This is a genomic window from Dactylosporangium maewongense, from assembly GCF_039531485.1.
Lineage (GTDB): Bacteria > Actinomycetota > Actinomycetes > Mycobacteriales > Micromonosporaceae > Dactylosporangium > Dactylosporangium maewongense.
On record NZ_BAAAQD010000013.1, the window covers coordinates 223815 to 339157 of the forward strand.

101 protein-coding genes and 3 pseudogenes are annotated in these 115343 nt (G+C 70.6%); 53 read left to right on the plus strand and 51 right to left on the minus strand.

Features of this window, described 5'->3' with window-relative positions:
• Window positions 1-174 precede the first annotated feature (174 nt).
• Complete coding sequence (locus tag ABD332_RS31220) at window positions 175-372, plus strand: hypothetical protein (RefSeq protein WP_344505917.1); 198 nt, start codon at window positions 175-177, stop codon at window positions 370-372.
• Between the two features lie 12 nt (window positions 373-384).
• Here ABD332_RS31220 and ABD332_RS31225 read toward each other — a convergent pair whose 3' ends face one another.
• Window positions 385-1188, minus strand: a complete 804-nt coding sequence (locus ABD332_RS31225; RefSeq protein ID WP_344505918.1) for a hypothetical protein — start codon at window positions 1186-1188, stop codon at window positions 385-387.
• Window positions 1189-1534: 346 nt separating this feature from the next.
• On the opposite strand from ABD332_RS31225, the gene ABD332_RS31230 reads away from it, so the two are divergent.
• Together ABD332_RS31230 and ABD332_RS31235 are read left to right on the plus strand one after the other, a co-directional pair.
• Entirely contained in the window at window positions 1535-2026 is a 492-nt protein-coding gene (locus ABD332_RS31230; protein ID WP_344505919.1) for a hypothetical protein, read from the plus strand.
• Between the two features lie 263 nt (window positions 2027-2289).
• Window positions 2290-2823 carry a hypothetical protein gene (locus ABD332_RS31235; protein WP_344505920.1) on the plus strand — a complete coding sequence of 178 codons (534 nt, stop codon included), beginning with the start codon at window positions 2290-2292 and terminating at the stop codon, window positions 2821-2823.
• Between the two features lie 432 nt (window positions 2824-3255).
• Here the strand turns inward: ABD332_RS31235 and ABD332_RS31240 are convergent, their stop codons facing one another.
• From ABD332_RS31240 to ABD332_RS31255, 4 genes are all read right to left on the minus strand, one after another.
• Window positions 3256-4002 (minus strand): transglutaminase domain-containing protein, encoded by a 747-nt coding sequence (locus ABD332_RS31240; protein ID WP_344505921.1) that lies wholly within the window; start codon window positions 4000-4002, stop codon window positions 3256-3258.
• Window positions 4003-4230: 228 nt separating this feature from the next.
• On the minus strand, window positions 4231-4392 hold the full coding sequence (locus tag ABD332_RS31245; RefSeq protein ID WP_344505922.1) for a hypothetical protein: 162 nt from the start codon (window positions 4390-4392) through the stop codon (window positions 4231-4233).
• Window positions 4393-4712: 320 nt separating this feature from the next.
• Entirely contained in the window at window positions 4713-4943 is a 231-nt protein-coding gene (locus ABD332_RS31250; protein ID WP_344505923.1) for a hypothetical protein, read from the minus strand.
• Between the two features lie 172 nt (window positions 4944-5115).
• Window positions 5116-6354: an MFS transporter gene (locus ABD332_RS31255; protein WP_344505924.1), complete on the minus strand. Its 1239-nt coding sequence runs from the start codon at window positions 6352-6354 to the stop codon at window positions 5116-5118.
• Window positions 6355-6482: 128 nt separating this feature from the next.
• Here ABD332_RS31255 and ABD332_RS31260 point away from each other — a divergent pair, with 128 nt between their 5' ends.
• Entirely contained in the window at window positions 6483-7112 is a 630-nt protein-coding gene (locus tag ABD332_RS31260) for a TetR/AcrR family transcriptional regulator (protein WP_344505925.1), read from the plus strand.
• Window positions 7113-7141: 29 nt separating this feature from the next.
• On the plus strand, window positions 7142-7678 hold the full coding sequence (locus ABD332_RS31265) for a P-loop nucleotide/nucleoside kinase family protein (RefSeq protein ID WP_344505926.1): 537 nt from the start codon (window positions 7142-7144) through the stop codon (window positions 7676-7678).
• Between the two features lie 63 nt (window positions 7679-7741).
• On the opposite strand, the gene ABD332_RS31270 is transcribed toward ABD332_RS31265, so the two are convergent.
• The gene (locus tag ABD332_RS31270; protein WP_344505927.1) at window positions 7742-7900 is read right to left on the minus strand and encodes a hypothetical protein; all 159 of its coding nucleotides are present in this window, start codon (window positions 7898-7900) and stop codon (window positions 7742-7744) included.
• A gap of 157 nt (window positions 7901-8057) precedes the next feature.
• Here ABD332_RS31270 and ABD332_RS31275 point away from each other — a divergent pair, with 157 nt between their 5' ends.
• The 4 genes from ABD332_RS31275 to ABD332_RS31290 all read left to right on the plus strand — a co-directional run bounded on the left by ABD332_RS31275 (window position 8058) and on the right by ABD332_RS31290 (window position 12430).
• Window positions 8058-8828 (plus strand): hypothetical protein, encoded by a 771-nt coding sequence (locus ABD332_RS31275; protein WP_344505928.1) that lies wholly within the window; start codon window positions 8058-8060, stop codon window positions 8826-8828.
• Window positions 8825-9367: a hypothetical protein gene (locus ABD332_RS31280; RefSeq protein WP_344505929.1), complete on the plus strand. Its 543-nt coding sequence runs from the start codon at window positions 8825-8827 to the stop codon at window positions 9365-9367. The genes ABD332_RS31275 and ABD332_RS31280 overlap by 4 nt, the downstream gene beginning before the upstream one ends.
• A 212-nt stretch (window positions 9368-9579) precedes the next feature.
• Complete coding sequence (locus ABD332_RS31285) at window positions 9580-10731, plus strand: serine hydrolase domain-containing protein (RefSeq protein WP_344505930.1); 1152 nt, start codon at window positions 9580-9582, stop codon at window positions 10729-10731.
• 112 nt (window positions 10732-10843) lie between these two features.
• A complete protein-coding gene (locus ABD332_RS31290) occupies window positions 10844-12430 on the plus strand; it encodes a diguanylate cyclase domain-containing protein (protein WP_344505931.1) in 1587 nt (528 codons plus the stop codon).
• 48 nt (window positions 12431-12478) lie between these two features.
• On the opposite strand, the gene ABD332_RS31295 is transcribed toward ABD332_RS31290, so the two are convergent.
• On the minus strand, window positions 12479-15274 hold the full coding sequence (locus tag ABD332_RS31295; protein WP_344505932.1) for a TIM-barrel domain-containing protein: 2796 nt from the start codon (window positions 15272-15274) through the stop codon (window positions 12479-12481).
• A gap of 188 nt (window positions 15275-15462) precedes the next feature.
• Here ABD332_RS31295 and ABD332_RS31300 point away from each other — a divergent pair, with 188 nt between their 5' ends.
• Window positions 15463-16701 (plus strand): ROK family transcriptional regulator, encoded by a 1239-nt coding sequence (locus ABD332_RS31300; RefSeq protein WP_344505933.1) that lies wholly within the window; start codon window positions 15463-15465, stop codon window positions 16699-16701.
• A gap of 32 nt (window positions 16702-16733) precedes the next feature.
• On the opposite strand, the gene ABD332_RS31305 is transcribed toward ABD332_RS31300, so the two are convergent.
• The 5 genes from ABD332_RS31305 to ABD332_RS31325 are packed head-to-tail and all read right to left on the minus strand — an operon-like array spanning window position 16734 to window position 22561.
• Window positions 16734-18470, minus strand: a complete 1737-nt coding sequence (locus ABD332_RS31305; RefSeq protein WP_344505934.1) for a glycoside hydrolase family 35 protein — start codon at window positions 18468-18470, stop codon at window positions 16734-16736.
• Window positions 18467-19945: a sulfatase family protein gene (locus tag ABD332_RS31310; protein ID WP_344505935.1), complete on the minus strand. Its 1479-nt coding sequence runs from the start codon at window positions 19943-19945 to the stop codon at window positions 18467-18469. Before ABD332_RS31310 ends, ABD332_RS31305 begins: the two co-directional genes overlap by 4 nt.
• A gap of 35 nt (window positions 19946-19980) precedes the next feature.
• Window positions 19981-20982, minus strand: a complete 1002-nt coding sequence (locus ABD332_RS31315) for an aliphatic sulfonate ABC transporter substrate-binding protein (protein ID WP_344505936.1) — start codon at window positions 20980-20982, stop codon at window positions 19981-19983.
• Window positions 20979-21761: an ABC transporter ATP-binding protein gene (locus ABD332_RS31320; protein ID WP_344505937.1), complete on the minus strand. Its 783-nt coding sequence runs from the start codon at window positions 21759-21761 to the stop codon at window positions 20979-20981. Before ABD332_RS31320 ends, ABD332_RS31315 begins: the two co-directional genes overlap by 4 nt.
• Entirely contained in the window at window positions 21758-22561 is an 804-nt protein-coding gene (locus ABD332_RS31325; RefSeq protein WP_344505938.1) for an ABC transporter permease, read from the minus strand. Before ABD332_RS31325 ends, ABD332_RS31320 begins: the two co-directional genes overlap by 4 nt.
• Before the next feature lie 187 nt (window positions 22562-22748).
• Between ABD332_RS31325 and ABD332_RS31330 the strand changes: the two genes are divergently transcribed.
• Window positions 22749-23972 carry an ROK family protein gene (locus ABD332_RS31330; protein WP_344505939.1) on the plus strand — a complete coding sequence of 408 codons (1224 nt, stop codon included), beginning with the start codon at window positions 22749-22751 and terminating at the stop codon, window positions 23970-23972.
• A gap of 41 nt (window positions 23973-24013) precedes the next feature.
• Here the strand turns inward: ABD332_RS31330 and ABD332_RS31335 are convergent, their stop codons facing one another.
• On the minus strand, window positions 24014-26419 hold the full coding sequence (locus tag ABD332_RS31335; protein WP_344505940.1) for a family 20 glycosylhydrolase: 2406 nt from the start codon (window positions 26417-26419) through the stop codon (window positions 24014-24016).
• 163 nt (window positions 26420-26582) lie between these two features.
• On the minus strand, window positions 26583-27659 hold the full coding sequence (locus ABD332_RS31340; RefSeq protein WP_344505941.1) for a right-handed parallel beta-helix repeat-containing protein: 1077 nt from the start codon (window positions 27657-27659) through the stop codon (window positions 26583-26585).
• A 310-nt stretch (window positions 27660-27969) separates the two neighbouring features.
• Here ABD332_RS31340 and ABD332_RS31345 point away from each other — a divergent pair, with 310 nt between their 5' ends.
• Together ABD332_RS31345 and ABD332_RS31350 are read left to right on the plus strand one after the other, a co-directional pair.
• On the plus strand, window positions 27970-30003 hold the full coding sequence (locus ABD332_RS31345; protein WP_344505942.1) for a family 20 glycosylhydrolase: 2034 nt from the start codon (window positions 27970-27972) through the stop codon (window positions 30001-30003).
• A gap of 65 nt (window positions 30004-30068) precedes the next feature.
• On the plus strand, window positions 30069-32054 hold the full coding sequence (locus ABD332_RS31350; protein ID WP_344505943.1) for a discoidin domain-containing protein: 1986 nt from the start codon (window positions 30069-30071) through the stop codon (window positions 32052-32054).
• A 173-nt stretch (window positions 32055-32227) separates the two neighbouring features.
• Here ABD332_RS31350 and ABD332_RS31355 read toward each other — a convergent pair whose 3' ends face one another.
• The 5 genes from ABD332_RS31355 to ABD332_RS31375 form a co-directional block, all read right to left on the minus strand.
• Window positions 32228-33127 carry a carbohydrate ABC transporter permease gene (locus tag ABD332_RS31355; RefSeq protein WP_344505944.1) on the minus strand — a complete coding sequence of 300 codons (900 nt, stop codon included), beginning with the start codon at window positions 33125-33127 and terminating at the stop codon, window positions 32228-32230.
• Window positions 33128-33137: 10 nt separating this feature from the next.
• Complete coding sequence (locus ABD332_RS31360) at window positions 33138-34046, minus strand: carbohydrate ABC transporter permease (protein ID WP_344505945.1); 909 nt, start codon at window positions 34044-34046, stop codon at window positions 33138-33140.
• A 27-nt stretch (window positions 34047-34073) separates the two neighbouring features.
• The gene (gene ngcE, locus ABD332_RS31365; protein ID WP_344505946.1) at window positions 34074-35486 is read right to left on the minus strand and encodes an N-acetylglucosamine/diacetylchitobiose ABC transporter substrate-binding protein; all 1413 of its coding nucleotides are present in this window, start codon (window positions 35484-35486) and stop codon (window positions 34074-34076) included.
• Between the two features lie 153 nt (window positions 35487-35639).
• Window positions 35640-35969 carry an L-rhamnose mutarotase gene (locus tag ABD332_RS31370; RefSeq protein ID WP_344505947.1) on the minus strand — a complete coding sequence of 110 codons (330 nt, stop codon included), beginning with the start codon at window positions 35967-35969 and terminating at the stop codon, window positions 35640-35642.
• A 520-nt stretch (window positions 35970-36489) separates the two neighbouring features.
• Window positions 36490-37344, minus strand: coding sequence for a fumarylacetoacetate hydrolase family protein (locus tag ABD332_RS31375; protein WP_344505948.1), 855 nt, complete (start codon window positions 37342-37344; stop codon window positions 36490-36492).
• A 417-nt stretch (window positions 37345-37761) separates the two neighbouring features.
• Between ABD332_RS31375 and ABD332_RS31380 the strand changes: the two genes are divergently transcribed.
• The 4 genes from ABD332_RS31380 (at window position 37762) to ABD332_RS31395 (ending at window position 48438) form a co-directional block, all read left to right on the plus strand.
• Window positions 37762-40548, plus strand: a complete 2787-nt coding sequence (locus ABD332_RS31380; RefSeq protein ID WP_344505949.1) for a glycosyl hydrolase family 95 catalytic domain-containing protein — start codon at window positions 37762-37764, stop codon at window positions 40546-40548.
• Window positions 40549-40628: 80 nt separating this feature from the next.
• Window positions 40629-43397: an alpha-L-fucosidase gene (locus tag ABD332_RS31385; RefSeq protein WP_344505950.1), complete on the plus strand. Its 2769-nt coding sequence runs from the start codon at window positions 40629-40631 to the stop codon at window positions 43395-43397.
• A gap of 23 nt (window positions 43398-43420) precedes the next feature.
• Window positions 43421-45703: a family 20 glycosylhydrolase gene (locus tag ABD332_RS31390; RefSeq protein ID WP_344505951.1), complete on the plus strand. Its 2283-nt coding sequence runs from the start codon at window positions 43421-43423 to the stop codon at window positions 45701-45703.
• A gap of 74 nt (window positions 45704-45777) precedes the next feature.
• On the plus strand, window positions 45778-48438 hold the full coding sequence (locus ABD332_RS31395) for a discoidin domain-containing protein (protein WP_344505952.1): 2661 nt from the start codon (window positions 45778-45780) through the stop codon (window positions 48436-48438).
• Between the two features lie 51 nt (window positions 48439-48489).
• On the opposite strand, the gene ABD332_RS31400 is transcribed toward ABD332_RS31395, so the two are convergent.
• The 5 genes from ABD332_RS31400 to ABD332_RS31420 form a co-directional block, all read right to left on the minus strand.
• On the minus strand, window positions 48490-49296 hold the full coding sequence (locus tag ABD332_RS31400) for a polysaccharide deacetylase family protein (RefSeq protein WP_344505953.1): 807 nt from the start codon (window positions 49294-49296) through the stop codon (window positions 48490-48492).
• A 99-nt stretch (window positions 49297-49395) separates the two neighbouring features.
• Complete coding sequence (locus ABD332_RS31405; protein ID WP_344505954.1) at window positions 49396-50184, minus strand: MBL fold metallo-hydrolase; 789 nt, start codon at window positions 50182-50184, stop codon at window positions 49396-49398.
• A gap of 633 nt (window positions 50185-50817) precedes the next feature.
• Window positions 50818-51423, minus strand: a complete 606-nt coding sequence (locus ABD332_RS31410) for a superoxide dismutase (protein WP_344505955.1) — start codon at window positions 51421-51423, stop codon at window positions 50818-50820.
• A gap of 332 nt (window positions 51424-51755) precedes the next feature.
• Complete coding sequence (locus tag ABD332_RS31415; RefSeq protein WP_344505956.1) at window positions 51756-52973, minus strand: Dyp-type peroxidase; 1218 nt, start codon at window positions 52971-52973, stop codon at window positions 51756-51758.
• Between the two features lies 1 nt (window position 52974).
• Complete coding sequence (locus tag ABD332_RS31420; RefSeq protein WP_344505957.1) at window positions 52975-53538, minus strand: copper chaperone PCu(A)C; 564 nt, start codon at window positions 53536-53538, stop codon at window positions 52975-52977.
• 131 nt (window positions 53539-53669) lie between these two features.
• Here ABD332_RS31420 and ABD332_RS31425 point away from each other — a divergent pair, with 131 nt between their 5' ends.
• Complete coding sequence (locus tag ABD332_RS31425) at window positions 53670-54248, plus strand: copper resistance CopC family protein (RefSeq protein ID WP_344505958.1); 579 nt, start codon at window positions 53670-53672, stop codon at window positions 54246-54248.
• A 149-nt stretch (window positions 54249-54397) separates the two neighbouring features.
• Complete coding sequence (locus tag ABD332_RS31430; protein ID WP_344505959.1) at window positions 54398-54793, plus strand: cupredoxin domain-containing protein; 396 nt, start codon at window positions 54398-54400, stop codon at window positions 54791-54793.
• On the opposite strand, the pseudogene ABD332_RS31435 reads toward ABD332_RS31430, so the two are convergent.
• Window positions 54794-54919: pseudogene (locus tag ABD332_RS31435) on the minus strand (sigma factor-like helix-turn-helix DNA-binding protein); the annotation flags it as partial.
• A gap of 101 nt (window positions 54920-55020) precedes the next feature.
• On the opposite strand from ABD332_RS31435, the gene ABD332_RS31440 reads away from it, so the two are divergent.
• A complete protein-coding gene (locus ABD332_RS31440) occupies window positions 55021-55779 on the plus strand; it encodes a zf-HC2 domain-containing protein (RefSeq protein WP_344505960.1) in 759 nt (252 codons plus the stop codon).
• A gap of 185 nt (window positions 55780-55964) precedes the next feature.
• Here ABD332_RS31440 and ABD332_RS31445 read toward each other — a convergent pair whose 3' ends face one another.
• Window positions 55965-56687, minus strand: a complete 723-nt coding sequence (locus ABD332_RS31445) for a YcnI family protein (protein ID WP_344505961.1) — start codon at window positions 56685-56687, stop codon at window positions 55965-55967.
• Between the two features lie 136 nt (window positions 56688-56823).
• Between ABD332_RS31445 and ABD332_RS31450 the strand changes: the two genes are divergently transcribed.
• The 5 genes and pseudogenes from ABD332_RS31450 to ABD332_RS31470 all read left to right on the plus strand — a co-directional run.
• The gene (locus ABD332_RS31450; RefSeq protein ID WP_344505962.1) at window positions 56824-58833 is read left to right on the plus strand and encodes a bifunctional copper resistance protein CopD/cytochrome c oxidase assembly protein; all 2010 of its coding nucleotides are present in this window, start codon (window positions 56824-56826) and stop codon (window positions 58831-58833) included.
• 136 nt (window positions 58834-58969) lie between these two features.
• Window positions 58970-60448 (plus strand): PepSY-associated TM helix domain-containing protein, encoded by a 1479-nt coding sequence (locus ABD332_RS31455; RefSeq protein WP_344505963.1) that lies wholly within the window; start codon window positions 58970-58972, stop codon window positions 60446-60448.
• Window positions 60449-60553: 105 nt separating this feature from the next.
• Entirely contained in the window at window positions 60554-60679 is a 126-nt protein-coding gene (locus tag ABD332_RS31460) for a hypothetical protein (protein WP_344505964.1), read from the plus strand.
• 363 nt (window positions 60680-61042) lie between these two features.
• On the plus strand, window positions 61043-61597 hold the full coding sequence (locus ABD332_RS31465) for an ankyrin repeat domain-containing protein (protein ID WP_344505965.1): 555 nt from the start codon (window positions 61043-61045) through the stop codon (window positions 61595-61597).
• Window positions 61598-61642: 45 nt separating this feature from the next.
• A pseudogene (locus ABD332_RS31470) lies at window positions 61643-62112 on the plus strand (transposase); the annotation flags it as partial.
• 3 nt (window positions 62113-62115) lie between these two features.
• Here the strand turns inward: ABD332_RS31470 and ABD332_RS31475 are convergent.
• Entirely contained in the window at window positions 62116-62634 is a 519-nt protein-coding gene (locus ABD332_RS31475; RefSeq protein WP_344505966.1) for a DinB family protein, read from the minus strand.
• 586 nt (window positions 62635-63220) lie between these two features.
• On the opposite strand from ABD332_RS31475, the gene ABD332_RS31480 reads away from it, so the two are divergent.
• Together ABD332_RS31480 and ABD332_RS31485 are read left to right on the plus strand one after the other, a co-directional pair.
• Window positions 63221-63472 carry a hypothetical protein gene (locus tag ABD332_RS31480; RefSeq protein WP_344505967.1) on the plus strand — a complete coding sequence of 84 codons (252 nt, stop codon included), beginning with the start codon at window positions 63221-63223 and terminating at the stop codon, window positions 63470-63472.
• 164 nt (window positions 63473-63636) lie between these two features.
• Window positions 63637-64158, plus strand: coding sequence for a DUF5994 family protein (locus tag ABD332_RS31485; RefSeq protein WP_344505968.1), 522 nt, complete (start codon window positions 63637-63639; stop codon window positions 64156-64158).
• Between the two features lie 64 nt (window positions 64159-64222).
• On the opposite strand, the gene ABD332_RS31490 is transcribed toward ABD332_RS31485, so the two are convergent.
• The 3 genes from ABD332_RS31490 to ABD332_RS31500 form a co-directional block, all read right to left on the minus strand.
• Entirely contained in the window at window positions 64223-65164 is a 942-nt protein-coding gene (locus ABD332_RS31490; protein WP_344505969.1) for a nitroreductase family protein, read from the minus strand.
• A gap of 187 nt (window positions 65165-65351) precedes the next feature.
• Window positions 65352-65480: a hypothetical protein gene (locus ABD332_RS31495; protein ID WP_344505970.1), complete on the minus strand. Its 129-nt coding sequence runs from the start codon at window positions 65478-65480 to the stop codon at window positions 65352-65354.
• A gap of 12 nt (window positions 65481-65492) precedes the next feature.
• Window positions 65493-66566, minus strand: a complete 1074-nt coding sequence (locus ABD332_RS31500; protein WP_344505971.1) for a glycosyltransferase — start codon at window positions 66564-66566, stop codon at window positions 65493-65495.
• A 757-nt stretch (window positions 66567-67323) separates the two neighbouring features.
• Between ABD332_RS31500 and ABD332_RS31505 the strand changes: the two genes are divergently transcribed.
• Complete coding sequence (locus ABD332_RS31505; RefSeq protein ID WP_344505972.1) at window positions 67324-68454, plus strand: glycosyltransferase; 1131 nt, start codon at window positions 67324-67326, stop codon at window positions 68452-68454.
• Window positions 68455-68821: 367 nt separating this feature from the next.
• On the opposite strand, the gene ABD332_RS31510 is transcribed toward ABD332_RS31505, so the two are convergent.
• From ABD332_RS31510 to ABD332_RS31530, 5 genes are all read right to left on the minus strand, one after another.
• Window positions 68822-70474, minus strand: a complete 1653-nt coding sequence (locus tag ABD332_RS31510) for a CotH kinase family protein (protein ID WP_344505973.1) — start codon at window positions 70472-70474, stop codon at window positions 68822-68824.
• Window positions 70474-71151, minus strand: coding sequence for a DUF4956 domain-containing protein (locus ABD332_RS31515; protein WP_344505974.1), 678 nt, complete (start codon window positions 71149-71151; stop codon window positions 70474-70476). Before ABD332_RS31515 ends, ABD332_RS31510 begins: the two co-directional genes overlap by 1 nt.
• Window positions 71152-71156: 5 nt before the next feature.
• The gene (locus ABD332_RS31520) at window positions 71157-72017 is read right to left on the minus strand and encodes a polyphosphate polymerase domain-containing protein (RefSeq protein WP_344505975.1); all 861 of its coding nucleotides are present in this window, start codon (window positions 72015-72017) and stop codon (window positions 71157-71159) included.
• 257 nt (window positions 72018-72274) lie between these two features.
• Window positions 72275-74419 (minus strand): ArnT family glycosyltransferase, encoded by a 2145-nt coding sequence (locus ABD332_RS31525; protein WP_344505976.1) that lies wholly within the window; start codon window positions 74417-74419, stop codon window positions 72275-72277.
• A 379-nt stretch (window positions 74420-74798) separates the two neighbouring features.
• A complete protein-coding gene (locus ABD332_RS31530) occupies window positions 74799-75026 on the minus strand; it encodes a hypothetical protein (RefSeq protein ID WP_344505977.1) in 228 nt (75 codons plus the stop codon).
• Window positions 75027-75093: 67 nt separating this feature from the next.
• Between ABD332_RS31530 and ABD332_RS31535 the strand changes: the two genes are divergently transcribed.
• Complete coding sequence (locus ABD332_RS31535; RefSeq protein WP_344505978.1) at window positions 75094-75642, plus strand: replication-relaxation family protein; 549 nt, start codon at window positions 75094-75096, stop codon at window positions 75640-75642.
• A 48-nt stretch (window positions 75643-75690) separates the two neighbouring features.
• Here ABD332_RS31535 and ABD332_RS31540 read toward each other — a convergent pair whose 3' ends face one another.
• On the minus strand, window positions 75691-76209 hold the full coding sequence (locus ABD332_RS31540; RefSeq protein ID WP_344505979.1) for a VOC family protein: 519 nt from the start codon (window positions 76207-76209) through the stop codon (window positions 75691-75693).
• 92 nt (window positions 76210-76301) lie between these two features.
• Between ABD332_RS31540 and ABD332_RS31545 the strand changes: the two genes are divergently transcribed.
• From ABD332_RS31545 to ABD332_RS31560, 4 genes are all read left to right on the plus strand, one after another.
• The gene (locus ABD332_RS31545; protein ID WP_344505980.1) at window positions 76302-77279 is read left to right on the plus strand and encodes a helix-turn-helix transcriptional regulator; all 978 of its coding nucleotides are present in this window, start codon (window positions 76302-76304) and stop codon (window positions 77277-77279) included.
• A 1294-nt stretch (window positions 77280-78573) separates the two neighbouring features.
• On the plus strand, window positions 78574-79623 hold the full coding sequence (locus tag ABD332_RS31550; RefSeq protein ID WP_344505981.1) for an FtsX-like permease family protein: 1050 nt from the start codon (window positions 78574-78576) through the stop codon (window positions 79621-79623).
• Window positions 79620-80306, plus strand: a complete 687-nt coding sequence (locus tag ABD332_RS31555; protein WP_344505982.1) for an ABC transporter ATP-binding protein — start codon at window positions 79620-79622, stop codon at window positions 80304-80306. The genes ABD332_RS31550 and ABD332_RS31555 overlap by 4 nt, the downstream gene beginning before the upstream one ends.
• 18 nt (window positions 80307-80324) lie before the next feature.
• Window positions 80325-80906, plus strand: a complete 582-nt coding sequence (locus tag ABD332_RS31560) for a TetR/AcrR family transcriptional regulator (RefSeq protein ID WP_344505983.1) — start codon at window positions 80325-80327, stop codon at window positions 80904-80906.
• A 167-nt stretch (window positions 80907-81073) separates the two neighbouring features.
• On the opposite strand, the gene ABD332_RS31565 is transcribed toward ABD332_RS31560, so the two are convergent.
• The 3 genes from ABD332_RS31565 to ABD332_RS31575 all read right to left on the minus strand — a co-directional run bounded on the left by ABD332_RS31565 (window position 81074) and on the right by ABD332_RS31575 (window position 83432).
• Window positions 81074-82312 carry an RNA polymerase sigma factor gene (locus ABD332_RS31565; RefSeq protein WP_344505984.1) on the minus strand — a complete coding sequence of 413 codons (1239 nt, stop codon included), beginning with the start codon at window positions 82310-82312 and terminating at the stop codon, window positions 81074-81076.
• Between the two features lie 64 nt (window positions 82313-82376).
• Window positions 82377-82748, minus strand: a complete 372-nt coding sequence (locus tag ABD332_RS31570) for a YciI family protein (protein ID WP_344505985.1) — start codon at window positions 82746-82748, stop codon at window positions 82377-82379.
• Between the two features lie 33 nt (window positions 82749-82781).
• Window positions 82782-83432 (minus strand): DUF998 domain-containing protein, encoded by a 651-nt coding sequence (locus tag ABD332_RS31575; RefSeq protein WP_344505986.1) that lies wholly within the window; start codon window positions 83430-83432, stop codon window positions 82782-82784.
• Between the two features lie 150 nt (window positions 83433-83582).
• Here ABD332_RS31575 and ABD332_RS31580 point away from each other — a divergent pair, with 150 nt between their 5' ends.
• The gene (locus ABD332_RS31580; RefSeq protein WP_344505987.1) at window positions 83583-84008 is read left to right on the plus strand and encodes a hypothetical protein; all 426 of its coding nucleotides are present in this window, start codon (window positions 83583-83585) and stop codon (window positions 84006-84008) included.
• 174 nt (window positions 84009-84182) lie between these two features.
• On the opposite strand, the gene ABD332_RS31585 is transcribed toward ABD332_RS31580, so the two are convergent.
• A complete protein-coding gene (locus ABD332_RS31585) occupies window positions 84183-85193 on the minus strand; it encodes a hypothetical protein (RefSeq protein ID WP_344505988.1) in 1011 nt (336 codons plus the stop codon).
• Between the two features lie 601 nt (window positions 85194-85794).
• On the opposite strand from ABD332_RS31585, the gene ABD332_RS31590 reads away from it, so the two are divergent.
• Window positions 85795-86007 (plus strand): hypothetical protein, encoded by a 213-nt coding sequence (locus ABD332_RS31590; protein ID WP_344505989.1) that lies wholly within the window; start codon window positions 85795-85797, stop codon window positions 86005-86007.
• Between the two features lie 751 nt (window positions 86008-86758).
• On the opposite strand, the gene ABD332_RS31595 is transcribed toward ABD332_RS31590, so the two are convergent.
• The 4 genes from ABD332_RS31595 to ABD332_RS31610 all read right to left on the minus strand — a co-directional run bounded on the left by ABD332_RS31595 (window position 86759) and on the right by ABD332_RS31610 (window position 94237).
• Window positions 86759-91717 carry a carbohydrate-binding protein gene (locus tag ABD332_RS31595; RefSeq protein WP_344505990.1) on the minus strand — a complete coding sequence of 1653 codons (4959 nt, stop codon included), beginning with the start codon at window positions 91715-91717 and terminating at the stop codon, window positions 86759-86761.
• Between the two features lie 8 nt (window positions 91718-91725).
• A complete protein-coding gene (locus ABD332_RS31600) occupies window positions 91726-92490 on the minus strand; it encodes a HoxN/HupN/NixA family nickel/cobalt transporter (protein WP_344505991.1) in 765 nt (254 codons plus the stop codon).
• Window positions 92487-93140: a hypothetical protein gene (locus ABD332_RS31605; protein ID WP_344505992.1), complete on the minus strand. Its 654-nt coding sequence runs from the start codon at window positions 93138-93140 to the stop codon at window positions 92487-92489. The genes ABD332_RS31600 and ABD332_RS31605 overlap by 4 nt, the downstream gene beginning before the upstream one ends.
• A 569-nt stretch (window positions 93141-93709) precedes the next feature.
• Window positions 93710-94237, minus strand: a complete 528-nt coding sequence (locus tag ABD332_RS31610; RefSeq protein ID WP_344505993.1) for a GrpB family protein — start codon at window positions 94235-94237, stop codon at window positions 93710-93712.
• A gap of 276 nt (window positions 94238-94513) precedes the next feature.
• On the opposite strand from ABD332_RS31610, the gene ABD332_RS31615 reads away from it, so the two are divergent.
• Window positions 94514-94870: a VOC family protein gene (locus ABD332_RS31615; protein WP_344506036.1), complete on the plus strand. Its 357-nt coding sequence runs from the start codon at window positions 94514-94516 to the stop codon at window positions 94868-94870.
• A gap of 152 nt (window positions 94871-95022) precedes the next feature.
• Window positions 95023-95781 carry a hypothetical protein gene (locus ABD332_RS31620; protein WP_344505994.1) on the plus strand — a complete coding sequence of 253 codons (759 nt, stop codon included), beginning with the start codon at window positions 95023-95025 and terminating at the stop codon, window positions 95779-95781.
• Window positions 95782-95947: 166 nt separating this feature from the next.
• On the opposite strand, the gene ABD332_RS31625 is transcribed toward ABD332_RS31620, so the two are convergent.
• On the minus strand, window positions 95948-96376 hold the full coding sequence (locus ABD332_RS31625; RefSeq protein WP_344505995.1) for a hypothetical protein: 429 nt from the start codon (window positions 96374-96376) through the stop codon (window positions 95948-95950).
• Between ABD332_RS31625 and ABD332_RS31630 the strand changes: the two genes are divergently transcribed.
• The 5 genes and pseudogenes from ABD332_RS31630 (at window position 96363) to ABD332_RS31650 (ending at window position 99685) form a co-directional block, all read left to right on the plus strand.
• A complete protein-coding gene (locus tag ABD332_RS31630) occupies window positions 96363-96569 on the plus strand; it encodes a hypothetical protein (protein ID WP_344505996.1) in 207 nt (68 codons plus the stop codon). The genes ABD332_RS31625 and ABD332_RS31630 overlap by 14 nt on opposite strands.
• A gap of 481 nt (window positions 96570-97050) precedes the next feature.
• A pseudogene (locus ABD332_RS31635) lies at window positions 97051-97287 on the plus strand (ISAs1 family transposase); the annotation flags it as partial.
• A 27-nt stretch (window positions 97288-97314) separates the two neighbouring features.
• Entirely contained in the window at window positions 97315-97749 is a 435-nt protein-coding gene (locus ABD332_RS31640; RefSeq protein WP_344505997.1) for a hypothetical protein, read from the plus strand.
• Between the two features lie 495 nt (window positions 97750-98244).
• Window positions 98245-99189: a M15 family metallopeptidase gene (locus ABD332_RS31645; protein WP_344505998.1), complete on the plus strand. Its 945-nt coding sequence runs from the start codon at window positions 98245-98247 to the stop codon at window positions 99187-99189.
• A gap of 112 nt (window positions 99190-99301) precedes the next feature.
• Window positions 99302-99685, plus strand: a complete 384-nt coding sequence (locus tag ABD332_RS31650) for a VOC family protein (protein WP_344505999.1) — start codon at window positions 99302-99304, stop codon at window positions 99683-99685.
• Between the two features lie 88 nt (window positions 99686-99773).
• Here ABD332_RS31650 and ABD332_RS31655 read toward each other — a convergent pair whose 3' ends face one another.
• Window positions 99774-100481 (minus strand): hypothetical protein, encoded by a 708-nt coding sequence (locus ABD332_RS31655; protein ID WP_344506000.1) that lies wholly within the window; start codon window positions 100479-100481, stop codon window positions 99774-99776.
• Window positions 100482-100607: 126 nt separating this feature from the next.
• Between ABD332_RS31655 and ABD332_RS31660 the strand changes: the two genes are divergently transcribed.
• The 9 genes from ABD332_RS31660 (at window position 100608) to istB (ending at window position 108296) form a co-directional block, all read left to right on the plus strand.
• Complete coding sequence (locus ABD332_RS31660; RefSeq protein WP_344506001.1) at window positions 100608-101084, plus strand: DUF6584 family protein; 477 nt, start codon at window positions 100608-100610, stop codon at window positions 101082-101084.
• Window positions 101085-101128: 44 nt separating this feature from the next.
• Window positions 101129-101377, plus strand: coding sequence for a hypothetical protein (locus tag ABD332_RS31665; RefSeq protein ID WP_344506002.1), 249 nt, complete (start codon window positions 101129-101131; stop codon window positions 101375-101377).
• 152 nt (window positions 101378-101529) lie between these two features.
• Window positions 101530-102123 (plus strand): PadR family transcriptional regulator, encoded by a 594-nt coding sequence (locus ABD332_RS31670; RefSeq protein WP_344506003.1) that lies wholly within the window; start codon window positions 101530-101532, stop codon window positions 102121-102123.
• A gap of 104 nt (window positions 102124-102227) precedes the next feature.
• Window positions 102228-103193: an ATP-binding cassette domain-containing protein gene (locus tag ABD332_RS31675; RefSeq protein ID WP_344506004.1), complete on the plus strand. Its 966-nt coding sequence runs from the start codon at window positions 102228-102230 to the stop codon at window positions 103191-103193.
• A complete protein-coding gene (locus ABD332_RS31680; protein ID WP_344506005.1) occupies window positions 103190-104032 on the plus strand; it encodes an ABC transporter permease in 843 nt (280 codons plus the stop codon). Before ABD332_RS31675 ends, ABD332_RS31680 begins: the two co-directional genes overlap by 4 nt.
• Window positions 104033-104138: 106 nt before the next feature.
• Window positions 104139-104561, plus strand: coding sequence for a DoxX family protein (locus ABD332_RS31685; RefSeq protein ID WP_074946215.1), 423 nt, complete (start codon window positions 104139-104141; stop codon window positions 104559-104561).
• 27 nt (window positions 104562-104588) lie between these two features.
• Complete coding sequence (locus tag ABD332_RS31690) at window positions 104589-105422, plus strand: alpha/beta fold hydrolase (protein ID WP_069111012.1); 834 nt, start codon at window positions 104589-104591, stop codon at window positions 105420-105422.
• A gap of 421 nt (window positions 105423-105843) precedes the next feature.
• The gene (istA, locus tag ABD332_RS31695) at window positions 105844-107520 is read left to right on the plus strand and encodes an IS21 family transposase (protein ID WP_344506006.1); all 1677 of its coding nucleotides are present in this window, start codon (window positions 105844-105846) and stop codon (window positions 107518-107520) included.
• Complete coding sequence (istB, locus tag ABD332_RS31700) at window positions 107517-108296, plus strand: IS21-like element helper ATPase IstB (RefSeq protein WP_106536463.1); 780 nt, start codon at window positions 107517-107519, stop codon at window positions 108294-108296. The genes istA and istB overlap by 4 nt, the downstream gene beginning before the upstream one ends.
• Window positions 108297-108939: 643 nt before the next feature.
• Here istB and ABD332_RS31705 read toward each other — a convergent pair.
• Window positions 108940-109425 (minus strand): hypothetical protein, encoded by a 486-nt coding sequence (locus tag ABD332_RS31705; RefSeq protein WP_344506007.1) that lies wholly within the window; start codon window positions 109423-109425, stop codon window positions 108940-108942.
• Between the two features lie 336 nt (window positions 109426-109761).
• Between ABD332_RS31705 and ABD332_RS31710 the strand changes: the two genes are divergently transcribed.
• Window positions 109762-110262: a hypothetical protein gene (locus tag ABD332_RS31710; RefSeq protein WP_344506008.1), complete on the plus strand. Its 501-nt coding sequence runs from the start codon at window positions 109762-109764 to the stop codon at window positions 110260-110262.
• A 391-nt stretch (window positions 110263-110653) separates the two neighbouring features.
• Here ABD332_RS31710 and ABD332_RS31715 read toward each other — a convergent pair whose 3' ends face one another.
• Entirely contained in the window at window positions 110654-111208 is a 555-nt protein-coding gene (locus ABD332_RS31715) for a DUF4240 domain-containing protein (protein WP_344506009.1), read from the minus strand.
• A 223-nt stretch (window positions 111209-111431) separates the two neighbouring features.
• Between ABD332_RS31715 and ABD332_RS31720 the strand changes: the two genes are divergently transcribed.
• Complete coding sequence (locus tag ABD332_RS31720) at window positions 111432-112067, plus strand: hypothetical protein (RefSeq protein WP_344506010.1); 636 nt, start codon at window positions 111432-111434, stop codon at window positions 112065-112067.
• 492 nt (window positions 112068-112559) lie between these two features.
• On the opposite strand, the gene ABD332_RS31725 is transcribed toward ABD332_RS31720, so the two are convergent.
• The 3 genes from ABD332_RS31725 to ABD332_RS31735 all read right to left on the minus strand — a co-directional run bounded on the left by ABD332_RS31725 (window position 112560) and on the right by ABD332_RS31735 (window position 114952).
• Window positions 112560-113681, minus strand: coding sequence for a HEAT repeat domain-containing protein (locus ABD332_RS31725; protein ID WP_344506011.1), 1122 nt, complete (start codon window positions 113679-113681; stop codon window positions 112560-112562).
• A gap of 92 nt (window positions 113682-113773) precedes the next feature.
• A complete protein-coding gene (locus ABD332_RS31730; protein WP_344506012.1) occupies window positions 113774-114277 on the minus strand; it encodes a hypothetical protein in 504 nt (167 codons plus the stop codon).
• A 195-nt stretch (window positions 114278-114472) separates the two neighbouring features.
• Window positions 114473-114952, minus strand: coding sequence for a DUF4240 domain-containing protein (locus ABD332_RS31735; RefSeq protein WP_344506013.1), 480 nt, complete (start codon window positions 114950-114952; stop codon window positions 114473-114475).
• Window positions 114953-115343: the final 391 nt, after the last annotated feature.

Genomic DNA, 115343 nt, shown 5'->3' on the forward strand with positions numbered 1-115343 from the left:
TGGAGCGCTCAGTGCGCTGTGCAGCCGGCCGCGGTGGAATAGCGGTGCAGTGAGTGAGGGCTTCGGGATACCGGTCCCGGCGGTGATCGCGCCGAGGCTGCGGCCCCGTGCCGGCAACAGCCGAGACAGCAGCGACAATGGGACGTGGTGGTCGCTCGCACCTACACTCACGCCATGAAGCGAGCGGATGTCGTGTGGTGGGTTCTTCTCGGTACCGGGTTCGCCTTCGCGGTGGCGATGTTCATCGCGATCTTCATCTTCGACGTGACCCCACCGCATCTACTCTTTGCCGCGCTGCCGGCGTTCGCCATTGCGGCGACCCTGTCGCGCAGCTGGCTACGGGACCGGTCGAGCCACCCCCGCAGCCGCTGAACCCGCTCAGGCTCACGCCGGCGGATGGCTGAATCTATTGGGGCCCGGGCCGTACAGCGCGGTCAGCAATTCGGTGTATCCGGCTGCCGTGCCGATACGCTGGCGACGCTCGGGATGGACGAGGCAGTGGTGCATCGTGTGGGCCAGAAACAGCGCGTTGACGGTGTCGGTACGGATCTGTCGCCGGGTCAACGGCAGGCCGTCGACGCGGATGAGATCAGGCCTGGCGTACGTGAGCTGCAGGAACAGCGCCGATGGGGTGATGGCTGGCAGCGAGGCCGTCGTCAAGGCGTCCCACGGGACGGCGAGCGTGCCAAGCACGCTCCGGTCCTGCAGACCGTCCGGCCCTAACCGCACACCGATGCCCTGCCATGCCGCGGTGATGAAAACGACGCTCAACACGACGAGCAAGACGGCAAGGACGACCATCGTGGCGGCCATGAACTGCTCGGCCCGGTCCGGGGACGGCCAGCCGCGCAGCTCGGTGTGCATGTTGACGGTGATGGTGATGAAGGTCGCGCTGAAGAACGCCATGCCGACGGCCTGGTAGACATGGCCCGGCTGGGGCAGGGTACGAAATGCGGACGCCGCGGCATCCACCGTGAACGCCGCCGGCCGCCACCGGCTCACCGCGACCGACGCCAGGAAATTTGCCGTAAGCGCGAGCAAGGACAGCACCACCGAGATCGCGGACCTGATACCGCTGTGCGACGCCGACAGCAGATGCACCCCTACGAACACGCCGGCAAGGGACACCGCACCGCCGAGCACCCAGCGAGGACAACGAGCGGTTCCGGCGAGGATCGCAGAGATCATCCCGGCAGCGTAGGACCCGGCGCGCCCACACGGCAGATCAGCCGATCGGACCCACGGCCGGCGGCCTCTACCCAGCTGTGCGGTGATTGGCGGATGGCGAGGCCTCGACGTCGGGATGAACCCGCCTCCTCCGACCGCCAAGGCCAGCGTTGCGCTCGGAGCTTCAAGAGGGCGTCCTGTGGTCGGGACGCCTGGCTTCTCCTTGTGCAATCGAACCGGGGCCGACCGGAATGCCCGCTGGGTGGACCGATGGCATCACAATGGGGCCGTGATCCCGCCGCCGCTAGCGCCTGACGCTGCCTTGTTTCGTACCTCTGCGGGCCGTGCCGTTGCGGGTTGTGCCGGTATGGCGGTCCTCGTCTGGCTGTTCGGCGGGGTCTTCTACATGGGGCTGGCGATGCTGCTCGGCCGACCGGCCGACCGCACCGTGGACTTCCTCACGCTTCCGCCGTTCTTCTTTATGTTCATCACCGTCATCGGCACGTCGCTTGGGGTGCTGATTCGCGGGCCGCACTGGGTACGGCTGTCCACCGCCGGTTTGGAGATCGGTACGACCAACGCCCGGGCGGTCCTGCTTCCGTGGTCGAACGTGGAGTCTGCGACAGTCCGCGGTCGGTCGGTCTTCGCCCACCTCCACGTCGTCCCGCGTCGAGCGGCGCTCAACTGGTTGCAAGACACGGAGGATCAGCTACCTCTAATGCGCACGCGCGGCGGGCGTAGGGGCTATACCGTGCAGGTCGGGCTGTTCCCGAGCGGCGCCGGAGCGGTTGCGGCCGCACTACGCGCCCGAGGTGTCCCGGAGGCTGACCGTAGGCACGGGCGGGCGAGCCTCCGGTGACTCACGATGCCGCACCCTCGGCGATATCCAGACGACTTTGCCACGGCAATGCGTACACGGCGCCTCACTGAGGCATTCCGCGTAACGGTCGATAACAGAGCGTCGATGTGGCCAGCGGCTGACGGACAGACAAACGCCGGCAAATAGCTGACCTTCCAAGGTCTCCCTTCGTGTGGGTGCCCGGCGTAAACGGACCCGGCGGTCGATGGCCTTGACGGTGGACATCGCCTTCGCCGTTGTCGCGGCATGGCTACAGTACGACGGTGATCGACGCCCCCGCCCCCGCGCCCTCGCCTCGCATCCGCCAGAGCAAAGCCGCGCTCGTACTCGCGAGCGTGAGCCTTGTGATCTCATTAGTCTCTTGTGGCCTGGCGGGCTTCGTCGCGAGTGCTGCCGACATCGACCTGCTGCCGGTGCAGTCCGAGCCCGCGGAGGCGAGCGCGTCCCAGGTGGAGGCGGTGGCGCATGTGACCCTTCCTCCCGGGACGGTGTTTCTCGCCGCCGCCTACAGCAATGGTCTGGAAACCCGCCTTTCGGCGAAGTTCCGCATCCCTCGCACCGGGCTTGACGCTTTCGTCGCCGCCGGGAAGTTCACCGCCCCACTGACACCGGGGCTTCGGGCCATCACAGCGAAGCACAACGTTGGCGGGGGCAACCTCTGGGATCCCGACACCGCTGTATCTGTTTCCGGCATCGAGGAGCAGCAACCCACGACTGACGGCACGTACCGATCGGTGCTGTTCAACCTCGATGCACCAGACGCAATCACCGTTTACCTCCACGCTAGCCGCGGCTGACGGACAGCAGGACGACCTCGATCGCATTGAGTCATTCAGCGCGACGGTGGATGACGCAGTCCAGCCGAGTGTCCGGCCGGATTTGCGACACGCCGCAACCGTTGTGGTGCAGGGAAAAGACGCAGAACCCCGGTATGAAGGTGGTCCCCCTACAGATCAACTTCATAATCGATGGCCTGCCATCATCGCGGAAGCCACGAATTAGACGCGAAGCTGAAACCCACCCAGTTCAAAGAAAACGGAACGATCAGCTGAGCGGACAGCGGCATGAGCGTATGTGCAATCTTGAGAGGTCTGTAGATCTCGATGGCAGCGCCCCGACGTTGTGATCATGAGTCGTCCCGTGCTCGTGGGCGCTCAGGTCGGCGATGTCATGTTGGGGCAAGCCAGCACCAGAGATCGGCAAGTGCAGTTCGGTGGCCACGTGTCGAATCAGGCTCGTTGAGGGTGCCCTGCTGTCCAGCGGTTCAGGACTGGCGCGGTGAGGGTCCGTGCACCCCAGCACATGGTCTGGCCGTGTGTGGCGAAGAGTTGATCTCGGGAGTCGAAGTGGCCGAGGTCGGCGAGGACTGCTGCGGACAGATCGCATGCCGAGCAGGCGCCCGGTGTACTGCTTGCGCCGTCCCAGTCCACGGCAGTGCGCGCCACCGCGTCAAACAGCGTCTCTCCGCCGCTGTTGGTAAAGCCGCCCCCGCTGCCACCGAGTTGCTCGACGGAGCCGAACAGCTCGGTCGTGGAGATCCACTGGCTGTCGAGATGAAACTCGGGCCAGGCTAGCAGCACCTCAGTGGGGACGAGATGGCGTAACCGGGGGAAACGCGGGTACCAGAACCGCCCGTCCACCAACAGCCCTCGGCAGCGGGTGGCGACCCTCATCGCCCGGGCAACCGCTTCCAGCACCGCGAGTCGCTGGCTGCACGATCCACGGCGACGAGTCAACGTTTCGGAGACCGGCTGTTGATCGTCGACGGCGTAGACGGGCCGAACCCGGGCCGCGATCAGGCCGTGCGCTGAACGCAACCGAGTCAACGGATCGATGGCGGGTTCGAGATCGGCCATCAGCTTGAGCACAGGAACGCTGTTCCAGTCGAGGATCCGCGTCGCCGCGGTACTGCCGGCGCTGGTGTTGACGGACGCAGTCCGAGCCTGCCACCAGGGGGTAAGCATCCGGCTGGTCACAAGATCGCGCCAGTTGTACCGCTCTCGGCCGGCCCGGCGAGGAAGGCGACCTGAAGTGCTGAGCACAGCGGCAGCAGGAGGGCAGTGGCGGTCATGTCGCATGGTTCGGATCGAGTTCTACCATGACGAAGCCTCCGATTTGAACTTGTTCAAGTTCGGCGTAACGTATCACTGCGGCGTCGGGTTTGCAGGGAGGACGGCCGGGCGCCACATCGGTGGGAACGGACTTCAACGGCGCAGGCCGTCCGGATGCAGGCGGCCGGGCGAAGCCTTCGATCCCCGGAGCTCCGCGGCCAGACGGTGGCAGAACAGTGAAGGATCGGAGTTGGGGTCGCGCTTTCCTTTGGTCGGGTGCGCTGTCATCGGCTTCTTGAGCGGAAACGCGATCAAGCGTCATTGATGTGGTCGCCGACGAAAGCGTAAGCCGTAATCAGGTTCCGAAGGCCATGCCGTCGATGACACAGACCGGTGGGACCTGACGACGATCGACAGCCGACGCGAGACGATGGACGGCTGTTGGCGAGCCCGGCATGTTGTTGTTCGACCTGCTGCAGGCGTCCGGCTCCAGCCGGTCGCGCTCGACCAGCATTCGCCGGGCGACTGGCCAATGCTGCCTTCGAGGCAGGTCACCCCGACGATGCGGCCCTGTAGATCCCCTCCTCCCACCCGGCACTCACGACTGCCAGCCGCGCCAGGCCGGCGGCATGTGCTTACGATCCGGCGCTGTCGAAGCGGAACGCGTAGTACTCGCTGTCGCGGTTCACGGTGAAGCCGAGTGTTTCCAGCCGGGACAGCTCATCGTCGGTGAACGCTTTGGCGTCGGCCAGGACGAACAGCTGACCGTGTTCGATGTCCAGCGGATAGCCCGGGTTGGCGGGGTGCTGGGCCAGCAGCGTCAGGCCCTCGATCAGGTTGGCCCACGCGGGCGGAGGTACGGTCACCAGGAGCCTCCCGGTCAGGCGTCGATGTGGCGGCACGATCACCATATCGGCGTCCTGCGTGGCCAGGTCACCTCGACCCGATTCGACGCATCGCCAGGCTGACGGTGGCACGATCGTGGTGATCTTGGTGGTGCCGCTCCGGGCGGGGCGGCAGACCTGGCGTTCTGGGTGGTCAGGCGGCCGTCGGTGACGGGTCCAGCGAATCGTCGGAGGGCTGCGCGGGGGCCTGGGCGGTGACCGGTGGACGGAGCAGGCCGGTCGCCCAGGAGGCCGGGGCGGCGATCGCCGAGACCACGATGCCCACGATCACCGGTGCGGAGGCCCCGTGTGTGGCCAGCGCCCAGCCGCCGATGAGGGAGCCGAGGGCGATTCCGGCGTTGATGGCGGAGGCGGGCAGCGTGGCCGCCAGGTCGGCGCCGGGGCCGGACAGGGCGACGATGCGGTACTGCAGCGACGGCACCATGCCGAAGCCGGCGACGCCCCAGACGACCAGCGCCAGGGCGACGAGCAGCGGCACTTCCGCCACGAAGTACAGCAGCACCAGGGCAGCGACGAGGACGACGTTGGTCACCAGAATCGTCCGCGCCGCGTTGCGGTCGGCGAACCGGCCGCCGCCGAAGGCGCCGATCGCGGTCGCGGCGCCGTAGGCCAGCAGGAAGGCGCTGATGAGGGCGCCCGAGATGCCGGTGACCTGGTCGAGGAACGGGGTGATGTACGTCAGGGTGGCGTACGGTCCGGCGAACAGCAGCACGCACAGCCCGAGGAGGGCGAGCACCCGCGGCGCGAACGCGTGCCGGGCCTGGGTCCAGGCGTTGCCCGCGCCGCCGCTGGGAACCGGCGGGATGGCCAGCGTCATGGCGGCGAGGACCAGCACGCCGAGCCCGATGATCGCGAGGTACGCGCCTTCCCAGCTGCTGACCTCGCCGATCAGTGTGCCGATCGGCACGCCGAGCGCGGTGGAGACCGCGAACCCGCCGATGACGGCGGAGAACGCCCGGCCGATCCGCTCCGCCGGGACCATGCTGATGCCGGCGGTGAAGGCGAGGCCGACGAAGAGGCCCTGCAGCGCGCCGGTCACCGCCCGCACGACGACGAACGTGGCGAAGTCGGCCGTGACGACCGCGACCAGGTTGAGCAGCAGCCACCCGGCCAGCGTCGCCCAGAGCAGCGGCCGGCGGGCGAGCTTGATGGTGAGCGCGGTCAGGATCGGCCCTCCGAGGGACAGGCCGAGCGCATAGGCGGTGACGAGGTATCCCGCGGTGCTCGTCGACACGCCGAGGTCTGTGGCGACCGGCTGGAGCACGCCGACGACGACCAGCTCGGCGCTGCCCATCGTGAACGTTCCCAGGAACAGCAGGAGCAGTGCCAGGTTGGTACGTCTGCGGCTGGCCGACGCGGTCTGCGGACTCATGACGTCCCTCTCAGCTCATCCAAGGTGCGGCCGATGTCGAGCCACAGCGTACCGTAGTTAGGGAACGATCCCTAACATTCGCGGTGACTATAGTTTTTCACGGCAGTGGGTGACGGCAAGGGGGCACGATGCGGCGGTCAGGCTCCGAGACCCGCGAGCACCTCCTGCAGGTGGCGCACGATCTGTTCTACTGGCGTGGCATCAGGGCGACCGGGGTCGACATGGTGGCCTCCGAGGCCGGGGTCGCGCCCACCACGCTGTACCGGCTGTTCGGATCCAAGGACGGTCTGGTGGACGCCTACGTCGACCACGTCGACCAGGGCTACCGCGCGTGGTTCACCGCCGCCACCGAACCGGGTGAGCAGCCACCGCGGCAGCAGATCCTCGACCTGTTCGACAAGATCTTCGAATCCCTCCAGCCCGACACGTGCCGCGGGTGCGCGTTCCTGATCGCCATCGGCGAGTTCCCCGACGAGGATGTGCCGGCCCACCGCCGGGCGGTGGCCACGAAGACCTGGGTCCGCGAGCGACTGCACGGGCTGGTCCGGCACCTGGCCGAGGTCGAGCCCGTCGACGACCCCGACGCGCTCGCCGACCGCCTGGCCCTGATCGCCGAAGGGATGAACGCGTCGGTGCAGGCCCTGGGCATCGACGGCCCGGTCCGGCAGGCCCGGGCCATGGCGGAGCTGCTGCTCGACGCGGCCACGACCCGCGACGCCGCGCACCGCCCGGCCCGGCCGTCCCGCTCCGGCAGCTGACGTCTACCCACCGGTCATCGGCAGTGTTGATGAGGCGACCGACGCTGTTTCTGACGGTGGGGCTCCCGGGTACCGGGAAGACCACCGCCGCCCGACGCATCGAGCTCGAGCGGGGAGCGCTTCGTCTCACGAAGGACGAATGGGTGAAGGCGCTCTTCGGGCCCGAGAATCCGGAGTCGGCCGGGGACGTGATCGAAGGACGGCTCATCCAGATCGGGCTGCGCGCCCTTGAATTGGGCAACACCGTCATCATCGACTTCGGCCTCTGGGGTCGGGATGAGCGCTCCGCGCTCCGCCAGGCAGCAACCGACCGGGACGCCTCGGTGCAGATGCTCTACTTCGAGCTCACACCGGCCGAACAGCGCAGACGCCTCGATCAGCGCCAAACCGAAGCACCACACACGACCTGGCCCATGTCCGACGAGGAGCTCGCCGAGTGGGCGGCCTGGATCGAGGTGCCGACGCAAGGCGAGCTCGACGGCAGCGAGCCCATCGGCGGCCCACCGGCCGGATTCGCGACGTGGGACGAATGGCGCGGGCACCGCTGGCCACCATCGGTCTGCTGACCTGACCCGAGCGGCGCCGCCACGAGTTCGTCCCGCACAGGCCCCAACACCACATGGCACTGCTCAGCCGAAGGTTCCGAGGGCGGTGAATCGGGCGTCCAGGTCGTCGACCCGTTGCGCCGGCGTGCGATGGGCCGGCAACGCGACTCCGGCCTCGGTCCGCCACAACGCGTCCCCGAGCACGGTCCGCAGGTGCCAGGCCATGATCCGGTCGAGGTCCACCGCACGGTATCGGAACGGCGGGCGCCCAACGCCTACAGCGTGGGGCAGGTCCCGCAACGGGGACACCATGCATCGATGAACGCGAGTACGATCAGGCGGGGCGGCGGATACCCCCACGGGGAGACACATGAATAGTCAAGTCCAGTCAACGTCCACTGTGGAACGTCTCATCGACCGGATGATGGCCATGCTGGTCGTGTTCGTTCTCGCCACCGGTGCCGTGGTGGTGATCGACGAGAACCCGGCCGCGGCGGCCGGAACCTGCGGAACGCAGGGCAACTACTTTGACGGCTACTACTACGATCCTGACAACTGGCCCGGGTACAGCTTCGAAGGAGCGTCTGGTTACATCGTCGTACGAGACGGTGTGCTGTGCAGCGGGGCAGGTGGCATCGGCAACTTCTCCAATGCGTGGCTGATGATTGCGGGCTGGAACCGCACGGGAGCCGCGTGGTCCCAGGTAGGCTTCGAACGTACCTCCGGTTTTCCGCTGCGGTGGTTTTCGCAGCACGCCTGGAACAACAGCACAGGCGATCACCTGTCGACCCGCTACAGCACCTTCTCGATCGCGTCGGAGGTCGGCGTCCGTCACACCTTCCGGGTGCTGTGGAACTCAGCCTGCACCTGCCTGCAGGCAATCATTGACGTCACCGTCTGGTCCAACTCGGACTTCAACCCCTTCTTCAGCTCTGGCTGGGGCGGCCTGCCCTTCTCACCGCAGTTCTCGGGGGAGACCGGCCACCTGGAGACCGATGTCCCCGGCAGGTCCGGCACCCGCACGGCTTTCACGGCGCTGGGCGCCCAGCAGTACTCCAACGATGCCCTGGTGCCCATGCCATGTGCGATGAACGCGACCACCTCCAGCGCCCGGTGGGGTCGGTCCGCCTCCGGTTGCGACGCGTTCTCCATCTGGACGGCGACACCATGAGGAGGAACCCGATGCAACGCGGCTTGTCCCTGCGACACCAGATCACCGTCGGCCTGTTCGTGGCGATCGCAGCTGCGGTCGTGGTGCCGATCGTGATGGCGTCGGCGGCAAACTCGGCCCCTTCCGCTCGGCCGGACCCGGGCTGGCTGCGCGCCGACACAACCGCCGACGTGGTGTACCCGGACGGTGCCACGGTGGCCCGTCCGGCAATCCAGGCTGCGGCGCCGAAGGTCGACCGCGGCTCGGCCGTCGCCAAGGTGCGGTCAGCCGGCTTCGCGGAAGAGCTTCAGCCCGGCACCCCGGAGGTGGCGCTGCGGTCGGTGACCCGGCAGCTCAAGGGTCAGGCAGCCGCCGACTACGCCGACCGCCTGGCCTGGGTCGTCACCTACCGCGGCAGCCAGCCGCAGGTTCGCGGGCCGATGACGATGAAGCAAGAGGAACGCAAGAAGCTGTCGGCCAGTCTGTACTGCGTCATGGTGTTTCTCGTCGACGCAGGAACGAGCGAAGTCTTCGACGCTCAGCAGTTCTGCAAGTCCTGATCTGACTCCCCGCCGCCCCGTGGTCCCGGAGGCTCGTCCTCCGGGACCACAGCAATGCCAGCGTCCCGCACCGAGCATCAGCCGGACGGCTGGGACTGGGTGAGAGGTATAGCGTGCTCCACCACGGCCGGGCAGGCTGCTGGATCGATGTTCGCCGCTGCCGCTCGTAGCGTTCGGCAGGTATCCACCGCCGACACGTTCAAGGAGCGCTCATGTCCAGCAAGACTCGCCGTGCCGTGCTCGTCGCGGCCGGGACCTCGGCCGTGCTCGCCGTGGGCGCCGCGCCCGCCGCCTTCGCCGACAACGACGCCCGCCGCCCCGACGCGGTGCAGCAGCGGCTCGACCACCTCGTGCGCGACGACGGGTTCCCCGGTGCGCTCGCCTCCGTCCGCCGCGCCGACGGGCGGGTCCGGGAGTACACCGCGGGTGTCGGCGACCTGCGCACCGGGCGGCCGGTGCCGCGCAACGGTCACGTCCGCATCGGCAGCAACACCAAGACGTTCACGGCCGTGGTCGTGCTGCAGCTGGCCGGGGAGGGCCGCATCGACCTGGACGCCGCCGTCGAGCGCTACCTGCCGGGTGTGGTGCGCGGCAACGGTAACGACGGGTCGAGGATCACCGTGCGCCAGCTGCTGCAGCAGACCAGCGGGCTGCCCGACTACGACGAGGTGCTGTTCACCCGCCCCGAGGACCTCGCCGGCCTGGCGCACGCCTACTACGAGCCGCGCCGGCTCGTCGACGCGGCGCTCACCGGGCCGCCGCGGTTCGCGCCGGGCAGCCGGTGGGAGTACAGCAACACCAACTACGTGCTCGCCGGTCTCGTCGTCGAGGAGGTGACCCGGCGCCCGATCGGTGAGGAGATCACCCGCCGGATCATCGAACCGCTCCGGCTCCGCGACACCTCCTGGCCCGCCGCCGGCGAGCAGCGCCTACCGGATCCGCATCCGCACGGGTACGTCGCCACCGCGCCGGGCGCCGCGTGGGTGGACGTCACCGAGATGGACCCGTCGCTGGGCTGGGCCGCCGGGCAGCTGATCTCGACCCCGGCGGACCTGCGCACGTTCTTCACCGCCCTGCTCGACGGCAGGCTTCTGCGGCCCGCCCAGCAGGCGGCGATGCTGCGTACCGTCGCCGCGCCGGGCTTCGAGCCGACCGGCGACTGGCAGTACGGCCTCGGCATCGCCCGGCACCCGCTGCCCTGCGGTGGCGACGCCTGGGGCCACGGCGGCGACATCCAGGGCTTCGAGACCCGCAACCTCGCCACGACCGACGGCCGCAGCGTGGTCGTCACCGTGACCGCCCTGCCCACCACGGAGCAGATGGTCACCGACGTCGCGGACACCGTGGACGCCGCCCTCTGCTGACCGGTCCGCCGCCCCGCGCCCTCCCCCGGTCGCGGTGCGGCACCGGTTCGGGTGCGCCGCGGTGGTTGCCCTCAGCCGGCGCCGTGGCCCGCCGATACCAATGCCGCATGCCATGCTGCGACGCGGAGGAGGGGTCGGCGTGCTGCTGCTCGCCTCGCTCACGCGCGTCCGCTGGATGCGGGTCGCGCTCGGCGTGCACCTGACGCTGAGCGTCGTGGCGCTCGCGGCCCTGGCCTCGGGGCGGCTGGCCGGGTCCGCCGGGGACGTCGTCGCGGCGCTCGCCGGCGGCGCCGCGGACGCCAGCGCGGCCGTCGCCTGCCAGCGCGTCGCGCGCCGGCTTCCGCCCGCGCACCCGGCCCGCCGCTTCTGGCACGTCATCACCGCCGCCGCGACGCCGGCCGCCGCAGGGAACCTCGCCGGCGTCGTCTTCCCGCTCGGGTTGGCGGCGCCGTGGCTCACCGAGGCGGCTCCGAGCCTCGCCGGGATCGGTGCGCTCCTCGCCGTCGCCGTCATGCTCACCTACCCCCTCCGCCTGCGTGGTGGCCGGGACCGGCTCTGCTTCTGGCTGGACCTGGCCACGGTGATGGTCGGCGCCGTCGCCTACAGCGGCTACTTCGCCGTGCCGGCGAGCGGGCCGGCGGGTGTGGACTTCCTCCGTCTGCTGACCGGTCCGGTGCCACTGCTGGTGACGGTGTTCGCGGTGGCCAAGCTGCTGCTCGCGGGCCGGCCTCCGTTCACGGCGGCGACCGGGGTCCTCGGTGGCGCCGCGGCCGGTGCGGGTGGCCTGACCGCCGTGCTGTGGACGACCGCGGTCGGCTCAGGACACGCCGGCTGGATCACGGCGCTCAGTGTCGGCAGCGACTGCCTGCTGATGGTCGCGGCCTGGGTGCAGTGTCTCCAGGTGGCCGCCGACCCGGACGCGCTGGAACGCCCGAGGCGCCGCCCGTACAGCTTCCTGCCCTACGTCGCCCTGTCCGGCACCCTGGCGCTGCTGACCGGAGCGTTGGTCGACCATGACGAGAGCGGCCGCACCTGGTTGGTGCTGGCGAGCGTGGCGGTCTCGACCGGGCTCGTGGTGCTGCGGCAGCTCACGGCGTTCGCGGACAACGCCCGCCTGGTCGGCGAGCTCGACACGACGGTGCGGGAGCTGCGCTCGACGCTGGCCGAGCGCGACGCGCTCGCCGCGCGCCTGCACGACATGGCGTTCCAGGACGGGCTGACCGGGCTGGCCAACCGGGCGCTGCTGCACGACCGGCTGGCCGCCCGCCTGGCGGAGCCGGTGACCGCCGGCAAGGTCGCCGCCGTGCTGCTCGTCGACCTCGACGACTTCAAGCCGGTCAACGACAGCTTCGGCCACGCCGCGGGCGACGCGGTGCTGCGGGAGGTGGCGGTCCGCCTGCGCGCCGCCGTCGGGGACGGCGACACCGTCGCGCGTATCGGCGGCGACGAGTTCGCCGTGCTGGTGCACGAGGTGGACCCGGACGGCCTGCAGTCGCTCGCGCGGCAGCTGGTGACCGCGCTGTGCGCGCCGATCGGGATCGTCGGCGGTGAGGCACGGGTGGGCGCCAGCATCGGGGTGACGGTCGTGGGTGACGACGCCACGGACGTCGAGCAGGTGCTGCGCGAGGCGGACCTGGCGATGTACCGGGCGAAGAGCGGCGGCAAGAGCCGGCACGCGGTCTATGAGATGGCGTCCTGACCGCCGGTGGTCCCGGACCAGGGGACCGCCGGCGGTCGGGACACGCGATCAGGACACCGTTGCCGCCGGGGCCGCCGTCCCGGTGAGTGTCAGCTCGGCGGCGGACGTCCACGGGCCGCGCCCGCCGGCCTCGGTCAGGGCCCGCACGCGCAGGTACCGCGCGGTCCGCGGGGTGAACGCGACGGTCTTCTCGCTGCCGTTGTCGGCGAACGTGCCGGTGGCGACCGGCTGGCCCCAGTCGGTGGCCGAGTTCGACAGGTACACCTCGTAGCCGCCGATCCGCCCGTTCACTCCGCCGTCCTGGCGCGGCAGGTACCGCAGCCCGTCGACCTGGTAGGAGGCGCCGAGGTCGATGCTGATCTCGTGCGGCAGCGGTGCGGCACCGGCGGACCAGGCGGTGTGCCAGATGGTGCCGATGTTGCCGTCGAAGGCGTTCGCCGCCGCGCCGTTCTCGGCGGCGGTCTCCTGGCTGTCCGCCGCGAGCAGGCGCCATCCCTGTTTCGGCAGCGGTCCTGTGCCGGGGATGCCGCCGGCCGGCGGCAGCGCCGCTCCGTCGATGACGACGGCGAAGCCGGCGCCTCGGGTGCCGGCCTTGATGCGCAGGACGCCGCCGCCGTAGAACCAGCCCGTGGTCGCCGCGTCGTAGGCCGCCTGGGTGGTGAGCCGGGTCAGGCCGGCGCCGGCGACCGTGACCGAGGTCGGTGCCGCCGTCAGCCGGGTGGTGAACTCGTACGCGCGGGAGGCGGGCTTGCCGGTGTACGAGCCGGTGGACGCCCCGACGTCCACCGTCACCCTCCCCGTCCCGGCCTGCGGCGCGGTCATGGTGACCTGCTGCGTGGCGAAGGCGCCGCCCTGGTACTGCCGCGTGATGCCGTCGTCCTCGTAGAGGGTGAAGCTCGAGGTGCCGCGCGGGTACAGGTCGTAGGTCAGCATGGAGACCGGCTTCTGCCCGGTGAAGTTCATCTGCGGCCACATGGGCACGATGGCGCCGCCCTTCACGAACAGCGGCAGCGTGTCCAGCGGCGCCTGGTAGCCGTTGAGCGTCGCCGGGCCCTGGTAGACGCGGCCGGTCCAGTAGTCGGTCCAGGTGCCGGCCGGCAGGTAGATGCCGTCCCGGACGCCCGTGTCGGACACCACCGGGGCGACGAGGAACGCGTCGCCGGCCATGAACTGACCGCTGGTGGCGTTGCCGCGGGCGATCGGGTCGTCCGGGTACTCCAGGACCATGGCCCGGGTCGCCGGTACGCCGGTGACGCTCGCGTTGCGGGTCATCGTGTAGTGGTACGGCATCAGGCGCATCTTGAGCTGCAGGTAGCGGCGGTTGATCGACAGGTATGGCTCCGCGTACCGCCACGGCTGCTTGTCCTGGTAGCCGGCCGACGGGTTGGTCGCACCCCAGCCGGACATCGTCATGAACGCCGGGGTGAACGCCTTCCACTGCAGGTCGCGCACGTAGGTCTGCGGGCTGCCGCCGAAGATGCCGTCGACGTCGCCGGTGGCGTAGTTCAGGCCCGACAGCCCGGCGCCCGCGACGGCCGGGACGGTCCAGCGCATGTCGTCCCACGTGCCGTACGTGTCGCCGGTCCACACGACCGCGTTGCGCTGGGTGCCCGCCCACCCGTCGACCGTCCACACGAACCGGCGGGCGTCGGAGTTGTTCTCGATGCCGTTCACCGCCTGCTGCACGCCGAGGAACGCCGGCCGGTAGCCGCCGCCGATCCAGGCGACGTCGGTCTTGACCGCACGGGTCCCGGCGGTGCCGACCTCCCAGGCGATCGAGGTGAGCCCGGTCGAGGTCCACAGCCCGGTCTTGAACCCGTTCGCGGCGGCGCCGGCGACGGCCTGGGGCAGGTTGGTGTAGCCGCATCCGTAGCCGTCGTTGGGCAGGAACCAGCCCGACGGCATGTCCTTGCCGCGGGCCTCCTGCGCGTAGCCGACGACGTCGGTGGTGACCTGGTGGCCGGCGCGGTTGTGGTCGCCCTGATAGGTGGGGTTCGAGGCGTTGAAACAGTCGGCGTTGCCCAGTTCGAGGCCCCACATCGGGCTGAGGAACGGTTTGCCGGTCACGTCGGTGTACGCGCCGAGCACGCCCTTGAGGGAGGTGGCGACGAAGTAGTACGCGTCGAACCGGTTCTCCCGGTGGGTGGTGGTGACCGGGCTGGTGAACCCGTAGGTGCCCGGGCTCCAGGAGTTGCGCAGCACGCCGTAGCCGTTGGTGGACATGTAGAACGGCGCCGGGCTGGCGTTCGTGTTCTCCCGCCACCGGTTGTCCACGGCGACGGGCACCGTCTTGTCCCGCAGCGCCCACTCCCCCAGGCGCAGCCCGGTGCCGTAGAACTGCTCGTCGGCGCCGCGGGCCAGCCGCTGGGTCGTCTGGCCGTCGGCCCAGGCGAGCGGCTGCGTCTCCCGCCAGATGACGGTGGCGTCGTCGGGACGGTAGGCCGCGATGGTCAGCGGCGCCTTGGTCACGCGGAGCACGAGTGCGGCGGTGCGGATCTTGTACTGGGTCCCGGTGTCGGTGACGGTGGCGGGGACGGCGCCGAAGTCGGTGCGGATCGTGATCTCGCCGGCGGTGGGTTCGGTGAACGAGCCGTCCGGTGCCAGCCACAACCGGACGATGTCGGCGCGGACCAGCACGATGCGCAGCCGGGCCGCGCTGGTGGTGGCGACGGTGAACGTGTTGCCGGCCTGGGTGATGCCGGTGACGTCGCCGGCCGTCGCCGCGTGGGCGGCGGGCGGTGCGACGAGCGCGGCGGCCAGCAGCGCGCCGACCAGCATGAAGGCTGGCAGGGCGGCGCGACGGACCGGTTGACGGCGTCGGTGGGCGGTTGCTGTGTGCGCCATGTGGACCTCCGGTCGTTCGGCGCGGTGCGGCCGTCGGCGGCCGCGCGGCGGTTGCGCGACGGGGTTGTGCGCGACGGGTTGCGTCGGCGTCGAGGAGCAGTCAAGCTGGGCGAAGATTTTAACGAACCATTCGTATCTATCGTTGGGTCTAGTATCGACGCCTGTCAAGCTCTGATCGGGGGTCACCGATGCGGCACGCGACGGCCGGCACCGGGCCGCACGTCCTGCGGGAGATCAACCGCGACCTGGTGCTGCGCATCCTGCGCTCTGCCGAGGATCCGCCCCGGGTCATCGACCTGTCCCAGGCGACCGGGCTGTCCAGGCCCGCCGTCATGCGCGCGCTGGCCGACCTCGGCGGGGCCGGACTGGTGGAGAGCCTCGACCCGGCCGACGTCGCCGCGCCCCGGATCGGCCGTCCCGCCCAGCGGGCCAGGTTCCGCGCCGAGCTCGGCCACGTCGTCGGCGTCGACGTGGGGCCGCACAAGATCCTGGTCAAGGTCGCCGATCTGGCCGGCCGGGTGGTGGCCACTCGGCGGCTGGACGTCAGCGACCGCACCGGCGGCGCCGAGATCCTGGCGGCCGCCGGCGACGCCATCGCCGGCGGCATCGCGGACGTCCGGACCGGCGCGGCGGCCTGCGCGCCGTGGGCCATCACGGTCGCCAGCCCCGGACTCGTGAGCACAGGGCGGGGGGACGTCCGGCTGACCCCGAGCATGCCCGGCTGGGCCGGGCTGCCCATCGTGGACGTGCTGCGCGAGCGGTTCGACTGTCCGGTGCTGCTCGAGCACGACGTGACCCTGTCCCTGGTCGGCGAGCGCTGGCTCGGCGTGGCCCGCGACGTCGACAGCGCCGTTTTCGTCCAGTGGGGCGAGCGGATCGGCGCCAGCATCCTGATCAACGGCGTGCCCTACCGCGGCGCCCACGTCGCCGCCGGCGAGCTCGGGTTCCTCGACGTCGGCACCGCCGGCTCCGGGGACACGCCGCTCGCCGCGGGCGGCGTCGGCCCGTTCGAGCGGCTCGTCGGCGCGCAGGCGATCCTGACGCTGGCCCGCGCGATGAGCGCCGCGGACGCCGGGGGCGCGCTGCACCGGACGCTGTCGCTGGCCGGCCCGGACTCCGGCCTGCCGGCGCTGTTCGCCGCGGCCGCGGCGGGCGACCCGACGGCGACCGCGATCGTGGACACCGTCGCCCACCGGTTCGCGCGCGGTCTCGCCCCGCTCATCCTGCTCGTCGACCCGCAGCGGGTCATCATCGGCGGTGGCGTGTCCCGGGCCGGTGCGCCGCTGCTCGACGCGGTCCGCGCCGCGGTGGCGGGCCGCGTGCTGGAGACGCCGGAGATCACGTTGTCGCCGCTCGGCGAGGAGTCGGTGGCGCTCGGGGCGGTCCGGCACGCCCTCGACAGCGTGGAGGACCGGCTCCGCGTGTGAGGCCGCCCGCCGGGCGGCACGGCACTGCGCGCTCAGCCGAGCTGCGGCCCCGGCACGAGGTCGACCGTCGCTGCACGCCGGCCGTCCAGCTCCAGCACGACGACCTCGTTGCGGCCGGCGTGCAGCAGCGGACCGGGCAGGTACAGGGTCCGCTGCGGGCCGCGGTCCCAGAATCGGCCGAGGTTCACGCCGTTGACCCACACGTAGCCCTTGCCCCAGCCGGGCAGCGCGACGTACGTGTCGGCGGCGTCCTCGACGTCGAGCCACGCCCGGCAGAACGCCGGCCCGTCCCCCGGCGCCGCGGCGCCGGTCCAGCGCACGTCGAGCGGGTCCAGCGCCAGTGGGTGCGCGGTGAAGCCGTGCACGTACTGCCGCTCGTGACGCACGCCGCCGAGGATGCCCTTGGACTCCCCCAGCCGGGGGCCGTAGTTGACCCGGCCCATCGACTCGACCAGCAGTTCCACGGTCGCCGGACCGGCCACGTCGACCGAACGCCGGCCGTCGCGCTCCAGCACGGCGACCGGCCGGCCGTCGACGAACACGTGCGCCCGGTCGTGCAGGCCGTCCACGACGAGCGGACGGGCCTCGCGCGGGCCGGGCAGCGTACACCGGTAGAGCACCAGTCCGTGGTCCAGTCCGAGCTCCTCGAAGGTCGGCGGCACCGGCGCCACCGCGCCACCGCCGGACGGCAGGGCCGCGCGCCACGTCACCGTGTCGGCGACCGCCAGCCGGGCCGCGGGCAGCAGCGGCGGCAGCGGCGGCAGGTCGCCCGGCACGCCGCCGTGGCGCTCGATGACCTCGCGGAACCGCCAGAACTTGGCGGTCGGCGCGCCGCGTTCGTCGATCGGGGCGTCGTAGTCGTAGGAGGTGGTCGTCGGCTGGTACGCGCCGTCATGGTGCTCGCCGCCGAGGTTCGCCCCGGCGGTGGTGCCGAAGTTCGTCCCGCCGTGCGCCATGTACAGGTTCACCGAGGCGCCCGCGGCCAGGATGCGGTCGAGCACGCCGGCGGCGTCGGCCGGGTCGCGGGCGACGTGCCGGTCGCCCCAGTGGTCGAACCAGCCGTCCCAGAACTCCATGCACATCGGCGGGTCCTGCGGGCGCCAGGCGGCCAGCGCCGCGAACGCGCCCTCCGGGTCGGAGCCGAAGTTGACGGTGGTGAGGACGCCGGGGACGGAGCCGCCGGTCAGCATGTGGTCCTCCGGCCCGTCGGAGGTGCACAGCGGCACCTCGATGCCCCGTGCGGTCAGGCCGTCGGCGAGGTGCCGCAGGTATGCCGCGTCGCTGCCGAACGATCCGTACTCGTTCTCCACCTGCACCATGACGACGGTGCCGCCGCGGGTGATCTGCCGCCGCGCCACCACCGGCAGCAGGCGGTCGAACCAGGCGTCGACGTGCCGCAGGTAGTCCGGGTCGGCGGTGCGGACCCGGCGGCCGACCCGCGCGGTCAGCCACGCGGGCAGGCCGCCGTTGTCCCATTCGGCGCAGATGTACGGGCCGGGCCGCACGATGACGTCCAGGCCGCACGCGGCGGACTCGTCGAGGAACCGTTCCAGGTCCTCGAGCCGCCGCACGGTGCCGGGGCGCGGCTCGTGCCAGTTCCACGGCACGTAGGTCTCGACCGTGTTCAGGCCCATCGCGCGGAGCATCCTGAGCCGGTGCGTCCACTGGGCCGGATGGGTGCGGAAGTAGTGCGCCGCCCCGGCCAGGATCCGGTGCCGGGCGCCGTTGCGCACGAACCGCCGCCCCGTCACCGTGAAGGTTCCGCTCAACCGTCGCGCCTCTGGTCCATGCCGTCGCCGTCCCGGCGGATCGGGCCGGCCTCATCCTGGGCCGTCGTGTCCTGGCCGGGCGGTGTCCAGGGCCGGTCACCGCACTCCTGCTGCACCCTGGCGAGCTCCTCCAGCAGCGTGGCGCGCACCTCGGCGTAGGCCGGGTCGTCGTACACGCTGCGCAGCTCCCACGGGTCGGCCTTCAGGTCGAACAGCTCCCACTCCGGCGCCTCGCGCGACGACGAGGTGCCGGGCAGGCCCATCCCGTCGGCGTAGTAGAACACGAGCTTGTGGTCGTGGGTGCGCACGCCGTAATGCGCCCACACGTGGTGCTCGCTGTCGTCGTGTTCCCAGTACCGGTAGTAGACGGACTGCCGCCAGTCCTCGACGTCCTGACCGTTGAGCAGGGGCCGCAGGGAACGGCCCTGCATCCGCTCGTCGGCGGGCACGCCGGCGAAGTCCAGGAACGTCTGGGCGAAGTCGACGTTCATCGCCAGGGCGGCGCACGAGGATCCGGGCGCGATCTCGGCCGGGTACCGGATGAGGAACGGCATCCGCAGCGACTCCTCGTACATGAAGCGCTTGTCGTACCAGCCGTGGTCGCCGAGGAAGAAGCCCTGGTCGGAGGTGTAGACGACGATCGTGTCGTCGGTGAGCCCGTGCTCGTCGAGGTAGTCCAGCAGCCGGCCGACGTTGTCGTCGACGCTGGCCACGCAGCGCAGGTAGTCCTTGATGTAGCGCTGGTAGTTCCACAGCGCCGCCTCGTCGGCGTCCAGGTGCGGTGGCAGCAGCGCCTTCACGTCGTTGGTGGTGAGGTCGCGGTCCACGCGCATCCGCGCGGCGCGGGCGGCCGCGGCGTGGCCGCTGTGGTCGTCGGTGAACGTGTGCGGCACCGGGATGTCGTCGTCGACGTACATGTCGCGGTGCTTGTCGTCGGGCTCCCAGTTGCGGTGCGGGGCCTTGTGGTGCACCAGCAGGCAGAACGGCCGCTCGGGGTCGCGGCGGTCGAGCCAGTCGACGGCGAGGTCGCTGATGATGTTGGTGCAGTACCCCGGGCGGACCGTTTCGGTGCCGTCCATGCCGATGAAGACCGGATCGCGGTAGCGGCCCTGCCCCGGGACCACCTCCCAGTAGTCGAACCCGCGCGGGTCGTGGGACGGGCCGTGCCCGAGGTGCCACTTGCCGACCAGCGCGGTCTGGTAACCCACCTCACGCAGCAGCTGCGGGTACACCAGCTGGCGGTTGTCGAACTCGGTCGCCAGCGTCTGCACGCGGTTGACGTGGTTGTACGTGCCGGTCAGGATCGTCGCCCGGCTCGGCGCGCACAGCGAGTTGGTGCAGAAACAGTTCTCCAGCAGCATGCCGCCAGCGGCGATCCGGTCGATGTGCGGCGTACTGTTGATCTTGCTGCCGTAGGCGCTGACCGCGTGGGCGGCGTGGTCGTCGGCCATGATGAACAGGATGTTGGGTGGCATTGCTGTCCCTTCTGCGGGTGGGGCAGGTAGCGCGGTCACTGCGCCGCGTAGGCCGCCGCGTCGTAGTAGGTGGCCGGGTCGACGTCACCGGTGACCTTGCCGAACTCCTTGAACAGCGCGTTGAGCCCGGCCAGCCACGCCGTGACGGTGCCGTCGCCGGACTTCGCCGCCAGGTCCGCCGAGGTCAGGAACCGGGCGTTGGCGGCCTCGGACCGCAGCTGCTCGACGGGCGCCTTGAGCAGCGCCGCGGTCAGGGTGACGGCGGCGTCGACGTCGCCCGCGCGCCGGTCGGTGGCCTCGCGCACCAGCCGCAGCACCCGCTTGAGCAACTCGGGTTTGTCCGCGACCACCTCGTTGCGCCCCACGAACGCCGACGGGAAGCTGTACCGCGGATAGAAGTCCTCGTTCCTGGCCAGCTCCACCAGGTCCGGCACGCGCTGCTTGATCGTGCCCACGAGCGGATACCAGATGCCGGCGGCGTCGATCTGCCTGGCGCCGAACGCGGTGACCACCGTGCTGGCGTCCATGGCGACCTTCTGCACGTCGGCGATGGACATCCCGGCCTGCCGCAGGGCCAGCCGCAGGATCATGTCGCCGGACGTCCCCTCCGGCACGCCGACCCTCTTGCCGCGCAGCTGCGCGACGCTGGTGATGCCGGCCTGCGCGATGATCCGGTCGGCGAACCCGAGGGAGTTGATCGCGATGACCTTCGCCTTGCCGGTGGCGGGCAGCCACATGGCGCCGGGGCCGACATAGCCGAAGTCGAGGTCGCCGGCGCCGAGGGCCTGGACCTGCAGCGGGCCGTTGGTGAACACCTTGAGCTCCGGTTGCAGGCCGAACCTGTCCCACAGCTCGAGCTTGCCGGCCAGCGCCACGACGCTGGCGCCGGTGAAGTCGGCGATGTAGCCGAACCTCACCTTCAGCGGCGAGCCGCCGGTGGCGGGTGCCGGGTCGTCGTCGGCGCAGGCGCCGAGGCTGAGCAGCGCGCCGGTGCCGGCGACACCGGCCAGCACCCGGCGCCGCGTGGGCGTCGTCACTTGGGGAGTCCTTCCTCGGGTCTCTGGTGGTAGACGGCGTGCCACACCCGGTTGCGGATGGCCGCGAACTGCGGGGACAGCCGGACCTCCTCCGTCCGCGGCGTCGGCAGGTCGACGTCGATCGTCTGGTGGATCCGGCCGGGCCAGGCCGCCATCACGACGACCCGGCCGGCCAGGTAGACGGCCTCGTCGACGTCGTGGGTGATGAACATGACGGTGCGCTGCTCGGCCCGCCAGGTCCGCAGCAGCTGGTCCTGCAGCTGCACCCGGGTGAGCGCGTCCAGTGCGCCGAACGGCTCGTCCATGAGCAGGATGCTCGGGTTCACCGCGTAGGCGCGGGCCACCGCGCACCGCTGGCGCATGCCGCCGGACAGCGTCTTGGGCAGCGCGTCGGCGAACTCGCCGAGGCCGACGAGTCCGATGAAGTACTCCGCCCTGCGGCGCCGCTCGGCCCTGCCCACCTTGGCCAGCCGCAGGCCGAACTCGACGTTCTGCCGGACGGTCAGCCAGGGGAACAGCGCGTACTGCTGGAAGATGACGCCCCGGTCCGGCCCCGGTCCGGCGACCGGCCGCTCGTCGACCAGAACCTGTCCGGCGGTCGGCTCGACCAGCCCGGCGGCGATGTTGAGCAGGGTCGACTTGCCGCAGCCCGACGGCCCGACGACCGTGACGAACTCGCGGTCGCCGATGTCGAGGTCCACCCGGTCCAGCGCCTGGAACCCGGTGCCGGCGACGTCGAACCGGCAGCTGACGCCCCGGAAGGAGATCTTGGCGTTCATCGACGCTCCTGCCATCCGGTGAGCCTGTGCTCCGCGGCGAGCAGCAGCCGGTCCATGACCAGGCCGAGGACGCCGATGGTGATCAGCCCGACGAAGATCGTCGCGAGCTCGTAGTAGATCTGCGCCTGCTGCATCCGGTATCCCAGCCCTTGCTGCGCGGCGATCAGCTCGGCGGCGACCAGGGTGGCCCACGCCGCGCCGAGCCCGACCCGCATGCCGACGAGGATGAACGGAGCGGAGGCGGGCACGACCACACGGCGGAAGACCACGGCGTCCCCGGCGCCGAGCACCCGAGCGGCGTTGATGAGGGTGTTGTCGACGCTGACGACGCCCTGCAGCGTGGCGATGACGCAGGACAGGAACGCCGCCAGGAAGATGACGAAGACCTTCGGCGTCTCCCCGATCCCCATGAGCAGGATGGCGAGCGGGATGATGGCCAGCGGCGGGATGGTGCGGAAGAACTGCACGTAGGGCTCGATAAGCGCACGGGCGACCGGGTACCACCCCATGAGGAATCCGACCGGCACCGCGAGGGCACTGCCGAGCACGAAGCCCGTGAGGACGCGGCGGAGGCTGGCCACCGTGTCGTCGAGCAGCGTGCCGTCGGCGATGAGCTCGCCGGCGCGGACCGCGACCGCCCGCGGTCCCGGCAGGCCGGACACCCCGGCCGCGGCCAGTGCGGCCCAGGCTCCCAGGCCCGCCGCGACGGCGGCCAGATTCAGCGCCGGGCCCGTCCAGTGACCCCGGGTGCCGGCACGTCGGCCGGTCCCGGGCGCGGCGATGGCGCGGAGCAACCTCACCACTCTCTCCGTTTCGTCAGCGATCCTGGCGGGCGAGGCAAGTCTGCGACGCGCCCCGATTCATGTCAACCCATCGGATTAAATGCGGTCACGGCGCCGGGCGTGGCGGCCGGTCGCGTAAGCTCCCGCTGGTGACCGGCCCGCGACCAGCGGCCGAAGCCGTTGAGCCGGAAGGGGAATCGTCTCGGTGATCGAGCGCAAGGACGCCATGCAACGCGTGCGCCTGGCGCACACCCGATCGCTGCTCGACGAGCTGCGCCGCGCCGGCCCACTCAGTCGTGCCGAGCTCGTCCAACGCACCGGGCTGTCGCGCACGACGCTGTTCGACATCATCGCCGACCTCCTCGCGCGCAACGTCGTCGTCGAGCGCGAGCCGGTCGTCGAGGGCCAGCGCGGCCGTGGACGGCCGTCCAGCGCGGTCAGCCTCAACCCCGCCGCCGGGCAGATCGTCGGCATCGACCTCGGCCGGGCCCGGATCAACGCCGTCGTCGCCAACGTGGGGCACGACATCCTGGCCGGCGGCAGCCGGAAGGTCGCCGCGAGCGCCGCCCCGAGCCGGCGCGCCGCCGCCGCCATCGCCCTCGTCGAGGAGCTCGTCGAGCGCCACGGCGTGGACCTGAGCACGCTCGAGGCGGTCGGGCTGGGCCTGCCCGGCCTCGTGCGCGACCCGGGCCGCCCGGACGGCAGCCACGGCCTCACCACAGCGGCCCGGCGCACCGTCGACAGGTTCCGCGAGCACTTCGGCGCACCGGTGGTGGCGGACAACAACTCGCACCTGGCCGCCCTGGCCGAGGCCACCTGGGGCGCGGCGCAGGACTCCGGCAACGTCGTCTACGTCCGCTGGAGCGACGGTGTGGGCGGCGGTCTCATCGTGGACGGCCGGCCGGTGCGCGGCGCGCACGGCGCCGCCGGCGAGCTGGGACACGTCAGCCTCGATCCGCACGGCGAGCCGTGTCCCTGCGGCGGTCGTGGCTGCCTGGAGCTGCGGATCCGCACCAGCGCCCTGATCGCCGAGTGCACGGCGCGCGGCGAGCCGGTCGAGGAGGTCGCCGGCCTGCTCGACCGGGCCGCGGCCGGGGCGGCGATCCCGGCGGCCGTGGTCCGCGACGCCGCCGGGCTGCTCGGTCACGTGATCGCCGGGACGGTCGTGCAGCTGGATCCGTCGCGGGTGGTCATCGGCGGTGACCTCGGCCGCCTCGGTGACCTCGTGCTGGATCCGGTGCGACAGGCGATCCGCCGGCTGGCCATCCCACGGCATCCACGGCGCCTGGAGGTCGTCGCGGCGCGGCTCGGCGACGACGACGGAGCGCTGGGCGCCGTCGCGGCGGTGCTGCGGCACGGCGCTCCGGATCCGCAGCTCGCACCGCCCGGGGCAGCCGGCGGCCCCGGGCGCCCGGGCAGCCGCGGCTGAGCGCGACGGCCGGGCGCCCGGCACGGTGGCGGCGGACGCGGTCAGGTGGTGACCGCCACCGTCAGCGTGGCCCGCACCGGCGCCTGACCGGCCACCCGCACGAGCAGGCTGCCCGTGTAGGTGCCGGCCGCGGCGAACGTCCGCCGGGACACGACCGTGAACACGTCGTTGATCCGCATGCCCGGGATGCTCGTCTCCCGGGCGGTGACCGCGGTGAGCGCCTCCACGCGCCCGTCGCTCCAGGTGACGGTGGCCGACACGTCCGCCGGCGCCGCACCGGGCGCGGTCACCGTCCAGGTGGCCGCCGCGGGCGTGCCGACACGGGCCGCACCGGGCGCGCCGAGCACCTGCCCGCGCCAGGCGACGTCGGCCGTCGGGAAGAAGTTGACGCCCTGCAAGGTGAGCCGGCCGCCCGCCACCGACAGCCGGAGCCGGAAGTCGGCGTAGTCGCGCTGGGCCTGCGGAGTCCAGCCGACCTCGGCGGTGGCCAGCAGGCGCGGGAAGCTGTAGTACTGCGCCTGCCCGACCCGCCGGATGAACTCCCCCCACAGCGCCGACTCGACGCCCAGCACGCTGCTCTGCGCGATGCCGGGGATGAACGTGCCCGGGTCCCAGTTGTAGTGCCGGTCCAGGCCGCACACGCCGCCGCAGGCCCAGGTGCCTCCCAGCGGCTGACGGGCGTCCTGCTTCTGCGGCACGTAGGTGTGCGGCGCGGGTGAGAGCACCACCTTCGCGCCGCGGGTGTTGACCGCGTTCGCCACCGCCGTCCGGTCGCCGTTCCAGTACTGCACGACGGCGTTGTTCTGCGGCAGCGCCGAGCCCGCGTACTCGTTCCAGCCGATGACGGTCCTGCCCAGCGCGGCGACCTGGGCGGTGAACGCGTCGACCATGGCGGTGTAGTCGGCGTGGCCGGTCACGTGCGCCTCGTCGCCGCCGATGTGCAGGTAGGGGCCGGGGGTCATGGCCGCGATCTGGGTGAGCACCTGCCGGACGAACTCATAGGTCACCGCCGCGGCGGCGTCCAGCGACGAGTAGCCGACCGACCCGGTGCCGTTGGCCGGCACGGTGGCCGCGCCGGCCGGACGCTGCGGCTGGGCACCGGCGGTGTTGAGCTGCGGAATCGCGTGCAGCGCGGCGTTGGTGTGGCCGGGCACGTCGACCTCGGGGATCACCGTCATGCCGTTCACCCCGGCGTAGCGGACGATCTCGGCGTAGTCGGCCTTGGTGTAGAACCCGGTGACGCCCAGCTCGGTGCCCATCAGCTGGCCCGTCGGGGAGTAGGTCATCGCCGTGGCGCCGCTGACCTGGGTCAGCAGCGGATAGTTGATGGCCGACGGGTTGCTCGCCGGGTTGTCGATCGCGATCCGCCAGCCCTGGTCGTCGGTCAGGTGCAGATGCAGCCGATTGATCTTGTACTGGGCGGCCGCGTCGATGTACGCCTTGACCTCCGCCACGGGGTAGAAGCTGCGGGCGACGTCGAGCATCATGCCGCGGTGGGCGAAGCGCGGATGGTCGGCGATGGTGACCGCCGGCACGGTCCAGGTCGCGGCCACGACGGTGCGCGACTCCACCCACTGCGGGAAGAGCTGGCGCAGGGTCTGCACCGCGTTGAGCGCCCCGTTGGCCGTGTCCGCGCCGATGTACACCCGGGTGGCGTCGACGGTGAGCCGGTAGCCCTCGGCCGCCTGACCGGCGGGACCCTTCCCCGGTCCGACGTCCACGACGATGGGCGCCGCGGCCGTTGCGGAGCCGAGCACCGGCAGCGGGTATCCGGTGGAGCGACGCAGGATCCCGGCGAGGTGGTTCGCCGGTGCGGCGGCGTTCGCGCCGGCGGCCACGATCGGCGTGCCCCGCTGCAGCGTGTACGGCGCCTCGGCCCGCTCGAGGACCGATACCGGTCTGGGCAGCAGCCCGAGCGTCGGGGCGGGCGCGGCGGGCGAGCTGTCCCATACCTCGAAGTCGGAGATGGAGTACCCGTACCCGGCCCACCGCCGGTACCCCTGCATGCGGACGTGGCGGACCGCCTGGGCCGAGTGGACCTCGATGACGTCGGTGCGCGGGCAGGTGCCGCGCTGCATCCGCACGACCGTCGTCCAGGTCACCCCGTCGGCGGAGGTCTGCAACGCGAAGTCGCGGGCACAGGCGTTGGGCCAGCGCAGGACGACATGGTCGACGGCCGCGGGCGCGGCGAGGGTCACCTGGACCCAGTTGTCGTCCTGGTACTTCGACGACCAGCGGGTATTCGGGTTGCCGTCGTTGACGTACGCCGCGGCGAAGTCGGCCCGGTCCAGCTCGACGCTGGAGGCGCTCGCCGTCCCGGCGCGGGCGAGGTCGACCGGCGCCGCGGCCGCCGACACCGACGGTGCGAGCACCGCGGTCACGGTGGCGGCCAGGGACAGTGCCAGCGTCGCGGCGAGCGACCGGCGGCGGCCGGTCGGACGGGACACGGGCGGGGATGGCGGTAGCAGTGGCGGAGCGGCCATCGGACTCCTCGATGTCGGCGCGACGGTGGCGGTCACGCACCGGGGTACGGGCGGCGCGGGGCGGTGAGCAGGTGGTGCTGGGGTCGTCGGTCGTGCGCACCCGCCGGCACGGGCGCCTTCCGGCCGCCTACAGCGGCAACAGGTCCAGGACGTTGCCCTGCAGCAGCGGCATGGCGGCGGGGCTGCCGGACTGGGTGCCGGCAAGGTGGACCGGAACGGCGCCGGTGCAGCCGACGGTGAGGTTGGACAGGGTGCATCCGGTCAGCAGCCAGCGCGTGCCCAGCAGGTTCGTGGCGCGGATGTCGCTGTACCACAGGGTGTTGGCGGCGAACGTGGGCGGCAGCACGCCGTCGACGACCACGCCGGGGCCTGGGTCGAGGCCGGTGCCGCCGATCGGGAAGGCCAGGTTGGCCGTCCACCGCCCGGGGGTGCCGCCGTTGGCGTGGTTCACGATGTTGCCGGTCACGCTGCCGTGCCCCCAGTTGTCGGCGGTCAGCGCACCGTACGGGCCGGTCCGCCCGAACGAGTAGTACGCCCCGTGACAGCCGACGATGACGTTGTCGGCGATCGACCAGTTGCCCGAGGAGTTCCACACGGCGAGCCGGCAGGACGTGAAGCTGTTGGCGGTCAGCTGCGAGTACTCGCTCCGGTCCGCCAGCGACACGCCGAGGTAGCAGCGGTGGAAGGCGTTGCCGCGCAGCTTGAGCCGATAGCCGAAGTAGTCGTCGGCGGCCGATCCGGTGACCGCCACCCCGGCGCCGCGCCAGTTGGTGAAGTCGCAGTCGAGGAGCCGGACGTTGGTGCTGCGGCTGATCCGGACACCGACGTGGGCGAACTGCGGTGCGAGGTTGACCGGGCTCGCCGCGCGGCCGAGGAAGCGGATGCCGGTGAGGGTGACGTCGCTGCGCCCGGTCACCGACAGGGCACCGAGATGCTCGCCGGCGACCGTGACCGTCGCACCGTTGCCGACGATCAGGCACTGGTCGGGCAGCGCCACGGTGGCGGCCAGGGTGTAGACGGCACCGGGGGCGAGCTGCACCCGCGGCGTGGCGGCCAGGACGGCGGCCCAGTCGTCGGTGACCCCGAGCGTCGGCAGCTGGGCCGGGACGGCCGCGGCGGCGCTGCGCCCGGGTGGGACGAGGGCGGCGAGCGCGCCGGCGGCTCCGGCCGCGGCCACCGCCCGCCGGCCCATGCGTGGTTCCATCATGCCTCCGCGGACATTGGATGTCTGATGTACGACGTCTGAGGTGCCTCACCGTAGAAGCCCGCTCCGGCGCCGTCAAGCCGCGCATCCCGCGTCGGCGATGCCGCACCCATCGGCCGGCTTCGGTTCGTGACATCGAACGCGCCGCCATGTATTTTCGCGTTGTACGACATCCGATGTCTGAACACCGGTGCCTCACCCCTGCGCCGGCGCCGTCATGGGTCGCTCAGCCCTGCCTTCCGTGACCGGGCGATGTCCACGGACCACGGCGCATCGGATCCCACTCCCCACGCACGGAAGGCACCCAGCGATGATGTTCGCTCCTCCCCGCCATGGCACTCCCCCGGACCGCCGGTCCAGACGGCGCCTGGCCGGCATCGGCGCGGCGGCGGTGCTGCTCGCCGCGCTCGGCCCGCTCACGCCGTCCGCCGCCGAGGCCGCCACCACCCAGGCGTTCTCCACGGTCGTCCCGCGGCCGGCGACGGTCACCGCCAACCCGGCCGTCTCGTACACCGTGACGGCCTCGACGCCGATCTACACCTGGGCCGGCAACGCCGCGGCCGGCGCCGTCGGGACCTACCTCGCCGGCATCCTGCGCCCGTCGACCGGCTTCCCGCTGACGGTCACGACCACGTCCGACGCCAACCAGTCCGGCGGCATCGCCCTGGTGCTCAGCGGCGCCCCGGCGTCCGTCGGGGCGAACGGCTACCAGCTCGACGTCACCGCCGGCGGCGTCGTCATCCGCGCGCAGCAGCCCGCGGGCCTGTTCGCCGGCGTGCAGTCGCTGCGGCAGATCATGCCGCCCCAGATCGAGGCGCGCGCCGTGCAGGCCGGACCGTGGGTGATCCCGGGCGGTCAGATGATCGACCAGCCGCGCTACGCGTACCGCGCCGCCATGCTCGACGTCGCCCGGCACTTCTTCACCGTCGATCAGGTCAAGCGGTACATCGACCAGCTCGCGCTGTACAAGATGAACCACCTGCACCTGCACCTGACCGACGACCAGGGCTGGCGCATCGAGATCGCCGGCTACCCGAACCTCACCGGCACCGGCGCCGGCACGTCCGCGGGCGGCTGGAGCGGCGGCTACTACACGCAGGCCCAGTTCCGTGACCTCGTCGCCTACGCGAACTCCCGGTACGTCACCATCGTGCCGGAGATCGACATGCCCGGACACACCAACGCGGCGCTGGCCTCCCACGCCCCGCTGAACTGCGACGGCGTGGCCCCGGCCCCGTACACCGGCACCGCGGTGGGCTTCAGCAGCCTCTGCCTCACCGACCCGGACACCCGGCCGTTCGTCGACGAGGTCATCCGCCAGCTGGCCGGCATGACGACCGGCCCGTACCTGCACATCGGCGGCGACGAGGCGCACAGCACGCCGCACGAGCAGTTCCTGGAGTTCGTCACCGGGGCGCAGCAGACCGTCGTCAAATACGGCAAGACGCCCGTCGGCTGGAACGAGATCTCGGCGTCGACCCTGCAGCCCGGCGCGGTGCTGCAGTACTGGAACACGCCGACGTCCAACGCCTCGGTCGCCGCCGCGGCCGCGGCCGGGCACGGCATCATCATGTCGCCGGCCAACCGCGCGTACATCGACCTCAAGCACACCGCCACGAACGTCATCGGGCTCACCTGGGCCGGCATCACCAACGTGCAACGCGCCTACGACTGGAACCCGGGCGCGACGCTGGAGAACGTGCCGGACAGCGCGATCCGTGGCGTCGAAGCCGCGCTGTGGACCGAGAGCGTCACCTCGCAGCAGGACGTCGACTACCTGGCGTTCCCGCGGCTTCCCGCGCTCGCCGAGCTCGGGTGGTCACCGTGGTCCACGCACGACTGGGCGTCGTTCCGGACGCGGCTGGCCGCGCAGGGCCCGCGGTGGGACCAGATGGGCATCCGGTACCACCACTCGACCGAGATCCCGTGGCCGGTGCCGAGCTCCGCGGGGCCGGCGGGGACGATCCTGTCGGGGGTGCCCGGCAACAAGTGCGTCGACGTCGAGGCGGGCCGCAGCGCCGACGGGACCGCGATCATCCTCTACGACTGCCACGGCGGCGCCCCGCAGCAGCTCACCCTGCACGACGACGGGACCATCCGGGCCTTCGGCAAGTGCGTCGACATCGCCGACGGCGGGACCGCCGACGGTGCCCGACTCGTGCTGTGGACCTGCCACGGCGGCGGCAACCAGCAGTGGCGGTGGGACGCCGCCGGTGGGGCCTCGGTGCGCAACCCCGCCTCCGGCAAGTGCCTCGACGACCCCGGAGCGTCTACCGCGAACCTGACCCGCCTGCAGATCTGGACCTGCAACGGCGGCATCGCTCAGCGGTGGAAGCTGCCGTGACGATCGAAACGCACCCTGCCGACGCAGTGCGGCTGTCCCCACACCGCCCACCATCAGGAGCCGCGATGCGCCTGTTCAAGTCCTCGTTGACGGCCGCGGCGCTGCTCGCCGCGGTCCTGGCCGCCCCGTCCTCCGCGGCGGCGGCCCCGACGGCCTACTACGTCGACTGCGCCGCCACCGCGGCCGGCAGCGGCACCCAGGCCAGCCCGTGGAACAGCTTCACCGCGGTGAACGCCAGGACGTTCGCGGCCGGCGACAGCATCCTGCTCAGGCGCGGGACGACCTGCGCCGGACAGCAGCTGTTCCCCAAGGGCTCCGGCGCGGCCGGCGCCCCGATCGTCATCGACACCTACGGCACCGGCGCCAAACCGGTCCTCGCCGGCAACGGCGCGGTCGTCGACGTGGTGAAGCTGTACAACCAGCAGTACTGGGAGATCCGCAATCTGAACGTGAGCAACAAGGGGGCGACCGCCGCCACCCGCCGGGGCGTGCACGTCGTCCGCGAGAACTCCGGCACCGGCACCTACTACCGCGTCACCGGCCTGGACGTCCACGACGTCAACGGCAACCAGAGCAAGAAGGACGACGACGCCAGCGCCGGCATCTTCTTCGAGGTCCTCGGCAACACCGTCCAGACGAGGTTCGACGACGTGCTGGTCAGCGACAACACCGTCACCGCGGTGGACCGGTACGGCATCCACTTCTGGACCCGCTGGATGACCCGTCCCGAGCTGGCCAACCCCAACTGCGGCACGACGTGCGGCGCCTGGTTTCCGCAGACGCGCGTCGTCGTGCGCGGCAACACCGTCACCGACAACGGCGGCGACGCCATCGTCGTGCACCACACCCAGGGTGCCCTGGTGGAACGCAACCGGGTCGACGGCTTCCGGGTCCGCGACACGAACTGCGCCGCCGGAATCTGGGGCTGGAACATCAACGACGCGCTGTTCCAGTTCAACGAGGTCAGCGGCGGCCGCAGCACCTGCGACGGGCAGGGCTTCGACCTGGACGAGGGCAACATCCGCACGATCTACCAGTACAACTACAGCCACGACAACGAGGGCGGTTTCCTCCTGCTGTGCAACGGCGGCGGGTCGACGACCAGGGACAACATCGTGCGCTACAACATCAGCCAGAACGACCGGGGGCAGATCTTCGACCTCATCTGCGGCAAGATCACCAACACGAAGATCTACAACAACGTCTTCTTCGTCGGCCAGCCGGCTCAGATCATCAACAACAGCAACGGATCGGGCGGCGCCAACGCGGAGCTGTACAACAACGTCTTCTACGTGACCACCACCGCGGCGACCTACACGGCCGGGGCGCTCCTGTTCGACTCCAACGTGTTCTACGGCCAGCACCCGGCCGGTGAGCCCGCAGATCCCAACAAGAGCACAGCCGATCCGCTGTTCGTCTCCCCCGGCACGGCCACGTCGATCGGCGACGCGGGCGGCTACCGCCTGCGTGCCGGATCCCCGGCGCTGGCCAACGGCCAGGCCATGACCGCGCCGGGCGGCCGCGACTTCTTCGGCGGGCCGGTCACCGCCGGCTGCCGTCCCGACCGGGGAGTGCACCAGCTCAGCACCACCTGCACGCCCGCCGCGGTCGTCCTCCCCCGCACCGGATGGTCGCTGCGGTACGCCGACAGCCAGGAGACCGTGGGTGAGAACGGCGCCGCAACCAACGCCTTCGACGGCAACACCGCGACGTTCTGGCACACCAAGTGGTCCGGTGGTTCCGCGCCGTTGCCCCACGAGATCCAGATCGACATGGGTGCGAGCCACGCCGTCTCCGGTCTGCGGTACCTGCCGCGGCAGGACACCGGCCCGGGCGCCGCGAACGGGCGCATCGGCCAGTACGAGGTGTACGTCAGCACCGACGGCGTCACCTGGGGGACGCCCGTGACCACGGGCACCTTCGCCAACGACGCGGGCCTCAAGGAGATTCGGTTCACCGCGAAGACCGGGCAGTTCCTGCGGTTGCGTGCGCTCAGCGAGGTCAACGGCAACCCGTGGACCACCGCCGCGGAGATCTACGCCCTCGCCTGACGGGTGATGGACGGCCGTGCGTGGCGCGTGGCGGCGCGTCATGCACGGCGCAGCACGACGGGGCCGGTCCGTCCACGGTGAGCCGGTGCCCGGCCTGGCGCCTGACCCGGCGCCGAACACCGCGGCGGGCGCGTCCGATGTGGACGCGCCCGCCGCTTCGGTGTGGCCGTGGGTTACTTGACCGCGCCGGCCGTCAGCCCGGCCTGGATCTGCCGTTGGAAGATCACGTACATCACGATCATCGGCAGCATCGAGATGCTCAGGGCCGCGAACAGCCCGGACCAGTCGGCCTCGTAGCCGGCGCTGGTCGAGATGTTCGCGATGCCCTGGGTGAGCACCCACTTGTCCCTCGCCCCCGCCATCAGCACGAGGGGCAGCAGGTACTGCCCCCACTGGCCGATCAGGTTGAAGATCGTGAGGCTGATCAGACCGGGCCGGGCCATCGGCAGCATGACCGCGAAGAACCGGCGGGTGTGCGACGCGCCGTCGATCTCCGCGGCCTCGGCCACCGAGTTGGGCAGCGACCGGAAGAACGAGGTGAGGAAGAAGATCGTGAACGGCAGCGAGTAGGCGATGTAGACCAGGACCAGGCCCGTGTAGGTGTTCAGCAGCCCGAAGTTCTTGACGACGAAGAACAGCGGCACGACGGCGAGGAACGGCGGGAAGGCGATCCCCGCGACGAACAGGAAGTAGACGGGCCGGTTGCCCCAGAAGCGGTACCGGGCGAGCACGTAGGCGGCCATCGAGCTCAGCAGCATGGTGCCGGCGGTCGACAGCGACACCACGATGACGCTGTTGAGCACGTACCGGCCCACGTCGGCCTTCACCCAGGCGCGGCCCCAGTTCTCCCAGCGCAGCCGGCCCGGCAGCGTCCACGGTGCGGAGAAGATCTCCGTGGTGTCCTTGAACGAGGCGAGCAGTACCCAGGCCAGCGGAATGATGATCAGCAACGCCCAGGCTGCCAGCACCGCCTGGGTGACCAGGCCGGCTCCCGTGAGCCTGCGGCGCTTCCGCGGCGCCGGCGCGACGGCTCGCACGCCCCGCGCCTGCTGCCGACCGATGGTGGCGGTCATGTCCGACCTCTCAGAACTCGTGCGTTTCGCGGCGGCTCACCCGCAGCGTGAAGGCGGCGAACACCAGCGACAGCACGCACAGCGCGACGCTGTAAGCGGTGGCGTCGCCGTACCGGCTCATGTTCATGAAGTTGTAGATCTCCAGACCCAGCACGGTGGTGGCGCCGTCGGGCCCGCCGTTGTCCTGCGCCAGCACCGAGACGATCGCGAACGCGTCGAAGGCGAGGATCCCCAGGTACACCCACGCCGTCTGGATCGTGTCCCACAGCAGCGGCAGCGTGATCCTGAAGAACACGGTCACCTTCGAGGCGCCGTCGAGCTCGGCGGCCTCGTAGATCTCGGCCGGGATGTTGGCCATCCCGGCCGAGAACAGCACCACGTAGAAGCCGACCGCCTGCCAGACCAGCACCGCGATGATCGACGGCAGGGCGAGGTGGCGGTCGATGAGGAAGCCGACCGGCTCGTCCATGCCGGCGCGCAGCAGCACGCCGTTGATCAGGCCCGACCGGTCCGGCCGGTACACGGTCGCGAACAGCACCGCCACCACCGGGATGGCCAGCACCTGCGGCAGGAAGAACACCACGCGGTAGAACGTCGAGCCCCAGACGCCGGCGGTCCTGCCGCCGCGGCCGGCCCCGCCCACGTTGAGCATGAACGCGAAGACCACCGCGATCGCGATCGTGAGCAGTGGCAGGAACACCAGCATCACGGCGTGGTGACCCAGCGCCTGCCAGAACCGGTCGGCCTGAAGCATCCGCTCGAAGTTCTCCGTCCCGGCCCACCGCGGCGTGGTGAAACCTCGCCATCGGTGGAACGAGAGGCGGATCGTCTGCACGTACGGGGACAACACGAAGATCGCGTACAGCGTCACCGGTGCGATGAGGAACCCCGTGACGAAGGGGTACTTCCCGTGCCGCATTTCCTGGCTCCGATCAGGGCGGGTCGGTCAGCGCTTGAACTTGGTGACCGACGAGTCCTTCTTGACCTCGTCGGCCTTCTTCTGGATGCGCTCGACGAACGCGTCGGCCTTGATACGCCCGAACATCAGCTCGTTCGTGGCCGTGCGGACCTCCTTGTCGAGGTCCTTGTACCAGGTGTCGAACAGCACGTTGAACACGTCCTTGCCGGCCGCCTTGAGCGCGTCCTGCGAGGACTGCACGCCGGGCGTGAAGGTGATGCCGTCCGCGCCGCCGATCACGACGGTCGGTGCCTTGACCGTCTCGGTGAAGCCCTTCGCGCCCGCCTTGGACAGCATCTGGCGCATGTACTCCAGGCCCCCGCGCGGGTTCTTGCTGCGGGCCATGACCACGTAGCCCTCCGCCGCCGCCGAGTACACCGCGGTGAACGGCAGCTTGTCGCTGGAGGTCACCGCGGGCACCGGCGTCAACTGGTACTTGAAGCCCTCGGGTGTGTCCTTCTTCTGCTCGTTCTCGAGCCAGTCACCCGACGGGTACATCGCCAGCTGGTACTGGTTCTGCTTGAGCTGGACGTCGGTGTGCTTGAGACCCTCGGCACCCTGCAGGTTGTACTTGGCGCCGATCTCGGCCCACGCCTCGGCGGCCTGCTTGACCGCGTCGGTCTTCCAGGCACCGTCCTCGAGGTTGTCGATGTTCTTGAGGACGTCCGCGCCACCGATCTTCGCGGCGCTGGTGAGGATGATGTTCCACTGGTAGTACGCGGCGTTGGCACCGGCGTAGGCGTACGGCGCGATGCCCGCCTTCTTGATCGTCTCGCACAGGGCCAGGAACTCCGGCCAGGTCCTGGCCGGCTGCCAGCCCTTCTCGGCGAACAGCTTGCCGGAGTACCAGATGCCGTACACCGTGGACACGTAGTACAGCACGTACGGCTTGCCGTTGAGGGTTCCGGTGTCCACCGTGCCGGGGATCAGCGTGTCGCGGACCTTCTTGGACGGGTCGTCGACCGACGGCGCGTCGAGCAGCTCGGTGAGGTCCTGCAGCTGGCCGTCGGCGACGAGCGCGCCCACGTCCATGGCCTGGGAGCCGGAGTTGTTGACGAACTCCGGCGCGTTGCCACCGGCGATGAGAGGCTGCACCAGGGTCGAGATGGCCTGGCTGGACTGGTGCTTGACCTCCGCCTTCGGGAACGCCTTCTTGTACAGCGGCTCGTGCACGTCGGTGGCGTACTTGTCGCCGTAGCCACCGTTGAAGATGACGACGTTGACCGGCGCGTCCTCCTTCACGCCGAGCGGGTTGGCGGCGCTCGTGGTGCCCTTGGTGTCGCCGCCCTCCTCGGATCCGCTGTCGGCGCAGGCGGCCAGCAGGCCGGCGGCCGGACCGGCCGCCAGGCCGGCGACGGCCGCCCGCCGCAGGACCGTGCGCCGGGACAGTGCACTGGACATGGTTCCTCCTGATTGCGTGGTGCCGGGGGTTGAACGAAGGTGCTGCAAGGCGCGCCGGCGCCGTTCCTCGATGCCGGCGACGTGCACGGTGGCCCGGGTGCGGTCCGGGCCGGGTCGTCCTGCTGCGCTCGCGCCGGCGAGCGCCGGCCTTGCTCACGGCAGCTTCCAGACCAGTCCCAGCCCGGTCGCGCCGTCGTCGTAGGTGTCCGGGACGTCCAGCAGCGCCGCCATCCGCTGCTGCCACACCTGGTTGGCCGGGTGGTCGCGCAGGTGCCGGCGCATCTGCACCGGGTCCACGACGCGGACCAGGTGAAACAGGTCGAGGCCGTCGCGCCAGATGCGCCAGCTCAGCACGCCGGCCTCCCGCAGCGCGGCGTCGAGGTCGGCCGGGATGACGGCGTGGATGCGCTCGTACGCCTCCTCGGCGCCGGGCCTGAGCCGGGTGTGCAACGCGATCTCGACGGCGCCGGTGTCTCCGGTCATCCGACGTCGCCGCGGGCGATGGTGGCCGGGTCGGGGGCGGCCACCGCGGCGGCCGCACGACGTGCGGTCAACGACATGCGGGCCTCACTTCGGGTGACAGGCGGGAAGCCGGGCGGGCCGCGGCGGGCGCGATCATCCGGGCCCGCCGCCGGCGTCGAGCGGACGTGCCCGACCCGAACGACATGTCGGGTCGGGCACGCCGCCCCGGCGCCCGGTGCGGCGGACAGCGGGCCGGCAGCCGCCCGGCCCACTGCCCCGGGCGCCGCGGTGACCGGAGCCACCGGGCCTTCGAGCTCGCCGGCGCTCAGTACGCGGTCCCCTGTCATGACGTCGCGCCTGACCTGACGCATCGGTCACGACCCACCCCTGGTGATCCACGCGGGACCGTCAGGGAACGCGTATCCGGCGAGGCCCTCCGGGCCGGATGGTGGTGCCGGTCCCCGGCGCGACGGGCGCGACGCCGCACCCGTCACGTCTGCGGGCCGCCGGGCGTCAGCCGCGTGGGCGGCGCGCGTGCGGCTCACCACGCCGCCCCGAGCTTCTGCCGCTGGCAGCCGAGGCCGTCGATCTCGAGCCGCACCACGTCACCGGGGCGCAGGTACGGCTTCGGGTCCGGCTGCCCGAGGGCGACGCCGCCGGGGGTGCCGGTGTTGACGAGATCGCCCGGCCGCAACGTCATGAAGTGGCTGAGGTGCCGGATCAACTCACCGACGCCGAAGATCATGTCCTTGGTGGTGGCGTCCTGGCGCAGCACGTCGTTGACCCACAACCGCATGCCCAGGTCCTGCGGGTCGGCGATCTCGTCGGCGGTGACCAGCCACGGGCCGAGCGGGTTGAACGTCTCGCAGGACGTGCCCTTGCCCCACTGGCCGCCGCGCTCGAGCTGGAACTCCCGCTCGCTGACGTCGTGGGAGATGGCGTACGCGGCGACGCAGGCGAGGGCCTCCTCGACCGTGTCGAGGTAGCGGGCGGTGCGGCCGATCACGACGCCGAGCTCGATCCCCCAGTCGGTCTTGACGCTGTTGCGAGGCACGAGCACCTCGTCGTCGGGCCCGACCACCGTGTCCGGCGCCTTGAGGAACACCACCGGCTCCGCCGGTGCGGGCTGCCCTGTCTCGGCCTGTGCGGGATAGTTCGGCCCGACGCACACGATCTTGCCCGGGCGGGCCATCGGCGCGCCGATCCGCAGCCCCGTCCGCGAGACGGTCGGGAACCCGTGCGCGCCCAGCAGGCCACGGATCCGCTCGATGCCGCCGCCTGCAAAGAAGGCCGGGTCGACGTCGGCCACCGCCTCGGACAGGTCGAGCAGCCGCCCGTCACCGAGCAGCACACAGACATGTTCGGCGCCGGCACGACCCGCACGGAGAAGCTTCATCACACCACCGTCAGACATCGGATCCATGTGGCTCTTGGCCATCGGACGTCCGATGTCTAACATCCAGGGTGAACGTTCGCAACACGCCCTCCGGACGGGATCCGCCGAGCCGCCGCTAGACCTCGCAGGCCAGGTACTTTTCTCGGTTTCTAAAAAATCCATTGCCTTGACATAATTCGAGACCAGAGCGTTACCGGGACCGCTCCCAGCCGGTCAGTAGACACCATCCGGCACATAGACATCGGGTGTATCCGCAGCCCCGCCCGCCGCCAACCCCATCCGGACTCTGCGTATCCGCAGCTCAACGGCCACTTCGGCGACCGCGTCCCACCCGCACAGCAGATCTCCGTTTGGCCGAAGCATTGACAAAATTGTGCCCCGCGGGCTCACTCGCCACACCCAGATCGAGGAGAAGCTATGCGTCATCGACAGCGGATCCGGGCGGCGGCTGCCGCGGCGGTCGCCGGTCTCCTGCTCAACGGGGTCGCCGTCGTCCTGCCCGGCGCCGAACGCGCCGCCGCGGCCCCCACCAACCCCGCCCTCACGCTCTGGTACGACGAGCCGGCCAGCACCTGGGAGAGCAACGCCCTGCCGATCGGCAACGGCGCCCTCGGCGCCATGGTCTTCGGCGGGCCGCAGGCCGAGCACCTCCAGCTCAACGAGAAGACGCTCTGGACCGGTGGCCCGGGCGCCGCCGGGTACAACCACGGCAACTGGGTGGCCCCGCGCCCGGGCGCCATCGACGAGGTCCAGGCCCAGATCGACCGTGACGGACGCATGACCGCGGGCGCCGTCGCCGCCAGGCTCGGACAGCCCATGACCGCCTTCGGCAGCTACCAGAACCTCGCCGACACCTACCTCGACATGACCGGCACGCCGGCCACGGTGACCGGCTACCAACGCGAGCTGGACCTGAGCGAGGCGACCGCACGGGTGAGCTACACCCACGGCGGCGTCACCTACCGCCGGGAGTACTTCGCCAGCCATCCCCGCAACGTGGTCGTCGCCCGGCTGACCGCCAGCCAGACGGGCAGGATCTCGTTCGTCCTGCGGACCACCGCGGCACAGGCGAGCACGACCACCGTGGCCGGCGGCCGCATGACCGTGCGCGGCACGCTGGGCAACGGCCTGATCCACGAGACGCAGTACCGCGTGGTCACCACCGGCGGCACCCGCACGGACGACACCGACCGGATCACCGTGACCGGGGCCGACAGCGCGTTCGTCGTGCTCTCGGCCGGCACCTCCTACGCCGACACGTACCCGGCCTACCGGGGCGCCGACCCGCACGCGAAGGTCACCCAGGCGGTCGACGGCGCCGTCACCGCCGGCTACGACGCCGTCCGCGCCGCGCACCTGACCGACTACCGGGGCCTGTTCGACCGCCTGCGGCTCGACGTGGGCGGCCAGATGCCCAACCTGCCCACCGACGACCTGCGGGCCGCCTACACCGGCGCCGGCGGCAGGCCGCAGGACCGCGCGCTCGAGTCGCTGTACTTCTCCTTCGGCCGCTACCTGCTCATCAGCTCGTCCCGGGACGGCTCCCCACTGCCGGCGAACCTCCAAGGCCTCTGGAACAACTCCAACAGCCCGCCGTGGCAGGCCGACTACCACACCAACATCAACGTCCAGATGAACTACTGGCCGGCCGAGACCACGAACCTGACCGAAACCGCCGAGCCGCTGTTCGACTTCATCGAGGCGCTGCGGGCACCCGGCCGGGTCACCGCCCAGAACATCTACGGCACGACCGGATGGGTCACGCACCTGAGCACCAACGCGTACGGCTTCACCGGCGTGCAGGACTGGGCGACCGCGTTCTGGTTCCCGGAGGCGGCGGCCTGGCTGTGCCAGCACCTCTACGAGCACTACCGGTACACCCGGGACACCGCCTTCCTGCGGGACCGGGCGTACCCGGCGATGAAGGAGGTCGCCGAGTTCTGGCGGGCCAACCTGCACACCGACCCGCGCGACGGCAAGTTCGTCGTGTCGCCGAGCTACTCCCCCGAGCAGGGCGACTTCTCCGCCGGCGCGTCGATGAGCGAGCAGATCGTGTGGGAGCTGCTCACGAACACGATCGAGGCGAGCACCGCACTCGGGCTGGACGCGACGCTGCGCACGCAGTGGCAGAGCACGCTGAACCGGCTCGACCCGGGCCTGCGCATCGGATCCTGGGGCCAGCTGCAGGAGTGGAAGGCGGACTGGGACAGCCAGACCAACGACCACCGGCACGTGTCGCACCTGTACGCGCTGTACCCCGGCCGGCAGATCTCGCCGCTGACGACGCCCGCGTACGCCCAGGCCGCCAAGGTGTCGCTCACCGCGCGCGGTGACGGCGGCACCGGATGGAGTAAAGCCTGGAAGATCAACTTCTGGGCGCGGCTGCTCGACGGCGACCACGCGCACAAGATGCTCGCCGAACAGCTCAAGGGCAGCACCTTGCCGAACCTCTTCGACACCCATCCGCCGTTCCAGATCGACGGCAACTTCGGCGCCACGGCGGGTGTGGCCGAGATGCTGCTGCAGAGCCAGCACGACATCATCGACGTGCTGCCGGCGGTGCCGGCCGCGTGGCCGGCGGGCTCGGTCAGCGGCCTGCGGGCCCGGGGCAACGCCACGGTCGACGTCGAGTGGCGCAACCGCACCGCCACCCGGATCACGGTCACCGCCGGCACCGCCGGCCCGCTCACCCTGCGCAACCCGATCCTGGCCGGCGCCGCGGTCGTCGACCTGGGCACGAACCAGGCGGTCCCGGTCGTCCGCAACGGCAGCCAGGTCACCTTCACCGCCCAGGCCGGACACAGGTACCAGGCCGTCGCACCGTCCACCGGCAGCACGATCCTCGGGGTGGCGAGCGGCCGCTGCGTCGACGTGCCCGGTGCGGCGACCACGCCCGGCACCGCACTGATCCTGTGGGACTGCCACGGCAACCCCAACCAGGTCTGGACCCGCGAGGCCGACAACACCATCCGCAACCGCGGCATGTGCCTCACCCCCGCCACCACCGCCCAGGGCGCCGACGCCGTCATCCAGGCCTGCACCACCGCCACCAACCAGCAATGGACCTACGACACCACCACCAAGACCCTCCGCAACCACGCCACCAACACCTGCCTGGACGCCAACGGCGGCGGCACCACCAACACCACCCGGGTCATCCTCTGGCCCTGCCACACCTCCGCCAACCAGCAGTGGCTGCTGTGACCGCGTGACCGTGCCCGGCCTGGGTGGTCGGCGTCGACCACCCAGGCCGCTCCGGCGGCGCGCGACCGGAAAGGATCACCGTGAGACCAACCCAGCGCCGGAGAGCCCGCCACGGCGGCCTGCTCCTCGGGGCGCTCACCCTGCTCACCACCGTCGTGGTCCAAGTGGCCTCGGCCTCGACCACGCCCGCAGGCGCGGCCGCCGCCGGCACCATCAGGGGCGTCGCGAGCGGCCGCTGCGTCGACGTGCCCGGCGGCTCGACCACCCCCGGCACCGCCGTCATCCTCTGGGACTGCCACGGCAACCCCAACCAGGTCTGGACCCGCGAGGCCGACAACACCATCCGCAACCGCGGCATGTGCCTCACCCCCGCCACCACCGCCCAGGGCGCCGACGCCGTCATCCAGGCCTGCACCACCGCCACCAACCAGCAATGGACCTACGACACCACCACCAAGACCCTCCGCAACCACGCCACCAACACCTGCCTGGACGCCAACGGCGGCGGGACCGCCAACACCACCCGGGTCATCCTGTGGGTCTGCTCCAGCGCGGACAACCAGCGCTGGGACGCGGCCGCCGCGAACTTCAAGGCGCTGCTCAACGTCAGCTTCAGCGGCACCTTCACCTCGGCCAGCGGATACACGCCGTCGACCGGTGAGCTCGTCGACGGCACCCTGACCCGCCTGGCCGGCACCGAGACGATCAGCGGCACGACGGTCACCCTGACCGGCGGCGGCACCGGCATCGGCTTCACCCCGCGGCAGCCCGTGACCGGCGCCAAGTACGTCAACACCGGCCTGCTGGCCGAGGCGGTGGTCCGCCGCCAGGCCGGTGCCACGCTCGACTTCGACACCGTGCTCAGCCTCGCCGGCGGCGCGTACTACCGGTACCGCACCGGGTCGCAGGACGTCACGCAGTTCGGCATGTACGGACCCGACGCGCCGTACCACGACACCCAGCAGGACGGGCCGAACCTGTCCACGACCGCCGACACCCACGTGGCCCTGGCGTACCAGTACGTCAGCGACACGTCGGCCCGGCTCGTCGCGTACGTCAACGGCTGCCAGGTCGGCACCGTCGTCACCACACCGGTCGCGGCGGCCAACGCCTCGGCGGGACTGCTGACGTTCGGCAACGACGCCGGCACCCGCAACCGTGGCTGGCACGGCACCCTCGACGCGGTCGCACTCGCCTCGGTGAGCGGTGCGGCAAGCCCGGTGGACTTCCAGCTCGAGGCGCCCGCCTGCGGTGGCTCGGCACCGCCGCCGGGCTGCACCGGCAACCCGGGCAGCACCGGCCCGGTCACCCCGGCCAACGTCATCGCCGTGGACCGTTGCGACCCGCTCGACCGCGTCCGGCAGAAGGCCGGCCAGGTCGTCCCGACGCCGGCCCAGCTGTCGTGGCAGCAGCGGGAGCTGACCGCGTTCCTGCACTACGGCATGAACACCTTCACCGACGTCGAGTGGGGCACCGGCAACGAGGACCCGGCCCTGTTCAACCCGGCGGCGGTGAACCCGGCCCAGTGGATGGACGTGCTCAAGCGCAACGGGTTCAAGCAGGTCATCCTCACCGTCAAGCACCACGACGGCTTCCTGCTCTACCCGTCGCGGTACAGCACCCACTCGGTCGCCTCCAGCCCGTGGCGCGGCGACGTCTTCCGGGCGATGGTCGACGCCGCCCGCGCCGCCGGCCTCGCCGTCGGCTTCTACCTCTCCCCCGCCGACGGCGCCGAGGTGCCCGGCCGGCGCGGCGGTGACCGGTTCGGCAACGGCAGCCCCCGCACCACGGTGACGATCCCGACGCCGGTGCCGGGCGACACCCGCAACCCGGCGCAGCGCTACACCTACAGCGCCGACGCCTACAACGCGTACTTCCTCAACCAGCTCTACGAACTGCTCACCGAGTACGGCCCGATCGAGGAGGTCTGGTTCGACGGCGCCAACCCGTACACGGCCTACCCGCAGCCGTACCAGGTCGGCGACTGGTACCAGCTGATCCGCAGCCTGCAGCCGAACGCCACCATCGCCATCAACGGCCCCGACGTGCGCTGGATCGGCTCCGAGTCCGGGGCGTTCCGCGCCGACGAGTGGAGCGCGCTGCCGTTCAAGGGCACCGACCCGGCCGCGCTCAACCGCGACGACGACCTGCTCGCCGGCGCCCAGTCCAGCGACCTCGGCTCGAGCTCGCTCATCTCGAGCCGGCTCGGCACGATCACCTACCTGTCGTGGTACCCGGCCGAAGCAGACGTGTCGATCCGGCCCGGCTGGTTCTGGCACTCGTCGCAGAACGGGTCGGTCAAGCAGGCCGGCACCATCCTGCAGCTCTACGAGAACGCCGTCGGCCGCAACGCCAACCTGCTGCTCAACGTGCCCCCGAACCGGGCCGGCGTGATCGACGCACCGGACGTGACCGCCCTGGACGGCTTCGGCACGCAGCTGCGTGCCCGCTACACCAGGGAACTGTTCGCCAAGGCCGGCGCGACCGGCACCCACGCCGCGCTGACGGACACGGCGCTCGGCACCTTCTGGTCCCCGGCGGCCGGCGCGACGACCGGCTCGGTGGAGCTGACCGCCTGCCGGGCCCGGACATTCGACCGGGTGCTGCTGCAGGAGTCGGTCGCCAACGGCCAGCGCGTCGAGTCGTTCGCCGTGGACGCCTGGGTCGCCGGTGCCTGGCAACAGGTCGCCGCCGCCGGCACGGTCGGCTACAAGCGGATCGTGCCGCTGTCCAGCGCGGTGACCAGCGACCGGCTGCGGCTGCGGATCACCGCCGCCCGTGGCACGCCGCAGGTCGCGACGCTCACCGCGTACTCCACCAACGCCACAGCCAACCCGGAAACGTGCTGATTCCACGCAGATCGGAGACGCCCATGCAAGTTCGAAGGGTCAGACAGCTGGTCGCGGGGGGCGCGGTGCTCGCCGTGGCCGCCGGCGCCACCGCGTTCGTCCTGCGGACGACCCCGGCGCTCGCCGCGCCCGGTGACCTCCAGGTCATCCCGGCGCTGCAGCAGTGGACCGCGGGCAGCGGCAGCTACACCTTCACCACCACCTCCCGGATCGTCGTCGACCCGGCCTACACCGCCCAACTCAACGACGACGCGGCCACCTTCGCCGCGGACCTGCGCGACCTGACCGGCCGTGCCGTCACCGTCGCCGCGGGCACCGCGAGCGCCGGCGACATCCGGCTCACCCTCGGCGGCACCCAGCCCGCCGAGGGGTACACGATGACGGTCGGCTCCTCCATCACCGTCCAGGGTTCCACCGACACCGGCGCGTTCTACGGCACCCGGACCGTGCTGCAACTGCTCAAGCAGCGCACCACGATCCCGGCCGGCACCACCACGGACGCGCCGTCGAAGTCCGAGCGCGGTCTGATGGTCGACCAGGGCCGCAAGTACTTCACCGTGGAGTGGCTGCGCCGGCACATCAAGGAGCTGGCCTACCTGAAGATGAACCGGCTCCACCTCCACCTCTCCGACACGTTCGGATTCCGGCTGGAGAGCAGCACCCACCCGGAGGTCGTGTCCGCGCAGCACTACACCAAGCAGGAGATCCGCGACCTCGTCGCGCTCGCCGCGCAGTACCACATCGAGGTCGTCCCGGAGATCGACATGCCTGGGCACATGAACGCGATCCTGGCCAACCACCCGGAGCTGCAGCTCGACGACACGGCCGGCAACCGCAACCCGTACTACCTCGACCTGTCGGAGCCGGGCGCCTACACGCTCGTCCGGGACCTGATCCAGGAGTACCTGCCGCTGTTCCCGGGCCGGTACTGGCACATCGGCGCCGACGAGTACGTCGGCAACTACAACGCCTACCCGCAGCTGCTCACCTACGCCCGGGCCAACTACGGCCCGAACGCCGTGGCCAAGGACACCTACTACGGCTTCATCAACTGGGCCAACGACATCGTCCGCGCCGGCGGCAAGACCACCCGGATGTGGAACGACGGCATCGGCGGCGACGGCACCGTCCGCCCGGCGTCGAACATCGTCGTGGAGTTCTGGTACAACTACGGCCTCTCGCCGCAGGGGCTGCTCGACCGCGGGCACACGATCACGAACCAGTCCTGGGACCCGACGTACTACGTGCTCGGCGGCGGCAAGCCGAATCTGACGTGGGGCTACGAGACCTGGACGCCCGACCGGTTCCAGGGCAACCAGACGGTCAACGCCCCGGGCCGCAACCTCGGCACCCTCGTCCACGTCTGGTGCGACAACCCCGACGCGGAGACCGAGGAGCAGGTCGAGGCCGGCATCCGGGGCATCCTGCGGGTGGTGGCGCAGCAGACGTGGGGCTCGCCGAAGCCCGTGCCGACCTACACCGAGTTCACCGCCGTGATGGACAAGGTCGGCCGCTCACCCGGCTGGCCGGGCTCGGCGGACAACCTGGCGTACAACCGGCCGGTCACCGCCTCGTCCACGGAGACGGCGGGCTTCCCGGCCGCCGACGCGGTCGACGGCAACGCGGCCACGCGCTGGTCCTCCGGCTACACCGACCCGACCTGGATCCAGGTCGACCTCGGCTCGGCGAAGGAGCTGTCGCGGGTGGTGCTGCGGTGGGAGGCCGCGTACGGGCGGGCCTACCAGGTGCAGACCTCCAACGACGCGGCCACGTGGACCACGGTGGCGAGCACCACCGCCGGTGACGGCGGCACCGACGAGTACGCCGTCACCGGCACCGCCCGGTACGTCCGCATGTACGGCACGCAGCGCGCCACCACCTTCGGGTACTCGCTGTGGGAGCTGGAGGTCTACGGCCCGAAGCGGGGCACGGTCACCGGGGCCGGCAGCGGCCGGTGCGTCGACGTGCCGAACAACAGCAGCGCCGACGGCAACCAGGTGGCGCTGTGGGACTGCCACGGCGGCGCCAACCAGACCTGGACACACCACACCGACGGCACGCTGCGCTCGCTCGGCAAGTGTCTCGAGCCCGCGAACGGCGCCACCGCCGACGGCACCGCCGCGGTGATCCGCACCTGCAACGGTGCGGCGTACCAGCGCTGGACCTACAGCGCGACGGCACGCACATTCCAGAGCGGCGGGAAGTGCCTCGACGCCAACGGCGGCGCGACCGCCAACGGCACCCGCCTCATCCTCTGGACCTGCCACGGCGCCGTCAACCAGCAATGGACCGCGCCGACCCTCTGACCTGTCCCGCACGACGGCCGGGGTGGTGACGGTGCCCGCCGGCACCACCCCCTTCCAGCACGCAGGAGCATGACATGCAGGTCCGAACCAGGCGGTTCCTCGCGGCCGCCGCGACGCTCGCCGCCACCGCCGGCACGCTGGTGAGCGTGTCCGCCGCCGACGGCACGGCGGCGGCAGCACCGCCACCCGACCCTGTCTACGCCGACGCCGGCGGGATCGTCTTCCCCGGCCCCGTGCCCGGGACGGCCACCGGGTCGCTGTCCGCCGGCACGTTCACCCTCGCCAACGCCGCGCTGTCCAGCACATGGAGCCTCACCGGCAGCACCGTGTCGCTGACCCGGTTCCAGAACCGGGCGACGAACACCACGGTGCCGATGACGCTGCGCGGGCTGTTCACACTCACGCTCGCCGACGGCAGCACGATCACGACCGCCAACAGCACCGTGTCCGCCCCACCCGCGCTGTCGGACCTGGCCGCCAACGCCGGCTCCGCGCGCCTGGCCGAACGGTCGGCCGGAAAGGCGGTCACCACGACGTTCCGCCACACCTCGGCCGGCCGGACCCTCGACGTGCAGTGGCAGGTGCGGCTGCGCGACGGCGCGAACACGGTGCAGCACGCCTTCACCGTCCGCTCCGTCGCCGGCACGTTCGACATCACGTCGCTGCGCCTGGTCGAGCTCAACCTCGGCAACGCCCGGGTGCTCGGCCAGGACGACGGCAGCCCCGTCGTGCACGGCACCGCCGGCGGCGAGACCGTCTTCGTCGGCGTCGAGAACCCGATGGCGAAGGCCACCGTCTCCGGCTCCACGGTGGACATCGCGGTCCGCCGGGCCGGCGACCTGACCGCGGGCGCGTCGTGGCAGTACACCGCCTCGACCGGCGTCGCCGCGGCCGGGCAGCTCCGCCGGTCCTTCCAGTACTACCTGGCGCGCGAGCGGGCGCACGACCGGCGCACGTTCCTGCACTACCAGAGCTGGCTGGACCTCAAGCCGCCGGGCGAGGTCATCGACGGCGCCGAGCTGACCCGCGCCGTCAACCTGTTCGGCACCCAGCTCACCACGCGGGGCGCGAAGATCGACAGCTTCTGGGTCGACGACGGATGGGACTACCTGCGCACGCCACCCGTGGACGAGACGAACCTGCACGTGTGGTCGTTCGACCCCACCCAGTTCCCGACCGGCTTCGCACCGCAGCGGGCCGCCGCCGCGCAGTACGGCGCATCGTTGTCGGTGTGGATGTCACCGTTCGGCGGCTACGGCAGCAGCGCGTCGACCCGCTCCGCGCTCAACGCCAGCAAACCCGCCGACCGGAGGCTGGAGACCCACGCTGGCGGGCAGTTCATGCTCGCCGGCCCCCGGTACTACGACCGGTTCCGGTCGGTGGCCTTCGACATGATGGACAACCAGGGCGTGCGCGGCTTCAAGTTCGACGGCATCGGCGGCGGGCTGTACCAGTCAGGCCCGAACACCGCCTACATCGCCGACTACGAGGCGCTGCTCGGCCTCACCTCGGATCTGCGCGCGCACCAGAAGGACGTGTTCGTCAACGCGACCGTCGGCACCTGGGGCTCACCGTACTGGCTGTGGTACACCGACTCGATCTGGCGCGACGGGCACGACGCGTCACTCGCCGGGCAGGGCACACCGCAGCAGCGCTACGTCAGCTACCGCGACTCCGAGACGTTCCGCAACGTGGCGACGCAGAACCCGCTGTTCCCGATCCCGAGCCTGATGAACCACGGCATCATCTTCTCCGACCGCACGCCGCAGTTCACCGCCGACTACGACCTGAGCAAGCCGTCGGTGCGGGAGCAGGTCTCGCAGGACGTCCGTGCCTACTTCGCGCTCGGGCTGAGCCTGCAGGAGCTGTACGTGCGCAACACGCTCGTCAGCCCGGACCGGCCCGGTGCGGCCTGGTTCTGGGACACCGTGGCGGCCAACGCCCGATGGGCGCGGGCCAACGAGCGGTTGCTCGGCGACGTGCACTGGATCGGCGGGGACCCGGCCGCCGGCGCCGTCTACGGCACCGCGGCGTGGAACTCCACGGCGGGTGCCTCCACGGGCATGCTGATGCTGAGGAACCCGACCACGGCCGCGCAGGCGTTCACCGTCGACCCGCGGACCGTGTTCGAGCTGCCGGGCGGGGCGCACCGGCGGTACAGGTTCACCGAGCGCGACGGCCGCCGGAGCGGTTTCGTCGCCGACGCCGCCACGCCCGTCACCATCACGCTGCAGCCGTTCGAGGTCGCCGTCTTCCAGGCGGTGCCGACGGACGAGGCGGTCGGCGGCGGTGGCCTGCCCCCGCTGTCCCGGGCGGGCTGGACCGTGACGGCCGACAGCGCCGAGTCCGCCGGCGAGAACGGCGCCCCCACCAACGCCGCCGACGGCAACCCGGCCACCATCTGGCACACCGCCTACACCGGCGGCGTGGCGCCGATGCCGCACCACCTCACCGTCAACCTCAACAACAGCGTCGTCGTCGACCGGCTCGACTACCTGCCCCGCCAGGACGGCGGGACCAACGGCACCATCGCCGACTACCAGATCCTGACCAGCACCGACGGCACCATCTGGACCCAGGTCGCCGCCGGCACCTTCCCGGCCGGCAGCACCCCGAGGACCGTCACCTTCACCCCCACCACCGCACGGCAGGTCCGCCTCCGCACCACCCGCGCAACCAACGGCGCGGCCTACGCCTCCGCCGCAGAGATCACCCTCTACGGCCGGCCCGCCTGACCCCGGTGCCGCCCGGGACGGTCCGCTGTCCCGGGCGGCACCGCCGGCTCGTCAGGGCCGGCGGGCAGGGTCGTTCTGGTCCATGGCGAGCAGCTCCGACACCGTCACGAGGCGGAAGCCCCGGGCCCGCAGGCCGGCGAACATCTCGCCGAGGTGGCGCAGCGCCACCAACCTGCGCGGCTGGCCGACGTCGTGCGCCAAGACGATCGAGCCGGGCTGCACGGCGTCGACGATGGCGCGGACCTGCTGCTGCGGGTCGCGGCGGTAGCGTCGCTCGTCCATCTGGTGCGACCACAGCACCAGCCGGTAGCCGAGCTTGTCGGCGGCGAGGACGGTGGAGCCGCCGAGGTGCCCGTACGGCGGCCGCAGCAGCGTGGGCGTCCGCCCGGTCACCGCACGGATCGCCTCGTCGCCGCGGCGCACCTCGTCGACGGCGTGGCGCAGGTCGAGCGTGGCGAGGTCGGGGTGCGACCACGTGTGGTTGCCGATCTCGTGGCGGTCCAGCCGCCCGTGTACGACGTCCGCGTGCCGCCTGAGATTGCGCCCCACCATGAAGAACGTCGCCGGCACCTGCCACTCGTCGAGGGCGTCGAGGACCATGGGCGTCCACTTCGGCGCCGGCCCGTCGTCGAAGGTGAACGCGACGACCGGCTCGTTGGTGCGCACGTGATACGTGATGGTGGTGCTCGGCGACTGCGCGTCGGCGAGCACGTCGGCGGCCGACGCGTAGCCACCGCTGAGCGGCGGGTGGTCCAGCCCGAACGCGTGCCGTGCGAGCGGTCCGCCCGCCGCGCCGGCCACCACCCCACCCGCGGCCAGCCCCGCCCCCGCCAGGAATCTTCGTCGCGACAGCACCATCCCTGCTCCCCCGTCAGTCCCTGGCGGCATCGTGTCACGCGGACCCCCGGCCGGACCTCCTCCCAGCGACCGGTTTTGATCGCCGGTGCCATCAGGGAGTTACCCTGAGCCCTCCGTCATGGACATCCCCGAGCCGGGGACCTCAGCCGTCCTGTGCAGGTACGCCCCGGCGAGCTGCTGCAGGCGCGTCCTGTCGAAGCTGCGCCCGTGGCCGGGGTGGACGACGGACACGTCGAGGTCGGCGAGGAGCTCCATGCTCCGCCGGTAGGCGGCGACGTCGGAGTTCGGCAGGTCGTCGATCAGGCCACCGTCGTAGATGACGTCGCCGGAGTACAGGGTGCCGGTGTGCTCCTCCAGCAGGGCGATGCTGCCCGGTGTGTGGCCGGGCAGGTGCAGCACGGTCAGTACCCGCCCGCCCAGGTCGATCCGGTCGCCGTCGTCGATCGTACGGCTCAGGGTGACGGGCCGGACGCGGTAGCCGGCCGGGTCGTAGCCGGGACCGGGCAGGACGTCGAGCATCAGCTCCGGGACGGGTTCCCCCGCCGCGTCGATCCCAAGCTTGTCGTAGAGCTCCGCGCCGTACAGGCTCGCCGGTACACCCGCCGCCAGCAGCTCCGCCTCGGCGGGGTGCGCGGCCCGGTCGGCGAACTCGGCCGCGCCACCGACATGGTCCAGGTGCGCGTGGGTGAGCAGGACCATCGGGTCGCGATCGAACAGGCCCGCGACCGCGTCCCGGAGGCCGACGACACCGAGCCCGGCGTCGATCACGATGTCGCGGTCGGTGCCGCGCAGCCACCAGAAGTTCGCCGACAGCAGCTCGTTGACGTGCGGCTCCGAGATCCGGATGACGCCGCCACCCACGTCGGTCCGCGTGTACCAGTCGACCATGCCCGCCAGTGTGCCAGCGGGCACCCGCACCAGCCGGGAGGACGACCGTGACGCCGCACGCCGGGACGTCCGCGACAGTCTCAAGATCGTCATGGGGTGTCTCGATGCGTCTCGTCTCGATGCATACCAGCTGTAGTTACAAACCACCGGCAGTGGCCTTGTTGCAACTGATTGGCAAATACAGGAGACTGGCAGAAGGAGAGTCCTGGCTGGGTACGGTCCTTGGAGTGGTCACCGTTGCCTGGCGGGTTCTTCGTCGACGCCATGGCTGCGCAGGGTGCGGTCAGGCGCGGCGGCGCCCAGCGCGATGGTCCTCAACCTGAACTGGGCGCCGCCACCTCCCTCAGATCATGCCGACGGGCACCCCACCGGATGCGATGGGGTGCCCGTGTGCTGCGTCACGCTCGGTCCGGCAGGCTCGTCAGCGCCCGTTCGAGCAGCAGGTTGAGCTCGCGGACGAGGTCCTCCACGCTCTTCCCGGTCGGGGTCCGCAGCGGGTCGGGCGCGAGTTCGGCCAGGAGGTAGAACGCGCCGAGCAGCGCCTCGGCGCCGGCGAGGTCACCGCGGCGCTTCGCGGCGATGACCCGGCGACGCGTTGGACGATCTCGGCGCTCGTGCCGCGGGCGGCTTCGGTCACGCCGCCGCGGTGGCCGCGGCGAAGCGGGCCTGCACGTCGGCCCAGTTGACCAGGTTCCAGAGCTGGTCGACGTAGTCGGGGCGGACGTTCTTGTACTGCAGGTAGTAGGCGTGTTCCCAGGCGTCGAAGACGAGCAGCGGCGTGGTGCCCTGCCCGACGTTGCCGTGGTGGTCGTACACCTGCTCCACGAGCAGGCGCCTGCCGAGCGGCTCCCACGCCAGCACGCCCCAGCCCGAGCCCTGCACACCCTTCGTGGCGGTGGAGAGCTGACCGGCGAAGCCTTCGAACGTGCCGAAGTGCTCCTCGATCGCGGCGGCGAGCTCGCCGTCGGGGCGGTCGCCACCGTTGGGTGACAGGTTGTTCCAGAAGATCGAGTGCAGGACGTGCCCGGACAGGTTGAACGCCAGGGTCTTCTCCAGCCCGACGAGGGCACCGAAGTCACCCTTCTCGCGCAGCTCGGCGAGCTGGTCGAGGGCGTCGTTGGAACCCTTCACGTATGCGGCGTGGTGCTTGCTGTGGTGCAGCTCCAGGATCTGCCCGGACATCGCCGGCTCCAGGGCGCCGTAGTCGTAGGGCATGTCCGGCAGCGTGTAGACAGCCATTCGCGATCCTCTCAGGATGATGCCATGAGATTGCTTCTGCCAGTATCTTGCAATAAGGAGTCGAGCGGGATCGGGCTGAGGGTGACCAAAGTTGCAAAAGATCGGATTTCGGTGGCCCTCGAAGGGCTCCGCAGGTGCTGGTTGACCGCGGTGATGGTGACGCCGAGACGGGCGGCGAGCTCCGTCGAGGATGCGGGCGTCTCCAGCTGTACGAGCAACCCCGCGCGAACGGCGCCGACGAGGTTGACGAGCGCCCCGGGCGCCGGCAGGGCCTGCGGCTCCTACAGCGTCGCCAACCCGCGGGTGGCGTACTGGATATGACGCTGATCCTTCTACTTGAGCAGACCCTCGCCGATCCAGCCGCCGGGTTCGCAGCCGGGCGGGACGGCGAAGACGGCGGACCCGATCGGGGTGATCCATTCGTTCATCAGGTCGGCCTCCGCGAGCTTGCGCTGGATGGGGATGAACTGTTCGCCGATGTCGCGCTGGAACGAGGCGAACACGAGGCCGCTGTCGGCGGTGCCGTCGGCGCCGGGCGGCTCGTCGTAGTTGTACGGACGCCGGAAGATCCGCAACCGGTCCTCTCCCACCTGCGCGCGGGCCACGTGCGAGAACTCGGAGATGACCGAGAAGCCGAGCTCGTTCTTCGCGTTGAAGTCGGGCTTGTCCGACTCCCGCTGCCCGGTGATCGGCGCGCCGTCAGACAGGCGCCGCCCGACCGCGAACTCCTTGCCGACCGCGTCGGCGGCGTCCCACTGCTCCAGCTCGGCCCGGATCCGGCGGATCACCACGGTCGTCCCGCCGTGCAGCCAGGCGGGTCCGGTGTCGGTCCACACCGCGCCGCCGAACATCGGACTGCCCGGCGCCGGGTTGCCGGTGCCGTCGATCTGGCCGAGGACGTTGCGCTGGGTCACCCCGTCGTCCTGCATGCCGCGGCCGCGCCGGAATCCGCGCTGCACCCACCGTACGGTCGCGAACGACCGGCTGTCCTTGACCAGCATCCGCTGGGCGTGGGCGACGGTGAGCGGGTCGTCGGCGCAGAGCTGCAGCAGCACGTCCCCGCCGCTCCACCGCTCCTGCAGCCGGTCGATGCCGAATGCGGGCAGCTGCTCCAGCGACGCCGGCCGCCGGTCGCCGAGCCCGGCGGCGTCGAACAGCCGCGGCCCGAACCCGAACGTCACGGTGAGCCGGGCCGGCACGTGCGCCAGCTCCGGCTGCCCGTCGGCGAGGGGCGCGAGGCCCTGGGTCAGCCGGGCCGCATCGTCGGTCAGCACCAGCATCATCCGGCGCAGCGCCGCACGGTCCACACCGGCGGCGAGGTCGAGCGCGACGAACGCGGCATGTGCCTGTGCCGGCGTCTCCACTCCCGCCTGATGTGCACCGTAGAACGGCACCATCTGCCCGCCGAAGTTCGCGGCTGACACCTCAGGAACGCGTTGCTCAGGACGCGATGCCGAAGCCGCGGCGACGCCGATCGCCCCGCCCACGGACAGCGCACCGCCGGTCAGCAGGGCACGCCTGCTGACCGGCCCGCGTGCACGACGGGTCATGTCAGCCCATCGTCATCGCGCTGGCGCTCGGGCTGCCACCCATGCCAGGCATGTAGGACTCGTTGCCCGCGGCGAAGTCCTTGCCGAGGGCCGTGAACTGCACCGTCCCGCCGTCCTTCAGCGTCAGCGTGAACGTGACCTGGTCGCCGGCCTTCACCTCGGTCTTGACGTCCATCAGCATGAAGTGGTCGCCGCCGGGCTTGAACTCGTGGCTGCCGTTGGCCGGGATGACGAAACCGCCGTCCTTCGGCCGCATCGCCATCTTCCCGTCGACCGTGGTCGTCTCGTGCAGCTCCATCATCGGCGACACCGACGACGTCACCGACACCACGACGATCTCCTTGCCGGTCGTGTTCATGACTGTGCCGTACGCCGCGGACATCCCCGACTTCGCGCTCTTCACCCACGGGTCCTTGACCACCAGCGCCGCCTGCGCGCTCGCGCTCATGGCGGCCGGCGCGGCCTGCCCGGATGGTGTGCTGCTCGAGGACTCCTCGGACCCGCAAGCGGTGAGGGCGAGCACCAGCACAGCGCCGGCCAGCGCACCAAGGTTGCGCAACGACATCGGACATCCTTCACGTTCGGCGGAGAGCACTGTCATGGGAGTAGTCGGGGCGCACGCCGGGAAAGTTCCCGTGAGATTCGTGTCGCTGCCCGCAGTGCCGACCGGAGTGCCGGAGGGTCCAGGATGGACGCATGCGAACGTTCCGCGCGGTCCTGGCCGCCGCCGCCGTGGCCCTGCTCGTCCTGCTGGCCCCGCCGACGCCGGCGTGGGCACACGCCAAGCTCGTCAAGAGCGACCCGGCCGACGGCGCCACCGTGTCCGCCCCACTGACCGCAGTCACGTTCACCTTCAACGAGCCGGTGAAGCAGCAGTTCAGCACCGTGGTCGTCACCGGGCCCGACGGCATCTCCTACAGCGACGGCACCCCGAAGTCCGTCGACAAGACCCTCACCCAGTCCGTCAAGCCGCTGCCCGCCGGCGCGATCAAGGTCGCGTGGCGGACCGTCTCCGTCGACGGCCACCCGATCGAGGGCCAGCTCACCTTCACCAACGCCGCACCGGCACCGACCACCACCGCCCCGTCCAGCCCGCCACCGGCGACGAGCGCCGCCCCGGCGACGGCCTCGGCGGCGACACCGACCGTCGGGACCGGCCCGGCCTCGAGCGACAGCGGGGCCAGCGGACTGCTCTGGGTCGTGCTCGGTGTCGTCGCCGTCGCGCTGGTACTGGGCGGCGGCGCCGTCTGGTGGCGCAGGAGCCGGACGGGCTGACGAACGAGGCACTGCCGCTGCCGGCGCGGCACCGGTACGCTGGCCGCGTCCACAACCCCGGAGCGGCAGCCGGAGCGGACAAGCGGCCAACCGGTGTATGGCGCACCGGGGACCGCAGCCCTTTACCGTGCTCGCGTTAGGACTCTGCCGTGCCCGTCACCTCCGCACCCGCCCGTTCCCGGGACACCGTCACCCGGCTCGCCGCCGTCGCCGTCCTCATCGTCGCCGGCGTCGTCGTGGCGCTGCTGTACCGCGGCAGCACCGGCGACGCCGCCGCCGTGCAGGACCGGCAGATCACCGTGACGATCACCGCTGGCCGGGCCGACCCGCCCGTGCAACGCGTCGAAGTCGGCAAAGGCAGCACCATCAAGCTCACCGTCACCTCCGACGTGCCCGACGAACTGCACGTCCACGGCTATGACCGCAAGGCCACGCTCACCGCCGGGCAGCCCGCAACACTGGAATTCCCCGCCGACACGGCCGGCATGTTCGAGATCGAGACCCACGGCGCGCATCTGCTGCTGGTGCAGCTCGTGGTGCGCTGATCAGCTGGCCTGCGCGGTGCGGTGCGCGGCCACCAGCTCCGCGCGCGCCCTGGCGACCCGTGACCGGACCGTGCCGATCGGTACACCCTCAACCTCGGCGGCCTCCGCGTAGGACAGGCCGAGCACCGGTGAGCGAGTCACCCGGGCCTGCGGCGCTCATGGCGCACCACCGTGCCTTCCGCTGTTCCTGGTGGAACCTTTTCCGGGTTGGGGACGACTACCGGTGTGTGGGATGTGACCTGTACCAGGAAGCGCTGTCCGCCCGGCTCGACGGCGAGGCCGAGCCGGTCCCGGCCGCCGAGACCGACGCACACCTGCGCCGCTGCCGCACCTGCCGGACGTGGCAGCGCGACGCCCTCATGCTGACCCGCGCCGTGCGCATCCAGCCGGTCGGCGTGCCCGCGAGACTGGACATCGCGGCGTTGCTGCGCAAGGTCCGGCCCGACATGCCGAGGCTGCGCAACGGTCTGCGGGTGGCGCTCGGCACGCTCGGCGCGGCGCAGTTCCTGCTCGGCATGGCGCAGGTCGCCCGCAACGCCGCGGCCGAGCACGTCCACGCGGCTGCGGCGGCGGGCGCCACGGCGGGGCACCTGTGGCACGAGTCGGCCGCCTGGAACGTCGCCGTCGGTGCCGGGTTCGCGTTCGCCGCCTGGAGCCGTAGCCGGCCCACGGGTGCAGTGCCGATCCTGTCCGCGTTCGTCGCGCTCCTTGCGCTGCTCAGTGCCAACGACGTGTTCGCCGGTCAGGTGCAGCAGATCCGGCTGGCCAGTCACGGGTTCGTGCTCGCCGGGTACCTCCTCGTGCTGGCGCTGTGCCACCCCCGTCTGGACCCCGGCACTCCACCGAGCCGCGGGCTGCGGCCACGCTGGCGCCTGACCGAGCAGCAGCCGCTGCCGGAACCCACCGCCACGCGGCCGCCGCTGCGGCTCATCCAGGGCCAGGCGCGGATCAGCACGGGCGCCGCGGACCTGGACCGGGCCGCTTGACCGGGCCGTCACGTGCGCAGGGTTGTCGTCATCACCGGCGCCGCGGTGCCGCGGGTCCGCAACCGGAAGGTCACCGTCCACGCGCAGGGACTCACATACGGCACACCAGGTAGTCGCCGCCGCGTGTCCTGAAGTTCCCGCCGGGTCCGCCGCCGTGATGACGGCGGACCCGGCTCGCTGGACGGTCAGCCGGTGCGGCCAGCGCGGCGGTAGGCCAGGACGCCGAGGAACAGCCCCGCGAGGCCGGCGATGAGCGCGAAGACGCCGAGGGTGATCGCGGTGCCGTCGGTGTCGCCGTCGTTGGCGGTGGCGGCCGCGTCCTGCGCCGCGACGTTCGCCGCGGTGCCGGCGGCCGGGCTCGCGGCGGCACCGGCCTTGGTCAGCTTCAGCACCGGGGCGGGGTGCTCGGCCTCGGCACCGGCGGCGGGCTCGTCGATCCACCGGACGATCTCACCGTTGGAGTACGTCTGCAGGGCCTTGAACACGATCTGGTCGGCGGTCGGCAGCGGGCCGAGGGAGACGTCGAACTCCTGGAACGTGTGCGGCTTGATCTCCGCGCCCGCCGACGCCGTCCAGGTGATCTTCGAGATCGCCTCGGTGATCTCGCCGTCGTCGGTCTTGATCGGGGTGGCGAGCTTGCTGTTCTCGGTGACCGCGGTCCAGCCCTGCAGCGGCTTGAGCGACACCGACGCGATCGGCGTGTCGGTCGGGATCGCGATCTCCAGCTTGGTGGTGCTGGCGTCGTCCTTCTCGTTCGGGACCCGGAAGGTGACCTTGGTGTAGCCGCCCTGGGTGGCGGTGTTCGGGTTGACGGTGACGTGCGCGGATGCCACGCCGGGGAACGTGAAGGCCGCCACGGCCACCGCGGCCAGGGCGGCACCGGCACGAGCAAGGCGAACGAGACGCATGACTGCTGGGTCCTCTCGAAAACGACGAGCGGGATGGCGGCCCCTCGAGTTCCACAGATCACAGCCTCGTGACGGGAACCAACCCGGGTCTGGGAGCGACTACCTGGGCGATGCTCACGGTAGTGCACGGAAAACTATGACTTATCTGGACCTGACCCGAAAGGCCCGGAAGCCGCTCATCTTCGCCGCCGGCACGATGACACTGGTGGCAGTGCTGGTGTCGGCGTTGCGGTGGGGCGGCGCGATCACGGGACGCACGGTCGTCGGCCTGCCGGACGCCGGGGCGCTCACCACCTGGGGGCTGCCGCTGGCTCGCGCGGCCGTCAACGTCGGGTGCGTGGCGACCGTCGGCTGGTGCGTGACCGCGGCGTTCCTGCTGCCCGGCCTGGACAACCCGGGCGGCGGCCGGCACGGCGCCGGTCAGCTGCTCGGCCCGGCCGGATACCGGATGCTGCGCCGCGCCTCGTGGTGGGCGACCGGCTGGTCCCTGACCGCCCTGGCGATGCTGCCGCTGACCCTGTCGGACCTGCTCGGTCAGCCCGTGTCCCAGGTGTCGTTCGCCGGGCTCCGCAGCCTTGCGTGGTCGGTGGCGCAGGGCCGGTCCGCCCTCGCGCAGGCCGTCTTCGCCGCGGTCATCGCCGTCGCGTGCCGGATCGTGCTCACCCGCACCGGCGCCGGCATGATCGCCGCGCTCGCCTGCGTCGCCGCCCTGCCGCCCGCGCTGACCGGCCATTCGGCCGGCGCAGGCAACCACCAGCTGGCGGTGACGAGCCTCGCCGTGCACATCCTCGCCGCCGCGCTGTGGGTCGGCGGCCTCGGCGCCCTGCTCACGCTCCGCTCCGACCGGGTCCTCGACGTCGCCGTCCGCGGCTACAGCCGCCTCGCCCTGGGCTGCTGGGTGGCCGTCGCGGTCAGCGGGCTCGCGAACGCGGCGGTCCGCCTCGGTGCCGTCGACGAGCTGTGGCGCTCCCGGTACGGGCTGCTCCTGCTCGGCAAGATCGTCGCGCTGATCGTGGTCGGGGTGTTCGGTGCCGTGCAGCGGCGACGCGCGTTCGGATCGTTCCGGCGGCTCGCGACCGGCGAACTCCTCGTCTTCGCCGCGACGTTCGGCCTCGCGGTGGCGCTGTCCCGCACGCCGACCCCGGTGCCGACCGACCCGGTGGACACGGACCCGGTCACCGACCTGCTCGGATTCACCGCCCCACCGCCGATCAGCGCCGCTCGGGTCATCTGGCCGCCGCTGCTGGACGGGTTCTTCATCGCCGTCGTGGCGCTGGCAGCCGCCGGCTATCTGATCGGCGTGTGGCGGCTGCACCGCGCCGGGCACCGCTGGCCGGTGGCGCGGACCGCGAGCTGGCTCGGCGGGGTGCTGCTCCTGGGCCTGTTCACCGTCGGTGGATTCGCCCGCTACGCGTACGTGCTGTTCAGCGCGCACATGGCCCAGCACATGGTCCTGGCGATGGTGGTGCCGATCCTGCTCGTCGGCGGCGCCCCGGCCACCCTGGCCCTGCGGACGTTGCGCAAGCCCGCCGACCCGGCGATCCGCGGCGCGCGGGACTGGCTGCTGCTCTGCCTGCACAGCCGCGTCCTGCGGGTCCTGTCACATCCCGTCGTCGCGCTCGGCCTGTACGTGGTGAGCCTGTACGGCCTGTACTTCAGCGACCTGCTCAGCACCCTCATGCGGTACCACCTCGGTCATCTGGCGATGCTCACCCACTTCGTGCTGACCGGGTTCCTGTTCTTCTGGGTCCTCATCGGCGTCGACCCGGGCAGGCGTGCGGTGCCCCCGCCGGTCCTGGTCCTGGTCCACTTCGCCGGCATGGCGTTCCACGCGTTCCTCGGCGTCGCGCTGATGCAGTCCCGCACGGTCATCGCCGCCGACTGGTACACCGCCGTCCACCCCGCCTGGGCCGGCAGCCTCCTCGCCGACCAACGCGTCGGCGCCGGGCTCGCCTGGGGGTTCGGCGAACTCCCGGCGGTGGCGATCCTGATCCTGCTGGTCGTGCGGTGGATCCGCGCCGACGAGCGCGAGCAGCGTCGCCTGGACCGGGCCGCCGATCGGGCCGAAGCCGCGGGTGAGGACGACGAGCTCGCCCGGTACAACGCCTTCCTGCGCCGCGCCGCGGAGGCCGCCGAGCGTCGCTGAGAACTCTTCGAAACTCACCGGGAACTTGCTGGGCACTTCGGACGACTACATGCTCGTGGACGCGTCAGCCAAGGACGTCTGCGGGTGCCACCTGTCCGTTCCGTCTCGAACCGTCGCCCCGCCCGGAGGTTCCCTGATGTCCGTCGCCACCGATGTCTCGCCCCCGACCGAGGAACCCGCGGCAGCACCCATCGCCCGCACCGGCGGCCAGCCGGCCCGGACGTGGTCGGTGGTGCCGCTGCTGACCCGGCTGCACTTCTACGCCGGCATCCTCGTCGCGCCGCTCCTGGTGATCGCCGCGCTGACCGGCCTGCTGTTCGTCTTCACCCCGCAGCTCGACAGCATCGTGTACGACAAGGAACTGCACGCCGCCCGTGTGGGACCGGGTCTGCCGAAGCCGCTGTCGGAGCAGGTCGCCGCCGCGATCGCCGCGCACCCGACCGGCACGTTCTCCACCGTGATCCCGGCCTCCGCCCCGGACGCGACGACGAAGGTCGTGTTCATGGTCCCGGAGCTCGGTGAGAAGCAGGAAACCGTCTACGTCGACCCGTACACCGGCGAGATCCGCGGCCAGCTGGTCACCTGGTGGGGGTCCACCCCGCTGACGACGTGGCTCGACGACTTCCACCGGCACCTGCACCTCGACGACATCGGTGTGCTCTACTCCGAGACCGCCGCCAGCTGGCTGTGGGTCGTCGCGCTCGGCGGCCTCATCCTGTGGTGCAACCGGCAGTGGCGCATCCGCGGCGAGAAGCGCCGCAGCCGCGTCGAGGCCACCCTGCTCTACGACACCGCCGCCGCCAAGGGCGTGCGCCGCACCCGCGGCATGCACGCCGCCACCGGCGTCTGGCTCGTCGTCGGCCTGCTGTTCCTGTCCGCGACCGGGCTCACCTGGTCCGACTACGCCGGCGCCAACTTCAAGCTCGCCCTGGACTCCCTCAACGCCAACCGGCCCGAGCTGGTCACCACCGGCGCGACCGCCGCCACCGGCGGGGGCCACCACAGCGGCGGTGGCACGGCGGCCGCCGGCGACCCCGCGCAGGTCGACACCGTCCTGCACATCGCCCGCACCAACGGCATCACCGGCCCGATCGAGATCGGCGCCCCCGCCGAAGACGGCGCTGCCTGGACCGTCGTGCAGAACGACAACGTCTGGCCCGTCCACTTCGACAAGATCGCCGTCGATCCCGTCGCCGGCACGGTGCTGCACCGCACCGACTACGCCGACTGGCCGTTCCTCGCCAAGCTCTCCGCCCTCGGCATCCAGGCCCACATGGGCTACCTCTTCGGCCTGGCCAACCAGCTGCTGCTCGCCGCGCTCGCCATCGGCCTGCTCTGCGTCATCTTCTGGGGCTACCGGATGTGGTGGCAGCGCCGCCCCACCCGCGGCGAACGCCGGGCCCCCGTCGGCGCGCCGCCCGCTCGTGGTGCCTGGCGGAAGCTGCGAGTGCCGCTGCTCATCGTCGGTATCCTCGTGACCGCCGCGATCGGCTGGGCGCTGCCCGCGTTCGGCGTCACCCTCGTCGCGTTCCTGCTCTTCGACGCCGTCGCCGGACTGATCCGGCGCCGCCGCGACACCCCGGCACCGACCTCACCGGCTCCGGCCGGCGCCTGACACGACACGTCCAAGGCGCGCCCGCGTCGTGACTTCCGTGGACTGACGGGAATTGCAGCGGGCGCGCTGACGACCGAAGCGGACGGCTCCGACGAGCACGTCGAGGTGGTCACGCTGGAAGTGCCCCTCCCCCGGGACTGGCACCTGGCCGAGCCCGTCGCAGGCCGGGCGTTCGTCCTGCGCTCGGAGGCAGCCGCCGAGCTGGTACAGGCGGTCGCTCAGCTGGTCTGAGCCACTTCCATCCGGACCTGCCGTTGCCTGCTCGACGCTCATCTTCGCCGATGACCTTGACGGCGGCAGGCAGCGATCGAGGCCGACATGAGCGGGCAACGCACTGCAAGGACCCGCCGCGCTGGTGGTCGCCGCCAGCCGGAGCAGACCGTCGGCGTGCCGCTGTTTGAGCTGCTGTTCGACCGGTTGCACGCCGACCGCTACGAATCTGGCATTCACGGTCTTCTTGATGGGTCGTCGCACTTGAGCGACAGCGGACGCCTGCACACTTGGCCGAGCTGGACGCCCGCATCGCCGACTCCAGTCACGCCGTCGACCTCCCGCGGTGGATCTGGCGAGTGTCGATCAAGTTAGTGTGCGGAGATGACCGAGCTGCGAGAGGGCCCGCTGCACATCGCTGCCCGAGCGGGCGATGCGCAGAAGGTAGGTCGGTTGATCGCCGAGGGCGCCGCGGTAGACCCAGGCGACTCCCGTTCCTACACGCCGTTGCATGTCGCCGCCGGTGTGGGGGCGTCCGAGGTCGTCGCGATGCTGCTGGACGCCGGCGCGGACGCCGGGGCGCTGACGGTGTTCCAAGACACGCCGCTGCACCGGGTGGCGCATGGTCTTGTCGGCGCCGCCGACGCTCGCGTGGAGATCATCGACAGGCTCCTCGACGGCGGCTGTCCGCTCGACGCTATCGACACCGCTGGACGCACCGCGCTGTGGTTCGCGGCGGCCACCGGCACCACGCCGTGGACGCCCGAGCAGCAGAGCATGCGCTTCCGCGTCCTGCAGCACCTGCTGGAGCGAGGCGCCGATCCCAGCATCGCAGCGGCCGGCAAGCAGGGCCGGCCGATCGACGCCGCTCGGGGGCAGCACCAGATGAAGAAGTACCGGATCGAGTGGGCCGAGGGCGCCGCACTGCTGGAGCGATGAGGTTCAGGCAGCAGGACCCTCGCTGTCACAGTGAGGACAGACGCTAACGGCATCCGCTACCTCCACGGCTGCTGCAGCCTCGGCGATGACCAGCTCTGGGGGGTGATGGGCCGCCGCAAGGCGGCGATCACACCCTGACCGCGCTCAAGTCGATCCGTAAGGAGCGACCGAACGGTGCGCCGATCTACGTCATCCTGGACAACCTGTCGGCGAACAAGACCCCGGCCATCCGCACCTGGGCGGCCCGCAACAGGGTCGAGCTGTATCTCACCCCGACCAGCGCGTCCTGGGCGAACCCGATCGAGGCCCAGTTCGGGCCGCTACGCAGCTTCACCATGGCCAACTCGAACTACCCCAACCACACCGTCCTGGCCCGTGACCTGTGGCAATGCCTACGCTGGCGCAACGCCAACGCCCGCCACCCCGACGTCCTGGCAGCCCAACGCCGCGAACGCGCCCGCATCCGCAGCGAACGCCAACAACGCTGGGGACGCCCACGAACGATCGCCGCGTGAGCCCTACACCCCGGTCCGACCGTCGATACGCTGCCGTAGCAGGTCGGCGTGGCCGTTGTGCCGGGCATACTCCTCGATCATGTGAATGTAGACCCAGCGCAGCGACACCTCACCGAAACGAACCACGAAGGTCCGATCAAGCGGTACGCCCCTGACGACCTGCCGGGCCGCTTCCCACTCCGCTCGCAACTGCGCGAAATCCCGCTCCGCATGGATCGGGTCGGCCTCCTCGAAACAGGCGTCCCGGTTACCATCCTCGGGGAAATACAGCGGTGTCAGCTGCTGCCCGCCGACCCTGCATCGAAACCAGGACCGTTCCACCTCGGCCATGTGCCGCATCAGACCGAGCAGAGACAGGTTCGCCGGTGGCACGGCCTGCTGGGCCAGTTGCGCGCCACTCAGGCCTGCGCACTTGAACCACAGAGTCGTGCGGTGACAGTCCAGCCAACCCTCCAACATGGTGCGCTCGTCGGCGACATAGGGCTCATCGATACGTACGGCCTCGGGCACGGTCCACGTCACGGTCGTATCTTGCCGTCCGAGCTACGGCGGCGCGATCCAGAGATGGCCGGACCGGATCCCGGAGCCGGTCCCAACCGGCCTGGTTCCACGTAGAGATCAAGCTCTGGCCACCCGGTGAACGTTCTTGGTCAACGCACCTGAGCTTCCCCCGCTTTGATGGAGCGGCGTAGGATGGCGGATAGCGCTCGAGACCCCGGTGGCAGGCCCGCGATGGCTGCGCGCTCCCGGGTGGGTGGCGTGTAAGTAGCCGCCGTCCTCCTCGCCCTGGTGCTGCTCCTACTGCTGGTCTTCCTCCAGCAGAACAGCCGGCGTGCCGAGGTGTCGTTCTCCGGTGCGCACGGACAGCTGCCGATGGGGTGGCGCTGCTGCTGGCGGCGGTCTTCGGTGTCCTGCTCGTCGCGCTGCCGGGCACGGCGCGCATCGTGCAGCTGTGGAGGCTCAGCGGGCGCTGGGCATCGGATCACGCCGCTCGCCGGGCACGACGAACCTGCCAACCGGGAATAGCCGTCACATCGGGCCCGGATGCCGACGCCGCGTCCGCGAAGGACGATCGGCGGCGCCGCGGCCCGCCGAAGGGATGTGCGCAATGACGATCGAGCCTCCGACATGCCTGCTGTACCTGCTCACCGCTGGCCGCGACAAGGAGCTCCTGCTACGGGTGCACGGCACCGAGATCACCATCGAGCAGCTCACCGCCTGGATGACGCAGGAGACCGTGCAACCGCTGACCGTCTCGCGGTTCGGGGACGAGCTCGTTTCCACACTGCTGGTGAACTTCAAGCACGTGATCGGCGCACGGATCGCCCCCTACAGCGAGACGCGCACCGGATCGTTCTGACGGACAACGCCGTGTACAGCTCGCCGGCGGCCCGGTGCCGGCCGCGACGGGACGCGACCGGACCTGGAAACGGGCGTAGGCTGGACGTTCGGGCCTGGTCCGCGCGCCCTGCCATCAGCACATCGACCTCGAAATATTCGTGTGTTTCGACAGAGGGACTGGCCATGCTCAACAACGATCGAGGCGGCACGTTCACCGCGTTCGGCTCCTCAACCCAGCCCCGGCTGGCCCTCGCCCCCGGACGCTCACCCCGCGCGGTGCTCAACGGGGGTTGGTGGCCGCACTCCTGGAATCCGGCGGCCGAGCTGCCCGGGCTGGTCGCCGAGGTCGTGGAGCGCTACGGACCGATCCGCCGGTTGATGCTCAGCAGCCGCACCTGGGATCCCTGCTTCGATCGGTTCCTGGTGGCGACCGGGACCGTGCAGATCCGGTGGTTCAGCAGTGCCGACCCGGGACTGCTGTCCATCATCACGGAGGCCGGCGACCAGATCAACCTCCTGATCGTCCCGCCCGACGCCCCCGCCGCCGCCGCGCGGCTCGCCCTGGACAAGGCCGCCGATCCGGCCAACTCGCTGCACGCCGCGGCGATCCTGGCGACGGCGCTGCCCCCGCGACAGCCAACCGACCGTGACGGAGTCGGTGGGGCAGACGACACGCCGCCCGCAGGTCCGTCCCGGTCATCCTGAGCGGCGGTCCGTACTGAGGCCGGTGATGCACGGGCCGCGATCGGGGCACGTCAGCGCCGGTCGATCACCTGGGCGAGCGGGGCACGGCGCGGGCCGGCGGCGCCGGCGCGCGGCCGAGGCGGAGCAGCAGGTACGGGTAGCCGACGCAGCCGATCATGATCTGGACCGCCTGGCGGGTGGCGGTCCCCTCGACCGCCGCGCTCAGGGGCAGGACCGAGACGCCTTCGGCGGTTGCGGTCAGCCAGCCTGCGGACAGCGCTTCGCCCGCGCGCAACCAGTCCTCGGGCTCGTCGGTGTGGCCGTACAGCAGCGCGAACGTGGCGCCGCGGTCGTCGGCGAGCCGCGCCGGCCCGGCGCCGGTCGAACGGTCCCCGGATCCGGACACGGCGGGCCGGGCGCCGGAGGCGACCCTGGCGAGGTCGACGACCTCATCCGGGTACAGCACGTGCAGTGACGTCTCCTCGGCCCGGACCGCGGCGGTGACGGCCTTGAGCTGCGCGGCTGTGATCGGCGCGCCGGTGACCGGCGACCGGTCGGTGCGCCGCAGGGGGATGCTGCCGATGAGCGGTGCATCCGCCGGATCGGCCGGCGAGCGCTCCTCGAGCCGCAGCGACGCGAGTTGATCAGGGTCGGCGGGGTCCGTCTTACGGTTCATCGTGAGCCGCCAGCCCTCCGCCTCGAGCGCGATCCGGGCGTGGTGGAGGGCCGCACCGCAGCTGAGGATCGCCAGGCGGCCGTCGGCGTCGACGTCGTCGTCGATGCGGCCACGGTCGAGGTACAGGGTCAGGGTGTTGCCGGTGAGCTGCCAGCGCCACGGCTGCGTGTCGAGGATCGAGGGCGCGAATTCTGCCGTGCCGGCCGCGGCCAGCAGCGAGTGGACCACGGCCTGGGCCCCGATCGGGTGGATCGTCGCGTCGGCCGGCACCGCATCGACCGGCTGCGCATCAGCCGGACCCGTCGCGTCGGGCCGGCGAGTGGACCTGGGCTTGAGCTGCACGACCTGCATCTGGGCGGACCTCCGGACCTGCGCCGCACAGCGGCGGGTGAAGGCGAGAAGGAGTAGTCGCCCGGGCCACGCGCGGCCGCATCAGAACGGGCCGCAGCCCAACCCTACGCCGGTCCGGCCCCGCACCGTCATGACCGCGATCACCTTTGTTGCCCGGCCGGCCCGTGCGGCCGGCCGGGCAACAGCGTCACCGGCCGGCCTGCGGGATCAGCGAGTTGGTATCGGAGGTGCGCTTGGCCTTCTTCGCGGCCCGTTTCTCCTTCAGCGTCCTGCCTTCCTTCTTGCGGTCTTCCTTGTGCGCGGATCTGCTCGCCATAGTGACCTTCTCTCATTCGTCGAAGGTGGGGCACGAGCCCAGCCGGCGGCTGGGCCCCGATCGGTGGCCGGCGAGCGCGGGAGCAGCGGCGGGGTCCAACCGCTGCGCGTGCTGCAACACCGACAGCAGCGCGAGCGTCGACTCGGCGCCCTGGTTCTCGTTACGACCGGAGGCGGTCAGCCCGTCGCATCCGCCGCCGGTCGACAGGTCGTGCAGCGGCAGGCCACGATCGTTGGCGCCGAGGAACCAGTCGATCGCCGACGCCAGGCCCCGCTCCCAGCGGGGGTCGGTGCTGACGGTCATCGCGCGGGCGCACGCGTCGGCCATCGCGGCTGCCTCGATCGGCTGCTGGTCGAAGGCCGGGGCCACGTCGAGCGGGCCCGCACCACCGACCGGCGTGCACGACAGGTGCCCGTCGTACGTCTCCCGCTCCAGCAGCCAGCCGAGCATGCGCAGCCCGTCGGAGGACGCGTCGCCACCGGCCGCGATCAGGGTCTCCGCCAGGGCGGCGTTGGCGTAGGTGAGGCGACGCTCCGGCCATGGCCAGGCCGGGTCTCGCGGCACGGGTCCGATCGTGACCACCGCGTCGTGCAGCAGCCACCGTGAGGCGCGGTGGTCCGGCCAGGCGTCGAGGATCTCTACGGCGCCGAGCGCCGCGAACGCCATCGCCCGCGGCCAGCGGGTGCGCCGGTGCGCGCCGGTCTCGAAGCACCGCAGCGCGGTCGCGCGCATCGACGGCAGCGGGCTGCGGGCGGCCGCCGTGCCGAGGCCCCACATCGCCCGGCCCCACCAGTCGCCGACCGCCGGCTCGTCCTGCCACCGCCGGTCTGGTCCCAGCCGGTTGCGGAACGCACCGTCGGGGGCCTGGGCCGCGACGAGGAACGCCAGATACCGCTGGGCGAGGCGGAGCAGGTCCGGCGGCGCGGCCGACTCGCGGCAGATGACCAGCAGGCCGCGGGCGACGTCGTCGACACAGTACCCATGCGACGTCCTCGGCGTGGTGTGCTCGGCGTGTTCGAACAGGCCCACGTCGTCACTGAGCCGGCGCAGGTGCGCGAACGACGGCCCCGGGCGGCGGATGCTCACGGCAGCACCGGCGCGGTGCCCGGACACCCGTCCGGCCCGCTCATCGCGGACGACCGGAACCGGCGACGAAATCAGACATGACCCACCTTCCAATGGCGGGTGCGGCGCCGGCGGCGAGCGCAGAAGGCGAACACGGCGCTGGTCATGCGGTGCGAGCACCATGCGACGGCGATGCTGCTGCCGTCGCCCGGGCGTCGATCGGGATGAGCAGATCAACGTTTCCCACCGTACACGCCGCCGCGGTGAACGCTATCCGGCGCGACCGCCGCTCGTCGCCGCGCGATGGAGCTCCGGGCGGCGCTACCTCGCCACCCATGAGCCCCACGTGCGAAGAAGGTCAGCGGCACGTCGCGGCGTCCCGCCGCAATGTCGGCGCCACCGGGGGCCTGGATGCATTGAAGAACCCAACGCAGTCAGCCGATCCGGTAGGGGGCGTAGCCTCGCGGAGGCGCCCGAGACCCCGGTCGCCGGTCCAGACGCGAGTCGGCGGACGCCCGACGGCCCACACCCGGCGTCGTGTCCATTGTGGACAGTGTCACCCGATCGTGCTGGCGGAAGCCTGCCGCGTGCTACGGTCGACACGTCTTGACCCGTCTCGATCGAAGCTCCGGGTCGTCGGCGACCGCTCGTCGCCACCATGGTGCTCGCACCGAATTGACCAGCGCCGGGTTAGCCTTCTGCGCTCGCCGGTCGGCGCCGCACCCGCCATTGGAAGGTGGGTCATGTCTGATCGCTCTGCCGGTGCCGGTCGTCGGCCATGACGATCTCCTACGGATTCTTGAGCACGTACCCGCCGACCCAATGCGGCCTGGCGACGTTCGCGGCCTCGCTGCTGCGCGCGCTCACGACGCCCGGCTCCGGGGACCGCGCGGGCGTGGTGCGCGTGGTGGAGTCGCCCACCTACGCTGACCGCCCCGAGGTGGTCGCGCGCCTGCTGCTGCACTCGCCTGCCGGCGAACAGCCGGCCGTCGCTGCGCTCGAGCGCCACGACGTCGTGATCGTGCAGCACGAGTACGGCATCTACGGCGGCGCCGACGGCGAGGACCTGCTGCCCGTGCTCCGCCAGCTCCGGTTGCCCGTGATCGTGGTCCTGCACACCGTGCTGAGCCAGCCCACCGAGCACCAGAAGGCGGTGCTCGAACAGGTCGTCGCGCTCGCCGGCGTCGCGGTCGCCATGACCGAGGCGGCCCGGACGCGGCTCATCGCACAGTACGCCGTGGAACCGGACAAGGTCGTCGTCATCCCGCACGGCGCACCGGAGACCCGGCCGCTGCGGAGGCTCAAGTCGTCGGACAGGCCTGTGATCCTGACCTGGGGTCTGCTCGGCCCCGGCAAGGGGATCGAGTGGGCGATCGCCGGACTGCGGCTGGTGCGCCACCTCGTGCCCCGGCCGCAGTACGTGATCGCCGGCCAGACGCACCCCAAGGTGCTCGCCGAGCAGGGCGAGGCCTACCGCCTCAAGCTGTACTCCAAGGTCCGCGCGCTCGGCCTGGCAGGGCTGGTCTCGTTCGAGCGTGCCTACCTCGAACAGGACCGCCTCGACCGGCTGATCGAGCGCGCGGACGTCGTGCTGCTGCCGTACGACTCGCCCGACCAGGCGACCTCGGGAGTGCTCGTCGAGGCGCTGGCGGCGCACAAGCCCGTCATCGCCACCTCCTTCCCCCATGCCGTCGAGACGCTCGGCGGCGGCGCGGGCCTGCTCGTGCCGCACCGCGACGGTCCGGCCATCGGCGCGGCCCTCAAGCGGGTGCTCACCGAGCCCGGCCTCGTCACCGGCATGCACGAGAAGGCCGAGCGCATCTCCCAGCGCAGCGGCTGGTCCATCGTCGCCGAGCGCTACCGCACCCTGGCGACGTCGCTGCTCAGCCGCGCACCGGTACCCCTGTAGCCACCGGCCGGGCGTCAGGCCTTGTCGGCGACGAGCAACTCCGTGGTGAGGAAGAGCGCCGCGACGGTACCGGTTGTTCTCCGCAGGCTACGCCGCCGGCCGGCAGACTCGGGTGATGGTCCTGCCTCGAGCCGCCCGCCGGTTGCCCCTCTGGGACGTCGACCACACGCTCATCGAAACCCGCGGGCTGGGCGGCGAGCTCCACGCCAACGCGTTCCACACCGCCACCGGCGTCCGCATGCTGCACAAGGCCGAAGTGACCGGGCAGACCGAACCGTCGATCCTCACCGCCACATTACGGCCGCGCCGCACGCCGCGCAGCACCCGCACCCGGTGTCGCCGGGTGCGGGTTCGCGGGGCTGACCGGTCAGCCGCCGGCGATGACGCTGTCGCCGGCGAGGTGTTCGGTGCGCTGCACGATGAGGGTGCGCAGCGTTTCGGCGTCGGACTTGGTCTTCTCGGCGTTGTTGCCCTGGACGGTGCCGAGGACCGTGGTGATGCCGTCGAGGATGTTCAGGGCGTCCGCGCCGGCGTAGATCTTCTTGTACAGCGCGCGGTAGGCGTCGTCATAGGTCGAAGTGAATGCCTTGCTGGCCAGGAACCGTTCCTTGAGTTTGTTGCCGCCGAACCCGCCGCGCCCGCCCATGCCGCCGCCCATGCCCGCGGGTGGTTGCATGCCGTCGGGCAGCTGCATGCCGGCCGGCGGCTGGAAGTCCCCACCGTTGCCGCCGCCGGGGAAGCGGCCGCCGCCCATGGAGGTGGTGTCGTGCGGGCCGGTGGTGGCGCTGCCGGAGAAGGACAGGTTGTAGTCCCAGCCGACGACGGAGAACTTCTTGGTCTTCAGGTCGTACCACAGGTAGTAGTTGCGGCCGGGCCCGGCCATGTCGTCGGAGTTGAGCAGCAGGTTCTGCGCCGAGACATAGCGGGCGAACGACGCGACGTCGACGTGGTCGGCGAGGTGCTTGTCGAAGTCGGCGTCACTGGCGCTGTGCACCCACTTGATGAGGTCGATGACGGGTTGGAGGTCCTGGCTGCCCTTCTTCGTGATCTGCTTGAAGTCGTCGGCGTAGTCGATGGGGTCGTCGCCCTGGTCGGTGAACGATCCGGTGGCGAGGCTCTTGTACAGCACCCCGGACTCGCCGAGCGACTCGGCGAAGTCCTCGTCGGGGTGTTCGACGATGAGCCGGGCGGTGGTCGGCCGGTTGTTGACGGTGAAGCTGGTGTACGCGTACCGCTGCGCGGTCTGCCCGGCCTTGGCGAGGACGTTGAGGGAGACGGCCTCGTTGAGCACCGTGGACCCGCCGCCCATCCCGGCGACGCGGACGGCGATCTCGCGATGGCCCTGGTACCGGCGGCCGTCGGCGAACTCGTCGAAGCGGATCAGCCACGGCAGCGTCTCCGGCTCCTCCGCCTTCAGCGACGCCATGCCGAACCCGCCGCCGGGCCTTGCCCCACCACCGCCGGGAAAGCCACCACCGCCGGGAAAGCCGCCACCGCCGCCGGGGAAGCCGCCGGCCGGAGGGCCGCCGTTGCCGTTGCCGTTGGCGCCGCCGTTGCGCTGTGGCATCTGCCCGCCCTGACCGCCGGGCTGGGCACCGACCCGGGCGCCGCCGAACCCGTTCGGCCGTGACTGGCCGTTGCGGGTCAGCCCGGCGAGGGTCGAGTTGCCCTTGAGCCGGATGCCGACACTGTCGATCCGCGTGCCGTCGATGGTGATGTCGGCCTCCAGGAACTCCTTCTCCCCCTCGTCCCAGAACTCGTCGAGGAGCCGCTGGTAGTCGGCGTCCTTGAAGCTGAGCGTGATCGTGTGGGCCTTGGTCTCGTCGAAGAGGTCGGTGGTCCCCGCGATGTCCTCGACGATCTGGTCGCCGTCGTTGTCGCTGGTACTGGTGACCAGCGGCGCCACGCGCACGGTGTCGAACACCACCGCGCACGCGACGAGGAACGCGGCGCAGACCGCGAGCAGCTTCCAGTAGTGCCGGACCCGGACCGGGATGCGGTGCAGCAGCCGGCGGCGCATCACAGGTCCGTCTGGTCGTAACCGGTCAGGACGGTGACGCGCTGCCCGCCCGTGCGCTCGCCGAGCGCCGCGATGAGCTGGCCGGGCTCGTGGCCCTTCTTCAGCCGGACCGTGTACATCAGCTCGCTGAGTGCCCCGCCGCGGATCGACTCGATGCTGACCAGCTCGAACTCGCTGGTGTGCGCGATGAGCACGTCCTGGATGCTGTCGGTGTAGCCGCCGTCCGGCGGGACCTGCACCTTGACCACCTGCCGCTGGACGCTGGCGGCGAACCAGTTGAAGCGGTACATGACGACGATGATGAGACTGATCGCCACCGCCGCGACGATGGCGAGGGTGTAGAACCGGGTGCCGGCGGCCATGCCGACGCCCATCACCAGGAAGATGAACCCGACGTCGCGGGTCTCCTTGATGGCGTTGCGGAACCGGACCACCGACAGCGCCCCGACGAGCGCGAACGCCCGCGCGATGTTCGACCCGACCACCAGCATGATGAGCGCGATCAGCATGCCGAGGATGACGAGCGTCTGCACGTACGACTGGCTGTAGGACACGTTGCGGTGGGTGAACCGGTACACCCAGCCGATCATCGCGCTGAGCACGAACGACAGCGACAGGGCGATCGCGATGTCACCGACGCTGAACGTGCCGGACAGGTCCTGAACTTCGAACGGCATGGCGGTCAGACCTCACTACGAGAATCGGGGTGGGCGGAGGCCGTTGCGAGGGCATCGGCGGGGTCGGTGTCTGGGACGTGGAAGATCGAGCGTGGGGCACGGCCGTACGCCTCCACGCTCTGGCAGTACTTCGAGATCCGGGCGACGGACAGGTCGAGCTCGGCGGCGAGGTCGGTCAGCCAGTACGGGACCCGCTCGTTGGCCTTGAACTCCACCACCGCCAGGCGGGCCGGGATGGCGAGCCGGTTCTCCGCGTCGGCGGCCAGGTGGAAGTCCCGGTCCCGGCCACGGACCCGCTGGTCGACGGTGACCCGCAGGCCGGCCTCGGCACCTCGACCGACGAACGCCTCCCGCTGGTACCCCGTCATCGCCACGGGCCGCAGGTCGAGACGGCTGACCAGTTCCAGGACCTCCTGCACGAACGCGCCGTCCTCGACGAGCTCCCGGTGGTCGCACAGCCGCAGGGCCTGCCGGTACGGCAGCGCGACCCGCCGCTTCTGGGTGACCCGGTTGACCCGCTGCTTGATCTCCACGAACACGTTCGTGTCGTCGTCGACGGCGAACCGGTCGCCGTAGTGGCGGATGCGCAGCTTGCGCCGGAACCGCAGGCCCTCGATCTTCTCCCAGTAGAAGCGCAGGTCCCGGGTGTCGTAGTAGGTGCTCCACACCCCGTACCCGCCGTCGGTGCCGTGGCTGTCCCGGTCCAGACGCCGGTCCAGCTCGTCGCGCAGCGCCGGCAGGGCGGTGACCGGCATCAGGTACTTGATCTCGTACCGGTTGAACGCGTGCAGCCTGCTCGGCGCCCGCAGTGCGTGCCCGGCGTGGTCGTCGTTGCCGGCGTCCGGCGAACCGGTGGAGTCCGGCACCGGGGAATCGGGGCCAGCGTCCGGCGGCACGTCGCGTCGTCGTCGGAACGGCCATCGCATAGTTCGTCGCCAATCTGAGGTCGGCCAGGACAAAAGAGACACAACCAGCCGAACCTCAGAGCAGCCTTTGAACAGCATGCAAACTACACATGAACGCGAGGTGTACGCCGAGCCGTGGCCGCGCCGGTCGAGGCTACGACCCTCGCCGTCCTCCGGAGGCGGAAACGTGGATCTTCACAGGGGTTGCGGAGGCTCGTTCAGGGGCCGCAGCGGTAGAGCACCTCGGTAACAGTGCCGGCAATACCGTCCGGGGCCTCGGTGCAGGCGGACCGCACCCAGTCGGCGATCCCGGTCGTGGCGCCACTCATGCGACCAGGGCCGGTAACTTCGGCCAGCAGCACGTAGCGCAGCTCGCCGCGGTCGACCATGCCCCGCAGCGCGGTGAGGGTCGGCTGCGGCACGGTGCCGCTGAACCCGCCCATCGGCAGGTAGGGCCGGCCCGTGGCCATCATGTACGGCCCGGCGGTGTTCCACGAGCTCATCGCGGCCAGGAACCGGGCACCGCCGCGGTGGGCGATCAGGTACTCGTCGAGCTGACGCTGCTCGGCGGTGAGCGCGTCACTCGCGCCGCCGAACCGGACCCCGCCGGGCGCCTGGCCACCCGGGAACCCGCCACCCGGGAACCCCCCGCCTGGGGACCCGCCACCCGGGAAAGCACCGCCCGGGAAGCCGCCGCCGGGGAGCCCGCCGCCGGTGGGACCGCCCGGGAACTGGCCGTTGCCCGGACCCTGCCCGCCGGGCATCCGGGCGCCGCCGCCGAGGCCCTCCCGCGCCGCCGGGCCGGCCGAGGCGTCGAAGGCGCTGCCACCGTACCGCGCGTCGAGCACCGAGGCCGCCCAGGCGCTCGGTACCGCCACCATCGCCGCGACCGCGAAGGCCATCGCGGCGACCAGGACCCGCTGCCCGGGCGCCCGCGGACGGCCGACCGCCGCCACGACGAGGACCGGCAGCGCGAGCACGGCGGTGCCCAGCACCACCCACGGCAGCCAGGGCAGGAAGTCGGGGAACCGCCGGCTCAGGTACACCGTCCAGGCCAGCTCCGCCACGAGGAGCACCGGCAGCTGCCACGGCGCGGTCCGGTCCCGAAGGCCGCGCCACGCCTGCACCACCGCGGCCGCCGACAGCGCCGCGAGCGGCGGCGCGAGGGACGCCATGTACGCCGTGTGCGGGATCATCATCGAGCTGAACACCGCCGCGACCGTCACCAGCCACAGCCCCCAGAACAGATGGTTGGCCCGGACCGGGTCGGTGCGCGGCGCCCGTCCCCGCGCGACCAGACCGAAGGCCAGGCCCAGCAGAGCGAGGGGATACAGCCAGCCGATCTGCGAGCCGTACCGCGCGCCGACCAGCTTCGCCGCACCCTCACCACCCGGACCGCCCGGGCCTCTCTGCTCGGCGGCCGACCCGGGCCGGCGCTGGTCGAACTGCGTCCCGGCGGGCGGCTCGAAGCCACCCGGTCCGCCGCTGCCGGGTCCGCCGCTGCCGGTGAACATGGACTGGACCGCGCCCGGCACGTGCAGCCCGAACCGGTCGATGCCGTTGTAGCCGAACACCATCGCGATCGCGCTGTTGTTGGTGCTGCCGTCGACGTACGGGCGGTGCGCGTCCGGCGTCAGCTCGTACAGCGCGACCCACGACACCGACACGGCCAGCATCACCGCGCCCGCCGCGCCCAGCTGACCCAGCCGGCGCCGCCACGGACCGGGCGCGGCCACCAGGTAGGTGACGGCCATCGCCGGCAGGACCATCCACGCCTGCATCATCTTGGCCTGGAAGCCGACCCCGATCCACACGCCGGCCAGTACCAGCGACCGCAGCCGCCCCTCGATCAGCGCCCGCTGGAACGCGTCCGCCGCGAGGACCAGGCACATGGTGAGCAGGCCGTCCTCCATCGGATGCCCGAACATCGACGCGACGACCGGCGTGAGCCCGAACAGCCCGGCCGCCAGCAGCCCCGCCGCGGGTCCGGCGAACCGGCGGCCGATGCGGTACATCACCAGGACCGCGACGACACCCTCGACGACCTGCGGCAGAGTCAGCGACCAGGCGTGGTACCCGAAGATCCGCGCCGACAGCGCCTGCGGCGCGAACGACCCCGCGAGCTTGTCGATGGTGATCGTCGCGCCCGGGTCCAGGGCACCGTAGAAGAACGCCTTCCAGCTCACCGACATGCTCTTCGCCGCGACCGAGTAGAACATCGCGAAGCCGCTGTCCCGGATGCGCCAGGCGTACAACACGGCGGCCACGGCCGCGACCGCGAGCAGCGCCGGCCGCGCCCAGCCCGGCTGCCCCTCCGGCGACCGCCAGAACCCCAGCCGACCCGGAACCCGAATCGTCCGCACAACCACCACTCCTGGGCATGTATCCGCTTGATCCCGCGAAGCAGTCTGCCGGTCGAACGTTGCACAAGCCGCCGATCCATCTCAAAGAAGCCTCAGAGAATCGAAAACACTGGGTGCTCGCCGCCGGCGGGGAGCGGAGCAGCGGACCGCCACCACCGACGAGATGAGCCGCGACCGACGGCCCGGACGACTCCGTCGGACTCTTCCAGCAACGCCCCGCCCGAGGCTGGTGCACCCGCGAACAGCTCCTGGACCCGGCGTAGCTTCTCCGCGGCCCTGCTCGCCCTCGACGGCTGGCAACAGATACCGCTGACCGTCGCCGGCCAAGTTGTACACCCGCGAGAGGGAGCGCCGCGCAGCGTCCCGGCCGGCTGGTCGGTCAGGTCGTCGAGTGCAGCGTCAATGCTTCCTGGTAGTCGCTGAGGGCGTCGGGATAGCGGTGTCCGGCAGTGAGGATCATCGCCCGGTCGGTCAGTGCGTGGATGAGCGCCCGCCGGCCGGTCGCAGTGGTTCGGGCGTGTAGGCGGCGGGCGACGTCGACGCTGTCGTCGAAGGCGGGTAAGGCTGGTTCGAGGAAGCGGTGGCCGTGGCGCCACAGCCCGTACACGCCGGTGCGGATGGCCAGCCGGCGTCGCAGCGCGGCGAGTTCGGGCAGGCGGTGTTCGCGGCGGGCCGTGTCGCGGAGGGTGCCGGGCCGGTCGGAGGCGGGGGCCTCGCGCCGGGCGATCCCGGATTCGTCGAAGTACCAGCTGGCCCGCTGGTGGTCCGGCGCGACGATCGCCGCCGTGCTCGACAGCCGAGTCGTCCCCGACGGGCACGGCGTGTGGCGGGAGGGCGATCACACGGTCGCGTTCTACCTCGAGTACGACACCGGCACCGAGACCCTGTCGACCGTCGCCGCGAAGCTGCCCGCGTACCGCCGGGTCCAGGACCTCGGCGGCCCTCGCTGGCCGGTGCTGTTCGTCCTGCCCAGCCGACTGCGGGAAGGCAACCTCCGGCAGCGGCTCGCCGCCACCGGCACGTCCGGGGTCACCGTCGCGACCGCGTCACAGGACCGGGTCGACACCGACCCGTCCGGCCCGATCTGGGCGCTCGCCGGCGACACCGGCCCCCGGCGGCGCCTCATCGACGTGCCGTGCGAGCTGGGGTCCGCGAGTCCGCTGAACCCTGGTCCGGCGACACCTGACCAGGACCCGCTGCGGCTGCTGCGCGATCAGGACTGAACGCCTCCGCGGTCGGACGGGACCTTGCAGGGATCGATGGTGACGGGCTCAGCCCATCGGCAGGCGGCTGACGACGCTGTCGGTGCGGCCACTCAGTTCCCGGTCCAGGGTCTCCTGGGCGTCGCGCATGGCTTCGGCGTACGCCGGTTCGGCGAGCCGTCGCATTCCTTCCTCCGCAGCGACGTCCTCGACCACCGCGCTGATCCACCAGATGTTGCCGAACGGGTCACGTACCCGGCCACCCCGCTGACCGAAGGCCTGGGTGGCCGGTGCGGTGACCACGCGAGCCCCAGCGGCGACCCCGCGCTCGATCGTCCGATCGGCGTCGGCGACGAAGACCCGCAGGAGCGACGGCATGGCAGGCCAGTCAGGTAGCCGGTCGAAGGCGAGCAGGACGGTGTCGCCGACGCGGATCTCGGCGTGGCCGATCGTTCCGTCTTCCAGCTGTACGCGCCCCAGCTCGACGCCGTCGAACACCGCGGTGATGAAGTCCAGCAACTGCCCGGTGTCGGGCGTGACGATCCACGGCGCGACGGTCGTGTACCCGGCCGGTGGGGCGCTGCTCATGAGAATCTCCCTCGTGTCGGAGCGGACCTGCACGCCCACGGTAGGCGTCGTATAGGTCACCTCCAGTCCTAGTCGGGCGACACAATGTCGGCATGTCCGACGCGCTTGCCCGGCTGCTGTCCCTGTTGTCGCTGTTGCAGACCCCTCGGCTCTGGCCGGGAAGCGAGCTGGCGCAGCGACTCGGCGTGTCCGGCCGGACCGTGCGGCGTGACATCGATCGGTTGCGCGAGCTGGGCTACCCGGTGCACGCCGAGCAGGGCGGGCTGGGCGGATACCGGCTGATGGCCGGCACGGCGATGCCGCCGCTGCTGCTGGAGGACGACGAGGCGGTCGCCGTCGCCATCGGGCTGTGCACGGCGGCGACGCAGGCGGTGGCCGGGGCGGACGAAGCGGCGGTGCGGGCCCTCCGCAAGCTGCTCCAGGTGCTGCCGCCCCGGCTGCGCCGCCGGGTCGAGACACTGACCTCCTCCACCGTGACCCACCCGTTCGCGCTGGCCGTGGATCCGGTGAACCCCGACGCGCTGATCGTCACCGCCGCGGCGATCGCCAACCACGAGCGGCTGCGGTTCCGGTACCGCGACGAGGACCGGCACGTCGAGCCGCGCGCTCTGGTGACGGCCGGGAGGCGCTGGTACCTGCTCGCGTTCGATCTCGATCGCGACGATTGGAGGACCTTCCGGCTGGACCGCGTCACCCGGCTCGCCGCGACCGGCGCCCGGGCGGTCACGAGGGAGGTGCCCGGCGGGGACGTCGCCGCCTTCGTCGCGAGCCGGACGATGCAGATGGCCCCCACCTTCCCGGCCGACGTCGTGATCCACGCTCCGGCCGCCCACCTGGTGGACCGATTCGGCGGGTCGCCGCCCGGTACCCTGACCGACCGGCCGGACGGGACCTGCCGGTGGCTCGCGCCGCCGGACACCGGCGAGTGGCATGCGCGCCGGCTGGCGTCGATCGGGCTGCCGTTCGAGGTCAGCGGCCCGGCGGAGCTGACCGCCCACCTCAGCTCGATAGCCGCGCTGTTCCAGGCGGCCACAGCCGAATCAGGCGCCGGGCAGGGACGCGATCGCTGAAACGGACGGTTGAGTGCTTCCACCGTTCGGTCGCACCGGTGGCTCACCGACCGTGTGTCGCGCGGTCGATCCGCTGCGACGCGTCGTCGAGCGGGGCCCGACACTCATGCACCAACCGATTGCCCGCCAGAGGGCCGGGTCCGGTAGCACCTACTCAGGACGCCGTTCGTGCGCCACGCGTGAGACCGCCCGAGTCCTGGCTACCATCAGGGCTCCAGCGATTAGGTGACGATCGCTCGGATGGCGCCGGAGATTGCGCCTACGGCGGCCGGGGAGCTCGCGCCGTTCAGGTCGAGTCAGCCGACCGCCAACATCAACGGACGTCACATCGGCCCTTCGTCGGTGGCGCCTATGCGGTACGGGACAACTCGATGGACACCTTGAACGCGGGCGGCGACCCAGGAGCGGGCGCCGGTGGATCGCGATCCGCACTGATCTGCGCCACCAGGACGATGAGCACGAGCATCACCGCGAGTGCGCCTACCGCGAGAGCGGCATCACGGCGGCCGTTGGCCGGTGGCGCATCGCCCATGTTCCCCCTGGCTCAGTGCTCACGACAACCCGTCGACATCGAGGGTACGGGCGGCCGTTCACCCGGAATGTCGGGCACGAGGGCAGAGTGCCCGCCCGTCCGTCGGACACGGCGCGACGGTCCTGTCCGCGGCACCGCGCACCACCAACCCCGTCCCAGCTGATCGGCTGGGTGCTCGGCGCACGCGTCCACCATCGCTGAACCAGCGGGTTCAGTTCGGGGTGCGGAGGCAGGAGTCTCTCGCGGCGGCGCAGCGGCCGGGCGCGACAATCGGTGAGCAGCTCGACGCAGGCGGCAGTCAGGGAGCCGAGCAGCGCCGCGTCACCGGTTGCGACCCTCGGTTGTCCGCCGAGAGCTCACCGGCGGGTCGGCGGACCAGGTGTGGATAGGCCGGTGCGCGTGCCGCGCTCGCGTTGACGTGCGCGATCGTGGCGGCGGCAGTTGCCGGGAACAGCATGTGGACGCTGGTCCCGCAGCGCCCTGGCCGCGACGTCGCGGCCGAGCGCGCCCGCGGTGCGTGTCAGACCTACGCCCCTGAGCCGGCCGCGACGCGCTCATCTGGCCGATGAGCGCGTCCGACTCCTAAAGGCGCTGGCCTGCGCGCCGCCGACTACAACCCGCTGCAGTCGTCCGTCCACCTCTCCCGCGCGTCTAGCCGACATCGTGTCGGTATAGTTGCCGACGCGATGTCGGCAAGTGATGGGAGAGGTCATGTTCCTGGCGTTGCGCGAGCTGCGGTTCGCGCGTTCGAGATTCGCTTTGATGGGTGCGGTAGTGGCGCTGATCGCGGTGCTCATGGTGCTGCTGTCCGGCCTGTCGTCTGGACTGGTGAACGATGGTGTCTCCGGGCTGCGGCGGATGCCGGTCACCGCGTTCGGGTTCGCCGAGGGAACCCGGGTGGACGGTGCGTTCTCGCGCAGCGTTGTCGATACCAGGCAGGTGGAGGCCTGGCGCGGGCAGCCCGGTGTGGAGGCGGCCGAACCGTTCGGCAACATGCTGGTGAACGCACACAGTGGTGCCGGGGCGCCGATCGACCTGGCGCTGTTCGGCGTGCGGCCGGGCTCGTTCCTGGACCCGACGCCCGCCAGCGGATCGCGGCTGGGCAGCACGGACGGGCTGGTCGTCTCCAGCACGCTGCTCGACGCCGGGCTGCACCTCGGCGACACGGTGACCATCGACCGGATCGGCGTCAAACTTACGGTGATCGGGGCTACCGCCGATCAGCGGACGTTCGGGCACGTCGACGTGGCCTACCTGCCGCTCGACACCTGGCGCCGGATCCACACCGGCGCCGACGGCGAGGCGACCGCCGTGGCGATCATGGCGCGCAATGGCGCCACACTCGACCTCGCGGCCGGGGACGCCGCCGCGCGCACCACCAGCCTGACGCTCGCCGACGCGTACGCGACCTCGCCCGGCTACACCGCCGAAACCTCGACCCTCACCCTCATCCAGGTCTTCCTGTACGCCATCTCGGCCCTGGTCGTGGGCGCGTTCTTCACGGTGTGGACCATCCACCGCCAGCACGAGCTGGCCGTCCTGCGGGCGATCGGCGCGTCCCGGGCCTACCTGCTGCGCGACGGCCTCGCCCAGGCACTACTCATTCTGCTGGCCGCCTGCGCCGCTGGGGTGCTGGCCGGACTGGGTCTGGGCGCCCTCGTGGCCGGCGGAGACGTGCCGTTCACCCTGGAACCGCCTGCCGTCCTGACCGCGGCCGGGCTGCTCATCGCGCTCGGCCTGCTCGGCGCGGCCACCGCCATCGTCCGTATCGCCACGGTGAACCCGCTGGCCGCCCTGGGAGCACAGCGATGAAGCTCGACACCGCCACCCGCACCGGATTGCGCCTGGCCGAGGTCACCCTGCGCCTGGGCGACGGCGACGACACCATCAAGGCGCTGGACGCGGTGAGCCTCACCGTCGCGCCCGGCGAGCTGGTAGCGGTGGTCGGGCCGTCCGGCGCCGGCAAGTCCAGCCTGCTCGCCGTGGCCGGCGGGCTGACCGTCCCGGACGAGGGCACCGTCACCGTCGACGGCGACGACCTGGCCGCCATGCGCCCGGCGGCACGGACCGCCTACCGGCGCGAGCACATCGGGTTCGTCTTCCAGAGCGGCAACCTCATCCCGGCGTTGACCGCGATCGACCAGCTGCGGCTCATCCACCACCTCGACCGGCGGCGGACCGGGGCGCCGGACGCCGCGGCGCTGCTCGAGGCGGTCGGGATGGCCGACAAGGCGCATCGGCGCCCGCACCAGCTCTCCGGCGGGGAACGGCAGCGCATCGGCATCGCCCGGGCGCTGATCGGCGGCCCGTCGCTGCTGCTGGCCGACGAGCCGACGGCGGCCCTCGACCGGGCCCGCAGCCGCGAGGTGGTCGAGCTGCTGGCCCGCGAGACCCGGCGCGCCGGCGTGGCCACCGTGATGGTCACGCACGACACAGATGTGCTCGCGGACTGCGACCGGGTGGTAGAAATGGTCGACGGAACGCTGTCCGGCTAGGCGACGGAGGGAGGCACGGTGCCGCGCATCTCGGCGCCCACCGTCGCTGAGCACCGCGCCGCCAAACATCGCGCGCTGCTCGACGCGGCCCGTGCCATCCTGGCCGAGGAGCCGGGCGCCGCGCCGTCGCTCGCGGCGGTCGCCGGCCGTGCCGGCCTGGCCCGCTCCTCGGCTTACGAGTACTTCCGCTCGCGCCAGGACCTGCTCGACGCGCTGATCCAGGACGTGTTCCCGCGCTGGTCGACCCGGGTGACCGACGCGATGGCCGCGGCGGGCGGTCCGGGCGCGCGGGTGCTGGCGTACGTCGACACCAACCTCGCGCTGGTCGCCGAGGGCGAGCACGCGGTGGCCCGGGCCCTCGCCGCGATCGCGCCCGGGCAGCAGCTGCACGACAGCAGCCGCGCCATGCACGAGCAGCTGTCCCACCCGCTGATCGACGCGCTGCGGGCGATGGACCTGCCGGACCCGGCCACCACCGCCGAGCTGATCAACGCGATCGTCTACAGCGCGTCCAGTCTCATCGAGGCGGGTGGCGACCCTGCCCGCATCCGCGCCCGAGCCGGTGAACTGCTCGGGCCGTTCCTACGCAACGCACGGTAACCGTTGCGACGCGCGCCAGCACGGGCCTCCACATCGGCCGACTTGGCATCAACTTCTGCCGCCGTTGGTGCGCGGCGTCCCGTCGCTACTCGTAACGGTGGGTGATTGAATCCTGCGGCGCCGAGGCTTTCTGAACTGCCGATGTGCGGACGCTGGCCGGCGATCGGTCAGCCGAGGCGGCGGGCTCGGCGTTGGAGGTACCGCTGTTCGACCTGGTTCTGGGTCAGGGCGGATGCTTCGCGGTACCGCGCCGCCGCGCCGGCGGTGTCACCGGTCATCTCGAGCAGATGTGCGCGAACGGCGCGTTCGCGTTGCCGGGTCAGCGGTTCCTCGTCCAGGTGGTAGCCCCGGTTGAGGTCGTCGAGCAGGGCCAGCCCGCGGGCCGGCCCGTACGCGTGCGCGACCGCGACCACCCGGCTCAGCCGCACCGGCGCGGTCGGACTGAGTCGTTCGAGACCCAGGTACAGTGCCGCGATCTGTGGCCAGTCCGTGCGGTCCGGCGACGCGGCCGCGGCGTGCACGGCCGCGATCGCCGCCTGCAACTGGTATGGGCCGACCTCGCGCCGGCGCCATACGCTGTCGATCAGCTCGGTGCCCTCACGGATCAGCTCGGGATCCCACCGGGTTCTGTCCTGCTCCTCCAACGGCACCAGCTCGTCGCCGTCGGTACGGGCGGCGCGTCGCGACTCGGTCAGCAGCATCAGGGCGAGCAGCCCGGTCACCTCGGCGTCGTCCGGCAGGCAGTCGCGGAGCATGCGGGTCAGCCGGATCGCCTCGCGGGTCAGGTCGACGCGGGCGAGCTCGTCGCCGGTGGAGGCGGTGTAGCCCTCGTTGAAGATCAGGTAGAGCACCTGCATGACGGCGTTCATGCGGCTGTCGCGGTCGGCGTCGGTCGGCGGGGTGAACCGGGCGCCGGCGCGGGCCAGTTGCTGCTTGGCGCGGCTGATCCGGGCGCCCATGGTGTTCTCGGCCGTCCCGTAGGCGTGTGCGATCTCCGTGGTCGTCAGGCCGCCGACCGCACGCAGCGTGAGCGCCACCTGAGAGGTGGGGCTCAGCGCGGGGTGGCAGCACAGCAGCAGGATCGTGAGACTGTCGTCGGTTTCCAGCGCGGGGCGCGCCCGTCGGGCCGGGTCCTGCATCGCCAGTTCGCTGATGCCGGCGTGCCGTTCGCGGCGGCGTCGGGCCTGGTCGGTGCGGAGCAGGTCGACCATCCGCCGGTACCCGATCCGGATCAGCCAGCTGCGCGGGTTCTCCGGCACGCCGTCCGTCGGCCACGCCCGGCTCGCGACGAGCAGCGCCTCCTGTACCGCGTCCTCGGCGGCGTCGAAGTGGCCGAAGCGCCGCACCAGCGCGCCGAGCACCTGCGGCGCCTCGGTGCGCAGCAGGTGCTCGACGTCCGGCGTCACGCCGGTACCGCCGTTCGTATGCCCGCCCGGTCTGCCGCCGTCCGGCGACGCTGGGTACGGCGGGTCATGCCGCGAAGTCCGCGCCCATGATCGGCCGGATCTCCATCGGCTCGCCCAGAACCTCGACCATCCGCGAGACGATCTCGACGGCACGCTCCTGGCTGCCCACGTCGATCACCGCGAAGCTGGCCAGGACCTCCTTGAGCTCGACGAACGGGCCGTCTGTGGCCACCACGCCGGTCGGGGTCCTGCGGACCGTGGTGCTGACCGCCGGGTGACCGAGCCCCTCGCTGCTGACGAACTCGCCGGTCTCGACCAGCTCCTGTTCGAACCGCTGGTACGCGGCGAACGCGGCCAGCGCCTCGTCGGACGGGGTGTCGGCGGTCGCCGCGTCCCAGGCGGCGGCCGGCGTGTAGCTGAGCAGCAGATACTTCATGGTCATCCTCGTGCTCGCAGGGCTCGGATCACGCTACGCCGACCAGGTCGAGCGGCGCAGGGAGACGGCGACGACCGTCGTCCAGGTGAAGGCGACCAGGCCGTTCACGGCGATCTGGATACTCATGTGGCTCGGCGACATCGGCATCAGCAGGATGAGCGCGGCGAGGCCGTTCAGCACCGCCGGCAGGGCAGTGCGACGGCGGGCCTGACGAACAGCCAGCACGATGGCTGCGGCGGCCAGTGCGGTGAAGGCGATCGCGGCCGCCGCCGAGTGCGCGATGCTGTGCCAGGACATCTCGCCGACCGGCCCGTCAGCAGTCCCTACCGGGAAGCCGTACTCCGGATCCATGGTGAACACCCCCGCCGCGACGAGCCCGGCACCGAAGATCCCGACGAAGATCGGCAGCACACGCCGGCCGGTGCCCTCGGTGAGCGTGCGTCGGACACCGACGGCGAGGGCGATCCCGCCGAGGCCGGCGAGCACGAACGTGGTGATCTGGATCCAGCCGAGACCTCCGGTGGCCAGCTGGCTGATCGGGTGCCGCGTGATGTCGTAGCCGTCCCGGGTGAGCATCTGCGTCACGGCGGAAGCGAAGAAGACCGGCCCGGCGAGGCTGCCGGCGAGGAGCAGGCGGTCGGCCGAGCGGCGGACGGCGGGACCGGTGGCGGCGATGGTGGCCATGACTTCCTCCGTGATGAGTGGTTGCCGCTACCTCGTGGCCGCACCGCGAACCTTGACGCCCAGGAGGGGTGTCCTGGGTCACATCACGGAGATGTCAAAGCCCGGGCGTCACCTCCGAGGTACCGGCAAGCACCCGCCGAGGAGGACACGATGTCTGAGAACACCCAGCCGAGCGCCGAACTGACCGCCCTGGACCGTCTGGTCGGCACCTGGTCGGTGACCGGCGGCGCCGAGGGAACCGTGCGGTACGAGTGGATGGACGGCCGGTTCTTCCTGCTCCAGCACGTCGAGCTGAGCCAGTTCGGCCAGGCCGTCACGGGGCTGGAAGTCATCGGCAACCTGCACCCGTTCGGTGAGCCGGTCGGCTCCGACGTGGTGTCGCGGTTCTACGACGCGGCCGGCAACACCTTCGACTACGTCTACGAACTCGTCGGCGACAAGCTGACCATCTGGGCCGGGGCGAAAGGCGGCCCGGCCTACTACGAGGGCACGTTCAGCGCCGACGACACCACGGTCACCGGCGAATGGACCTACCCCGGCGGAGGCGGCTACGCCTCCGCCATGACCCGGATCTGAGATCGGAAGGCCGCAGCGACCCGGACGTTCCCGGACGTCCGGATCCACCGCTGAGAGGCGCTCAGCAGTGGGCCGACGGTAACTGGCTCTCAGTCAGCGGAACGCCCTTTCATTGGCAGATCGGTAACTCGTTCAGCGACGCTCGCCGGGTCCGGTTCTGCCTGCGACGGCGGGTCATCGGCGATGATGCGGCTCGTCGAACTTCGGCCATCGAGGGGCGGGCCAGTGCCTACGGGTGATCGCCTCCAACGCCGCGGACAATTCACGACGGGTGATGCCGGTCTGCTCTCGCGCGCGGAACCAACCGTCCTCGCGTTGCAGCTTGACGTGTTTCTTGCTGAGGAACGCCTTACGGCAGTTCTTGCTGAAATCCTCGGCGACGAAGAACGACCAGGTCCGCATCACGCTCGTGGCGAATTGTCCTCGGCCGAGCGGTTCGGCCAGCGGAAACGCGACCGAGCCGGCGCACCGCTGGAGTTGCTCGCTGCCCCGGTCATCCCAGCGGAGCAACGTCCAACCTGGCCACAACCGCGGCCAGGATTCGGACAGCCCGCGCAGCGGTCGCACCGCGCTCCACACGCCGGCGGTGAGACTGACCGGGTCGAGGTGCATGCCCGCCTCGGGCATGGTCGCGGCGGCGGCGATCCGGTCGCCGGGACGCAGCTGCTCCTGCAGCCCGGTACCCACCTCCCACGGCTCGACTGCGTTCCACGCCAGGCCATACGCTTGCGTCTCACCGATGGTGACGACATAGCGCAGGTCCATCCGCTCGATGCCGTCGTGCCAGTACAGGGCCTTCGGTTCGGTGCGCTTGCGGCGAACCTGCGAGACTTCTCCGCCCACGTAGTCGACCAGATCGGTGATACCGTCGTAGGCCCAGCACACCTGCCAGCCCGGCCACGTGCGAGTCACTGCGTCCAGGCATGCCACCCTCAGCGCCGCCCCCCGCTGGGTGCTGAACATCATCAGCACCTGCTGATCGAAATCGACCAGCAGGCCGCCGTCGCTATCGGCGTCGTCGGTCCACTCATCCCACGGATCGAGCTGCTGCCACGCCTCAAGAAACCGGCCGACCACGTCCGGGCCGAGCACACTGATCTCAAGGATCTCGTACCCGCCGACACGGTTATAAGCGACGGTGATCTTTCCGTCGCGCACCGTCACGTAGGTCGCTGGTACCGCCATAGCCGGCGATCGTATCCGGGCCACCCGGCAGAACACATGGCGCTCGTCGGCACGAGCGACGAGCCGACCCGACGACAGCGCCACGTATGCAGCCACAGGGCGTGGCGGTCGTCGGGTTGATTATCGACGCGGCACTACGCGAGGTCACACCCGCGGCAACAGAGGCTGCGGCACTCTCGGGCCGTGAGCGCGAGACCTTCGTGCGGACGACCAAGCCCGAGGTCTGATCAGTGTGAATACACCGGACCCTCCGTCGGTCATGTCCCGGGCATAACCGACGACGAGATCATCGCCGCCACGCGAGGGAAACCCACCTCGCCGACACGCGGATCACCCGAAGCGGGGCGGAGACGCAGGTGCTGCCTTCCGCCCCTGGGCCGTTCTTGATGATCAGGCGCGCAACGTTCGGCACGACCGGAGGCCCCCAGGGCGCCGTGCCAATTGCCGTTGGCAACGACCCGTTCCGACACGAAGCGCGCAGCGGCATGAGCGTGCGTGTGACCTTGAGTGGCGGCGCTGCCCCAACTCTCCGCTGAGGGCCTTGTATCCATTGGGCTGGCCGGGCATTGGCGAAAGCCGGCAGCGTGCGGAAGATGTGGAAATGAGCCGCCTCGTGCCCGCCGAGCAGCTGTCCGTCGGCGACGTCGTGCTGCTGTACATCAGCACCGGCGATCGGCGAGTGCGGCTTGAGGTCGTGCAGCAGCGAGCCAGCAGCGTCAAGCTAATCGGGCGCAATCTCGACGGCGGGTACGTCGTCAGCTATCACTTCGGGATGAAACACGGCGAGCTGGCAACCGTCCTCGACGAGGAGTAGCTGCACCCCACACCCGTCGCGCATCACGCCCGCATCACCACGCCAACCCGTACGGCGGATCGCAGCAGGACCGTCGACCGACCAGACCGCAGTTTCCGCCGCAATCTGTTCGCGCTCATCGGCCACGAGTGCATGGCAACGGTCTCGGCCGAAAGGCCAACGCGACAGTGGGTGGGGTGCGCCGAGCCATGATCGAATTCTGTTCCGACCCGACGGTGACGAGCCGTTTCCCTCAGGACCGGGGTTCGTGCGCCGACCAAAGGCGTGCCCGTGAGAGTCGGAGTCAAATGGAGCAACATCGGACACGCTGGCGACGTCTGCGGTACCGGCGCTCCCTGCCGGTCCTGACAGCCGGGATCGCCGCACTCGTGCTGGGTGTCACTGCGGCGGACTCGTCTGGACCGGCCGTTGAGGCACGGCAGCGTCCGCGCGGCTTCGCCTGCACGTATGTGGCGCCGGCCCCTTCGGAGGACTACTGCGACCGGCTCGGTAAGGACCGTTTGCAGCGGGTACCGACGCCGGACGGCAGCACCACGGTCGACGAGGACACCGTCAAACGCGTTCAACGAGCAGCGGTCTATGGCAGCTGGTGCCCGACACCTGTTGACGAGTCCTGCCACACCAGGCCGCCCGAGCACGCACCGACCGGAACGGATGAGCGAGCACACACGATGCGCAAAAAGGGTCCGGGTCCTGCTGCTGGTGCGCCCGGCATCAGGGACGGCACCAGCAGCAGGACTGCATGGCTGATTTAGCTGACCAGCTTCCAGGGGCCATTCTTGTCGCCCGGCTTCTGGTTGCGGGTGTACCACTTCGCCTCGTACACGTGGTTCTGGTACGTCACCCGGTCACCGGCGTTGTAGACCCGCGTCGGTGCCCACGCCGCCGGGCCGCCGCCCGGCGGCGGCGGGGCGATCTCCTCCCACGGGCCGTTCGGGTCGCCCGGTGCCTGGTTGCGGGTCCACCACATGGCACGCCACTGTTTGTCCTGGTACGTGGCGTACTCGCCGTTGTTGAAGATCCGCGACGCCGTCCACAGCGCGGCGCCGTCCTCGGCCATGGCGATCTCCTGCCATGGGCCGTTCGGATCGCCGGGCTTCTGGTTCTGCGTCGCCCAGGCCGCCTGGTACACCTTGCCCTGGTAGGTGACCCGGGCGTTGAACTTGTACTGCGTGGTCGCGACCCAGGTCGGCGGCAGGTTCACCGTCACCGCGACGCCGGCCTCGGCCGGCTCGTAGCCGTCGGTGCCGAGGTAGGCCGCGGTCAGGTTGTGGACGCCGCCGGACAGGCCGGCCGGCAGGGTGAAGCTCGCCTTGCCCGCGGCGAGTTCCGCGGTACCGCGCGGCGTCGTGCCCTCGCGCAGCTCGACCTTGCCGGTGACCGGCAGGCCGCCGGCGGCCACGGTGACGTCCACCTTCGCCGCGGTGCCCCAGTCGACCGGCGCGGCCGTCGCCGTCACCTGCGGCTTGGCCTTGACCGTGCGGAAGACCGCCGGCTGGGCCACCGCCGCGCCGCCGTCGGCGCTCGTCGCCGAGACGATCCAGCCGTACGACGTGGCCGGCGCGAGCCCGGACCAGGTGACCGTCGCGGTCCCGTTCGCCATGACCTCCTGCTGCGCGATCGTGCCGCCCGGCACGTACAGCGCGAGGGAGTCGGTGGCGAACGACGTCTTGCGGGTGGTGAGGTCGACCGGCAGGGTCAGGTTGTCCTCGGCCCCGTTGTACCGCGGCTTCGTCTGGCTGCCGTCGGCCCGGATGTCGTACTCGGTCGCCCCGAAGTTGTTCAGGAACGGCGAGTACGTGTCGATGTGCACCTCGGCCCGGTCGACGTCGAACTGCAGCAGGCGCAGGAAGCTCGCGCCGAACTGGAGGCGGTCGGTGGCCTTGTGGTCCACCGTGCCGTCGCCGTTGACGTCGATGTTGCCGCTCGCGTCGACCCGGCCGGGCCACAGGTCACCGGCGGACACCGTGTAGAACTGGTAGTCCGCCAGCAGCTCCACGACGTCGTGGGTGACCGTGACGCCGACCTTCGACTTCACGTTGGTGCCGACGCCGTGCTCGTGGCCGGCCAGCACCAGGAAGACGTTCGGGTTGGCCTCGACGACCTGCTTGTAGAGCGGCGAGCCGTCCGGCGCCGAGAAGTCCGCGCCGCGGCCGTCCGGGTTGACCGACGGCTTCAGGTAGTCGTGCGACAGCAGGATGCCGTTGCGGTCCTTGTACCGCTTGAACACCGAGTCGGCCCACCTGGCTTCCTGCGGCGTCACGCCGTAGGACAGGCCGACCGCGACGAAGTCCAGGCCGCCGGCGGAGAACAGCACGTAGTTGTTCTGGTTGTCCTTGCCGGGGATGACGCTGCCGTCGGCCGCGACCTGCTCGTCCCAGGCGTGGTACTCGGTGCCCGCCGGCCAGCTCTTGGCGACACCGTAGTACCGGTCGGCGCTGAACGTCTTGCTGAACCGCGAGTCCGGACCGGTCTCGGCGCCCAGCTGGTCGTCGTGGTTGCCGGCGATGACCTGGTTGACCACGCCGTTGTCGTCGAGCACCTTCTGGTACTCCGACGCCGCCGCGAGCTCCCGCTCGACCTGCTCGTTGAGGCCGGGCCGCAGCAGCGTGCCGTCCGGGTTCTTGGCGAGCGGGTCGTAGTAGTCGTTCTCGATGATGTCGCCGGTGTGCGCGGTGTACGCGATCTTGCGTCCCTCGCGGTTGTCGGCGATCCACTGGGTGGTGTTGCGGTACGCCGCGGCCCAGATCGCCTGCTCCTCGGCGGCCATCACGTCGGAGGGCTCGGCGCGGCCGTCCCAGTCGTCGTAGGTGCCGCCGGCCGCGCCCTCACTGAGGTACTGCGTGTCGGTGAAGTGCGCGAGCGCGAAGTCGTAGGTGCCCGGGTCCTCGAAGCGGTCCTTGTCCTGCTGCGCCGTCGCGTCGCGGGGCGACAGGTCGTCGGCGAAGGGGTCCTCGCCGGTGACCAGGACGTGGACGGTCCCGCCGTCGCGGTGCTCGGCGCCGACCGGCGCGGCCAGCACCGTGGTGTGGCCGGCCTGCCCGCGGGAGCTGGTGAGCACCGTCCAGCGCTTGGCCGCCGGGTCCCACACGCGCAGCGCCACGACCCGCTCGGGGTCGATGCTGCCCTCCCACCGCAGGATGGGGTCCTGCGCGGTGCCGACGCTCAGGTCGTAGCGCTGGAACACCACGTCACGCCCGGACGGCGTGTCGATCGTCCGGCCGTCGAGCGGCTGGAGCGACGCCAGCTGTACCGCGGCGTCGTGGGCCACGTCGAGCGTGGTCGGCACCGACGTCGCCGTGCCCTGGTAGCCGCCGGTCGGCAGGACCTGGTCGGCCTTGGTGAAGGTCGCCGTGAGCGGCACGCCGGCCGGGCCGGGGATCTTCGCCGACAGCGTGGCGCCGGGCGCGTTGGGGTCCCCGACGGTCGCGGTCAGCTCGGACGGCACGTCCGGGATGCTCGCGCTGGTGAAGTGGATCTCCCGGGTGGCCGTGTTGCCGAGCACGTCGGCCACGGTGACCGCGATCGTGTGCGCACCGGCGGCCAGGCCTCGGCCGATCAGGGCGCCCTGCGCGACGGCCTTGCCGTCGAGCGTGATCACCGGCGTGCCGGCGACCCCGGAGGCGTCCTTGACCTGCACCACGAGCGCGACGGTCGACGTGAGCCGCTGGCCCTCGGCCGGCACGCTGTCGGCCACCTCCGGCGCGGTGTTGTCGACGGTGAACCGCCGGGTCGAGGTCTTGTCGCCGACGACGGCCGTGATGCTGTGCCCGCCGTCGCCGAGCTTGGTGGTGTCGACGTCGGCGCGTCGGCCGAGCGCGGGCAGCGCACCGCCGTTCTCGGCGGTGACGTCGAACAGGACGGTCTTGGTGAGCACGCCGTTGCTGCTGCTGCCGCAAGTGCCGTCGCCGATGTACACGGTCACCGGCTGGCCGGCCGGGTAGCTCGCCGAGCCGATCGTGACAGTGTTCTCGGCGATCTCGCGGCTCAGCAGCGTCGCCTTCGCGCCCGCCGGGGCGAGCTGGAAGTCGCGCAGCGTGAAGTCGTCGTAATTGTCGCAGCCGCCGGCCTTGGCGCTGCCGTGGTCGCTACCGGCGACGAACTCGACGACGTTGACGCCGGGGACGAGCCACTCGTTCGGGAACGCGAGGTCGGCGACCTCCTTCTCCCAGATGCCGAGGCTCAGCGGGATGCCGTTGATCCGCACGACGTTGTCGAAGCCGCTGTCGGCGCCGTTGCCGCCGACGAACACCCGCAGGTGGGCGTCGGTGCCCGCGCCGAGCGTGTCGACCGTGCGGGTGGTGGGGGCGTCGGCCACGTCGAAGTGGAACTCGGCCTCCTTGTTGGCGCCGCAGGTGCCGTCGCCCAGGGCGAGGGAGGCGGCGGTCGTCGCCTCCCTCGTCACCGCGCCGCTCGTGGCGGTGGTGACCAGGTACGTCGGGCCGGCGGTGACCGTCCCGGACGTGCCCAGCGTGAGGCTCACCGACGCCCGGGTGACCCGGAAGTCGTCGTGGTTGGCGCAGGTGGCGCCGCTGAGGGTGCCGTTGTAGTCGCCGGTCTTGAGCAGGATGGTGTTGTCGCCGGACTTGAGGTACCGGTGCGGCACCTTGAGCGTCGCGGTCTCGGCGCCGGCGACGCCGTAGTCGCCGCCGAGGTCGACCCGGTTGCCGTTGACGAGCAGGTAGTTGTGGTACTTCGCCTCGGCCGAGTTGCCGGCCTCGACGGTCAGCGCGAGCGTCGCGGTGCCGGCCGCGAGGGACTCGGCGTTCTCGGCCGGGCTGCCGTCGATGGCCAGCGACTGCACGCTGCCGACGCCGGGCGCGCCGGCGAGCGCGGCGATGACCGGCCGGGTGCCACGCACGAGCGAGCCTTCGGCCGGGGAGATCTTCGGGGCACCGGCGGGCGCGTTGTTCACGGCGACGAGCGCCTGCGCGGTGGCGCCGGACCTCGTGGTCGCGACGACCGTGTGGGCGCCGTTGTCCAGCGTGCTGGTGTCGAGGTCGACGCCCAGGCCGGCGGTCGAGCCGGGCTCGCCGGAGACGACGAACGTCAGGTCCTTCACCAGCAGGTTCTTGGAGCTGCCGCAGGTGCCGTCGCCGAAGCTGTAGCTGAACGCGTTCTGCTCGCCGTCGGCGACCACGCCGAGCAGGCTGAGGGCGAGGCTGCTCAGCGGGAAGTCGTCGTAGTTCGGGCAGCGCAGGCCCTCGCCGAACGGCAGCGTCTCCACGCCCACCGCGTTGGCGTTGGTGGTGTCGACCCAGTTCGCGCCGGCGTGCACGGTGACCGTGTTGACGCCCGCGTGCAGCCAGGCGCCGGGGAACTCCAGGACGCCGCTGCGGCCGCCGGGGATGTCCGGGAAGTAGACCCGGTCCGCCTCGGCCGTGTGGTCGTTGACGGTGATGTAGTTGTGGTAGCGGGCCTCGGTACCGTTGCCGCCCATGTCGAACGCGAAGCGCGCGGTGCCCTTCGTCGGCGCGGCCCCAACGGCCTTGCCGTCGACGGTCAGCGCGACGACGGAGTCGTTCTCCACGGTCGGCTCGGCCTCGACCCGGACCCGCCCTTCGAGGGTCTGCCCGTCGCTCAGGTTGAGCACGGGCGCGCCGCCGGTCAGCGGCGGTGCGTTCTCGGCGACGGCGTCCGTGGGCACGGACCCGCCGGCGAGGACGACGGCGAGCGCGATAGGGAGCGCCCGCCGTAGTCGGTGCCTCATGGTTCTCCTTATGTGACATTGACGAGGTGCATCGCGGCGAACGCGACGATGCCGGCGCCGAAGACGGTGATGCCGCCGGCGGCGAGGACGGGGGCCACGCGGGCGGCGGCGTGGAGGCGCGGTGTCCGGCTGAGAACGGTGCGGCCGGCGATCGCGAGGACACCGACGCCGAAGAGGACGACGGCCATGCCGGCGCCGAAGGTGAGCACGAGCAGCAGCGCGAACCCGGCGCGGCCGACGAACAGGCCGGTGGCGAGGACGAGGAACGCGGCCGGCGAGGGGGTGAGCCCGCCGGACATCCCGAGCAGCACCAGCCCGGGCTTCTTCACCTGGCCGTGCCCGTGGTCGTGCTCATGGCCGTGCTCGTGCTCGTGGTCGTGCGCGTCGTGATGATGGTGATGATCGTCGCCGTGATGATGGTGATGACCGTGCATGTTGCGGCGGATCAGCCAGATGCCGGTGCCGATGACGAGCAGGCCCGCGACCAGCTGGAGCCAGCCGGTCAGCTGCTCCATCCGGACCAGGTCGGACAGCGAGAAGAACGTCCAGGCGACGCCGATGGCGAGCACCGACACGGTGTGCATCGCGGCGACCGTGCCGCCGAGCCAGGCGGCGTCGCGGACCCGGCCGCGGGAGCCCGCGAGGTACGCCGCCGCGAGGCTCTTGCCGTGCCCGGGCCCCAGCGCGTGCCCGGCGCCGGCCAGGAACGCGAACAGGAACGCGAGCGGCGCGATGCCCGGAGCGTTGACGAACTCCTGCAACCGGACGCTCATGCCGGTGCCCTCCTGCGCCGCATCCGACGGCCCACCAGCCAAACGACAGCGATCGCGACCAGCACGCCGGCGACGACCGCGCCGAGCTGGATCGCGGCACTACTGCCGGACGCGGGCACGGTGGCCGGCGAGTCGCCGAGGGGCCAGTCGTGGGAGTCCGCGCCCTGGCGGTACACCGTCCGCTGCCCGTCGGGCCCGGTGGCCAGGGTCTGGTAGGCCGGGTGCAGGTCGGTCAGCGTCCGCACGGCGACCGACGCGGTCCCGACCGGCCCCGGGCAGGTGTAGTCGATCGTCACGCCCCGCTTGGCGAGGTCGTCGATCGGCTGCAGCACCCCTGGACAGGCGTGACGGTTGGTCTGGACCGTGATCCGTTCGAGGAGGTACTTCGCGAACGCCGGCGCGGGCGCGATCGCCGCCGCGTCTGTGTCGCGGTAGAAGACGGCGCCGTCGAGCATGACCCGGTCCTGCGGCAGGATGCCGAGCGACACCCCGAGCAGCGTCAGGTCGTCGGACCCGCCGACCCGCCACCGCACCCGCACGACGTCGGGCCGGTCGTCGCCGAGGCCGACGGCGACGGTCTGCGGGTCGCCGAACGGGTGCGCCGCCGCCGTCCCGGGAACGGCGAACCCGGCGAGGACCGCGAGCGCCACCAGGCACACCGCTCCCCGCCAATGCCGTCTTCCGCGCGTGGCCAAGGCAATACTCCGAATAGAGGATCTTGGTTCGCGCTGAGTCTTGCCGATCGTTGGCCAGCAGGAGGGAACACCCGGATGAACATTCGGGTCCGGCAGCAATTCGGCCATTGGGGGTCGCCGAGGCACGTGTAGCCGTATGCGGTGCAGGTCTCCGGCTCGTACTCGCAGATCCACCAGTCGCAGCTACCGATGAAGTGGTGCACGGCGACGAGCTTGTCCGGGGCGGCGATGTGCTCGGTGGCGTACAGCCGCGGCAACGCGTCCACCGGCGATGGATAGAGGCCGTTGCCGCGGCTGGACGCGGTCCTGGCTCGACTGGCTCGACGCGCGGCCCGTCGTCTGCGGTGAGCGGAGCCGGCGCACGCTGAGAGCGTTCCCGTGCGCCGGCAGGGCGACAACGAGTTGCTCACCGTGCGGACCCAGCCCTATAACGTGCCGGGCGAAGACCGGCCCCGCCCACGTCGAGCACCGCAGCCATCGACACAACGATGTTCAGCGAGGATCGCCGGGATCCGGCATGTTGATCACGGGGTGGCGGGACGCGGGGCCAGCGTGATGCCTGCGGAGGCGAGTACCCGTGCAACGAAGCCCCGTTTGTCTGCGGTGTAGCCGTCGACCACGTCGTGTGATTCCGCCAAGCTGAGCTTCAGCGCCTGGTACTCCTGGCGAAGAGCGGGGTTACCGCGCAGTGCGTCACGGAAGGCGAGCCGCTCGCGCCACAGGTCGCTGCCAGGTTCGGTCAGGTGCAGGTGGTGGGTGTGCTCGGCTGAGCGCGTCGCCGTTCTGTAGAACCAGTAGGCCCGTGGGCGGTGCGGTGCATGCACGTACCCGTGCTCAGCCAGCACCCCGATAGCCGGCGCCGCGCCGGCCAGGTCCTGGACGCCTGCCACCATGTCGATGATCGGCTTGGACGCCAAACCCGGCACAGCCGTCGAACCGACATGGTGTACCCCACCTGCCAGCCAAGGCGCCAGCACCTCCTCCAACACGGCACGTTCCCGCCTGAAGCGCAACGGCCAGTCCGGGTCGTACGCCACCACGGTGATCGGCATACATGCCAGGCTGCCACATGCGCCGCCGGACCGAGGCGGCTCGGCCTGCCGCATCGACATGTGCCGCCGGTCTACAGCACTGTGAGGCTCCACCACGGCATGATCGGGTGCGCGCTCATCGGCAGGACAGGAAGCCAGCGTCGCCGGGGCCTGTCACTCGCTGTGACGACCGCAGTTCTGCCGTCGCGCGAAACCCGCGGCAGAACAGGTCGTTGCGGCGGCCGGCGGCGCTAATTGCGTTAGATGCCGACCTGATCATGGCCTACGGTGCTGCGGATGAGACTACGTCATGTGACCGTCGATTGTGCGGACCCCTACGAGCTGGCCACGTTCTGGAGCCGGTTGACCGGCTGGCCGATTTCCGGGATCGATCAGCCGGGCGACGACGAGGTGCTCGTCGAAGCGCCGGACCCGCTGCCAGGTCTGCTGTTCGTTCGAGTTCCCGAGCCGCGCTCGGCCAAGAACCGGGTCCACCTCGACTGGAAGCCCGACGGGCGGACCCGCGACGAGGAGGTCGAGCGGGCCGTCAGCCTCGGCGCCACGATCCACGAGGACCACCGCGGTCCCGAGGACCGCGGATGGGTAACTTTGCGCGATACCGAGGGCAATGAATTCTGCATCGAGCGGCACTGAATCGCGTGCACCAAGACCGGCTGCACGCTCATCGGCTAGATCCGGTAGCGCCGCGGACGGCTCGGCGACCGCGTCGTAAGCGGCAGATGCGGATGCTGGCCTTGCCGTGTATTCCATGGACATCTGGCTTGGACGTGTGCACACTCCGCGGAGTGCGTACCTCGGATGCGGACCTGGCCCTGCAATGGCTTGCCGGGGCAGGGATAACACCGCTCGGCCCCGGTCGGTGGCTGGACCGTGAGCCGCCCGGCGTGACGGAGATGTCGAACGACGACGTGGCGTTCGCGTGCGCGTACAGCATCCTGGACGACGACGAATCAAGTGGTGTACAGCGTGTTCACACCGCGCTGGGCCTGCTGGACCTGACGGGTTCGTTCCAGGTGATGATCTTCTTGAACGGCTACGTCCACGACCACGACGACCCAGCGGTCATCGACGCCTTCTGGGCCGGCTGTCGAACCCGTCTGGAAGCAGCCGATCCGATCGAGCACCTGCGACTGTCCCTACGAACGTACTGGTTCCTCGGCAGGACCGCAGAGGCCGCATTCGCCGCGTTGCTCGGCGACGACGTACGCCGTCTCGCCACGAACGGTCGCCTGCCTGAACTGGCCCACGGTCCGCTGCACCACCGCGCCCGTCACGTGCTGGAAGACTCCGGCACGATCCGCTGGACCCACAAACACCACATCTTCCAGGCCGTCACGACCGTCACCGAACTCCACCCGGCGGTCTTCCTCGGCCTGCTGGACGGCTATCACGAGCTCTACGGCGACCTGCAACCGGCGGACGCGCTCACGCTGCTGGAGCGCCTGCACCTTCCAGCCGACACCGAACACCTCTCACAGTTGCGGACGGTGCTGGCCAAAGGCGCCAAGAACCACCGCGACGACCCAGCGTTATGGAATGCGTAGCACCTGCATGTTCGTGACCCAATAAACATGATCGATGCTCGCTCATCGGCAGTTCAGGAAGCCACCAGTGCCGCCTGGTCGATCACCAATCGTGACGAGCAGTGATCGGTCGCCGCACACGATCGGCGGCAGATCCGGACGCCATGATCGTCGTCAGGAATTGGCCTCATTCCAATGTCTTCCAACCCTGATCTACGCCCAGGCAACCGATTACAACGGTCGCGGACAGGCTCAGGAAGAGTTGGAAGTGATACGACGGATGCTGTACATCGACGGCGCCAATCCGCACGAGCTCGTCGCCGCACGCACGTAGCGCCTGTACCGCCTCGGCGAACCCGACCTCCGGGGTACCTCGCTGCTGGATCAGGCGCAGCCGCCGCACGTAGATGGCGGCAAGTGTGGAGGCCGGCGTGCCGCCGTCCCAGACCCGGATGACGGCGCCGGCCGCCACTTCGCGCCGACACGCCGCGAACGCCTCGCCGTCCCGTTCGGGGTCCATGGCGACCTCGAGGAGCGCGCGGTGCAGCGTATCTGCCGCGACTGAGCACTTCATCGCGGACAGCGGCGCGTACTGGGACCAGATGAAGCCGGCCATCATGGTCTGCGAGTGCGACGGTGATGGCGCCGAAGAGCACTTCAATGTCGCCGTGGGGTATTTCCTCTACGCCGACAACGCGGGCATTCGCGCGTTGTCGGTCACGAGTCGCTGCGTCGCATGTGGGCGGCTCGGCTACTGGATCGACTGGATGGTCCGTACCGGCCGCATGGAGCTGCTGGATCTTGCGTAGGTCCGTCGGGCAGCAGGAACGGCTCATCTCGGCACCGGCGCACCGACCGCAGACCCACCCGTCATCCCGCGAAAAGTGGCGGCTATTGGAGGGCCGCGTGCGCGATCCGCGGCTACCGGACGCCGGTTTGATCAGTGGCAGTGCCTCGCTGACCGTCTGGGGATACGGTGCGTTCGGATGGTCGGTGCTGGTTGATCCATGCATAGCTGTGGGTTCATCTGATGGTGCTGTGGTCGGCGGCCGCGGCGCCGATCTCGAACTGGTGCGCCCGGATCGCCACCATCGCCAGGATCTCCGGCTGGCCGGTGTCGTAGCGCTGCCGCAGCACGGCGGTCCAGATCTCCTGCGCGGTGGCGATGAGGCTCGCGTCGGTCGTCTCGGGCTCCGCCGGCGCCGGCTCGACGAACCGAAACGCTTCACCACCGAAACCGTCTACGCGATCACCGATCTCCAAACCCACCAAGCCAAACCATGGCACCTGGCCGACTGGATCCGCGGCCACTGGTCGATCGAGAACAAGGTCCACTGGGTCCGCGACGTCACCTACGACGAAGACCGCTCCCAGATCCGCACCGGTACCGGACCCCAAGTCATGGCCGCCATCCGCAACGCCGCCATCGGCGCCCTACGCCTCGACGGCACCACCAACATCGCCGCCGCCAACCGCCACTACGCCCGCAATCCCAACCGCTCGGTGGCCCTGCTCGGCATCACCTAACAACGTGCCAGGGTCATACTCGGCGCCATGGACGACTGGGATTCGGTGGCGCGGGCCGCACAGGAGCGTGGTGACTGGGATGAAGCCATCGCGGTTGTCGGCTCCGCTGCCGAGTGTTACAGCCCGGACCCCTACCTTCACAACGCACACCTGTGGCACATGGACCTGCTCGCGAAGGCGGGGCGGCTCGATGAACTCGCCCGCCGGGGCGAGAGCGATCGGTGTGCACGCCGACGGCTGAACCGCCTGCTGTACGAGCAGGGGCGCGGCAGCGACCTCCGACATCGCGCCGAACGCGGCGACAAGACCGCGTTCTACATGCTTGTGCGCCTGCTCCGTGATCGGGGCGACGAGACAGCGGCTCGCCAGGCGGTCGCCGACATCGATCAAACAGACGTGTACGCGACGCAACTCGCGCACCAGCCGCGCACGCGCGTTGAGCGGAACGGCAGCGATGAATGACAGTGATCGACACTTCGGGCGTCATCGAGCCGACTTTGCCGGGGCCCTGGTAGGGTCCGCCTCCGGCGGTCGCTCGGCGATCGACCACGGTCTCCTGTCCGGCGCCGGCGCCACCGTCATGCGCTGGCCGTCGGTAGCCGTGCCCAGTTCGCCGACATGAACCGCACCATCGCGGCCCATCGCCTCAGGCCCGTCATCGACCGCGTCTCCCCTTCGCGGAGGCCGCCGCCGCGTACCGCTACTACGAGTCGGGCAGCCCGTTCGGAAGGTGGTCGTCCGGACCAGGTAGCGGACGTGTCGCACAGGCTGCATCCCCGAGCACAGCTGACTCCACGCAGGGCCTTGAACGTGGTCTCCGGACGAACCGCAGGCGAGCGCCCGAGCCGCTGCGGCCCGGAGCGACCAGGTGGCAGCACCGCCCTGCGGCAGGTGGGAGGGGCGCCGACCGTGCGGCTCGCGGGCATCGACCACCGTACAAAGCACAATAATCTGCGCATGTACCTCACGACAGGCGGGCCCACAGCGTCCGGTCGGGCGGCGGCGACCGGGGCCGGCGCACGCCGGCGTGCCGGGCACTGCGTCCGCGTCCTGGCCGCCGCTGTGGCCTGCACACTGATCGCCGCGTGCGGCGGACCTGCCCGGCCGACGCAACCGCCGCCCGCCCCGACGATCCCGGCCCCGGCCCGCGAGTCGTCCCCGCCCGCCGCGGGCGACACGTCCCCGCCGGCACCGCCGAGCCCGTCCACGGCCGCCGCGGCTCAGCTCCCGCCGGGATTCGTCTCGCTGCCCGACATCGATCCCAGCATCCTGACCGACATCCGTTACGTCACCGCCCACAACTTCGTCGGCCGGCCGATCACCGGCTACCAGCGGCCACGCTGCCTGCTCACCCGCCAGGCCGCCGAGGCGCTGCACCGGGTGCAGACAACCGCGCTCAGCAAGGGGTACAGCCTCAAGGTGTACGACTGCTACCGGCCCCAGCAGGGCGTCGACGACTTCGTGCACTGGGCGACGACAGCCGACCAGCGGATGAAGGCGGAGTTCTACCCCGAGGTCGACAAGTCCGTGCTGTTCGACGACGGATACATCGGCGGGCCCACCGCGCACAGCCGGGGCAGCACGATGGACCTGACACTGGTCGCCACCCCCTCGCGCGCGGAACCCTCCTACCGGACGGGCGAACCGCTCCTGCCCTGCACAGCGCCGGCGGCGCAGCGGTTTCCCGACAACAGCATCGACATGGGAACCGGCTTCGACTGCTTCGACCCACTCGCACACACGATCACCGCGGGCCTGAGCGGCTTGGCGAGGAACAACCGGGCGCTGCTCACCGGCCTGATGGCACAAGGCGGGTTCACCAACTACCCGAAGGAATGGTGGCACTACACGCTCGACAACGAGCCGTATCCAAGCACATATTATGACTTCCCGGTGGCGTAGCGACACCCTCGCACCGGCGAGGAGCATCCCTGCCCGTTCGCCGACCGACCGGTCGCCGCGTGCACCACGTGGATCCGCTGCGGAGTGGCCGGAGGGCGGGGATGATCGAGCCGTGGAGGTACTGAGCAGCCGCATTCTGCTGCGCCCGGCCGATTTCGGGCGCAGCCGGAGCTTCTACCGCGACATCCTCGGCCTGGCGATCTACCGTGAATTCGGACCGGCCGAGCACCCGGGCGTGGTCTTCTTCCTCGGCCAGGGGCTCCTCGAAGTGTCCGGTTCGCACGATGAGCCCGGCGGACCGCTGCAGTTGTGGCTGCAGGTCCGTGACGTCCGGGCCGAGTACGAGCGCCTGCGGGCCGCGGGGGTGACGGTCCTCCGGGAGCCCCGGCGGGAGTCGTGGGGGCTGGTCGAGGTGTGGATCGAGGACCCGGACCGCGTGCCGATCGTGCTCGTCGAGGTCCCTGCCGACCACCCGCTGCGGCGCGACCCGCGATGACCGTCGGCGCCGGCGCTCCGGACGGCCGCAGCACCGCAACGCGAGCCACCGCTGCCGCTGTCGCCACCTGCCGACGCAGCTGATCGGCTCAGCTGCGGCCGGCTCCGGACGACCGCGCGTCGCGACGCCCCTCCTCCCGCCCGACCCAGGCGGCGCACTCCTCGATCGCGTCCACGAGCAGCGCGCGCAGCAGGCGGTCCCGATGCGGCGTGCAGGTCGCGGCGACCCCTTCCACCGCCGAGCGGACGGCGTGCGGCGCGACCCGCCGGCGGAAGGCCGCCGCCGATGCCGCAGGCACGCCACGGGTGAACTTCCCGGCCCACCGGGTGGCCCTGGGGGCCTGCGCCAGCGCCTCCTGAGAGCGCTTCTCCAGCGTGTCCGGCGACCGCCCGTCGAGAACGGCAAGCATGTGATCACAGGCCAGCACGGAGACCGCCATGGCGCACTGCCGCTCCGCGGCCACGACCGGCAGCGCCGCCGTCGCCAGCCGGAGCGCGATCCGCGCGTCGACGCGCAGGTCGGCACTGACCAACCCGATCACCGACGGGACCAGGCCGGCCAGCTGCTGACGGCCGGCATCGGAGGTGTTGTCGTTGACGAGACGGGCCACCCCGGCGAGCAACGGGTGGGTGCAGACCGGATGGTCGCTCCACCGCCCACCGGCCAGAAACGACGCCAGTTCCATGAAGCAGGCACCCTTGCCCGGATGGCGATGCTTGCCTCGCGACAGCATCGGAACCGCGTCCGGCGCCCGGACATCCTTCATCAGCACGGAACACCTCCTTGCCGACACCATCCGCTGTTCTCTTCCCCGCGCCCCGCGCCAGTAACTCGGCGTGTTCGACTCATCTACCGGTCTTGCGCGCTCCTTCCGTGCTCGGCCCGGCATGCACACTGAGATGATGCCGGAGCGCCTGATGCCATGTGGCAACGACTGTGCGACGTCGCGCGGACGATGCCGCCCCGCCGGCGCCGCGCCGTCGCGATCACACTCATCCTGCTCACCAGCGCCGTGTGGGCGGTGAACTCCGCACCACTGAGACAGACCACGCTGCCGCCCCTGGAGCCGGTGTCGCCGCACGACGAGCACAGCCCCCCAACCGACGCACTGCTCGCGGATCTGCGGCGCGGCCACTACCACCCAGCGATGCAGCGCTTGGCGAGCCTCACGGCCGCCTACCCCGACGACCTGAGTCTGCGTGCTGAGCGTGCGGCTCTTTACCGGCAGGTAGGCAACTTGGTTGAAGCCGGACGCTGGGGCTTCCTCACGGAGGATGCCACCGAAACGGAGATTGCCGCATTCGAGAAGGCCAATCCTGGTGCCTGGATGCGCCTGCTCGTGTTGAGGGTCAATACAGACCCGACTGGCTTTGGAGGTCTCCACCAGCACCGTTTGTAGGTCAGTGCTGACACAACCCGGACCAGGAGGGCACCCTAGTGTTGGTGGGAGTTGACACCACCCTGGCGGGCGCGCAAGCGAAGCTCGTAGAGCAGGCCAAGTGGCGGGAGCACCCCAATCGGGACGCCCCCGAGCACGTCCGCGATCAGGCCGAACTGTGGGCGGGACACGCACGCACCGAACTGGAGTGGGCGAAGAGCCTGAGCAAACGACTGTCTGAGGGCGCCTACACCATGGCCGATGATCCGGGTTCGTGGCGAACGGTCCCCGATCACCTCAAGATGCGCTTCTAATCAAACTTGACTAGATGTTTCCTCCTCGTGTACTTTGGCCAAGTAATCAAACTTGACTAGCCTCAACCAATCCGTTCGCAACACCGAGAGAAGGAATCGAACCCATGGGAAAGCTCGCGATCGAGACGAGAGGGTTGAGCGGAGGTGGGCGCGTGTCGGCGACGAAGCTCCTGGTGCTCGGTATCGTGCACCTCTCCGGCGGCGCGCATGGCTACCAGGTGCGGTCCGAACTGCAGAGCTGGGGTGCGGAGAGTTGGGCCAAGATCAAGCCCGGCTCGATTTATCACGCGCTGAAGAAGGCGGCGGCTGATGGCCTCCTCACCGAACACGCCGAGCCGGGCAACTCTGGGCCGGAGCGCGTTCTGTACCGCGCGACAGCTCGGGGACGTGACGAGATGGTCGAACTGGTCCGCGACGGTCTGCGGCGCACCCACGACCCGGACATGCTCAACGCGTCCATCGCCATGTTGCCCATGCTGACCAGGACAGATGCCATCGCGCACGTTAACGAGCGGGTCGCGCGCCTGGAAGCGGAGCTCGTAGTGCAGGCCAAGTGGCGGGAGCACCCCAATCGGGACACCCCCGAGCACGTCCGCGATCAGGCCGAACTGTGGGCGGGACACGCACGCACCGAACTGGAGTGGGCGAAGAGCCTGAGCAAACGACTGTCTGAGGGCGCCTACACCATGGCCGATGATCCGGGTTCGTGGCGAACGGTCCCCGATCACCTCAAGATGCGCTTCTAATCAAACTTGACTAGATGTTTCCTCCGCGTGCACTCTGGCCAAGTAGTCAAACTTGACTAGCCTCAACCAATCCGTTCGCATCACCGAGAGAAGGAATCGAACCCATGGGAAAGCTCGCGATCGAGACGAGAGGGTTGAAGAAGAGCTTCGGCAAGACCCACGCGGTCGCCGGTGTGGACCTGGCCGTGAGCGCCGGGGGCGTGTACGGCGTGCTCGGTCCGAACGGGGCGGGCAAGACCACCGCGATCCGTATGCTGGCTACGCTCCTGCGCCCCGACGCCGGAGAGGCGCAGGTGCTCGGCTACGACGTCGTGCGTGACGCCCAGGCGGTGCGGAGCAGGGTGGGCCTCACCGGGCAGTTCGCGTCGGTCGACGAGGACCTCACCGGGGTGGAGAACCTGTTGCTGCTCGCCAGGTTGCTCGGCTACTCACGCCGCCGAGGCAGGGAGCGGGCGGCCGACCTGCTCGACGCGTTCGGTCTTGCCGAGGCTGCCGACCGGCAGGTGAAGAAGTACTCCGGCGGGATGCGCAGGCGCATCGACATCGCGGCGAGCCTGGTCGTCACCCCCGAACTGATCTTCCTCGACGAGCCCACGACCGGGCTCGACCCGCGCAGCAGGAACCAGGTCTGGGAGATCGTCAGGGGCATGGTCGCCGAGGGCGCCACCGTGTTGCTGACCACGCAGTACCTCGACGAGGCCGACCAGCTGGCCGACCGGATAGCGGTGATCGACCACGGGAAGGTGGTCGCCGAGGGCTCGAGCGGCCAGCTCAAGGCATCGGTCGGCGCCGGCTCGCTGCACATACGGCTACGTGCGCCCGAGCAGCGGGCCGAGGCAGAGCGGGTCCTCGCCGGCGTCCTCGAGGTGCCGGCCGAGCCGTCCGCTGACCCGGCCGCGCTGTCCGCGCGGATCTCCGACCCCGACCGGGTCGCCCGTTCCCTGGCCGAGCTGTCCCGCAGCGGCATCGACGTCACCGAGTTCGCGCTCGGTCAGCCGAGCCTAGACGAGGTGTTCCTCACCCTGACCGGACACGTCGCCGAGGAGACACCCGAGGAGGATGCCGCATGAATGCCACGACCGCGGAGCAGGCGTCGGCGCCGGTCACCGAGGACGCGCTGCGCAGTGTGCTGTTGGCCGGTGAGCGGCCGTCTCGGCCCGGCCCGGTGCTCACCTCGTTGACATTCGGCTGGCGGGCGCTGCTGAAGATCAAACACGTGCCCGAGCAGCTCGTCGACGTGACCATGTTCCCGATCATGTTCACGCTGATGTTCACCTACCTGTTCGGTGGCGCGCTCGCCGGGTCGACACAGGCGTACCTGCAGTTCCTGCTGCCCGGCATCCTGGTGCAGGCGAACGTCATGATCACCATGAACACCGGCATAACGCTGAACACCGACATCCAGAAGGGGGTGTTCGACAGGTTCAGGTCACTTCCGGTGTGGCGACCGTCGCCGCTGGTCGGCGCCCTGCTCGGCGATCTGGTGCGCTACTCGATCGGGTCGGCGATCGTGATCACGCTCGGCCTGGTCCTAGGGTTCCGGCCGGAGGGTGGCGCCGTCGGCGTGGTGCTCTCGGTGGTGCTGCTGCTCGTGTTCTCGTTCTGCCTGTCGTGGCTGTGGACGATGCTCAGCCTGATCCTGCGCACGCCGAACTCGGTGGCGGGGGTCAGCATGATGGTGATGTTCCCGCTGACGTTCGGGAGCAACATCTTCGTGGACCCGAAGACGATGCCCGGGTGGATGCAGGCGGTCGTCGAGGTCAACCCGATCACCCACCTGGCGACCGTGGTACGCGGCCTGATGCACGGCTCGGTGCCCGCCGGGGAAATCGGCTGGGTGCTCGTCTCGTCAGCGCTGCTCGTCGCGGTCTTCGGTCCCATCACCATGGTCCTCTACCGCAACAAGTAGTAGATGCCGCTCCCGCGAGCACTTGGTCGAAATCAACTCCGACAACCCGGCCCACTCGGCCAACGCCATCACCGGTACCAGGCCCGGACACGACAAGGAGAGCCGAATGAGCACCATCCCCAAGAACAACTCGGAAACCGTTGCGCACACGCCCGGGCGGGCGAGCAGCATCGGGGTCTGGATTCTGCAAGTCGTGCTGGCGGCGATAATCGCCGGCGGCGGAATCTCGAAGCTCGCCGGCGACCCGGTCATGGTGGACATGTTCGCCGACATCGGGGCTGGCCAGTGGCTCCGGTACCTGGTCGGAGCGCTGGAGGTCGCGGGAGGGGTTGGACTTCTGATCCCGGCTCTGGCGGGCCTGGCCAGTCTCGGGTTGGCGGCATTGCTGACCGGTGCTGTCATCACCGATCAGTTCGTGCTCGAGCAGAGCCCTTGGCTGCCGCTCGCCTTACTCGTCGTGGCGGCCGTGATCGCAAGGACGCGGTGGTCGCGCACCGAGGCCGTCGTCGGCACGCTGCTCAGGCGCTGAGACAAACCTCTCGAACGGAGATGTGAGATGAACGAGATGGCCTTTCGCGTGACATCAAACGATGGCACCACCATCGCCTACGACAGGGAAGGAAGCGGTCCGGCCGTCATTCTGGTGGGCGGAGCACTCGACGAAGGGGTGGAGAACGCTCCCTTGGCGCCAGCTCTCGCCGAGCACTTCACGGTCTACAACTATGCCCGTCGGGGACGCGGCGCGAGCGGCTTCACCGAGCCGTACGCCGTGGAAAGGGAGATCGAGGACCTGGATGCGTTGATCGCGGAGGCGGGCGGCTCGGCACACCTGTTCGGGGCGTCCTCAGGCGGCGCGCTGGCGCTGGAAGCCGCCGCGGCCGGGTCAGCCATCGACACGATCGCCGTCTGGGAGGTGCCCTACGCGGTCGGGGACGACATACGCCCGCGATTCGAGGAGTACATCGCGGACACCCGACGCGCCTTCGACGCCGGGCGAGACGAGGAGGTTCTCGAACTGTTCATGCGCATGACCGGCGCCTCCGACGACAACATCGCGGCCAGGAAAGCGGCAGGCAAGCAGACGGCGCATTGGGCGCATTCGGTCGCCCTCGCGCCCACGCTGGTCCACGACAGCGTCTTCCTCAATCGCTACCAATTGCCGGCCGATCGACTGGCAACGGTCACCCAACCGGTCCTGGTCACCACCGGAGGGCCGATCACGGTCCCTTATATGGCAGGCCTGCCCTCGGACTTCTTCGACCGCGCAGCCGACGAGCTTGCAGACCAATTACCCCACGCTCAACGGGAGACCCTCGAGGGGCCGGATCACGTCGTCGACCCACAGACCGTCGGCCCGCTGTTGCTACGGTTCTTCAGCACCGAACACTGAGGGGCCCGCGAGGTGTTGCGGGAATACCGATTAGGCACCGCGCAAGCAGATCTTCGTCGCGCCAGGGACACGGGGCGGACAGGTAGTGTCGAGGTTGATGTCGTCGGCGGCATCACAGGCCTGATCCTGGGCGTGCTCGTCACCAACGTCTTCGTCACCACGCAAGGCCGGGCCGTCGTACTGACCTGGGCCTCAGTGGGACTCGACCTGGCCTACTCGCTGCTCATCGGCTCCGTCGTCGGTCGTACCCCGCACTCCGGGCCGACTCAGTACCGCCCACCGAAGCCCTGCGCAGCACATGACCAGGCACCTCGGTAGGGCCAGTCATTCCGGGCTGTGGTCGCATGCGGTCACCGTTCCCAGGCGGTGGCCCGGTGCCGAAAGTCGTGCCCACGGCGTGCTCACGTCAGGAGTGCCACCGATGACGCAGCCGCGTTCCCGGGTCGACCTGTACGCGGCGATCCGACGGGATGCCCGATCTGGGATGTCCAACCGCGCGCTGCAGCGCAAGCACGGCGTCGGCTTCCGAACCGTGACAGCGGCGCTGGAATCTGCATGGCCGAAGGAGAGAAAGCAGCCGCCCAAACGCGGCTCACGGCTTGACGCGTACCGAGTGGTGATCGACGACTGGCTGCGCTCGGACCTCGACGCGCCGCGGAAGCAGCGACACACGGCGAAGCGGATCTTCGATCGACTGCTTGACGAACATGACGGGGCCGGGGTGGTGTCGTACTGGATGGTCCGCGAGTACGTCGCCACCCGACGCCGCGAGATTCGCGTCGAGGTCGGACGGGAACCTGCCAACGCGTTCATCCCGCAAGAGCACCTCCCGGGCCGCGAGGCCGAGGTTGACTTCGGCGACGTCGCCATCCGCCTGCGCGGCGAGCTCGTAACCTGCGCGCTGTTCAGCCTTCGGCTCTCCTACTCGGGCAAGGCCGTGCACAGGGTCAGTGCCTCGGCTGGGCAGGAAGCCTTCTTCGAGGGTCACGTCCACGCCTTCAACGTGCTCGGCGGGGTGCCGACCGGGAAGATCCGCTACGACAACCTCAAGGCCGCCGTCGCGAGCGTGATCGGGTTCTCCCGCCAGCGGGTCGAGGCCGACAGGTGGACCGCCGTCCGTTCCCACTACGGCATCGAAGCCTTCTATTGCCAGCCCGGAATCCAAGGTGCGCACGAGAAGGGCGGCGTCGAGGGGCAGATCGGCTGGTTCCGACGCAACCACCTCGTCCCCATCCCAGAAGTCGACTCCCTCGCCGAGCTCAACGCTATGGTCGACGCCTGGGACGAAGCCGACGACGCCCGGCGGATCGGGTCCCGCGCCCGCACGGTCGGGGAACACTTCGCCACCGAGCAGCCACTCCTCGCGCCCCTTCCGACCGAGCCGTTCGAGACCGGCCGCTGGTTCACCCCGCGCGTGGACCGGTACGCCCAGGTCACGGTCCGGATGAACAAGTACTCCGTGCCCGCGCGCATGGTCGGCCGTCAAGCCCGGGTGCTCCTGAACGCCAGCGACCTGGTCGTGTTCGACGGCAGGACCGAGATCGCCCGCCACGAACGGCTCATGACCAAGGGCTCGACCCGGGTCGACCTGGACCACTATCTCGAGGTCCTCCTCCGCAAACCGGGCGCGCTACCCGGTGCGAAAGCGCTGGAGCAGGCCAGGGCATCCGGGCGGTTCACGCCCGTTCACGACGCCTGGTGGGCCGCGGCCTGCAAGGCCCACGGTGACGCCGACGGCACCCGTGCCCTCATTGAGGTCCTGATGCTGCACCGGCACCTTCCACACGACCACGTCGTCGCCGGACTCGCGACGGCGCTGCGTGCAGGCGCGCTCACCGCGGACGCTGTCGCGTTGGAAGCGCGCAAGTACAACGACACAGCAGATGGCGGAGCCGACGACACGACAGCGGACCACCAGTCCCTGATGAGCGGCGACAGGGCACGCGGAGAAGGCGAGATCCCTGCCGTGCGATCGCTGACCGAGCGCCGGCTCCGCGCCCACATCCCGGCCGACACTCGGCCGCTGCCGAGCGTGGAGAAGTACGACCAGCTGTTGGCCAGCCGACGTGACACCCCGAACGAAGGAGCCGCACCGTGACCACCAAGCGCCGTGGAATGACCGAAGAAGCAGCCGACGCCGCGATCGACCAAGCGTGCCGGATGCTGCGAATGCCCACCATCCGCAACTCCTTCACCGACTACGCCGACCGGGCAGGGCGTGAGCAGATGTCTTACCGCGGGTTCCTCGCCGAACTATTGCTTGCCGAGTGCGACGATCGCGCCCGACGCCGGTCCGAACGCCGGATCAAGGCCGCCAAGTTCCCCCGCGAGAAGTCCCTGCGGGCCTTCGACTTCGACGCCAACCCCAACATCGATCCCGCCGTGATCCACACCCTCGCCAAGTGCGAATGGGTCCAGAAGGGACAGCCGCTGTGTCTGATCGGGGACTCCGGCACCGGCAAGTCCCATCTGCTGATCGCACTCGGCACCGAGGCCGCCATGGCCGGCTACCGGGTCAAGTACACCCTGGCGACCCAGCTTGCCAACGAGCTCGTCGAGGCCGCCGACGAGATGACGCTGGCGAAGACCATCGCCCGCTACGGCCGCGTCGACCTGCTGTGCATCGACGAACTCGGCTATATGCAACTCGACCGCCGCGGCGCGGAACTCCTCTTCCAGGTCCTCACCGAGCGTGAGGAGAAGGCTTCGGTCGCGATCGCGTCCAATGAGTCCTTCGGCGGCTGGACCAAGACCTTCACCGACCCCCGGCTATGCGCAGCCATCGTCGACCGACTCACCTTCGGCGGCACCATCCTCGAGACCGGCACCGACTCCTACCGTCTGGCCCAAGCCACAAAGCAGCGGACAACCTGACACCCGTCGGGCGCGGAAGCGGTGTCGACGCAAACCAACATCCGCGGCACCGACACGTGCCCGGCGGTGTCAGAACTCGCCAACAAGCGGTGTCGGACGAAACCTCCGCAGCCACCCGACAGACAAGCTCGGGCCGGTGGCGAGCGCTCGTTTGGCGCGGTTGATCGAACGGGCCAGGCAGGACGGCCCGGCGCCGGTGGCTTGGACTGAGGCCGGCTCCGGCCTCAGTTCCCCGGTTCATGGCGCGACGAGCTTCCCTGCCTGCTGGCAGCGGTGGTAGGACTGATCGTCGTGACGCTGGCCGTCCTCGGACTGATCACCGTGATCCGGTGGGCACTGTAGGCCCACTGCCCGCAGGCGATCCGAACCGAGGCGTCGTGAGGGTGCGCAACTGCCTATCTCCCTCCGGGCGGTCGCTGAGGTTGGCGAGCAGCCGATGGATCGCCGGCGCCGCCGATGCGTCGCCCCGTTCGCTCATCGGCTCCTTGTCCGGACGCCGACTGGGCCAGCTCGCAGTGACGTTGCGTAGCGAGCGGATCGGCGGCATGAGCGTGCACGTGATCAAGGCGGCGCTGAGCCTCAGGTGTTGCTTGACCGTTGAAGGTCAGGTTTTGGGTGCTGGTTGCGCAATCACCGTGGCGTATCAGGCGCGCAGCAGAGACGGGGACGGCCACGGCGAGAGGCTCGGGCCGAGCGAGGGGGTCGGCATCGTCGCGTAGGCTTCGACGTCCCAGGAGGTGATGGTGTCGGCGCGGTCGAGCGCCACGGTGAAGGGCCCGAGGTCGATGCGGCCGACCGCCAGCTCGTCGGCTGGAAACATCATCGTTAGGAACCGCCACTGACCGTCGCAGGTCCAGCCGTCCGTGAAGTACATGCTGACAGCGATCATGCGCACTTTGAGCACGCCCGAGCCGGTACACCGCCCGCGGAGATGAATGCTCCACCCTTCGCGGATCGAGACCTCGACGTACGGCTCGCCGTACTGCGTCGAATGCCACGCGCCGACCAGCCGGTCGTAGGAACTTACCTGCCCATCGATGGTCCCCAGCACGAACGGCGCCTGCGCGGGATCCGGGTTGGACGAGCGGGTGCAGGCGGCCAGCCCGATGACCGCGACCACCACCGACACCAACAGGACCGCCGTCTTCTTCACAGAGCGAGGCTATGGGTGCCAGCCGCGATCCGCTGCCCCGCCGACGTCCAGCACTGCGCCAACGTGCCACGATCCCGCCGCATTCATGCGACCCACCGCTGCGACCCGGTGATCAAGCTGGCCGTAGCGACGTATGGAGCGCGACGATCGTCGGCCAACCGCCGCGCACGATCGGCGGCAGATCCGGACACGTGATCAGGAGCACTCGCTCACCCGGCGGTCGCTGCGCTCACCGCCGTCCACGCCGGCTGCTCGCCGGTACCGGCGCGGAGCAGGGCCACGCGAGCGCGCCGCGCGTCGTACCCTGCTGTCATGACACCAAGGGTGGTCGCACGGTTCCTCGCGGCAGCGGTGGCGGCGGCCGGCCTGACCGCCTGCACCATGAGCACAGCGCGCCCGGCCGTCCCGCTGCGCGAGGCCACCCCCGACACCGAAGACGTGCTGGTGGGCGCCTGGAACTCGACGACGAACGGCGTCGCACACGTCGAAGGCACGTTTCCCGTCAACCCGCTGCCCGAGGTCCGGAGACCCGAAGGGTGGCTGTTCCGCCTGCGGACGCGATGCGCCGGTGACGGCACCGTGTCGATCCGCGTCAGTGGAAAGACCGGCTCCATCCAGACACAGGAGTGCAAGTGCATCGGCACGTGGGCCTTTGAAGGGACGGCGCTACCGCCCGGCACCGCTACCGGCCCTTCCGACCCCGGACCGTTCAGCCTCGCCATCGACCGGCCCGGCGGCGTCACCTCCTGGGACGTCGAGGCCTACGCGTTTCGGGTCGTCAACGTCTACCCGGAACCGAGTGCATCGACATAGCGGCGCAACGCCAGCTGCCCTCCGCACAGCGCAGCCGGTGCGCCGCTGCCACGGCCGCGTAGCGGGGGCGGCGGTGGTTGCGGTGGCTGTACCGCATCCGCGAGTTGCTCCCCACCCGGGACGTCGAGTTCAGCCGGCCGCTACCGAGATCGGCATGAAGGGACCGATGCGCGACGTACCCCGGTCATGGCACCAACTGGTCTAGCGATAGAACGCCACATCCGCTCTTCGGCACGAGCGAGCACCGCAGGCACCGAGCCACTGCTACACAGCGCGACGATCTTCGTGTCGCCCACCGCGCGAGACTCGCGGCCATGAGCGTGCATCTGTGCGCTCGCTGGCAGGACTGGGCGTTCGGCACTGATGCCGGTAGGCCCGGTACGTCTTCGGACTACAGGTAGATCTCGGCCAGGCGGGGGTATCGGGCGTGCACCGCGTCGTCGTCTTCGTGGTCGAAGTCGTCGCCGAGTAACGGCCCGTTGAACGTGTCCGCGGGCAGCTCGGCCCGGGCCGCGTCGACGGCGTCGAAGAAGTCGGCGTCCTCGTCGAACGCCGCTCGCCCGACGCTGAGCATGCTCTCGCACAGCAGGAAGTCGTCGTCCGGGTCGATGCCCAGTTCGGCGAGCGTGTCCGGGTCCCGCAGGGCGCGCTCCCAGATGCTGCGGCCCTGCGTGACGAGCCAGCCGCGGAAGTAGTCGAAGGCATCGTCGGAGCAGCCACCTCTCATGAGGTAGGCGGCGCCCCATAGGTTCCAGTCGTAGGACTCCGCATCGAGCACGGCGTAGCGCAGGTCGAACGCGACGGCCGCCTCGCGGCCGAGTTCGGCGAGGCGTTGCCCGACCTTCTCGGCCACCTGCTTGGCACCCTCGGCGGTCCGGGTGTCCTCGATGCCCTCACGGGCGCGGTCGACGATTGCCCAGAACTCGTCCTGATCCATGATCGCCATGCCGCGATCCTGCCATGCCGCCGTGGCCCACCGGGTGCGGACACGGCAGACGTCCATGATCGGATGTGCACGTCCGCGAGCATGCACTCTACTGCTGGGTGTCGCCCTGACCCGACTATGCCGCACCTCCCGGAACATGGTTCGGCACATCGTGCTGCGCCCGCTCAGCGGCAGATGAGGGTGCCCTCTCGTCGTACATGCATCGAGACGACATGATGTCGCCATGCAGGACACGGGGATGGATCGAACTTCGGTCAGCGTGCCGGAACGGCGGGACGGCTGGATTGGCGTCGCGGTGGCGTGGGTGTGCGTGAGCCTCATCGAGCTGGTCAACGTGCCGAACGAGGCCATGTTGGCGTTGCTCGTCATGCCGGTCGAACTCGTGCTGTGGCTCGTCGCGGGCTGGCTCACCCTAAGGCTGACATTCCGGACGCGACAGTCGCTCCTGCGAACCGTGGTGGCACTTGGGCTCGCCGTCTCGTGTGCGCACTTCACGAATTGGTCGCTTTTTCACCCGGTCTCGTACTACGTGACACACAAGTACGCCTTTGATGCCGTAGCAGCCCATGTACGCGAAGGTGCCATCGGTTCGTCCGACGACTACTACGGCAGCGACCTGCCGCTGTATCTACGGGACCTGTCGACAACAGGTAAGGCGGCCGTGATCGGCCGGCGGGACGGCCGACCTGTCGTCTTCCTTCCGCAGTTCCTGGGCATTCCAGACGACGCCGCGGGGTACGCATTCTTCGACGGGCCGACGTCTCCCAGCATCGAAGTTGACCTGTTCGGGGCAAGGGCCAACCTCACGGGTGGGATCAACCTTCGGGATGGCTGGTGGTATCTACGGCCAGGCGATTGAGGTCAGCGCATGTACACGCTCCAACCGGTTCGACACCCCGGCGGCCATTGCCAGTCGACCGCTCATCGGCACGATCAGAAGCCCTCGGCTTGTCGGGCCGCTCACCCTCAGCAACGACCCTGGCCAGCGTCGAGCACTCGTAGCGGCATGAGCGGACGTCGGTAAGCTGCCGCCACGCCTCATCCACGGTTTCGAGTGCCGCGGCCACCTGGACCGCTTCGTTGACCAGCACGTGAGCCACGACGTAGTCGTCGCCCTCATAGTGCTGGCCACCGCCGAGTACGGCCAGGTCGAGAGGGGACAGGCGGCGGCCGCTGCCGAGGGTGCCGTCGCTGAGGCACCGAAAGAACATCCCTCGACATGCCACGGCCGCACGCTACCCCCGCTGGTCGGCGGTGCAGGCACTCAGGTTCGCATTGCGATCGAAAGGGCCGAACCGGCAGGGCGATGGTCCGATCGCAGGCATCCACTTCGCGGCAGATCGGGATGGCGTCATTTGTGAGGCTTGGTAGCGGTGATGCGGGTCAGGGCTACCTCGGCGCGGGCCCGCACTGTGCGGTCCGGGTCCGCAGTGAGGGTGTCGATGATCGGGCGGATGCCGGGCCAGCCGCACACACCGAGTGCGGTCGCCAGGTCCGCGCGCACGGCGGCCGACGCGTCGCCGGCGAGACTGGACAGCGTTTCGGTCAGCGCCGGATTCGCGTGGCGGCCAAGCGCGGCGGCGATCGCAGCGCGCACGTGCGGGTCGGGATCGCGGGCGCCGGCCTGCAGAGCGTCGAACGGGCCGCCGAGAGCGCTGATCCCGCGGGCCGCACCGGCGCGCACCTGCGGCTCCAGGTCGGCGAGCAGGAGCAGCAGTGCATCGAGCGCGGCCGGCCGGTCATGGGTGTCGAGGGGCAGGTTTCCGATCGTCTCGCCCAGTGCTGATCGGACGTTCGCGGACTGGTCGCCGGTCAGCGGGGTCAGGGAGTGGACGGCCGCCGCGTTGGCGAACCAGCGCAGGTCCAAGACAGCTGATCTGCGGACCTGTTCGTCGGGGTCGTGGAGGGCGGCGGTGACCAGATCGTACGCGGACGGTTCGTTCTTGAGGCTGGTCAATGTGCCAAGGGCGGTTTGGCGGAGCCGCGGGTCCGGATCGGTCAGGGCCTGCCGCAACAGGTCAAGATCGCCGGGTCGAACGACGTAGCCGAGCGCCCACAGTCCGGCGTTACGCAGGTCGGGGTGTTCGTCGGTAGCGAACGACAGGATCGTGGGTCGGCAGCCGTCAGGGTCGAGATGGATGAGATCGCCCAGCAATGCACAGAGCGAGTCGCGATCGTCGTGCGGCACCGGGCGGGCGAACGCACGCAGCAGCAGCGGAAACGCCGCTGCGCCGCGGATGCCGGCAAGGACGTACGCCATCATGTCCCGCCCGTACCATTCGCCCTCGTCGAGATAGCGCTCCAGGGCGGCCTGTGCGGGTGGAATCAGCGAACGGTCACCGCTCGCGGCCAACTGCTGGACCGCCTGCCACGGGTCGCCGTTCAGCGACGCCACCTGACGCATCACCTCGGCGAGCGTCATCGCACGAGTCACGGGCACGGGCGAGATCACGTACTCGACCGGAGCGTCCATGGCCGTTGATTCTGCCATCTGGGCAGACCAGCGCGTTGGGTGGCGAGCGCATCGCGGCGGATCAGAGCACGTGATCTCGACCCGGTCAGGCTTCAGCGGTCCCGGGCGACGTCGCTGTCGTCGAGCGGGTAGGCGATCCACGTGCCGTCGGCTGGTTCGCCGTTCTCGTCCTGCGGTTCGTTCAGGCACGTGTACACCTCGTCGTGTCCATCGTGGAGGACGACGTACGCGCCGTGGTGCAGCAGCAGGTGCTGCCGCTCGATGTCGGCCATGGTCTGCGGATGGCGAAGTCGGATGCCGCCGCTCTCGTCGCGGTCGGTCAGGTCGGCAAAGATCCTGATCATCCGCTCGCACGGCACATAGGTGTGGTACTGGCCGTCACCGGCCTTGTCCCACATGATCGCTTCGCAGTTCGGGCAGGAGTGCAGGCGGCTCAGCGCGGCCTGGCGCAACTGCCTGATCTCCCACTCTTCCGTCGTGGTTGCTTCCGCGTACAGCAGTCTGTCAGTTGCCCAATCGGGAAAGACCCGGAATCCGTCGTCGGGAATCGGTGACAGGTTGTGGATGTATCCGCAGCGGCAGGCCAGTTTTGGCATGGCCACATGATCGCCTTCCCGGTCTGCGTCACGCGACCCCGATGCACACCCGCTCCCGGGGCTGGCCGTTGCCGTTTGGGCCACGATTCGTGAGGAACGGTGACCGCCCACGCACCCGCCGCGGCCCGTGCGCACGGGCGCACCGGGCCGGTAAAGGACCGGCAGCGTTGAAGCCGCGGAATGTGCGGCGCGACCTCAGCGCGCATCCTCGTCGTCGAAGATGGCGGTCAAGCGTGGCAGGAGGCGGCGCATCCGCTGTTCGTCGTCGAAGTCGAAGCACTCTCCTGCTGGCCGAGGCGGCAGATACTCACCCTTGTCCGGCAGCGCTGCCCAGAAGGCCTCCTCGTCCGCGGCCGCTGTTGGCGCCACGTAGAGGACCTCCTCGCAGTCGAGGTCACCGGCGTCCACCTCGACGACGTCGGCGAGCGAGTCGGGGTCGGCGAGTGTCGCCTCCCACCGCATTCGACCCTGCGCCATCAGCCAGCCGAGGAAGTACTCGAAGCCGTCATCGGACGCGCCGCCGTTGATGAGATCCGCGGCGGCCCACAGGTCCCAGCGGTAGGCATCCCGCCTGAACAGCTCATCCTGTACCCCGCGGAAGGCCACCAGATCGGCGAGCGGAAGACCCCGTAACACCTCGACGAGCGACGCAGGCACCTCGCCGACGTCGTCCACCCTCGCGCGCGGCATCGACGATCTCCCAGAATCGATCTCTGTCCACCTCGGCATTCTGCCTGTGCGCCGCGGCCGGCATCGTCCCGCCCTCCACCCGAGTCGAAGATCAGCCGCGCGCTCATCGGACAGGAACAGGAAGCCTTGACCTCGCCGTGCTGGTCACCAGTTGTCACGTACACGGGCTGACCGCCGCGCACCATCGGCGGCATTTCCGCACATCCGATCATGGTGTTGGTGCTTGGGGGTCACGCTCGCCAACCGTTGGAGGGAGCGGTGGTGGAGGGATGTTCCTGCCAGGCGCAGGGACGCGTGGGCTGACGTAGCCAGGTTTCACCGACCTTGCCCTCGTCCCAGGGCGACGAACCGAGCCCTATATGCTCGCGCCGCTTCG

Excerpts from the sequence above, each read along its gene's own strand:
- ABD332_RS31220 (WP_344505917.1), top strand. The coding sequence starts at position 175 with ATGAAGCGAGCGGATGTCGTGTGGTGGGTTCTTCTCGGTACCGGGTTC.
- ABD332_RS31225 (WP_344505918.1), bottom strand. The coding sequence starts at position 1,188 with ATGATCTCTGCGATCCTCGCCGGAACCGCTCGTTGTCCTCGCTGGGTG.
- ABD332_RS31230 (WP_344505919.1), top strand. The coding sequence starts at position 1,535 with ATGGCGGTCCTCGTCTGGCTGTTCGGCGGGGTCTTCTACATGGGGCTG.
- ABD332_RS31255 (WP_344505924.1), bottom strand. The coding sequence starts at position 6,354 with ATGAGTCCGCAGACCGCGTCGGCCAGCCGCAGACGTACCAACCTGGCA.
- ABD332_RS31260 (WP_344505925.1), top strand. The coding sequence starts at position 6,483 with ATGCGGCGGTCAGGCTCCGAGACCCGCGAGCACCTCCTGCAGGTGGCG.
- ABD332_RS31265 (WP_344505926.1), top strand. The coding sequence starts at position 7,142 with ATGAGGCGACCGACGCTGTTTCTGACGGTGGGGCTCCCGGGTACCGGG.
- ABD332_RS31280 (WP_344505929.1), top strand. The coding sequence starts at position 8,825 with ATGAGGAGGAACCCGATGCAACGCGGCTTGTCCCTGCGACACCAGATC.
- ABD332_RS31285 (WP_344505930.1), top strand. The coding sequence starts at position 9,580 with ATGTCCAGCAAGACTCGCCGTGCCGTGCTCGTCGCGGCCGGGACCTCG.
- ABD332_RS31290 (WP_344505931.1), top strand. The coding sequence starts at position 10,844 with ATGCTGCGACGCGGAGGAGGGGTCGGCGTGCTGCTGCTCGCCTCGCTC.
- ABD332_RS31295 (WP_344505932.1), bottom strand. The coding sequence starts at position 15,274 with ATGGCGCACACAGCAACCGCCCACCGACGCCGTCAACCGGTCCGTCGC.
- ABD332_RS31300 (WP_344505933.1), top strand. The coding sequence starts at position 15,463 with ATGCGGCACGCGACGGCCGGCACCGGGCCGCACGTCCTGCGGGAGATC.
- ABD332_RS31310 (WP_344505935.1), bottom strand. The coding sequence starts at position 19,945 with ATGCCACCCAACATCCTGTTCATCATGGCCGACGACCACGCCGCCCAC.
- ABD332_RS31320 (WP_344505937.1), bottom strand. The coding sequence starts at position 21,761 with ATGAACGCCAAGATCTCCTTCCGGGGCGTCAGCTGCCGGTTCGACGTC.
- ABD332_RS31340 (WP_344505941.1), bottom strand. The coding sequence starts at position 27,659 with ATGGAACCACGCATGGGCCGGCGGGCGGTGGCCGCGGCCGGAGCCGCC.
- ABD332_RS31345 (WP_344505942.1), top strand. The coding sequence starts at position 27,970 with ATGATGTTCGCTCCTCCCCGCCATGGCACTCCCCCGGACCGCCGGTCC.
- ABD332_RS31350 (WP_344505943.1), top strand. The coding sequence starts at position 30,069 with ATGCGCCTGTTCAAGTCCTCGTTGACGGCCGCGGCGCTGCTCGCCGCG.
- ABD332_RS31355 (WP_344505944.1), bottom strand. The coding sequence starts at position 33,127 with ATGACCGCCACCATCGGTCGGCAGCAGGCGCGGGGCGTGCGAGCCGTC.
- ABD332_RS31360 (WP_344505945.1), bottom strand. The coding sequence starts at position 34,046 with ATGCGGCACGGGAAGTACCCCTTCGTCACGGGGTTCCTCATCGCACCG.
- ngcE (WP_344505946.1), bottom strand. The coding sequence starts at position 35,486 with ATGTCCAGTGCACTGTCCCGGCGCACGGTCCTGCGGCGGGCGGCCGTC.
- ABD332_RS31370 (WP_344505947.1), bottom strand. The coding sequence starts at position 35,969 with ATGACCGGAGACACCGGCGCCGTCGAGATCGCGTTGCACACCCGGCTC.
- ABD332_RS31375 (WP_344505948.1), bottom strand. The coding sequence starts at position 37,344 with ATGAAGCTTCTCCGTGCGGGTCGTGCCGGCGCCGAACATGTCTGTGTG.
- ABD332_RS31380 (WP_344505949.1), top strand. The coding sequence starts at position 37,762 with ATGCGTCATCGACAGCGGATCCGGGCGGCGGCTGCCGCGGCGGTCGCC.
- ABD332_RS31390 (WP_344505951.1), top strand. The coding sequence starts at position 43,421 with ATGCAAGTTCGAAGGGTCAGACAGCTGGTCGCGGGGGGCGCGGTGCTC.
- ABD332_RS31395 (WP_344505952.1), top strand. The coding sequence starts at position 45,778 with ATGCAGGTCCGAACCAGGCGGTTCCTCGCGGCCGCCGCGACGCTCGCC.
- ABD332_RS31400 (WP_344505953.1), bottom strand. The coding sequence starts at position 49,296 with ATGGTGCTGTCGCGACGAAGATTCCTGGCGGGGGCGGGGCTGGCCGCG.
- ABD332_RS31405 (WP_344505954.1), bottom strand. The coding sequence starts at position 50,184 with ATGGTCGACTGGTACACGCGGACCGACGTGGGTGGCGGCGTCATCCGG.
- ABD332_RS31410 (WP_344505955.1), bottom strand. The coding sequence starts at position 51,423 with ATGGCTGTCTACACGCTGCCGGACATGCCCTACGACTACGGCGCCCTG.
- ABD332_RS31415 (WP_344505956.1), bottom strand. The coding sequence starts at position 52,973 with ATGACCCGTCGTGCACGCGGGCCGGTCAGCAGGCGTGCCCTGCTGACC.
- ABD332_RS31420 (WP_344505957.1), bottom strand. The coding sequence starts at position 53,538 with ATGTCGTTGCGCAACCTTGGTGCGCTGGCCGGCGCTGTGCTGGTGCTC.
- ABD332_RS31425 (WP_344505958.1), top strand. The coding sequence starts at position 53,670 with ATGCGAACGTTCCGCGCGGTCCTGGCCGCCGCCGCCGTGGCCCTGCTC.
- ABD332_RS31445 (WP_344505961.1), bottom strand. The coding sequence starts at position 56,687 with ATGCGTCTCGTTCGCCTTGCTCGTGCCGGTGCCGCCCTGGCCGCGGTG.
- ABD332_RS31450 (WP_344505962.1), top strand. The coding sequence starts at position 56,824 with ATGACTTATCTGGACCTGACCCGAAAGGCCCGGAAGCCGCTCATCTTC.
- ABD332_RS31455 (WP_344505963.1), top strand. The coding sequence starts at position 58,970 with ATGTCCGTCGCCACCGATGTCTCGCCCCCGACCGAGGAACCCGCGGCA.
- ABD332_RS31465 (WP_344505965.1), top strand. The coding sequence starts at position 61,043 with ATGACCGAGCTGCGAGAGGGCCCGCTGCACATCGCTGCCCGAGCGGGC.
- ABD332_RS31480 (WP_344505967.1), top strand. The coding sequence starts at position 63,221 with ATGACGATCGAGCCTCCGACATGCCTGCTGTACCTGCTCACCGCTGGC.
- ABD332_RS31485 (WP_344505968.1), top strand. The coding sequence starts at position 63,637 with ATGCTCAACAACGATCGAGGCGGCACGTTCACCGCGTTCGGCTCCTCA.
- ABD332_RS31490 (WP_344505969.1), bottom strand. The coding sequence starts at position 65,164 with ATGCAGGTCGTGCAGCTCAAGCCCAGGTCCACTCGCCGGCCCGACGCG.
- ABD332_RS31495 (WP_344505970.1), bottom strand. The coding sequence starts at position 65,480 with ATGGCGAGCAGATCCGCGCACAAGGAAGACCGCAAGAAGGAAGGCAGG.
- ABD332_RS31505 (WP_344505972.1), top strand. The coding sequence starts at position 67,324 with ATGACGATCTCCTACGGATTCTTGAGCACGTACCCGCCGACCCAATGC.
- ABD332_RS31510 (WP_344505973.1), bottom strand. The coding sequence starts at position 70,474 with ATGCGCCGCCGGCTGCTGCACCGCATCCCGGTCCGGGTCCGGCACTAC.
- ABD332_RS31515 (WP_344505974.1), bottom strand. The coding sequence starts at position 71,151 with ATGCCGTTCGAAGTTCAGGACCTGTCCGGCACGTTCAGCGTCGGTGAC.
- ABD332_RS31540 (WP_344505979.1), bottom strand. The coding sequence starts at position 76,209 with ATGAGCAGCGCCCCACCGGCCGGGTACACGACCGTCGCGCCGTGGATC.
- ABD332_RS31545 (WP_344505980.1), top strand. The coding sequence starts at position 76,302 with ATGTCCGACGCGCTTGCCCGGCTGCTGTCCCTGTTGTCGCTGTTGCAG.
- ABD332_RS31550 (WP_344505981.1), top strand. The coding sequence starts at position 78,574 with ATGGGTGCGGTAGTGGCGCTGATCGCGGTGCTCATGGTGCTGCTGTCC.
- ABD332_RS31555 (WP_344505982.1), top strand. The coding sequence starts at position 79,620 with ATGAAGCTCGACACCGCCACCCGCACCGGATTGCGCCTGGCCGAGGTC.
- ABD332_RS31570 (WP_344505985.1), bottom strand. The coding sequence starts at position 82,748 with ATGAAGTATCTGCTGCTCAGCTACACGCCGGCCGCCGCCTGGGACGCG.
- ABD332_RS31575 (WP_344505986.1), bottom strand. The coding sequence starts at position 83,432 with ATGGCCACCATCGCCGCCACCGGTCCCGCCGTCCGCCGCTCGGCCGAC.
- ABD332_RS31580 (WP_344505987.1), top strand. The coding sequence starts at position 83,583 with ATGTCTGAGAACACCCAGCCGAGCGCCGAACTGACCGCCCTGGACCGT.
- ABD332_RS31585 (WP_344505988.1), bottom strand. The coding sequence starts at position 85,193 with ATGGCGGTACCAGCGACCTACGTGACGGTGCGCGACGGAAAGATCACC.
- ABD332_RS31590 (WP_344505989.1), top strand. The coding sequence starts at position 85,795 with ATGAGCCGCCTCGTGCCCGCCGAGCAGCTGTCCGTCGGCGACGTCGTG.
- ABD332_RS31595 (WP_344505990.1), bottom strand. The coding sequence starts at position 91,717 with ATGAGGCACCGACTACGGCGGGCGCTCCCTATCGCGCTCGCCGTCGTC.
- ABD332_RS31600 (WP_344505991.1), bottom strand. The coding sequence starts at position 92,490 with ATGAGCGTCCGGTTGCAGGAGTTCGTCAACGCTCCGGGCATCGCGCCG.
- ABD332_RS31610 (WP_344505993.1), bottom strand. The coding sequence starts at position 94,237 with ATGCCGATCACCGTGGTGGCGTACGACCCGGACTGGCCGTTGCGCTTC.
- ABD332_RS31615 (WP_344506036.1), top strand. The coding sequence starts at position 94,514 with ATGAGACTACGTCATGTGACCGTCGATTGTGCGGACCCCTACGAGCTG.
- ABD332_RS31630 (WP_344505996.1), top strand. The coding sequence starts at position 96,363 with ATGAAGCCGGCCATCATGGTCTGCGAGTGCGACGGTGATGGCGCCGAA.
- ABD332_RS31625 (WP_344505995.1), bottom strand. The coding sequence starts at position 96,376 with ATGGCCGGCTTCATCTGGTCCCAGTACGCGCCGCTGTCCGCGATGAAG.
- ABD332_RS31640 (WP_344505997.1), top strand. The coding sequence starts at position 97,315 with ATGGACGACTGGGATTCGGTGGCGCGGGCCGCACAGGAGCGTGGTGAC.
- ABD332_RS31645 (WP_344505998.1), top strand. The coding sequence starts at position 98,245 with ATGTACCTCACGACAGGCGGGCCCACAGCGTCCGGTCGGGCGGCGGCG.
- ABD332_RS31655 (WP_344506000.1), bottom strand. The coding sequence starts at position 100,481 with ATGGTGTCGGCAAGGAGGTGTTCCGTGCTGATGAAGGATGTCCGGGCG.
- ABD332_RS31660 (WP_344506001.1), top strand. The coding sequence starts at position 100,608 with ATGTGGCAACGACTGTGCGACGTCGCGCGGACGATGCCGCCCCGCCGG.
- ABD332_RS31675 (WP_344506004.1), top strand. The coding sequence starts at position 102,228 with ATGGGAAAGCTCGCGATCGAGACGAGAGGGTTGAAGAAGAGCTTCGGC.
- ABD332_RS31680 (WP_344506005.1), top strand. The coding sequence starts at position 103,190 with ATGAATGCCACGACCGCGGAGCAGGCGTCGGCGCCGGTCACCGAGGAC.
- ABD332_RS31685 (WP_074946215.1), top strand. The coding sequence starts at position 104,139 with ATGAGCACCATCCCCAAGAACAACTCGGAAACCGTTGCGCACACGCCC.
- ABD332_RS31690 (WP_069111012.1), top strand. The coding sequence starts at position 104,589 with ATGAACGAGATGGCCTTTCGCGTGACATCAAACGATGGCACCACCATC.
- istA (WP_344506006.1), top strand. The coding sequence starts at position 105,844 with ATGACGCAGCCGCGTTCCCGGGTCGACCTGTACGCGGCGATCCGACGG.
- ABD332_RS31710 (WP_344506008.1), top strand. The coding sequence starts at position 109,762 with ATGACACCAAGGGTGGTCGCACGGTTCCTCGCGGCAGCGGTGGCGGCG.
- ABD332_RS31715 (WP_344506009.1), bottom strand. The coding sequence starts at position 111,208 with ATGGCGATCATGGATCAGGACGAGTTCTGGGCAATCGTCGACCGCGCC.
- ABD332_RS31720 (WP_344506010.1), top strand. The coding sequence starts at position 111,432 with ATGCAGGACACGGGGATGGATCGAACTTCGGTCAGCGTGCCGGAACGG.
- ABD332_RS31725 (WP_344506011.1), bottom strand. The coding sequence starts at position 113,681 with ATGGACGCTCCGGTCGAGTACGTGATCTCGCCCGTGCCCGTGACTCGT.
- ABD332_RS31730 (WP_344506012.1), bottom strand. The coding sequence starts at position 114,277 with ATGCCAAAACTGGCCTGCCGCTGCGGATACATCCACAACCTGTCACCG.